The sequence below is a fragment of the Curtobacterium sp. ISL-83 genome (genome assembly GCF_018613895.1).
Taxonomy (GTDB): domain Bacteria; phylum Actinomycetota; class Actinomycetes; order Actinomycetales; family Microbacteriaceae; genus Curtobacterium.
In genome coordinates, this window is the sequence record NZ_JAGGPH010000003.1 from 57,463 (window position 1) to 171,132 (window position 113,670).

A 113,670-nucleotide genomic window follows, 5' to 3' on the forward strand; every position below is an offset into this window, starting at 1 on the left:
TGGCTGGAGGAACTGGAACGACACCCGCGTTCCGGTCGAGCGCAGCGTGAGGACGTACGGCCCGTGACACAGACAGCACCATCCGGATACATCGCGACCCGACCGGCGGCACCCGGCACAGGCAGCGGGACGTCGACCTACTCGGGACTGTTGCGACAGGTCAAGGACCAGGGGCTGCTGGAACGGCGCACCGGGTTCTACTGGGCCGTGTTCGTGGTGCTGATCGTGGCGCTCGCGGGGAGCTGGGTGGCCTTCGCCGCACTCGGACACTCGTGGTTCCAGCTCATCGTCGCGGCCGTGCTCGGCGTGCTGTTCACCCAGTTCGCGTTCCTCTCGCACGAGGCCGCGCACCGCCAGGTGTTCGCGTCGAACACCTGGAACGACCGCACCGCCCAGTGGGCGGGCACCTTCCTCGCCGGGGTCAGCTACTCGTGGTGGATGAACAAGCACTCGCGGCACCACGTCAACCCGAACACCGTCGGCAAGGACCCCGACATCTCGTTCGAGGCGCTGTCGTTCCGCGAGGAGGACGCGGCCGCCAAGCGCGGTTTCCTCCGCTGGCTCGTCCAGCGTCAGGGGTACGCGTTCTTCCCGATGCTGCTCCTCGAAGGTGCCAACCTGCACTGGCAGTCGGCGCGGGTGCTGGCGGACGTCAAGGAGCTGAAGGGCCGTCGCATCGAGGCCGCCCTCTTCCTGCTCCGGTTCTGCATCTACCTCGGGGTGCTCTTCTGGTTCCTGCCCGTCGGCATGGCGTTCGCGTTCCTCGGGGTCCAGCTCGCGGTGTTCGGCCTGTACATGGGGGCCTCGTTCGCGCCGAACCACAAGGGCATGCCGGTCATCCCGCACGACCAGAAGGTCGACTTCTTCAGCCGCCAGGTCCTCACGTCGCGGAACATCCGCGGCGGTTGGTTCATGCTGCACTTCATGGGTGGGCTGAACTACCAGATCGAGCACCACCTCTTCCCGAACATGCCCCGCCCGCAGCTCCGTGCCGCACGGACGCTCGTGCGCGAGTACTGCGCGGACCTGGACGTCCCGTACGTCGAGACGACGCTCGTCGACTCGTACCGGATCGTCGTCCAGTACTTGAACCGCGTCGGCCTCGCCGCCCGGGACCCGTTCGACTGCCCGATGGTCGCCGAGCGTCGCATCCGCTGACCTGACGACTCCGCGCCCGGACCCGCACGAACCGCACGAGCCTGGAGACGACGTGTTCGAACGCACCGTCCTCGACGGCGTCACCCTCCGGCCCCTGGAGACGTGGCACGCCGAGGATTTCGCAGCGCACCTCGACCGAGCGAGGGAGCACATCCGCCCCTGGGTCGGCCCCGCGTTCGTCACCGACACCGTCGCCGGTGCACGCGCGACCCTGCAACGGTACGCAGACGCGACCGCTCACGACGGTGCCCGCATCTACGGCCTCTGGGAGGACGGAACGCTGCTCGGTGGCGTGATGTTCACGACCTTCGACGCTGCCTGGGGCACGTGCGAGATCGGCTGCTGGTTGGAACCCGCAGCCGAAGGACGAGGCCTGGTCAGCGCAGCGGTGCGCGTGCTCGTGGACTGGGCGTTCACCGCCCGCAGCATGGAACGGGTCGAGTGGCGGTGCCGAACCGACAACACGCGCAGCATCGCCGTCGCCCGGCGGCTGGGGATGCAGTCCGACGGGGTGCTCCGGAGCAGTTGGGTCTTCGCCGGGCAGCGCTACGACAAGGAAGTGTTCTCCGTCCTCCGGCAGGAGTGGTCGCAGCGCCTCTGATCGAGACGGGGTGACGGCGGCAGGATCAGGTCCGCCGCGTCCACCGCACGGTGACGAACAGCGCGACGACGACCGCGACGGCGACGAAGGCCGGCGCGCCGCGTCCACCGAGCGGTGCGGCGGCGCCCGCGAGCAGCGCCAGGATCGGCGCGTCCAGGGCCCACAGCACCCGGATGAACGGCATCGGGTCACCGATCGCCGACGGCGCCGGCGTCATCAGGAACACCGGCGACGGACCGCGCAGGGCGTTGCTGACCTTCGTGCCCGCGACGACGAGCGGCAGCGCGATGCCGGCCCAGACCAGCACCGGCAGCGACGCGGGTGCGACGACCGCGCCCGTCACGATCGCGGTCCCACCCGCGACGACCAGCGCCGCGGCCGTCGGCAGCACCGTGTGCAGCGCGACCAGCTGGCCGTCCTCGATGCCGTAGAGCGCCAGGTCACGGGCCACCTGGGCTGCGTGCTGCAGCCCGCGGGTGAACGCACCGAGGCCGACGAACAAGAGGATCGCGGCGAGCATCCCGAGGAGCGCACCCCCGGTGGGCACCACCGTCGCGACGACCAGGGCCAGTCCGGACGCGGCGAGCGTCACGACGCCCGTCACCAGACGGGCGGGCATGCGCACCGCCCCGACGAGGTCGCGGACCACGAACACGACCCAGAGGCGCGCGCTGCCGACCACGGCGCGCAGTCGTCGGCCGGCGCTCGGTCGTGCCTGGTAGGTCTCGGCCACCGCGGTGAAGTCCATGCTGATCGCGTGGGCGACGGCCAGCTCCCACGCGGCGGCCTGGGCGGCGAGGGTCTCGGTGCTGATGCGGTCGAGCAGCCACGGGACCAGCACCAGACCGGCGATCGCGGCGACGGCGAGGAGCAGGTCGGCCGGACCGACCCCGGTCGACGTGGACACCCAGGCCCAGGGCCACGTCGACCGGCGGCCCGCTTCGACCGCCGCCGCGATGAGCGCCAGGATCGCGAGTGCTCCGGCGACGCGGGGTGCCGCCTGTCCCAGGAGCCAGCACGCGACGGTGACGACGCCGATCAGGGCACCGCGGATGCCGACGTCGAGCACGGCGCCCGGCGTCACCAGCCCGCGGGACCCGATCGCCGAGCCGAAGAACACGGCCACCCCGCCGCCGACCACGACGGCGATGACCACCGCGGCGATCATCCGCGACCGGAAGACCGTCCGACGTGGCAGGTCGCTGTCCGCGAGCGCGTGGGCGAGGAACGGCGGTGCCACCGCCGGCCCGCGTGTCGTCCCGGTGACGAGCGCTGCCGCCCAGAGTCCGAGGACGACCGTGCCGGCGGCCGTCGCCGCGACGGGCGACGACAGCGCCGTCGTCGACGCGGCCGTGGCCGCCGCGGTCCACGCCGCCCGGAGGACGGGCGTCACGACGATCAGCGACAGGAGGACGAGCGAGTACGCGATGTAGGCCCGGTCGCCGATGCTGCGGTGCTGGCGGGCCCGCCAGATGCCCGTGGCCGCGCGGAGTCTCGCGGTCACCGACGCGCGTCCAGGTCGAGGACGCGGTCCGCCAGTCCGTCCGCCAGGGCGGTGCTGTGCGTGGCGACGACGAGGGTCGCGCCGGCGTCGCGGCGGCGGCCGAGCACCCGACCGACGACGTCGAGCCGGTCGGCGTCGAGTCGTTGCTCCGGTTCGTCCAGGACGAGCACGTCGAAGGGCCGGGCGAGCACCAGCGCGAGCCCGACGAGCTGTTGCTGGCCGGTCGACAGCTCGTGTGGGAACCGCCGGACCAGACCCTCGAGACCGAGCGAGCCCAGCGCCTCCGTGGCGCTCGCCTCGGCGATCCGTCGCTCCTCGAACCAGGTCGCCGCGACCAGTCGCACGTGGTCCTCGACCGTCAGGTCCGTCGCCATCGGGGGCAGCCCGACGAGCGCGGCGACGCTGCGCCGGAAGGTGCGGTCCCGGCGGGCGACGGGACGACCCGCGATCGTGACCGTGCCCGACGTCGGCGTGCGCATCCCGGCGAGCACCCGCAGCAGGGTCGACTTCCCGGCGCCGTTGTGGCCCCGGACGATGAGCGCCTGACCGGGGTCGACCCGCACGCTCGTGCGGGGGAGCAGGGTGACGTCGTCGACCTTGACGACGAGATCGGTGACGCGGATCATCGGTGCTTCTTCCTGCGGGTGGACGGGGTCTGGGCGGGGCATCGGGTGGCCCTCACCGGAGCGCGGGGAGGACGACGTCGTCCACGACGGCGACGAAGAACGCTCGGTCGACACCGGTCGGGGACGTGCCCAGCCGGTGGGTGCTCATGGCGGGGATGACCTCGGCGAGCACCTCGACGCGCGCTCCGGCCTGCTCGGGCACCCGTCCGCGGTCGAGCGCACGGAGCAGGAGCCGCCGGTAGATCTCGACGTAGGGCTCCGCGATCTCGGAGCGGACCGCGTCGGCGAGCCGTGCCGAGCTCCGGGCGGCGGTCGCGAGGCCGGCCAGCACCGCGAGCCGGCGATCCGCGCCGCCCAACCACGGGGAGTCGATGACCGCGAGCAGGTCCGCGCGCAGGTCGCCCCGGTCGGGCAGGGCATCGACCTCGGGCGGGCGTCCAGCGGAGGTGACGGCGGCGAGCACGAGGTCCTCCTTCGTCGCCCACCGGCGGTACAGCGTCGTCTTCGCCTTCCCGGTGCGAGCGGCGACCTCGTCGAGGGTGACGCGGTCGTACGGGTGCTCCGCGAGGAGGTCGAGCGTCGCCGCCAGGATCACCGCGTCGCTCGATCGGTCCACGGGACGACCGCGGAGCGGCGTCGTCGGCGGGGCATCCGCGCGCGGGGGAGTGGTCGGCACGGTCCCAGCGTAGGCCAGGCGTGCAATTACGCTACGACCGAGTAGCGTAATGCGTGCCGAGTGTCGCTGAGCAGCGGCCGGGCAGAGGAGCAGGACATGCAGATCGACAACGCCGTGATCGTCATCACGGGCGCTTCATCCGGCATCGGGGCGGCCACCGCGCGGGCTGCCTGGGCCGCCGGGGCCCGGGTCGTCCTGGCCGCGCGACGGACCGACCGCCTCCAGGCACTTGTCGCGGAACTCCCGGGAGCCGTCGCGGTGCGGTGCGACGTCACGGACGCGGCCCAGGTCGCGGCACTCGCACAGGCGGCGGTCGAGGCGTTCGGGCGCATCGACGTCCTCGTCAACAACGCCGGACAGGGCCTGCAGGCCGAGATCGAGGAGATCGCGTTGGATGACCTCCGCGCGGTGCTCGAACTGAACCTGGTGGCACCGTTGGCGACCATGCAGGCCGTGCTGCCCGCGATGCGCCGACAGGGGGCCGGCAGCATCGTCAACATCAGTTCCGGGACGACGTTCGCCGACGTGCCGGGGACCGCGGGCTACGTCGCGTCGAAGATCGCCCTCGAGCGCCTCTCGGCGATCGCACGCAACGAGCTCGAGGGGACCGGCATCACGGTGTCGACGCTGATCCCGTTCGCGACCGACACCGAGTTCCTCTCGGCGATCCGGGCGGGCCGCGCCGACGCCGAGGCGATGACGGCCGGCGCCGTGTTCGACCCGCCGGAGCGCGTCGCCGAGGCGGTCCTCGAGCTGGTCGCGACCGGCGTGGCACGGATGGACCTGGTGCCCGCGGCCTACGGTGGCTCGCGCTGACCATCCCGGTCGGCGCGGGACGACCCCGGCAGCTGTGAGATCGCCCGGCTCGGGCCCCCGGGACAGCCAGAAGCCGCTTCCGTGTGCGTCGCCTGCGAGCGCGCCCCCTCGCACGGTGCGAGGATGAGCGACGGCCGCCGCCCGGGCGGCCGGAGACGGAAGTGACGAGCGTGACCGAGACCCGCTCTCAGGCATCGACCACCGACGCAACGGACGACGGCGGACACGGACCGACGCGGGGCGTCACCGTGCTGGCGCTCGCCGCGCTCGGCGTGGTGTTCGGCGACATCGGTACGAGCCCGCTGTACGCACTGCGCACGGTGTTCACGATCGACAACGGCCTCGTGAAGGCCAACCAGGAGGACGTCTACGGCGTCATCTCGATGATGTTCTGGAGCATCACCGTGATCGTGTCGATCAAGTACGTCCTGATCCTCATGCGCGCCGACAACGACGGCGAGGGCGGGGTGATGGCGCTCGCCGCGCTCGCCCGGCGGCTGTACGCCAAGCGCCGCGGGGGAGCGGTCATCTTCCTGGTCATCGGGATCGTGGGGGTCTCGCTGTTCTACGGCGACTCGGTCATCACGCCCGCCGTGTCCGTGCTCTCCGCGGTCGAGGGCCTCGGGACCGCCGCTCCGTCGATCGGGCACCTCGTCGTCCCGATCTCGGCCGTCATCCTGGTCATCCTGTTCGCCGCGCAGCGGTTCGGCACCGGCAAGGTCGGCAACCTGTTCGGGCCGGTGATGGTCCTCTGGTTCGTCGTCATCGCCGCCGCCGGTGTGCCGCACATCATCGCGCGTCCGGGTGTCCTCCAGGGGCTCTCGCCGACGTGGGCGATCGCCTTCCTGTTCGCGCACCCGTACATCACGTTCGTCGCGATGGGCGCGGTCGTGCTGGTCATCACCGGTGCCGAGGCCCTGTACGCGGACATGGGGCACTTCGGGCGCCCCGCGATCCTCCGCGCGTGGTTCTTCGTGGTGTTCCCGGCCCTGGTCCTGAACTACCTCGGGCAGGCGTCCCTCGTCCTGAGCGACCCGACCGCGGCGAAGGACCCGTTCTTCCTGCTGTTCCCGAACGCACTGCAGATCCCGGTCGTCGTCCTCGCGACCGCCGCGACCGTGATCGCCAGCCAGGCCGTCATCTCCGGTGCGTTCTCGCTCACCCGTCAGGCCGTCCAGCTCGGGCTGCTCCCGCCGCTGACGATCCGCCAGACGTCGCGTCGCGAGAGCGGCCAGATCTACCTGCCCGCGGTGAACCTGCTGCTGTTCATCGGCGTGCTCCTGATCATGTTGGCGTTCCGGTCGTCCGCGAACCTGGCCACGGCCTACGGCGTCTCGGTCACCGGCGCACTCGTCGTGGACAGCCTGCTCCTGCTCCTCGTGGTGAAGCCGCTCTGGCGGTGGAAGACCTGGAAGGTCGTCACGGCCGCGGTCGTGTTCGGCGGTCTCGAGCTCACCTTCCTCGCCGGCAACCTGTCCAAGATCCTGCACGGCGGGTGGGTGCCGCTCCTGATCGCCCTCGCCGTCATCACGGTGATGACGACGTGGCGCCGTGGTCGGCAGCTCGTGCAGGACGAACGGAAGGCCCGCGAGGGCTCGCTCGCCGACTTCATCGAGCGGGTGAACGGTGAACACATCCCGCGCGTGGCCGGGGTCGCGGTGTTCCCGCACCCGAACAAGGAGACCACCCCGCTCGCACTCCGTGCCAACGTCGAGTACAACCACGTCATGCACCGGACCGTGCTGATCGTGTCCGTCCTGACCGCGAACGTGCCGCACGTGCCGCACGCGAAGGCGTTCTTCCGCGACGACCTCGGCTACGAGGACGACGGCATCGACCACATCACGATCAAGTTCGGGTTCTCGGACGATCAGGACCTGCCGAAGGCACTGCACGCCGCCTGCCTGACCGAGGTGCTCGACATCGACCCGGAGGAGATGGAGCGCGCGTCGTTCTTCATCTCCCGCGGTGCCCTCCGACCGACCCCGGGGCACCACGGCATGGCCGGCTGGCGCAAGAAGCTCTTCGTCGGGCTCGCCCACAACGCCGCCGACCCGGCAGCGCGCTTCAACCTGCCCGCGCAGCGCACGGTGACGATGGGCAGCGACGTCGAGATCTGACGCCGTTCGCTCCCGGCCATACGACGCGGTGACTGGGAGCGCTGCTCGTCCGCGCCGCCTACCGTTCCGGCCATGACCGACGAACGACGCCCATGACCGACGAACGACGCCGCGAACTCGGCACGTCCGACGCCCCCGTCGAGGACGAGCTGATCGAGTCCTTCGACGCCACCGTCGAGGAGGGCGCCGAACGACTCCAGCGGACCCTCCGGGCCGTCGTCATCACCGGCTTCTTCGGCGGGCTCGAGGTCGGTCTCGGCGTGATGGCGTACCTCGCCGTGCTGACGGAGACCGGGAACCACCTGCTCGCCGGGTTCGCGTTCGGCATCGGGTTCATCGCCCTGCACCTGGCCCACAGCGAGCTCTTCACCGAGAACTTCCTGATGCCCGTCGCCGCGGTCGTCGCACGCGAGGGCACCGTGCTGCAGCTGGTCAAGCTCTGGGGCGGCACCCTCGTCGCGAACCTGGTGGGCGGCTGGTTCTTCATGTGGCTGGTCGTGCAGGCCTTCCCGCAGTGGCACCCCACGTTGTCCGAGGCGGCACACCACTACGTGGACGCGCCGTTCGGCCTGCAGAGCATCGTGCTCGCGGTGCTCGGCGGCAGCACCATCACCCTGATGACGCGGATGCAGCAGGGCACGGACTCCGACCCGGCGAAACTCGTCGCGGCCGTGGCGGGTGGGTTCCTGCTCGCGGGGCTGCAGTTGTTCCACTCGATCCTGGACTCGTTGCTGATCTTCGGCGCGATCCAGTCCGGCGCGAACCTGACCTACGGGCAGTGGCTCGGCTGGTTCGGGTACACCCTGCTGTTCAACCTGCTCGGCGGGCTCGTCCTCGTGACGGCGCTGCGCCTCCTCCGCACGAAGGAGCTCATGCAGAGTCGCCGCCGGGAGGCCCGTGACCGGCCCGAGCGCGCCGCGAACGAACAGACCGGGGCCGGCCCCGACACCGACGCCGGCCGCTGACGCACCCGACCGCGCGTCCGCCAGGTGTGACGGTCCCCGGGCAACCCCGCGCAACCCGGCGGAACCCGGCGGAACCCGGCGCGCGCCAGCGCCGTCAGCGCGCCAGGACCGTGAGACGTCCCGCCCCCACCGGCAGGACACCCGCCCGGTACTCGAGCACGACGCCGTCGTGGTCGCCCGGGGCCACCCGGACGCTCGCGGCACCGAAGCGCCACACCCGGTTGTACAGGTAGACCCCGATCTCGGTCCCGCCGTCCACGGGAACCGCCCACGTCCCGGTGCCCCACTGCGCCGGGTGTCCGACGCCGTCGATGGTGACGGTCGGCCGCGCGAACCAGGTCGCCCAGGGTCGTCGGAGGCGCAGCTCGACGCGGCGCTTGGTCGTCCCGGACGGCAGCGATGGATCCACGACTGACGAACCTAGCGCGCCCCGACGGCGGGGCCCCGCACAGCAGAACGCGTTTTCCGGACGGTTCCTCCTAACGGCACCCGACCCGCGTGCCGATACCCCCACGCACACGGCATCCCCGCCGCCACGCCCGCACGATCCGTGACCGGTCCGTCCGGCACGGGCTCGCACCCAGGAGGCTCACCGCAATGAGGACCCCGATCGTCGTCGCCGTCACCGCCGCCCTCGTCACCGCCGGCGCCGTCACCGCGGTGACACCCGCCCCGTCGTCCGCCGCCACCGTGCCACCGTCGTCCCGCGCGACCGCCACCGTCACGAACCCGACGACGCTGCCGGTCGGGAACACCACGACGAACGGCCGGGTGTGGAAGCAGTCGTACCGACAGGACTTCACCACCGCTGCTCCGCTCGGTTCCGTCGGCACGAAGTACCCCGGGATGGGCACCTACAGCGGGTTCGGCGACACCAGCGGCAAGGGGCGGTACGCGCCGGACAAGGTCCTCAGCGTGCGTGGTGGGGTCCTCGACTTCGCGGTGCACTCCGAGCACGGGCAGCCCCTGGTCGCCGCGGTGATGCCGGACGGGTACGCGCCGCACACGACGGGCCGGGTGACGATCCGCTACAAGACGACGAAGACGGACGGCTACAAGTTCGTGGGCATGCTCTGGCCGTCGAGCGACGACTGGAACGAGGGCGAGGTCGACTGGCCCGAGTCGGACCTCGGTGACCGTCCACGTCCCGCCTCGGCGGTCCCCGGCACGGAGACCCCGCTCGGGATGCGCTTCGAGCCCGGCACGCAGATGTTCGCCCCGACCGACACCACCGGCTGGCACGACGCGACGACCGAGTGGGACAAGGGCGTCGTCCGCTTCTACTGGGACGGCAAGCTGGTCGCGTCCACGACCAAGGCGGTGCCGAAGACCGCCTTCCGCGTCACCCTGCAGGCCGAGACGACGATCGGCAGCGAGCCGGTGCCGACGAACGCGGTCGGGCACGTCGACATCGACTGGATCTCGATCTGGAACTGACCGGTCGTCAGTCCAGGCAGAACTCGTTGCCCTCGACGTCCTGCATGACGATGCACGACTCGTTGATGCCGTCGGCGGTCATGCGACGGAACTGCGTGCCGCCGAGCGCGACGAGCCGGTCGCGCTCGGCGTCGAGTGCGGCGAGCCGCTCCGCCCCGGCGAGCCCGGTGCCCACCCGGACGTCCAGGTGCACGCGGTTCTTCACGACCTTGCCCTCGGGGACCCGCTGGAAGTAGAGCCGCGGGCCGACGCCGTTCGGGTCGACGCACGCGAACGCCGCCCCCTGCTGCTCGGGCGGGAGCGCCTGGTCGAACGCGTGCCACGAGTCGAACCCGGGCGGGGGCGGCGGGACCACGTAGCCGAGGACCTCGCACCAGAACCGCGCGACCCGTTCCGGGTCAGCGCAGTCGAACGTCACCTGCACCTGCCGCACCGTTGCCATGGACCTCACGATAGGCCGGTGGCCGGACGGGAGGCACGGATCACCGGACCCGCCCCGGTTCCGTGATCCGCGCCTCCCGTCTGAACGCCGCGACGGCGGCGCACGTAGGCTCGCCGCATGGCTGACTTCACCGATTCCCAGGCCGCCGTGATCCGCATCGAGCGGGCCGAGGAGGGGCGCTGGGACCTGACCCTCATCAGTGACGCCGGCGTGCGGATGGGGCACGGCGTGTACCTGTTCGACGCGTCGCAGGACGACGACGAGGACGAGCTCGAGGCGGCCGCCGAGTTCGTGCGTGACCAGGGCCTGTCGTTCGAGCGCGACGCCGTCGTCGCGGACGGCCCGGACGCGTTCTGGGCACCGCTCGTCCCGGTCGCCTGAGCGGTCGGTCCGCGCCGCCGGGTTCCCGGGTCAGGCGAGCGCCGACGCCTCGAACCCGATCAGCCACGTGACACCGACGGCGTCCTGGACGATGCCGTCCCAGTCGCCCCACGGCCGCTCCTGGAGCGGGTCGACGACCGTGCCGCCCTCGGCCAGTGCGTCGAACCACCCGCGGAGGACCTCGGGTTCCGCGGCGCCGAGCAGGGAGAACAGCAGGCCGGACGCTGCGAACGGTGCCTCACCGTCAGCGGCGTCGGCGGCGAAGAGCTGCAGGTCGCCCGCGAGCTGGCCGTGCGCGACGGCGTCGGCGGGGCCGTCCGTGCGGGAGAAGTCGGCGTAGGTGGCGATCCGGAGGTCGCCGCCGAACACCCGCTGCCAGTGCTCGAGTGCCTGCCGCGCAGTGCCGGCGAACTGGAAGTAGGGCGAGGGCCCGTGCACGTTCATGCCCGGACGATACCGCTGGCTGCGGCCCGGCGGGGCGGCCCCGGCGGCTCGTGCGGGTTTGCTCGGCCCGTGCGAGGTCGTTCCCGCGCACGGAGCCGTCACCCTCGCACCAGCCGGAGCACCTCACGGTGGGGCGCCGCGTTGCGCGCCGTTGCGCAACGCCGCACGCGCCGGAGGCCGGCTGCGTTCCCGGGGCGGGACGTGCCTCCCGGCCGGTGTCCGGACGCCGACGCGGCCGTCGTACGGCCCCGTCGACCCGTCGCGGGCGCCGTGCGCAGCACGTCGGGACACCCGCCGACACCGCGGGTTCCGCCGTCGGCGTCACAGGAGACGGCGTATTCGAGATACCGTTTGACCATGAGCACGGACACCGTTACCACCACCGAAGCAGCCGACGACGGGCCCGTGGTGACCTTCGCCGACCTCGGCCTGAGCGACGCTGTGCTCAAGGCCGTCAAGGACATCGGCTACGAGACCCCTTCGGCCATCCAGGAAGCCACCATCCCCACGCTGCTCGCCGGCCGCGACGTCGTCGGCCTGGCGCAGACCGGAACCGGCAAGACCGCGGCCTTCGCGCTGCCGATCCTGTCCCGCATGGAAGCCGGCAGCAAGGTGCCACAGGCCCTCGTGCTGTCCCCGACGCGCGAGCTCGCGCTGCAGGTCTGCGAGGCCTTCGAGCAGTTCGCCTCGCACATCCGTGGCGTGCACGTGCTGCCCGTCTACGGCGGTCAGGCGTACGGCGTGCAGCTGTCCGCCCTGCGCCGCGGCGTCGACGTCGTCGTCGGCACGCCCGGCCGCATCATGGACCACATCGCGAAGGGCACGCTCGACCTGTCCCAGCTGAAGTACCTCGTGCTCGACGAGGCCGACGAGATGCTCAAGATGGGCTTCGCCGAGGACGTCGAGACGATCCTCGCCGAGACGCCGAAGGAGAAGCAGGTCGCGCTGTTCTCGGCGACCATGCCGTCGCAGATCCGCCGCATCTCGCAGCAGTACCTGAACGACCCGGCCGAGATCACCGTCAAGACCAAGACGACCACGTCGGCCAACACCACGCAGCGCTACCTGATGGTGTCGTACCCGCAGAAGGTCGACGCACTCACCCGCATCCTCGAGGTCGAGGACTTCGAGGGCATGATCGTCTTCGTCCGCACGAAGAGCGAGACCGAGAACCTCGCCGAGAAGCTCCGCGCCCGCGGGTACGCCGCCGCCGCCATCAGCGGTGACGTCGCCCAGGTGCAGCGCGAGCGGACCGTCAACCAGCTCAAGTCCGGCAAGCTCGACATCCTGGTCGCCACGGACGTCGCCGCCCGCGGCCTGGACGTCGACCGCATCACGCACGTCGTGAACTTCGACATCCCCGTCGACATCGAGTCCTACGTGCACCGCATCGGCCGCACCGGGCGTGCCGGCCGCAAGGGCGACGCGATCAGCTTCGTCACCCCGCGCGAGCGCCGCCTGCTCGCCGCGATCGAGAAGACCACGCGCCAGCCGCTCACCCAGATGACGCTGCCGACGATCGACGACGTCAACGAGACGCGCCTGACCCGCTTCGACGACGCCATCACCGCGGCGCTCGAGCAGCAGGACCGCATCAGCGCGTTCCGCGACATCATCGCGCACTACGTCGAGCACCACGACGTCCCGGCCGACGACGTCGCCGCCGCGCTCGCCGTCGTGTCGCAGGGCGAGGACCCGCTGCTGCTCGACCCGAAGTCGGACGAGCTCCGGAACCAGGTCGACCGCGACAGCCGCCGCGCCGAGCGCCCGCAGCGCGACGACGACCGCGGCGCCCGGTCGGACCGCGGCCCGCGTCGTTCGGTGCCGATGACCGCCTACCGGATCGAGGTCGGCCGCCGTCACCGCGTCGAACCGCGTCAGATCGTCGGCGCGCTCGCGAACGAGGGCGGACTGCGCCGCGACGACTTCGGCTCGATCCAGATCCGCCCGGACTTCTCCGTGGTGGAACTGCCCGTCGACATGGACCCGGGCGTGCTCGACCGTCTGGCCCAGACCCGGATCAGCGGCAAGCTCATCGAGATCAAGGCCGACCGCCGCAGCGGAGGTGCGCGTCGTCCCGAGGGCGACCGAGACCGCGCTCCCCGGTACGACCGCGACGAGCGCTCCGAGCGCAAGCCGCGGTACTGAGGCGCTGATCCAGCCCGGACGGGCTGATCGCAGACGGGAGGGGCGGTGCCGGCTGGCACCGCCCCTCCCGTCTGCTGCGTGCGGGCCGGTGAGCCGCTCCGTTGCGGGGTCACGCACACCCGCCGCACGATCCCCGGTCCATGTTCCGACGGTCAGTCGCGCGGTGATTCGATGCTCAGAGCCGCGGTGCAACCCCCGCGGACGAGGACAGGGGATCGAACGTGTTCAGAGCAGTACTGACCGCCGCAGCCGCGGTGGCGCTCGTCATCGGGGGAGTCGCGCCCGCCTCGGCCGCCACAGCCGCCTCGGTGCCCGGAGCACCGACCGCGGTCGCCGTCGCCGCATCGGCCGACGGCGCGACCGTGACCTGGAACGCGCCCCGGACCGGCGCGAAGGTCACCGGCTGGCGCGTCGCCGTCACGCCCGCCGAGCGTCAGCCGGACCACGGCGTCGACCGGCTGCCGGCATCGGCCCGGTCGGACCGGTTCGGTGCCCTCGGCGCCACCACCACCTACCGCTTCACCGTCCGGGCCGTCGGTGCCCGTGGCACGGGCCCCGCCGTGACGGTGCAGTACCACGCGCCGGCCCCCGTGCAGACGGTGGAGTCCCTGTACGGCCTCGACGCGGCGGACAACGTCGTGCGGTTCCCGACCAGCGGCTCCGAGGCACCGACGACCGTCGCGCCGGACGGGCAGGGCTTCACGGCGGACGACGTCGGCGACGTGTTCGTGCCCTCGGCGGACGGGACGTCGATCCTGGAGTACCCGGCCGACGGCAGTGCCCCGAGGACGCTCGCGGCCGGCCTGCACCTCACGGCGGACCTCCGCTCGGACGTCGCCGGCAACCTGTACTGGGTCGACGCGGTGTCACACGCCATCACGAAGCTCCCGGTGACCGGAGCCGCGCCCGTGCGGGTGCTCCCCTCGGCCGGTGCACAGTGGGTCGTCGGGCGGGACGGCACCGTCTCGACGGCCAAGCAGGGCTCCACGTCGACCACGGTCGTGCAGGTCAGCCCGCTCGGGAAGACCACCACCCGTGCGATCCCGGAGACCGGGTACCGGTCGCTCGCAGCAGTCCTGCCGGACGGCGCCGGGAACCTGTACTTCGACTACTTCTCCACGGGTGCGTCCGGCTACAGCGGCTGGATGGCACTGCCGGCGGGCGCGACCGACGTCGTCTCCGCCGAACCGCGCACCGCGTTCGAGTACGGCGCCACGAACGGCGACGGACTGCTGATCGGGCAGTCCGCCGGCTGGTGTGCCGCCCCGGCCGACGCGCGTCCCGGCGGCTGCACGGCGGACAAGACCGTCACGCACCTGGTCTCGCGCCTGGCCGACGGCACGACCACGGAGCAGACCACCAGTGGTGTGACGTCCGAGGGACGCGGCGTGCACCTCGGTGCCGCGGACGAGGCAGGGGACCTGTTCTTCACCGTGGGCAGCGGGCCGACGCCCGGCCTCTGGCGCCTGTCGGCCACGGGGGGCGCCGCACGCCAGCTCGCGACGACGCAGTACCAGCGGTTGCTCGTCATCTGAGCTGACCACCCGACGGACGGGAGGCGCGGTGCCAGCTGGCACTTGGGCCCACGCCGGCCGGTTCCGGGCAGACGCGCCAGCGGCTGTCCGGCCGTGCCCGGTGGGGAGCCTCCCGTCCGTCCCGGCGCACGTGCGCAGGCCGGCCGGCCGATCCCTCAGGCCGCCAGGCCGGTCACCGTGCGCTCGCAGACCTCGTTCCAGAGGGTGGGCTCGAGCCCGAAGTGCGCCCGGGCGGCCGAGTCGTCGAGCACGTAGGGCGCGTTCCACTGGTACGAGAGCTCCGACAGTTCGCGCATGAACGGCACGACCAGGCCCATCGCCCGGATCATCCCCGCCGGCAGTCGTCGGATCGTCACCGGCGGCTTCCCGGCCACCCGCAGCATGTCCGTGAGCGCCTCGGCCTGCGACCGCGGGGCGTTGGACGGCACGTTCCACGTCCGACCGTGCGCGGTCTCGTCGAGCGCGGCCGCGACGAGGGTCCGGGCGACGTCGCCCACGTCGGTGAAGCTGTGGGGCTGGTCCGTGCGGCCGATCATGGTGACCGCTCCACCCCGCAGCGCCGTCGGGAGGACCCGGGTCACGTGGCCGTTCGCGCCGATGCCCGGTCCGACGTAGTCCGCCGGTCGGACCTCGACCGCACGGAGTCGTCCGGCGGTGTGGGCGGCCAGTGCGTCGGCCCACATCCGCGCGCGGAGGACGCCCTTGTGGTCGGTGGCGGCGTCCGGAAGGCCCTCGTGCATCGGGCCGTCGACGGGACCGTACGGGTACAGGTTCCCGGTGATCGCGTAGACGGCGCCGCTCCGTTCCGCGGCCGTGAGCAGCGCGGCGGCGAGCGGCGGCCAGACCCGGTCCCACTGCGTGTAGTCGCCCGGGTTGGCGCAGTTGTACAGCGCCGCGGCCCCGTCGGCGACCCGGGTGAGGGCCGTCGCGTCGGTCGCGTCGAGGGCCAGGTGCGTCACCCCGTCCAGCCCGGTGTGTCGGCCGGAGCGGGTGACGACGACGACCTCGGCACCGCGGTCGACGAGCCGGGTGGCGACGGCACGGCCCACCGGGCCAGCACCGACGACGACGTGACGATCGGACATGGTTCCTCCAGAGCTGTTTGCGAGAGCACCGCTCTCGCTCTCAGTGTGGACGCGATCGGAGCCAATTGCAAGAGCAGTGCTCTCGATTGTGTGCACTGCTCTCCCGTGCCACGCTGGTCTCATGGCGGAGAAGGCACCCACGGCGCGGGAACGCGCGCGCGCCAGCGTGCACGCGAGCATCCTGGCGGCGGCGCGTGAGCGACTGACCGTCGAGGGGCCGGCGCAGCTGAGCCTGCGCGCCGTCGCCCGTGACGTGGGGATGGTGTCGTCCGCCGTGTACCGGTACTTCCCCAGCCGAGACGACCTGTTGACGGCGCTCCTCGTGCTCGACTACGACGAGCTCGGGAGCGCCGTCGAGACGGCCGAGGCACGCCACGACCGCCGCGCGGTGGGAGCACGGTGGGTCGCCGCCTGCCGTGCGATCCGTGCGTGGGCGCTCGGGCACCCCGGTGACTTCGCGCTGCTCTACGGCTCCCCGGTCCCCGGGTACGTCGCGCCGCAGGAGACGATCGTGCCCGCGGTCCGGACGACGCGTGTGCTCGTCCGGGTGGTCGTGGACGCCTGGGCAGCCCGAGCGGATGGGCACGGGCACGGGCGCGGGCACGATCCCGACGGCGGGCGGGGCGCCCGGTCGGCACCCGCCACCGCCCCCGGAGCGGTCGCCACCGCCGTGGCCGACGCTGCACGCTGGGCGCGGAACGAGGGGTTCGGCGACGACCTGCCGGACGAAGTCGTGCTCCGGACGGTCATGGCGTGGACGACGGTGTTCGGGGTGCTGTCGTTCGAGCTCTTCGGGCACGCCGTGGGCTCGGTGTCCGACGGCGACGCCTACTTCGACGAGGTCGTGGCACGGCTCGCCGACGACCTCGGCTTCGCGGCGGACTTCGGAGCACCCGCGCTCCGCTCGGGGGCCGTCGGCTCCTGAGGTCGCCGAGCGCTGTCCTCCCCACGATGTCCGTACTCGGCGTTCGTCCCCAGATCGGGGCGCGGCGCTGACACGGAGGCCCCCGCTGCGGTAGACAATCCTGTACGTGCCCACCCACCAGGGCGCGACCATCAGGAAGGGTGTCGATGACCGCGCTCGACGTCACCCGACAGGACCGCCGTCGGCTCACCACCGGCACGTCCCGTCGGCGCCTCGTCACCGTGCGCGTCGCGGCACTCCTCGCGTCGCTCGCGGGCCTGGACTACATCGTCTGGCGCTGGACCGCCTCGGTGAACTGGCACTCGTGGTGGATCGCCGTCCCGCTCATCCTGGCCGAGACGTACAGCGTCATCGACTCGCTGCTCTTCGCGCTCGGGGCCTGGCGACTGCGGGAACGCGGCGAGCCCCCCACGAAGCCGGGTTCCGATGTCACGGTGGACGTCTTCATCACGACCTACAACGAGCCCGTCGAGATGGTCGAGCGGACCGCGCGTGCCGCCAAGGCGATCACGCACCCGCACACGACGTGGATCCTCGACGACGGGAACCGCCCCGAGATGCGCGCAGCGGCCGACGCGCTCGGGGTCGGCGTCATCACCCGGGGTGCGGACTGGGTGGACCGCCCGCGGCACGCGAAGGCGGGCAACCTCAACAACGCCCTGCTCGCGACCCAGGGCGAGTTCCTGCTCATCCTCGACGCCGACCAGGTCCCGGAACCGGAGATCCTCGACCGCACGCTCGGCTACTTCAAGGACCCGCGGATGGCCCTCGTGCAGACGCCGCAGTGGTTCGAGAACGTCTCCGCAGCGGACCTCCTCGGCAGCCAGGCGCCCCTGTTCTACGGGCCGATCCAGCAGTCGAAGGACGGCTGGAACGCCGCGTTCTTCTGCGGGTCGAACGCTATCCTCCGGCGGGAAGCCCTGATGCAGCTCGGTGTGACACGTTACGTACGCGAAGTCGAGGCGTCCGTGCAGCGCACGATCAAGACGTCCCGGACGCTGCTCGGCCGAGCGCGCGAGACCGAGACGGACCCGCGGGTGCTCGCCGCCCTCGACGAAGCAGCAGCGGTCGTCGACCACGCGCGCGACCAGGTCGCGGCCGGCGAACCGCTCGGTGACGTCACCTTCCACTTCCAGCGCGGCATCGATGCGATCTCCTACCGCTTCGCCGCGGACGACCTGGCGTCGGTGCGACAGGACCTGCAGGAGCTCGCCGCGATGTCCACCGAGCCCGACACGTTCGCCGGTCTCGACGACGCCGCGCTCGACGTCCTGGGGCGGCGCGACGCCTCGCCGGTGGCAGCGATCGAGGCCATCGCCGTGCTCGCCAGGGCCCTCGACGTCAACCGTGACGACGAAGCGCAGCCGATCATGCCGCTGGCGACCATCTCCGTGACCGAGGACATGGCCACCGCGATGCGCCTGCACGGCCTCGGGTGGAAGTCGGCGTACCACGACGAGATCCTGGCGGTCGGGCTCGCCCCGGAGGACCTGCCGACCATGCTCGTGCAACGGCTCCGGTGGGCACAGGGCACCATGCAGGTGTTCTTCCGCGAGAACCCGCTCCTGCAGAAGGGCCTGTCCTGGGGGCAGCGCCTGATGTACTTCTCGACCATGTGGAGCTACCTGTCCGGCTTCGCGGCGATCGTCTACATCGCGGCACCGGTCCTCTGCCTGTCGTTCGGGGTCATCCCGGTCCAGGCGTACAGCGTCGACTTCTTCGCCCGCCTCATCCCGTTCCTCATCCTCAACCAGCTGCTGTTCTGGGTGGTCGCGGCCGGCCGCCCCACCTGGCGGGGGCAGCAGTACTCGCTCGCGCTCTTCCCGGTCTGGATCGAAGCCGTCACCAGTGCGTTCGAGAACGTCTTCCGGGGCAAGCCCCTGGGGTTCCGGGTCACGCCCAAGGTGCGCGACAGGACCGAGCAGAAGCCCCGCTGGGACCTCGTGAAACCGCAGCTGTACGCGATGGGTGCGCTCGCCGCCGCCCTGGTCATGATCGGCATCCGGTACCTGTCCGGGCAGGCGTCGGGCATCGCGCCCCTCGTGAACACCGCCTGGGTCGTCTTCGACCTGTTCATCTTCAGCATCGTGATCCGGGCCGTCCGCTACCGGGGACCCGTGGACGTCCAGTCCGAGCACGTATCGAGCACCGCAGGAGGACCACTGTGACCGCCGCACGCACGTCGTTCGAGATCGCCGCGACCGTCGGGTCTCTGGACGAGGTCCAGGACCGCTTCGCCGCGTGGTGGGACGGACTCGGCATCGACGACGTGCGGCTCCGCTTCGGCCTCGAAACCGCGTTGGCCGAGGTCGCGGCGAACATCGTCGAGCACACCCTCCGGACCGACCGCGAAGCCGGACGGCGCTACACGGTCGAGCTCGACGCGACCGAACACGAACTCATCGCCGTGCTCAGCGACAACGGTCGGCCTGTCGACGTCGACCTCAGCGCGGTGACGATGGCGGACGTGCACGAAGAGAGCGGACGCGGTCTCGCGCTGGCGATCGCCGCGCTCGACCGGCTGGAGCACCGGCACGAGGGCGGACGGAACATCTGGACGCTTGCGTGCGCCCGTTGAGGCGCCGCACGGTCCGAGCGGTCGCACTCCTCGTCGCCATCGCGAGCCTGGTCCTGGGTGGCGTGCTGCCGGCTTCCGCTGCGGCCGCCGGGTCTCCTTCCGACCGGCCCAGCGCGGGGACGACGTGGTTCGGTCCGGACCTCGACTGGGGTGCGGACGCTCCCGACGGGTACGCCGGACGGCTGGGGGCGGTCCCGTCGATCTACGGCGTCGAGATCGGCTACCCGGTCGACCGCACTGCGGAGCGGCAGCTGCTCCGGTCCGCCCGTGCCGCTGCGACCCAGGGCGCGGTGCTCACGGTCAGCCTGGAGCCGAGCGTGTCCCTCGGCAGTCTCACCGCTGCCGACGCCCGTCGCGCGAACCACCTGTTCGAGCAGCTGCACGCGCAGTACGACACCACCGTCCTCGTCCGCTTCGCGCCGCAGATGAACGGCACGTGGGTGCGGTGGGGGCAGCAGCCGACGCAGTTCCTCCGGGCCTTCCGCGGGTTGGCGTCGACCGTGCACGCCGGCACCTCGAAGGCCGCCATGGTGTGGGCGCCCTCCTACGGCGCCGGGTACCCGTTCGGTGACTCGGCCGGGCGGCTGCGCGACCTGTCCGCCGCCGACGTGGCCAGGCTCGACACGAACGGTGACGGGCAGCTCACCGCGGCGGACGACCCGTACGCGCCGTACTGGCCAGGGGCGTCGAGCGTCGACTGGGTGGGTCTGTCGATGTTCTCGTTCGGCAAGGGCAAGGCCACGCAGGCAGCCGGCAGCGAGGTGTCCCTCTCCCGCAACGAGGTCCCGGCCGCCGGCGAGGTCCAATCGCGCTTCGACGAGACCTGGGGGTACCAGCGACGGCAGCCCGAGGGCACGTTCTACGACCGGTTCGCCGCCGGCGAGGACCTGCCGATGCTCCTGGACACCGGTGCGCTGTACGACCCCTCGTTGCGCGGTGCCGACCAGCTGCAGGTCGAGCAGGGCTGGTGGCGGCAGGTCATCGCGGCCGTGCGGGACAAGCCGCTCGTCCAGGGCATCACGATCATCGAGGCGCATCGGCGTGAACCCGAGGCCGGCAACCGCATCGTCGACTGGCGGCTCACCGGGGTGCCGGCGATCGCGCACGCCTTCCGCGCCGACCTGCGGCAGGCGGACCGGTTCGTGTTCGGTCCGGTGACCGAGCGGGTGACCGCGAAGGACGGCGCGGCGGCGACGAACCAGCAGTACGACACCGGCGGCGACCAGATGGCGTGGATCGTCTGGTGCGCGGCCGGCCTGGCCGCGGTGTTCCTGCTCAGCGGGCTGGTCGGCCGGCTCATCCCGAGCTGGCGCTACCCCGACGACGGGAAGCCGGGGCGCGACCTGCGTCTCGACCTGTTCCGCGGGTTCATCATCCTGGCCGTGGTGATCACGCACATCGAGATCGGTGGCCCGTACTCGTACCTCACGCTGCACGCCGTCGGTGCGATCACGGGCGCGGAGATGTTCGTGTTCCTGTCCGGGATGGTCCTCGGCATGACGTACCCGTTCGCGATCAAGAAGTTCGGCGAGTGGGCCGCTGCGGTCGGTGCGTGGAAGCGCGCCCGGAAGCAGTACCTCGTCACCCTCGGGGTGATCGCGGTGGTCTTCGCGATGAGCTTCATCCCGTTCCTGCACACCGACGCGATCACGACCTTCACCGACCGGGGGACGGGCACCGGCGGTGTCAGCGCCGAGGGTCGGGTCTACGACCTGTACCCGAACGCCGTTCAACTGCTCGCGTACCCGCCGCCCTGGTACGCGATCCGGCAGTTCCTGCTGCTCGAGATGGGCCCGTGGCCGTTCAACATCATGGGGTTGTTCGTGGTGCTGAGCCTGTTGATCCCCGCGTTCATGTGGGTGATCCGGCGGGGGTTCTGGTGGGCGCTGCTCATCGTGAGCTGGGCGCTGTACGTGTTCCAGGCGCTCAACCCGGCGTTCCGTCCGCTCAACTCGCAGTTCGAGGCCGTCTTCCCGCTCCTCACCTGGCAGGTGGTCTTCACGCACGGACTCGTCCTCGGGTACTACCGGCGGCAGATCGTGGGTGCGCTGACCGGACGGCTCGGCAAGGTGCTCATCGGGGTCGGGATCGGCGGGTACGCCCTGTTCCTGGTGTACGTGTGGGCCGGCCACCACTTCGGGTTCACCCCGGCGCCGTTCCCGTCCGGCCTGTACGAGACGCTCTACAACAACGCCTACCAGCGGGTCGACCTGCAGTGGGGGCGTCTGGTCGACATCGCGTTCTTCGCGATCGTGTCGTACGCGATCCTCACGGTGTTCTGGAAGCCGATCGCCGGGGTCATCGGCTGGCTGTGGATCCCGATCGGGCAGGCGAGTCTCTACGTCTTCGTCTGGCAGGTCTTCTTCGCGCTCGCGATCGCGTCGATCCCGGGGTTGGACTGGAACGACTTCTGGATCGGCTTCGCCACCCACTCGCTGCTGATCCTGCTCGCGTGGTACATGGTGCGGAAGCGCTTCCTGTTCTCGATCATCCCGCGCTGACGCTGACGCTGCTGGCGCAGACGGACTGGAGGCGCGGTGCCAGCTGGCACCGCGCCTCCAGTCCGTCGTCAGTCGGGTCGTCGGCCTGTTACCCGGAGACGGGCGCGGCGGCGGGCGCGAGCGCCGCGCGCACCGATGCCCACGCCGCGAGCCGTTCCCGGACCGCGTCGTGCCGCTCGGCGCGGAGCGCCTCGGCGTGAGCCGCTTCGAGGACCTCGTCGATGACGATCCGTCGACCGCTCCGGGCGGAGGCGATCGCCGCCTCCACCATCGTCAGGCTCATCACGTTGCCGTGCACCTCGCCGTCCGGGACCTCACCCGAGCGGACCGCGTGCACGAACGCGGCCAGTGAACCCGCGATCTCGTTGCCGACGCTCGTCGCGTCGGCCGGCGCCCCGGGCACGCCGTCGAGGTCGCTCGACGGGTCGTGGTCGCCGTCCCACAGTGCCGTGCCCGCCGCACCCGAGGCGCGCCAGTCGCCGTTCCACGAGGTCTCCGCACCCGGAGCGCACCACGAGCCGTCGTAGACGTACCGGACGTCGTCCTCGAACGTGAACACGGCGGCAGCGGCGGCGTCTCCGCGGTACCAGGACCACGACGGGTTCCAGGACTCGCAGTACACCGACACCGGATCGCGTTCCAGCACGTAGCGGGCGGAGTCGAACGCGTGGATCGCCATGTCGAGGAGCAGGACGTCGTCCATCGCCTCGCGGAAGCCGCCGAAGTGCGGGGCCTTCGCGAAGCGGGTGTTCAGCCCGCCCAGGGCGCCGAGCCCACGGACGTGCTGCCGGAACGCGACGAGCTGGTCGTTGTAGCGCCGTGACTGGGACACCATGAACAGCTGGCCGGTCGCCTCGGCCGCGGCGGCGAGGGACAGCGCCTCGGCGACGGTCTGCGCGGCGGGCTTCTCACCCAGGACCGGCAGCCCGGCGTGCAGGGCCTCGAGCGTCACCGGGTGGTGCGCGACCGGGACGGTGATGTCGAGCACCGCCTCGGCGCCGGTCTCGCGGGCGAGGGCGGTGAGGTCCCGACCGACCGGGATCGACGCGTCGCCGGCGAGTTCGGCTCCGGCGCGCGCGGCGTCGAGGTCGAGGTCGACGATGCCGACGAGCTCGACGTCCGGGTCGGCGGCGACGGTGCTGAGCCACGCGCGGCCCATCCCGCCCGCGCCGACCTGCACGACGCGCAGGGCGGTCACGCTTGCGCCCCGGCTGCTGCGGGCTCGTCCACGGGTGCGTCGTCGAACGGGCCGCGGTAGTGCTGCCCGTCGAAGTACTCACCCAGCTCGTAGCGGCGGAGCGTCGGGATCTCGCGCTCGCGTTCGGGCCGTGCCCACTCGGTGGCGTTCGCGATCACGCGGCGGACGTCGGGGTGGTGGTAGACGGGGAAGTCCTGGTCACCGGGGGAGAAGTAGAAGATCTTCCCGAAGCCGCGGCGGTACGTCATGCCGCTCCGGAACACCTCGCCGCCGGTGAAGCCCGAGATGAAGACGAGCTCGTCGGGGGTCGGGACGTCGAAGTACTCGCCGTACATCTCCTGTTCCGGGATGACGATGGGGTTCGGGACGCCGCGCGTGATCGGGTGCTGGGGGTTCACGGTCCAGACGAGTTCCTGGTCGTGCTCGCTCCGCCAGCGCAGCGTGCACGTCGTGCCCATGAGCTTGCCGAAGATCTTCGACCAGTGGCCGGAGTGCAGCACGATGAGGCCCATGCCGGAGAGCACGTGCTTGTGCACGCGGTCCACGACGGCGTCGTCGACGTCCTGGTGCGCCGCGTGGCCCCACCACGTCAGGACGTCCGTCTCGGCGAGGACCTCGTCGGTCAGCCCGTGCTCGGGGTCCTGCATCGTGACGGTGCGGACGACGGCGTCCGGCAGGTGTTCGCGGATGCCCGCGGCGATCGCGCCGTGCATGCCCTCGGGGTAGCGCTCGGCGACGTGCTGCTCGACCTGCTCGTGGACGTTCTCGCCCCAGACGGTGATGCGCAAGCGGGTGGTGGTGTCGCTCATGTCGTTGGTTCTTCTTCCCTGTTCGGGGTGGTTCCTGGTGTGATCGGTTCGTTCGGCGCCGTCCTGCGGCGGGTCCGGCGCGGCCTCCGGCGCGGTGGGTCCGGCGCGCTCTCGAGCGCGGTCACTTCACCGCTCCGCCGAGGGCGCCCGCCGAGATGTACCGCTGGGCGAAGATCAGGAGCACGGCCGCCGGGAGGGACGCCAGGACCGACGTCGCCATCACCGGACCCCAGTCGGTCACGTTCGACCCGATGTAGTTGTAGATGCCGAGGGTGATGGGCCGGACCGCGGTCGTCGACGTCAGGGTGAGCGCGATGAGGAAGTCGCCCCACGCCCCGAGGAACGTGAACAGCGCCGCCGTGACGATGGCGTTCCGGCTGATCGGGACGACGATCGACACGAACGCCCGGAAGTCGCTCGCCCCGTCGACCAGGGCGGCCTCGACCAGGCTCGGCGGGATCGACTCCATGAACGCCCGCATGAGCAGGATCGCGAAGGGGACCTGGACGGCGCTGTCCGCCAGGATCAGCCCGATGTAGCTGTTGAGCAGTCCGACGGAGTTGAACAACGTGTACAGGGCGTTCGCGATGACGATCGCCGGGATCATCTGCGTGATGAGCAGCACGAGCAGGAAGACCCGCGTGCCGCGCATCCGGAACCGGGCGAGTCCGTACGCGGCCGGTGTCGCGACGAGCAGGGTGAGCACGACGGTCCCCAGCCCGATGATCATGCTCGAGACGAAGTTCTGCCCCTGTTGCTCGAACGCCGCCTGGTACCCGGCGAAGGTCGGGCTGAACGGGAACCACGTCGCCGTGGCCGCGCCCGAGGTCGCCTGCAGGCTCGTGTTCACCATCCAGTAGACGGGGAACACCATGATCGCCAGGAACACGATGCCGAGGATCGTCAGCGGGATGCCCTTGACGCTGCCGCGCGGCCGGGGGGCCTTCGTGCTCCGCCGGGTCGTGATCGCGCGGGTGGCGGTGACGGTCTGGTTCGCGAGTCCGACGCTCATTCGTCGACCGCCTTCCTGGAGATCGCGATGTACACCATCGCGAAGACGAACGAGACGACGATGAGCACGTTGCTCACCGCGGCTCCGATGCCGAACTGGAAGTTGATGAAGGACTGGTGGTACGCGTTGGTCGCCAGGGTCTGCGTCGAGTTCGCCGGTCCTCCGCCGGTGAGCCCGAGGATGATGTCGACGACCTTCAGGGTGTAGACGACCCCGAGCACGATCACGACGCTGACCACCGACCGGATGCTCGGCCAGGTGATGTACCGGAAGGCCTTGAACCCGGTGGCGCCGTCGAGCGAGGCGGCCTCGTACAGCTCCGGCGGCACGGACTGCAGGCCGCTGTAGAGGATGGTCGTGTTGAACGGGATGCCGAGCCACACGTTGACGCCGATCACGGCGATCAGGGCCAGGCTCGGGCTGACCAGCCACGGCACCGGGGCGATGCCCACGACACCGAGCAGCTGGTTCAGCGCGCCGCTGTCCTGGTCGAGCAGCCACTTCCACACCGCGCTCGAGGCGATGAGCGGCAGGAGCCACGGCAGGAGCAGCAGCCCGCGCAGGAACCCCGAGAGCGGGAAGTGCCGCCGGAAGAACAGCGCGAGGGCGAGGCCGATGACGAACTGCAGGATGATCGACCCGGCGGTGAACAGCGCCGTGTTCACGACGCTCGTCGCGAAGACCGAGCTCTGGAACACCGAGATGTAGTTGCCGAGCCCGACCCAGGGGGCCTCACCCGTGAAGAACGTCTTGGTCGTGTAGTCCTGGAAGGACATCACGATGTTCTTCGCCACGGGGTAGCCGAAGAACAGGGCCACGAACACCGCGGCCGGGACGACGAACAACCACCTGGTGGCCGCGGCCCGTCGCCGGGCCCGGCGTTGGCCGGGTCGTGGTGGTGGGGTCACGGGCAGGGACGTCCGTGGCCGGGTCTGTGTTGAGGCGCTCACGCCGGTTCCTCTCCTTCACCGCCGGGGGGAGCCGGCCGGACGGCCGGCTCCCGGTGTTGCTACTGGCTCTGCGACTGCGCCTGCTTGAGCGCTGCCTCCGGGTCGGCCTTGCCGGTGAGGGCGAGCTGCACGGCGGTGTAGATCTTCGTGGCGGCCTTGGGCCAGTCGGGTCCGAGCTCCCCGGTCCGGGCACGGGCCGTCTGCACGGTCGTGACGAACGAGGCGACCTGCGGGTGGCTCTTCGCCCAGGTGGCGCCGGCGTCGATGTTCGTCGGCACGTTGCCCGTGACCCCGGCGATGACGTTCTGCATCTTCACGGTGTTGAGGCACCCGACGAACTTGCCGGCGAGCTGCATGGTGTCCTTGTTGCCCGTCTGCGGGACGGTGAACGCCTCGCCGCCGAGCGGTGCGACGGTCGCGCCGCCGGTCCGGGTCGGGATCGGGACGCTGTCGAACTCCAGGCCCTTGGCGGCGTTCAGCAGGGGGAGCTGCCACGGGCCGTTGATCATCATGGCTGCCTTGCCGGCGATGAACTGGCTGTTCACGTCCGCCTGCGCCCAGTTGATCGAGCTCTTCGACAACGAGCCGTCGCTCTGCAGCTTCTCGACGAACTGGAGTGCCTGCGCGGCCTCCGCCGTGGCGATGTTCTTCTCGTCGCCACCGTTCGACCAGAACATCGGCAGGAACTGCCACGTGCCCTCGTAGGTGTTGATGTTGCTCATCGCGAACCCGTAGGTCTTCCCGCTGGTGAGCTTCTTCGCGGCGGCCTGGAGTTCGTCCCACGTCTTCGGCGGCTGGACGCCGGCGGCCGCGAGCATCTTCTTGTTGTAGTAGAGCGCGATCGAGTTCGTGACCGGCTGCAGCCCGTAGAGCGCGCCCTTGTAGGTGTTGGCGGCCTTGACGCCGGGGACGTCACCGTTCGCGTTCAGCCCGTAGGTCGACAGGTCGGACAGTGCTCCGGACGAGGCGATCTGCTGGACGTCGGGGTTGTCGAGCATCAGCACGTCCGGCAGCGTCTTCGAGGAGGCCTGCTGCAGCACCTTGGCGATGAGTCCGGCGCCGGCGACGTGGTTGATGGTGACCTTCGCACCGACCGTCTTCGCGCACTGCTGGTACACGGGGTTGTAGCTGGCGGCGTAGTAGTCCTCGATCGTGAGGGTCTTCCCGCCGGAGGCCGCCGACCCGGAACCGGAGCACCCGGTCAGGACGAGCGGGATCGCGGCGACCATCGCGACGGCGCCGACGAGGGCGCGCAGCCTGCGCGCCGGGGAGGGGAATCTAGGCTTCATTGCGTAGCTCTTCTCTTGACGGGTGCATGGTCAGGCACGCATCGACGAAGCCGCGGACGTCATCGTCGCTGTGTTCCTTGGGGCGAGAAGCTAACAGAAAAGCGCTTCACCTGTAAAGCGCTTTTCTCCATATGGGTGGAAGCTATGGTGGAGAGAGCTCGGCGGACCCGACCGCGCGGCAGCACGCGTGCCGCCCGAGCGCGACCCACCACCACCCGAGCAAGGAACGACATGGCCACGATGCAGCAGGTCGCCGACCGGGCCGGCGTCTCGATCGCCACCGTGTCCTTCGTGGTGAACGGCACCAAGTACGTGACGCCGGCGACCACGGCCCGGGTCACCGCCGCGATGCGGGAGCTGAAGTTCCGCAACAACGTCGTCGCGCGGGCGCTCGCGAGCCGCCGCACCCGGATCATCGCCCTGCTCTTCCCGACGACCGGCAACCGCTTCAGCCCGACGACGTCGGACTTCTTCATGAGCGCGGCCGAACGCGCGTCGGAGCGCGGTTACCACCTGGTGCTCTGGCCGGTCGACCCGGCGGGGGACGACCTCGACGACCTCGTGTCCGGCGGCCTCGTCGACGGCGTGATCCTGATGGAGGTCCGGATGGACGACCCGCGGGTCGCCAAGCTCACCGACCTCGACGTCCCGTTCACCCTGATCGGCCGGACGCGGGACAGCAGCGGCCTGCCGTACGTCGACATCGACTTCGAGACGACGATCGAGGACAGCCTCGACCACCTGGAGGACCTCGGGCACCGTCGGTTCGGGTTCGTCCTCGAGAACCTCGACGACACCCCGATGGCGGGCTACGCGCCGCACCTCCGCGCGCAGAGCACCTTCGAGCGCGCGATGGTCGACCGCGGGCTCGAGGGCGCGGTCGTCTACGCCGGCCCGGGGAGCGAGGGAGGGCGGGAGGCCGCGCGCGAGCTGCTCGAGGTCGCGCCGGACGTCTCCGCGGTGCTCATCATGAAGGACGACTCGTCCGCGGGGCTGCTGGTGGGCCTGTACGCGGCCGGACGACGGATCCCGGAGGACGTCTCCGTGCTGAGCATCGCGTCATCCGGTGCGGCGGGGGACCAGCACTACCCACGGCTGTCCACCATGGTGGCCCCGGGTCGCGAACTCGGCACCCGCGCGGCCGACGCGCTCATCGACCAGCTCGACGGCACGAGCGTCGAACTCCCGCACTTCCTGCTGCCCTGCGTGCTGCGCTCCGCCGAGTCCACGGCCGAGGCTCCCACCGAACCGCACCGCGGCCCGTGACGGACGGGAGGCCCGCGGCGGGGTCGCCACGAGCCTCCAGTCCGTCATCCGGCCGCGTCGAGCGACCGCGGTCACGTGATCAGTGGCGCCGCGGGTCCCGCGCGGTGTCGGTGAAGAAGTCCTCGTAGAGTCCGGTGCCGTCCTGCAGCTCACCGAACTTCCACTGCTTGCGCATCCGACGGAACGTCTCGATGCGCACCGGGTCGATGCCCGGTTGCGATTCGTACTGGCCCATGGGTTCCTCCCCGTGCTCCGGCCCCCGATCGGGGGTGTTCGGGGTCGACGCTACGGACGGGACGGGTCGGCGTCCGGCAAGATAGGTAGGGAAGTTACCTAACTGCGCTTGTTGGACAAACCGCCGGAGGGTGCGCCCGCCCGCCCGTAGCCTGCCGTCAGGAGTTGGGGGCGCCGTAGTCGAGGGCCGCGATGACGCGGTCGATGACACGGACGTACTTCACTCGTTCGCGCTCGGAGAAGGAGGACAACAGCTCGTGCAGATGCTCGGTGGTGCTGTCCATCGCGGCGGCGTAGTCGCGGCGGGTGTCCTCGCTCAGCTCGATGAAGCGGCTGCGTCCGTCGTCGGGGTTCGGGACGCGACAGAGGTGTCCGGCTCGCTCCAGGCGGTCGACGGTCCCGGTCACGGCCGGTCCGCTCAGTCCGAGGTGCGTCGCGAGGTCCTTCACCCGGACCTGGCGTTCGGTGGCCTCGGCCCGCGCCACGAACTGCAGCACGGTGAGGTCCGCGCCCGTGACACCGAGGCGGTCGCGCAGACGGTGTCGGAGCGCGCTCATGGCCGTCTCCAGGCGGGTCAGCGCCGCGGTCAGGTCGATCTCGCTCATTCGGTCGCCCCCTCGGTGCGCCTCGACTCGGGCAAACCCTACGCTGCCGTCATCCCTCAACCGTATCCACATAACGAACGGGTGTTCGTCATCCGGACAACCGGGCGGAAGGCCGCGTCCCGTGGCTGAGACGATCCCGTTCCCCGCCCAAGCCGACGATGTCGAGCCGGTCCGCTTCGAGTACGCCGGCGCCGACCCGGACGGTGCGGTCCGTGACCTCGGCGGGGTGTACGACGGTCGCCACCTCCTGGCGCGTCGGACCGCTGCCGAGTTCGGGTACCGGTACACGGCCATCGGCGACACCGACCTGACGATCCGGCGCTCCCAGATGCACGGGTTGATGCGTGGGGTGGTGCCGCCGAGCGACGACCACGTCGTGACGTGGATGACCGACGGTTCGGGGGACTTCGACGTCGACGGGATCCGCGTCGACCTGCCGGTCGACGAGCCGATGCTCGTGCCGGCCGGCTGCGAGGTCGTCTTCGCCGTGACCGATTCCGACCAGCGCTTCGTCCACCTGGACCGGGACTTCGTGCAGCGCATCGCGGCCGTCCGGTTCGCGCTCGACGACCGACCCCTGCGCTTCGACCCGCGCCGCGCGCCCGTGCCCGAGGCGCTCCGGCCGTGGCAGGGAGCCCTGGCCGCCCTGACCCGCGCGCTGCGGTCGGCCGGCCCCGAGTCCGCCGAGTGGGACGCTGCCAAGACGGCTGCCGTGCAGGTGTTCCTCGACATGTTCCCGCCGCAGCTCGACCGGCTGCCGGCCGTGCTCGGGCTGGCGAAGAACGCTCGTCTCCGCGCGGCGGTCGAGCACGTGCACGCGCACGCTGCCGAGGACGTCACCGTCGCGGAGCTGTCCGCGGTCGCCGGGCTGAGCGTCCGGTCGGTGCAGGAGTCGTTCCGGCGGGTCTTCGACGTCTCGCCGCTGACCTACCTGCGACAGGTCCGGTTGGACCGGGTCCGCGACGAGCTCCTCATGCTCGACCCGTCCGCCGGGGCCGTCGGCGACGTCGCCCGACGGTGGGGCTTCGCGCACCTCGGTCGGTTCTCGGCGGCGTACCACGAGCGGTTCGGGGAGTACCCGAAGCAGACGCTGCGGCGCTGACGGGCTGGTCGGGCCGGCCACGAGTCGGACGGGAGGCTCGGAACGCCGCCGTCACGCGCCTCCCGGCGATCCATGGCCGAGCCGTGGCCGGGCCGGGGTCGGCCCGGTGGCGCCCTCAGCGCCGGGTGTCGGTGGGCACCACGGCCGTGCTCTGCCGCACGCGGAGCGTCGTGGCGAGCCGCACGTGGGCCGACGTCGGCTCCCCGCGCAGCATGGTCAGGAGCATCGCGACGGCCCGGCCGCCGAGCTCGGTGAGCGGCTGCGCCACCGTGGTGAGCGGCGGCGTGGTCATCGAGGCCTGCGGGACGTCGTCGAAGCCGACGACGGACAAGTCCTCCGGGACGCGGAGGCCGAGTTCGGCCGCGGCACGGAGCACACCGACCGCCGAGGAGTCGTTCGCCGCGAAGACCGCGGTGGGGCGGTCCGGTTCGGCGAGGAGTGTGCGGGCGACCTCGGCGGACTGGTCCTCCTGGTAGCCACCGGCACGGACCAGGCGCTCGTCGACCGTGATGCCGGCGTCACGCAGGGCCTGTCGGTACCCGGCCTCGCGGAGTTGGGCGGACGCCAGGTCGGCACGACCGTGCACGTGCGCGATCCGGGTGTGCCCGAGGGCCAACAGGTGCTCGACCGCGCTGCGGGCCCCGCCCTCGTTGTCGGCGTCGACGGTGGCGTGTCCCTCCGGACCGGTGTGCGGGTCGATGGCGACGACCGGGATCGACGAGCTCGAGAGCGCGGTGGTCGGGGTGACGACGATCGCGCCGTCGATGAGCGTGCCCGAGAGCCGGGAGAGCGACCGGCGTTCCCAGCCCGGTTGGTCCGCGCCGGTGACCAGGCCGGCGTAGGCGAGCAGCTCGTAGCCGGTGCCGGAGGCCGCGCGGGAGATGCCGCGGAGGAGCTCGGTCGAGAACGGCTCGAACTCCGGCACGAGGATGCCGACGACCCCCGTCCGTGAACTCCGCAGGCTCCTGGCGACCAGGGAGGTCTCGTAGCCGAGTTCGTCCACGACCTGCTGCACGCGGAGCATGGTGGCCGCCGCGACACCGTCACGGTTGTTGATCACCTTCGACACCGTCGGGATCGAGACACCGGCGGCGCGTGCGACATCGGCGATCGTCACCCGCCCCACGCTGGGCTGTGATCCGAAGGCCGTCTCCATGTGCACACCGTACCGCTGGCGCGCGCTCCATCACGAATAGAAAACGTTATCGATATCGATTGACAAGCCCCCGGTCCGCCTGGCACGCTCTCCGCAGCGGCAGTCGATGTCGCTGAGTCAACGACGACACCGAGGAGTTCCACGATGACGAGGAAGATCCGCGCCGCGACAGCCATCGCGCTGATCGGGGCAACCGCGCTGCTGGCCACCGGCTGTTCCGCCGGCGGCAACGGCGCATCAGGAGACGGCAACGGCAAGGTCTCGATGACCTTCTGGCACAACTCCACCACCGGTCCCGGCAAGGCGTTCTGGGAGACGACGGTCAAGGACTTCGAGAAGCAGCACCCGAACGTCACGATCAAGATCCAGGCGATCCAGAACGAGGACCTCGACGGCAAGCTGCAGACCGCCCTGAACTCCGGTTCGGCGCCCGACGTGTTCCTGCAGCGCGGCGGCGGCAAGATGAGCGCGATGGCGAAGGCCGGGCAGCTCATGGACATCAGCGGCTCGATCGGGAAGACCGCGAAGTCCGAGATCAGCGACGGCACCTTCAAGGGCTACCAGCTGGACGGCAAGACCTACGCGATGCCCGTCGACGTCAACCCCGAGGGCATCTGGTACAGCCAGGACCTCTTCAAGCAGGCCGGCATCCAGGGCACGCCCACCACCATGGACGAGCTCAACGCCGACATCGCCAAGCTGAAGGCCGCGAACATCCAGCCCGTCGCCGTCGGCGCGAAGGACGCCTGGCCCGCCGCGCACTGGTACTACAACTTCGCCCTGCGCGACTGCAGCGAGTCGACCCTGAACCAGGCCGCGAAGACGCTGAAGTTCACGAACAGCTGCTGGAAGCAGGCCGGGCAGGACACGAAGACGTTCTTCGACACGAAGCCCTTCAACGACGGCTACCTGACCACTGCCGCACAGCAGGGCGCAGGCAGCTCGGCCGGCCTCATCGCCAACCACAAGGCCGCCATGGAGCTCATGGGTGCGTGGGACCCGGGCGTGATCTCGTCCCTGACCCCGAACGCCAAGCAGCTGCCCGACCTCGGCTTCTTCCCGTTCCCGTCGGTCTCCGGCGGCAAGGGTGACAGCGCCTCCATGATGGGCGCCGTCGACGGCTACTCCTGCTCGGCCAAGGCCCCGCAGAAGGAGTGCACGGAGTTCCTGAACTACATGACCGAGCAGCCCGTGCAGGAGGCCTACTACAAGGCCTTCGACGCGATCCCGGCCAACAAGTCCGCGCAGACCGTCGTGACCGAGCCGTACCTGAAGACCGTCCTCGCGGCGTACAACAAGGCACCGTTCGTCTCGAACTACCTGGACACCGTGTACGGGCAGAACGTCGGCAACGCGCTCAACACCAGCGTCGTCAACCTGCTCGCCGGCAAGGGTTCGGTCTCGGACATCGTGAGCACCGTCAACCAGGCCGCGGCCAAGGGGTAGCGGAACCGATGGCCACCTCCCTCGCTCCCCGTCCGCCCCGCTCGGGCGCGCGGACCGAGTCGGGGACCAGCACGACCGGGGCCGGCGACACCACGTCGCCGGCCCCGGTCCGCCGGTCCCGGACCCGCCGCATCGACGCCCGCGGTCGCGTCGAGATCGCGCTGCTGGCCGGACCGGCGACGATCATGTTCGTCGCGTTCGTCATCCTGCCCGTGATCCTGGCCGCGTACTACGGCTTCTACAAGTGGCAGGGCTACGGTCCGCCGACCGACTTCGTCGGGCTGGGCAACTACAAGATCATCTTCACCGACCCCGACTTCCGCGGCGTGCTCTGGCACAACGGCATCATCGTCGTCGGGTCGCTCCTGGTGCAGGGCCCGATCGCGATCATCCTCGCCCTGCTCCTCAACCAGCGGATCCGCGGCCGTGGCCTGATCCGCGTGCTCATCTTCCTGCCGTACGTCATCTCCGAGGTGATCGTCGGCACCGGGTGGAGCCTGATGCTGCAGGGCAACGGTGCGGTCAACGACCTGCTCCGCACCGTCGGTCTCGGTGGCCTCCGCACCGACTGGCTGTCGAACCCCGACATCGCGATCTGGACCCTGCTCGGGATCATCTCGTGGAAGTACATCGGCTTCGCGGTCATCCTGTTCCTCGCCGGCCTGCAGAGCATCCCGGACGAGCTCTTCGAGGCGGCGCAGCTCGACGGTGCCAGCTACTGGCAGATCCAGCGACGGATCACCCTGCCGCTCCTCGGCCCGACCGTCCGCATCTGGGTGTTCCTGTCGATCATCGGCTCGCTGCAGCTGTTCGACCTCGTCTACATCATCTGGGGCCAGTACATCGCCTCGACCGCTGGCACCTCGACCATGGCGACGTACATGGTCGCCAACGGCCGGAACTCGGGCAACTACGGGTACGGCAACGCCGTCGCCGTCGTGATCTTCGTGCTCTCGCTCACGATCGCCCTGGTCTACCAACGCTTCGTCCTGCGCCGTGACACCGCCGGGGCCCTCACCGAGAAGAGCAGCCGATGACCGCCACCAGCGTCCGGGCCGCCGCACGCCAGCGTCCCCCGTCGCGCCGCCGCCCCGCCGACGACGCTCCCTCAACCCGGCCGCAGCGGAACCTCGGCACCTACTTCATCGCGCTCGTCTTCATCGCGGTGTGCGTGGCCCCGGTCGCCTACATCGTGATCGGCGGGTTCCGCACGAACTCGCAGATCACGTCGAGCCCGGCCGGGTTCCCGTCGCCGTGGGACTTCGGCAACTACGCCGCGGTGCTCAGCAGCGGCGTGTTCTGGCAGGAGCTCGGCAACTCCGCGATCGCCGCCGTCACCACCACGATCGGCGTCGTGGTCCTCGGCCTGATGGTGAGCTTCGTGCTCGCCCGGTACGAGTTCCGCGGCCGCGGTGCGCTCTACAGCCTGTTCGCCGCCGGTCTGATGTTCCCCATCACCGTCGCGATCACGCCGCTGTACCTCCTGGTGAAGGACCTCGGCCTGACGAACACCCTGGCCGGGGTGATCCTGCCGCAGATCGCCTTCGCGCTGCCGACGACCGTGATCATCCTGGTGCCGTTCCTCCGCGCGATCCCCGAGGAGCTCGAGGAGGCCGCGTCGATCGACGGCGCGAGCAAGCTCGGCTTCTTCTTCCGGATGGTCGTGCCGCTGTCGCTGCCGGGCGTGGTCACCACGGGCATCCTCGCCTTCATCGGCAGCTGGAACAGCTACATCCTGCCGCTGTTCATCCTGAACGACGCGGGGAGCTACACGCTGCCGCTCGGGGTGCAGGCGTTCTCGTCGCAGTACTCGGTGGACACCGCCCGGGTGCTGGCGTTCACGTCGCTGTCGATGATCCCGGCGCTGATCTTCTTCGCCGTCTTCCAGAAGCGCATCGTCGGAGGTCTCACCGGGGCGGTCAAGGGATGACCACCACGCACGCGACCACCGGCGCGACCGCCAGCACCACCACGAACACGACCGGTCCGGACGCGACCACCGGCACGACCGCCACCGGCCTGCCGGACGCGGCCACGGGCCTCCCGTCCGACCGCGTCACCGCCCTGCTGGCGGAGATGACCCTCGAGGAGAAGACCGCGCAACTGGTCGGCTACTGGCTCGACCAGAACGGCGTCGTCGCCCCGATGCAGGGCGAGATGGCCGCGGCCCAGGACGGCGCGAGCCTGACCGAGATCACCCGCGACGGCATCGGCCAGTTCACCCGCGTCTACGGCACCCGCCCCGTCGAACCCGACGAGCGCGCCGCCTGGCTCTGGGGGGAGCAGCGTCGCCTCAAACGGGAGACGCGGCTCGGGATCCCGGCGCTCGTGCACGAGGAGTGCCTGACCGGGCTCGCCGCGTGGAAGGCCGCGACGTTCCCGACCCCGCTCGCGTGGGGTGCGGCCTTCGACCCGGAACTCGTCGAACAGGTCGGAGCGGTCATCGGCCGCTCGATGCGGGAACTCGGCGTGCACCAGGGCCTCGCACCCGTGCTCGACGTCATCCGCGACCCCCGCTGGGGTCGGGTCGACGAGTGCATCGGCGAGGACCCGTACCTCGTCGGCACGATCGGCACCGCGTACGTCCGCGGCCTGCAGAGCGCGGGCGTCGACGCGACGCTCAAGCACTTCCTCGGCTACTCGGCATCGGCTGCCGGACGCAACCACGCGCCCGTGCACGCCGGGTCCCGCGAACTGGCGGACGTCTTCCTGCCGCCGTTCGAGATGGCGCTGCTCGACGGCGGTGCCCGCTCGGTGATGAACTCGTACGCCGAGATCGACGGGGTGCCCGTCGCCGCGAACGCCGCGCTCCTGACCGACCTGCTGCGCGACCGACTCGGCTTCGACGGCACCGTCGTCGCCGACTACTTCTCGATCGCGTTCCTCGAGGTGATGCACGGCTCAGCCGCGGACCGGGGCGAGGCCGCCGCCATGGCGCTCGAGGCCGGGATCGACGTCGAACTGCCGACCGGGGACGCGTACCTGGCGCCCCTCGTCGAGCGCGTGCGCGACGGCTCCGTGCCCGAAGCGCTGGTCGACCGCGCCGTGCTCCGGGTGCTGCGGCAGAAGGAGCGGCTCGGGCTGCTCGACCCCGACGTGTTCGAGGACGAGCCGCCGACCGACGTCGACCTGGACTCCCCGGAGCACCAGGACCTGGCACGTCGGCTCGCGGCACGATCGCTCGTGCTGCTGGCGAACGACGGGGTGCTGCCGCTGGCGGGAGCACAGCAGGACGACGCAGCGCCTGCGTCGGCGTCCGTCGCCGCCCGCCCGCGCGTCGCCGTGATCGGCCCGAACGCCGACCGCGCCGAGGCCCTGCAGGGCTGCTACTCCTTCGCGAACCACGTGCTCGCCACGCACCCCGACCTCCCGCTCGGCTTCGCGATCCCCACGGTCCGCGAAGCGCTCGAGCCCCTGACCGACGTCCGCTACGCCCCCGGCTGCACGGTCACCGGTGACGACCGCTCGGGCTTCGACGCCGCCGTCCGTGCCGCCACCGCCTCCGACGTCGCCGTGGTCGTCGTCGGGGACCAGGCCGGGCTCTTCGGGCGCGGCACCGTCGGCGAGGGCAACGACTCGGAGTCCCTCGACCTGCCCGGCGTCCAGCGGGAGCTCGTCGAGGCGGTCGTCGCGACCGGCACCCCGACCGTGCTCGTGCTGCTGACCGGGCGCCCGTACGCGATCGGGTGGGCGCTCGACGGCGACCAGCCGCGGCCCGCAGCGGTCGTGCAGGCGTTCTTCCCGGGTGAGGGCGGCGGCCTCGCGATCGCCGACCTGCTCACCGGACGTGCCGACCCGTCGGGACGCCTGCCCGTCTCGATGCCGCGGTCGGCCGGTGCGCAGCCGTACTCGTACCTGCACCCGCGACTCGGCGGTCCGTCCGACGTCACCGCGACGGACTCCACGCCCGTCCGGCCGTTCGGCTTCGGGCTCACCTACACGACGTTCGAGCACGCCGACCTCGTCGTCGACGAGTCCGTGACGACCGACGGCACGTTCGAGGCGTCCGTGACGGTCCGCAACACCGGGACCCGCGCGGGCGAGGACGTCGTGCAGCTCTACGGACACGACGTCCACGCGTCCGTCACGCGGCCGGTCGTGCAGCTGCTCGGCTACGCGCGGGTGGCGCTCGCCGCGGGGGAGTCGGTCCGCGTGCGGTTCCGCGTCCCCGTCCAGCGCTTCGCCTTCACCGACCGCGCGATGCGCAAGGTCGTCGAACCGGGGGACGTGCAGGTGTGGGTCGCGTCCCACGCGGGGGCGTCACGGCCTGGAGGCGCGGTCGACTCCGGTGGGATCGTCGCGTCCGGCGACGGTCCGGCCCGGCACCCCGTTCCCGGGTCGGCGACGGAGCGGGCGACGCTCCGCGTCACCGGAGCCGTTCACGAGGTCGGGATCGCCGACCCGCGGCTCGTGACCTGGTCGGCGGAGTGACCCGAAGCCGGTGAGCTCGGCTCCGCCGCCGCGCCCGTTCGCGGACTACGCGCGGGGGCGGCGGCGGTAGCGGACGTGGGTGGCGAGCGGGGAGTGGAGCACCTCGACCGGCTCGAAGTCGAACGACTGCGAACCGTCGAAGATCCGCTCCCCGCTGCCGAGCAGGACCGGCACGATGTCGAGCGTGAGCTCGTCGATCACGTCCGCGGCCAACGCCTGCCGGACGGTGGAGGCGCCTCCAGCGATGTCCACACCGTTGCCGTCGGCGACCTCGAGCGCCTGCGCGTACGCGGCGTCGAAGCCGTCGGTGACGAAGTGGAACGTCGTCCCGCCCTCCATCACGATCGGGTCGCGCGCATGGTGCGTGAGGACGAAGACCGGTGCGTGGTACGGCGGCTCGGCGCCCCACCAGCCGTCCCAGGCGTCGTCCCACTCACCGCGGATGGGTCCGAACATGTTCCGGCCCATCACGTAGGCGCCGCGCGGGCGCATCAACCACGCGGCCGCGGCCTCGTCGTCGGCGGTGGCGCCGGGTGCGCCCATGTGCCAGCCGTGCAGCTCACCGCCGCGCTTGCCGAGCGGGTGCTCGCTGCTCTGGTCGGGCCCGGCGACGAATCCGTCGAGCGAGATCGACATGTGGCAGGTGGTGTCGGACATCGGCGTCTCCTCGGGGTGGACGGGTTCGGGGTACACGCGGTGGTGCGGCAGCCGCCAGCCTAGGCCCGACGCCTCGCGTAGCGTCGACGCCATGACCACCACCGTCCTCGTCGCCGGCGCCACCGGTGATCTCGGCGGGCGCATCGTCCGCTCGCTCCTCGAGCACGACGTCCGCGTCCGTGTCCTCACCCGACCCGAGAACACGTCGGCCGACGGGCTGTTCTCCGATGACCGGGTCGAGATCGTCCGCGCCGCGTACACCGACCCCGCTGGCCTCCGCACGGCGCTCGACGGCGTCGAGGTCGTCGTCTCAGCGGTCAGCGGCACGCGGTCCGTGATCGTCGACGCGCAGCGGGCCCTGTTGGCAGCTGCCGTCGCCGCGGGCGTCCCGCGGTTCGTCCCGTCGGACTACTCCGCTGACTACCGCTCGATCACCCCGGGCACGAACCGCAACTTCGAGCTGCGCCGCGAGTTCGCCGCGGACGTCGACGCGGCGCCGATCCGGGGGACCAGTGTCCTGAACGGCGCGTTCACCGACATGCTCACCGGGCAGGCGCCGCTCATCCTGTTCGACCGCCGGAGGGTCCTGTTCTGGTCCTCGGCGGACCAGGTGCTGGACTTCACGACGAAGGACGACGTCGCGAGGACGACCGCCCGGGTCGCCCTCGACTCGGGTGCACCCCGGGTCGTGGAGGTCGCTGGTGACCGGGTCACCGCGAGGAGCGTCGCCGCGACGATGTCCCGGCTGACGGGCACCCGGTTCGGGCTGCAGTGGGCGGGGACCGCCGGCACGCTCTCCGCCATGGCGAAGGTCGGGCGACGCCTGGGTCGGGACGACGACGAGCCGTTCCCGGCGTGGCAGGGGATGCAGTACTTCGTGAGCATGTTCAGCGGCGAGGCGGAACTCCGCCACGTCGACAACGACCGCTACGGGCAGGAGTCCTGGACGAGCGTGCGAGACGTGCTCGCTGCGCACCTGGGCGCGTGACGGTGCGAACGCGCTAGGCCCGCACCGTGCCGGGACCGGGCTCGTCCGCGTCAGCCTCGGCATCGTCCGGGTGGGCCAGGACGGTCACGGCCTCGTCGAGCAGGGCGTTCGCCAGGTCGTCCAGCACGGCCGCCAGGTCCTGTCCGTGTGCGTCGCTGACGGCCAGGAGGAGCGTGGAGAGTCGGCCGCGAGCGTCGTCCACCACGCGGGTGCCGGCCGGGGTGAGCCGGATCAGTGAACCGCGGCGGTCTGCCGGGTTCGGTCGGCGCTCGACGAGCCCGGAGGCCGTGAGCCGGTCGACCATGTTCGTGACGGCTCCGGAGGTCAGGCCGAGGAAGCCGGCGAGCTCGGTGGGGGTCGAGTACCCGGTGTCGCTGATGAGCATGAGCGCCCGGAAGCCGGTCTCGTGCACGCCCGCCCGCGCGCTGAGCTGTGCGACGAGGCTCGCGTGCGCCCGCGTGACGGCGTCGAACGACACGAGGAGTCCGTCGGCGGCAGCGTCGCCGAGGTGAGGATCGCGCTCTTCCGGCACCGTGCCTCCCGTCCGTCCTGCGGCAGCCCCTGCCGCTCGCTCGTGGTGAGTGGCATCGCCGCGTGCTCACGGTACCGGGCGTCCGGGCTCTGACGGGTGCCCCACGGCGGGGGTGCGGCCGTGTCCCCCTCTCTGGGGACCTCGGGGGACTGGCGAAGTGCGTGAAGGACTGGCTATCTTGATGATCAAGCAATTCGGTACTCGAAATTGCAGATCGTCTTCCTACGAACAACGAGGTATCCCGTGTCGAACCAGCACCGCATCTCCCCGCTGAAGCGTCTCCGCTTCGCCCCCGTGGCGCTCCTCGCGGGCATCTTCGCCGCCGTCCTGCTCTCCCTGTCGCTGACCGGCACCCTCTCCGGGTTCGCCGCGAGCATCACCAACAGCAGCAACTCCGCCGGCAGCGGCACCCTGATCATGCAGGAGCAGAACGCCGGCGCGACCGTCACCTGCAACAGCACGGACAACGGTTCGGTCTCCACGAACTCCGCCACCTGCGCGACCATCAACAAGTTCGGCGGCAGCACGACGATGACGCCGGGCAACACGGTGAACACCGCGATCTCGATCAAGAACACCGGCACCGCGACCGCCTCCACCTTCACGCTCGCTCCGGGCACGACCTGCACCCAGTCGGCCAACGGCACGGCGAACGGCACCGCGACCGACCTGTGCGCCAAGATGAACCTCGTGATCACCTCCGGTGCGACGACCGTCTTCTCCGGCACGCTCGCCAGCTTCGCCGCTGCACCGGCCTCGGCCTTCACGATGCCCACCGCCCCGGCCGCCGGCGCCTCCGTCCCCTTCAACTTCGCGGTGACGCTCAACTCCAGCGCCGGCAACACCTACCAGGGCCTCGCCGCTTCGGTGCCGATGACCTGGACCTTCACCGCCTGATCCACCCCGCTCGTCCCACCCCCGGGCGGCGCTTCGACCAGCACCACGTCGAAGCGTCGCCCACCCCCGTGACCGACCCGGACACCTCGGAAGCAGATCATGAGCCAGACCACCGCCGTCCCGCTGAGCGGGATCCTTCCCCGCCCGGTGCTGCGCGGCCGGTCCGTCACACGCTCCGAGACCGTCCTCGCCTGGTCCGTCGCCGCCGTCGCGGCCGTCCTGCTGGCCGCAGCAGTGTTGTTCCTCACCGCCGGCGGCAAGATGTTCGTCGTCGAGACCCCGTCGATGGGCGAAGCGGCCCCCGTCGGGACCCTGGTGCTCGACCTGCCGGTCGACGCGGCCTCGCTGCATGTCGGGGACATCGTCTCCTACCGGGTGCCGGCCAACCCCGACGTCACGTACACCCACCGCGTCATCGCCGTCGGACCCACCGGCATCCACACCCGCGGTGACGTCAACGGCGCGGTCGACCCGTGGACGCTGACCCAGGAGAACCTGGTGGGCAGCCCGGTCCTGATGGTCCCGCACATCGGGTGGCTGTTCCGCGCCGCACCGATCCTGCTCGTCGGCACGCTCCTGATCCTCGTGCTGACCAGCCCCTTCGCCGATCGCGTCACCCGCGGGTCACTCCGCATCGCCGGAGGCGCCCTCACCGCCGCGTACGCCGCCTTCGTGCTCAAGCCGTTCGTGGCCGTCACGACCATCACGAACACCGCCACCCCGCACCAGGTGCACGCGACCGTGATCTCCTCGGGCATGTTCCCCGTGCGCATCGACGCCCACGGCGGCAGCAGCGTGCACCTGGTCAGCGGCCAGGTGGGTCGGGTCACGATCGACCAGCTCTCGGCGAACGGGCACTACGACCTCACCTCCTCGATCGACCTCGACCCGGCCGGCTGGGCGCTCCTGATCGGCATCTGCCTGATCCCGCTCGTGCTGTGCCTGGCGATCGGTCGGGTGCACCCGGTTCGGGCATCATGAAGCCCGTGAGGTTCGAACGGCTCCGCGACGGCAAGGTCATCGCGCTGCTGCTCGTCGTCGCACTCGCCGTCGTCGTGCTCCTGGCCCAGTTCGCGCCGACCCGGTCCGCGTTCAACGCGAAGCTCACCGACAACGGCGACTCCGCCGGAACCGCCCAGTACTTCACCTGCTCCGCAGCCGTCGGGGCGGACATCGGCTCCGCAGTGTTCGCCTACCGCCTCGGGGAGGCCTCGAACGCGACGAACGCGACCGACCAGTCCGCCAACCGTGCGAACGGCACCTACCAGGGCACCATGACCGCGTCGACGCCGTCGCCGAACGCCTGCCCCCGCGACGCCGGGACCTCGTACCTGCTGAACGGTTCGACGAGCTTCGTGGCCACGCCGACCGCCGTCACGAACCCCACCACCTTCAGCGAGGAGGTCTGGTTCCGCACCACCGTCGCCGGCGGCATGCTCATCGGCTTCGGCAGCAACCAGACCGCCTCCTCCGGCCAGCACGACCGGCAGATCTACATCAACACGAGCGGCCAGCTCGTCTTCGGCGCCTACAGCGGCACCACCCAGGTCGTCACCTCACCCAAGGCCTACAACGACGGCGCATGGCACCACGTGGTGTCGACGATGTCCGCGAGCACCGGCATGCGGCTGTACGCCGACGGGGCGCTCGTGGCGTCGAACGCGACCTACACCGCGCCCGAGAACGCCACCGGGTACTGGCGCATCGGGTACGACACGATCAGCGGGTGGCCCGGGGCGCCGAGCAACTACTACTTCACGGGATCGATGCGGTACGCGGCGGTGTACAGCACGGTGCTGACGGCGGCGCAGGTCAGCGCGCACGCGACCGCGGGGCGGTGACCGTCCGGCAGTGACGGTGCGATCGCTGTCTGCCGCGGTGCTCGGTCAGCCTGGAGGCGCGGCTTCCGTCCGGCAGGCTGCTGACGTGATCCATCGGCGCGTGCCGCCTGCAGTCCTGCGGGTGCTCACGGCCGAGAAGAGGAGCCGCGACGCGCCTCCAGCGGGCGCGACCGACGGGCTCAGCTCGGGAGCGCGCTTCGTCGTCCGCCGTTCGCGGACACGACCGCGCCGTTGACGTAGCTGCTGCGCGACTGGACGAGGAACAGCACGACCTCGGCGATCTCGGCCGGGTCGCCGATGCGGCCTCGGGCGGTCGTCTTGTCCAACGCATCACCGGCGGCCGCGAGCATCGATTCCGTTCCGAGCGTGCGGACCGGGCCGGACGCGACGGCGTTCACACGGATGCCGTGAGCGCCGAACTCCGTGGCCCAGTAGTGCGTGAAGACGTCGAGGGCGGCCTTCGATGCCCCGTACACCGCCCCGACCGACGAGGAGGTCGTCGCCGCCCCCGAGCTGATGTTCACGATGGCGCCGTGGTCCTGCTCGATCATGTGCGGGACGAGGGCTGCGACCAGCTGGAAGGGTGCGCGAGCGTTGATGGCGAAGTGCCGGTCGACGCTGTCGACCGTGGTGCCGAGGGTGGAGGCGAGTTCGAAGATGCCAGCGTTGTTGACGAGGATGTCGACCGCGCCCGCCTCGCGCGCCAAGCGCTCGACGTCCCGAGCATCCGCGAGGTCCGCAGCCACGAAGCGCGCCGAGCCTCCGTTGCCGGTGATCGACGCGACCAGCTCCGCTCCCCGCTCGGGGTTGCGCCCGTGCACGATGACGGTGGCACCGTGCTGCGCGAGCAGCTCTGCCACCGCTCGGCCGATGCCTGATGTTGCTCCGGTGACGAGGGCTGTCTGCCCGGTGAGATCCGACACGGTTGCTCCTTCTGGGTTGATTGTCCCAATCGTTGCACAGTTTTTGGGACGCTCGACCCATTTTCGCGAGCGGATGGGATCCGGGGAGCGCAGTGAGCGATCGTGCTCCGGTTCTGGATGGATGGACGAGCCGCGAGCACGGGACCGGTTCGGCCGCCGGGCAGTCAGTGTTGCTGCTCGCCCGCGAACGACTCGAGGTAGGCGAGGGCGGCGTTCATCGACGCTCGCATGGGCGTCGCCGTCTGCATCGTCTGCCCGAGGAGGGTGCCCCCCTGGAGCGCGGTGAGCAGCACCAGGGACAGTTCCTCGACATCAGCATCCGGGCGGAGGGCGCCCCGGTCGCGCATGGCTCCGATGCCGTCGCGGAGCAGCGACTGCAGACGCACGAACGCAGCGCAGAGCTCCTCGCGCGTCTGCTCGTCTCCAGGGCTCGCAGATCCTGCCAGCATGGCCAGCGTGCAGGCGCCGTAACCGCTGCCGTGATCCAGGTTCTCGACCGCGGCATCAGCCCACGCTCGGAGCGCATCCATGCTGTCGAGCGCCCGCAGCATCGGGTGTCCAGCCGCCATCTCCGACTCGGACTGGTGGTTGATGACGGCCCGCACGAGCGCCTGCTTGCTGCCGAAGTAATGGGACAGCTGCGATCCGCTGACGCCCGCGGCCTTGCGGACGTCATCGGAGCTGGTACCAGCCACGCCGAACCGACCGATGAGTGTCGCGGCGGTCTCGATGATGTGTGCCTTGGTGGCCTGGCCCTTGCTGGTGATCACGCCTCGAGACTAAGCCAGTTGGGACGAGCCACCCACTTGTCGAACTGCTGGTGCACGTCGCCGAACGGCCCCTCGGGAGGTGCCGAGCGCGAACCGCCGCACGGTGCGTGGCGGTCGAGCCGTATCCTGACTCCCTGCTCGCCGACGCCGGGGAGGACACCGAGATCCCGGGCCAGCCGCCCACGGAAGGAACCGCAATGAGCATGGAAGGCGCGGCCTGGAGCTCGCTGTACAAGATCTCGACCGCCAGGGACGACAAGCACGGCTTCTCCCGTGCGTCCCTGCGACGGATCATGACGTTCGCCGTGCCGTACCGGTCCAAGCTGCTGGTCTTCATCGCCCTCTCGGTCGTGGGTGCGTTCCTGGCGGTCGCGACGCCGGTGCTCGCCGGCCAGGTGGTCGACGTCATCGCCGCCCGGGGTGCGGCCAGCACGATCGTCCGGCTCGCCATCGTCATCGCACTCGTGGCCGTGGGGGACGCCGCCGTGTCACTCGCGACGCGCTGGTACTCGGCGCGGATCGGCGAAGGTGTGATCCTCGACCTCCGCACCGCTGTCTTCAACCACGTGCAGAAGATGCCGATCGCGTTCTTCACCCGCACACGGACGGGCGCCCTGGTCAGCCGCCTCAACAACGACGTCATCGGTGCGCAGCAGGCGTTCAGCGGCACGCTGTCCGGCGTGGTCACGAACCTCGTGGCGCTGATCCTCACCCTTGCGGTCATGCTCAGCACGTCCTGGCTCGTGACGGTCCTCGCCGTGGTCATGCTCCCGATCTTCCTGGTGCCCGCCCGCCGCATGGGCAGCCGCCTCGCCGCGCTGCGCCGCGAGGCCGCGGACCACAACGCCGCGATGAGCACGCAGATGACCGAGCGGTTCTCGGCCCCCGGCGCCACCCTCGTCAAGCTGTTCGGCCGGCCCGACGAGGAAGCCGAGGAGTTCCGCGTCCGCGCCGCCCGGGTCCGCGACATCGGCGTCCGGAGCGCGCTGCTGCAGTTCGTCTTCGTCACCGCACTCACCCTGGTCTCCGCGCTCGCCCTCGCGCTCGTGTACGGGCTCGGCGGTTCCCTCGCGCTCGGCGGCGCGCTGAACACCGGTGACGTCGTCACCCTGGCGCTCCTCCTCACCCGCCTCTACGCGCCGCTCACGAGCCTCGCGAACGCGCGGGTGGAGATCATGAGCGCCGTGGTCAGCTTCGAGCGAGTCTTCGAGGTCCTGGACCTCGAACCGCTGATCCAGGAGAAGCCCGACGCCGTCACGGTGCCCGACGGCCCGGTCGCCGTGGAGTTCGACGACGTCCGCTTCGCCTACCCGTCGGCGGACAAGGTGTCCCTCGCCTCGCTGGAAGAAGTGTCCACGCTGGACACCCGTGGCGGCGAGGAGGTCCTGCACGGCATCTCCTTCCGGATCGAGCCGGGGCAGACCGTCGCCCTCGTCGGCACCTCCGGTGCCGGCAAGTCCACGATCGCGCAGCTCCTGTCGCGCCTCTACGACGTCGACAGCGGCGCCGTCCGCCTGGCTGGCGCCGACGTCCGTGACGTCACCTTCGCCTCCATGCGGCACAGCCTGGGCATGGTGACACAGGACGGTCACCTGTTCCACGAGACCATCGCCTCCAACCTGCGCCTCGCGCGGCCGGAGGCAACCGACGATGAGGTCTGGGACGCGGTCCGCCGCGCGCGGCTCGAGCCGCTCATCCGGTCCCTGCCGGACCAGCTCGACACCATGGTGGGGGAGCGTGGCTACCGGCTGTCCGGGGGTGAGCGCCAGCGGATGACCATCGCGAGGCTCCTGCTCGCGCAGCCACGCGTCGTCATCCTCGACGAGGCGACGGCGGCGCTGGACTCCACGTCCGAGGCCGCCGTGCAGGCGGCGCTCAGCGAGGCGCTCGCGGGACGGACGGCGATGGTGATCGCGCACCGCCTCTCCACCATCCGCAGCGCCGACATGATCCTGGTGGTCGAGGACGGGTCGATCGTCGAGCGCGGCACGCACGAGGAGCTGCTGGCCGTCGGTGGGCGGTACGAGGAGTTGCACCGGACGCAGTTCGCGGTGCAGCAGGACGTCGCGGCGGACGAGGAGACGCTGAGCGGCGCCGAGTCCTCCGCCGGTTTCCAGTAGCCGATCGCCAGGTCCTGTCGAAGTCATGGTCGAACGAGGTCGCCGGACACGTCCCAAAGCCGTTCTGCTGCGTCGGGGTCGAGCGCCCACGCCTTGACGCCGTGGGGGTGATCGGCGAGCGAAGCGTCGTCGGGGACCGTGTAGGCCTCTTGCGCGTCGTCCAGGTAGTGCCCGCCGGTATGGGCGAACTCCGGACGGACCGCCGCGACGACAGTGGTCGCGGCGCCCTGCCCGACGGTCTTGTAGGAGAAGAGTCCGGCGGCTTCGGCGGCGTCCAGCGAAGCCTTCTGCCTCGGCGTGAAGTCCCGTTGGAGTCCGGTCACCACGCCGCCGGGGTTGACCGCGTTCGCGACGATCCCGTCCGACTCCCACCGGCGGGTCGCTTCGACCGTGAAGAGCGAGTTCGCCGTCTTCGCCTGCGCGTACGCGAGTTGTGGATCGTAGGGGCGGTGGTCGAAGTGCAGGTCGTCGAAGTGAACTCCGTCGCGCATGTGTGCGGTGGAACTCAGCGACACGATGCGAGCGCCGCCGTGCTGTGCAGCGCCAGATGCGAGAGCACGATGCAGGCCCACGGAGAGCGCGAAGTGCCCGAGGTGGTTGGTCGCGAACTGCAGCTCCCACGCTTCGGTTGTCCGCTGGAGGCCTCCGGTGACGATTCCGGCGTTGTTGACGAGCAGATCGAGTGGTCCGTCCCATCGCTCCACGAACCGGGACACCGAGGCCTGGTCGGCGAGGTCGAGCGTCGCGACGTGGAGTTGTCCTCGCAACCCGGATGCCGCGAACTCGTTCGCTGCGCTGCGGCCAGCCGCTTCGTTCCGGACAGCCATCGTCACCTCAGCTCCGGCAGCGGCCAGCGCCCGTGCGGTCTCCCTGCCGAGCCCGGAGGACGCTCCGGTGACAATGACCCGGAGCCCGTCGAGGACGACATCGCGGAGCACGTCGTCAGCGGTGCTTGCGGGGGTGAAGGGCGTGACGATCAGGGAAGCAGACATGCGTCTGACTATACGCACTTGTCACAGTCTGTATAGTGCGTTTCCTCACTGGTAGAGTGTGGGCATGCCTGAACGCGTTTCGTCGGCCGAAACCGGGGTTGCCCGACGAGACGCCGTCCTCGACTCCGCCATTCAGGTGTTCGTCCGGTTCGGGTACCGCAAGACCTCCATGGACGACGTCGCACGGGCGGCGGGCCTGTCACGTCAGGGCTTGTACTTCCTGTTCGACTCGAAGCCCGTGCTGTTCCGCGAGGCCGTGGAGCGAGCACTCGAGCGCGACCTCGTCGTCATCGCCGAGGTGCTCGAGGACGGGCGTCCACTCCAGGTCCGGCTCCTCGCTGCGTTCGAGCGCTGGGCTGGCTCCTTCATCGGACCACTGACTGAGCAGACGATGGGCACGCGCGATTTCGATCCCGCGCTGCTGGGCCCCGTGCTCGACACCGCTCCGCGGCGGTTCCGGGACCTCATCACCAGGGCGATCACAGACGAGCACCCAACGGACGCCGCCGACCGCGCGAGCACACTGATCAGTGCTTCGATCGGTGTCAAGCACCAGACCTCATCGCGCGAGCTGTACGCCCAGTCGATCGAGATCGCGATCGACCTCATCGTCGGTCCGCGCCGAGCTCGAGGAGCCGCTCAGTGAGGGACGTACTCCGCGACGATCACCACGAGCTCGGCGCGTAGTCCTTCAGGAAGACCCCGAACACGTCCTCGCCCGCCTCCCCGCGAACGATCGGGTCGTAGACCCGGGCTGCCCCGTCCACGAGATCGAGCGGCGCGTGGAACCCCTCCTCCGCCAGCCGGACCTTCGTCGGGTGCGGTCGTTCGTCGGTGATCCACCCGGTGTCGACGCTGGTCATCAGGATGCGATCGGTCTCGAACATCTCCTGCGCGCTCGTGCGCGTGAGCATGTTCACCGCGGCCTTCGCCATGTTCGTGTGCGGATGGCCCGGCCCCTTGTAGGCACGGCCGAACACGCCCTCCATCGCGCTGACGTTGACGACGTAGGTGCGACGCGCCTCGCTCGCCGCCATGGCGGGGCGGAGCTTGGAGATCAGGATGAACGGCGCCGTCGTGTTCGCGAGCTGGACCTCGAGCATCTCGAGCGGGTCCACCTCGTTGACGTGCTGGGTCCACGAGTTCTCGTCGTGGAGGTCCGGGATGAGACCGCCGGCATCGATCGCGGTCCCCATCGCGTGCCGTTCGAGCGAGCTCGACCCCGGAGCCATCGCCTGCTCCGTGAGCTGGTCCGCACGGGCTGCGGCGGCTGCGAGGATCGGGTGGGCGGTCACCGAACGCGCGAGCGCCTGCGGGTGCTGGTCGTTGGTGTGCCCGAAGGTGACCAACTCGGGGAGCGGTCCGTCGGGGAGCGGCGCGAGCTCCGCGTCGACGAGGGGCTGGTACGCCCCGGGGGAGCGGCGCACGGTCTGCGTCGCGTTGTTGATCAGGATGTCGAGGGGCCCGGCCGCCGCCACGTCCTCGGCCAGCCCGATCACCTGTGCGGGGTCGCGCAGGTCGATGCCGACGACCTTCAGTCGCGACATCCAGTCGGCGGAATCCGGGAGGCTCGTGAAGCGTCGGACTGCATCTCGCGGGAAGCGTGTGGTGATGGTGGTGTGCGCACCGTCGCGCAGCAAGCGCAGTGCGATGTACATGCCGATCTTCGCTCGACCGCCGGTGAGCAGCGCCCGCTTGCCGGTCAGGTCGGTGCGGGCGTCACGCTTCGCGTGACTCATCGCAGCGCAGGAGGGGCAGAGCTGGTGGTAGAACGCGTCGACGACCGTGTACTGCTGCTTGCACATGTAGCAGGGGCGCGACTTCAGGAGGGTGCCCGCGGTGGACGCCGCCGTCGAGCTGGTGATCAGCACGCCGCGGGTCTCGTCGTCGATCCGGTCCGCGGCACCCGTGGCGGTCGCGGCGATCACACGGCGATCTGCGTCGGCGATGACCGCTCGCTTCTCGAGCCGGTGGGCGCGCTTCACTGCCTTGAACATCTTCGCCGTCGCCTGCCGCACGCGGATGAAGTCCGGATGCGTCTCGTCGATCGCGGTCAGCTGCTCGAGGACCCGGAGCGTCGTGTCCAGGTCCGCGGGGGCGATACCGGTGGGGTCGGGGAGCTCGGAGGTCACACGGGATTCTACGCCGGGCGTCCGATCCGCGAGTGCCCCTTGACCGGTCACTTGTGTTTTGCAAGTATCTGCCCATGAGCCTCTTCATCAGCTGTCCGGTCGAGAGCGTCGAGCGCACGACCGCCTTCTACACCGCCCTCGGGTGGGCGCTCAACGCCGAGATGTCCGACCACAACGTGTCGTGCTTCGCGATCGCCCCGGACCAGTACGTGATGCTCACCAGCCGTGAGGCGTACGCCGCCGTCGGGGGTGTCGAGGAACTCATCGGCGGACCCGACACCCCGTCGAAGGTGACGGTCTCGTTCGACCTCAGCAGCCGCGAAGCCGTCGACGAGCTCGTCGAGCGCGCCGGCGCCGCTGGCGGTCGGGTCGGCGACACCGACGACTACCCCTTCATGTACCAGCGGCAGTTCGACGACCCGGACGGCTACCACTACTCGCCGTTCTGGATGAAGCCGGACGTCGACGCGACCGCGTGAGCGACCTCGCTGCGGCACTCGGCGTCGTCGGGCCGCGGTGGGCGCTGCTCATCGTGGAGCGCCTGCTCGACGGTCCCCAGCGCTACGGCGACCTGCACCGCGACCTCGGCGTGCCGACGAACATCCTCGCGACCCGCCTCCGCGAGCTCGAGACGGCTGGCGTGCTGACCCGATTGCCCCTCCGGCACAACACCCGGGCCTACGCGTTGACCGAGCGCGGGCAGGCCCTGCGCGACGCGATCCTCGCGCTCGGACGGTGGGGTGCCGCTGCGGAGTAGCCCGCGGACGGCACAGATCAGTGAGAGTCGATCATGCCTCCTCCGACGAAGGTGGAGTGCACCGTGTCGTCGGTGAGGTTGCAGGTGTACATGGCCCACGGGTCGGTGTGACCGTCCGTGAACTGCTTGATGGGGTAGACGAGCATGTAGGTCCCGCGAACAGTCCTCCCGACCGGGTGCTCGGTGAACTGCAACACGACGTTCGCGTCATCAGCGCCGATGTTGCACTCGTCGTAGATGTGCTGGGCCAACGGTGAGACGGTCGGTGTGGCCGCTGCCGGCGCCGGCGGTGTTGCCCGCGTCGGCGTCGGTGCCTGTGCCGGTGCCGGTGCCGGTGGTGCTGTCGGTGTGGGGGAGGCCGTCGCGGGCGTCGAGCGCGGCGTGGCGCTCGCTGTCGGACGCGGTGCGGGCGGCGATGACTGAGCGGTGGGTGCTGCTGCAGCGCACCCGGCGAGGGCAGCCATGACGGCGCACGCTGCTGCCGTCGTGAGGGCGAAGCGGGGAAGGGTGTTCATGAGCGGCGACTCCTTGCGTCGGTTGCGGGGTGCTCCTGATGAGGAGTGTCGGGAGTTGCCGTGTCCTGACAGATCACCGCTGGCGGGTGCGCACGCCGTGATCGGTCACGGGTACTCCTGACCGGGCCTGCCGGCCTGCGTGCCGTGCCTCCAGATCTGATGCCGGCGTCGTCCGAGCCCCAGTAGCTTGGGAGGGTGTCCCTCACCGTTCGCGCCGCGCAGGTCGCTGATGCGGCCGGAATAGCTGCCGTCCACGTCCAGGCGTGGCGTGAGGCGTACGCGCACCTGATGCCTGCGGACTTCCTCGCGTCGCTCGACGAGCAACGGCGAGCGTCCGGATGGCGGCAGATCCTCGCTGATGGGATCACGGACGTGTTCGTCGCGATCGACGGGACGACGACCATCGGGTGGGCTTCAGCCGGACCGGGACGGGACCACGACGCCGCTCGTGCTCGCGAACTCGAAGGCATCTACGTCCTCGCTTCCGCGTACGGCACGGGAGCCGGGCAGCGGTTGCTCGACGCTGCGGTGGGAAACACGGGGGCGTACTTGTGGATGGCCGACGACAATCCCCGGGCGGAAGCCTTCTACCGTCGCAACGGGTTCGAACGTGACGGCGCCGTCAAACAGGAGTCCTTCGGGCCTGTCAGCCTTCCCGTCGTCCGCCTGAGCCGCTGACCCTGCGGGCAGGCGGCCCGCGCCGACTGTCGGGCGTCAGGTCCACTCGCCGGCCGGCACCTCCAGGGCTGCTCGCCCGTGCTCGGTGAGCGGGATGGCGGCCAACGCCGTCAGGCCCACCGTCGTCAGCTTCGTCCGAGCGACACCGGATCCGCCGAGGATCGCCATCCCCTCGATCAGGGCGACGAAGTAGGCACCGAGGGCTTCCGCGTCGGCGTCCGCCTGGATCTCGCCCGCCTCTTGCCCGTCGCGGATGCAGGCCTGGTAGTGCCCTTGCATGTCGTCGAAGGTCTTCAGGACCGATGCGGCGACGTCGGGGTCGCTGCTCGAGAGCTCCATCGCGGCCTTCGCGAAGAGCGATGGCTGCTCGCGAGCCGATCCGTAGGTGACCGCGACCTTCAGTAGCTGGGTGCGGATCCGGACGAGGGGGCTGTCCCCGTGGTGGAGCGCCTCGAGCGCAGCGACCGCGTCTGCCGTGTCGCTGAGCAGGACTCGCATGAACAGCTCCTTCTTGCCACCGAACGCGTTGTACAGGCTCTGTCGCCCGAGCCCCGTCGCTGCGACGAGATCGTCGATCGAGGTGCCGGCGTACCCGGTCCTCGAGAAGGCCTGGTTGGCCGACGCGATGACCTCGTCTTCGTTGAACGCGCGTGGCCTCGGCATGCGGACTCCTGTTCGCGGTGAGCGCACCGCATCGGTTGTTGACTGATTGGTCCAGAACGGCGTACAGTTCTTGACTGATCAATCATAAACCGTGTTCGGCTGCGGCGCAGTCCCCGTGCGATCGCGCACGGCGGACGCCGTCCGCAGGGACACCACTTCGAAGGAGCCGACGAACCATGACTGCACACCCTCGATCAGACGGCTGGCCGATCCCGCAACGGCGGGCGTGGACGGCCATCGCCGCGATCTCGTTCGGATCGCTGGCCCTCGTGATCTCGGAACTGCTCCCGGTGGGCATGCTCTCCGACATCGCTGGCGGACTGCGGGTCTCGGAGGGCACTGTGGGCCTGACCGTCTCGATGCCGGCGCTCGTCGCGGCGGTGTCCGCCCTCGTGCTGAACGCCACGACCGGGCGCCTCGACCGCCGACACCTGCTCCTCACGTTCGGCGTCCTGTTCCTCGCCGCCAACGCGCTGTCGGCGCTCGCTCCGAACTTCGCCGTGCTCTTGATCGCACGTGGCCTGCTCGGCGTGGCGATCGGCGGGTTCTGGTCACAAGCGGGAGGCCTCGCCACCCGGATCACACACCAGCGCGTCGTCGGGCGTGCGACCGCCTACATCTTCAGCGGGATCTCGGTCGGCAGTGTGATCGGTGTCCCGGCCACCCAGTTCCTCGCGACGGTCGTCGACTGGCGAGCGGTGTTCTGGTTCGCCACCGCGTTCGCTGCCATCGTCGTCGCCGCGCAGGTCGTCGCGTTGCCGGCGATCCCCGGGCCCGGGAAGGCCTCGCTCGCAGCGCTTCCCCGGCTCGTGTCCCGCGGACCGGTGATCATGCTCGTCCTCGGGACGGTGTTCGCCATGGTGGGGCAGTACGCGGCGTACACGTTCATCGAGCCGTACTACTCCGGGACGTTGCGCACGCCTCAGGCGCTGATGAGCACGATCCTCGTGCTCTACGGCCTCGGCGGCATCGTGGGCAACTTCGTCGGCGGCGCACTCGCGTCGCGGGCCACTCGCCTGGCGACCATCGTCGTCCCCGCCGCCCTGGCCGTGGTCCTCGCGGCGACGCAACTGCTCACGGCCGCGCCGGTCGGACCGGTCGTGGTCACCGTCCTGTGGGGCTTGGTGGCCGGCGCCGCTCCCGTGACCCTGCAGAACTGGGCGTTCCGAGCTGCACCGGACGCCCCGGACGGCGTCTCCGCGATCCTCGCGTCGTTCCTCCAGGCCGCCATCGCGGTCGGGGCGGCCGTCGGAGGCGCGATCGTGAACGCCGGTGGGGTGTCAGCGGCCATGTGGTCGGGTGCCGCCCTGGTGCTGGTCGCAGCCGTGATCGGGGCCTTCGCGCGGTTCGCGCCGACGCCTGCGACGGTCACGGCCGACGTGGCACCGAAGGTCGACGAGCTCGCTCGCTGACCCGTGGGCAGCGGCGCGGCGCCTCGACCCCGCCACGTCGTTGCCCTTCCGTCGCGGAGGGCAGCGGTCACGTCGCGCGGTTCGGGGATGGGCGACCACTCGGCGGGGCGCTCGGTCCGGTACGGAGGCGGGCGACGACCGCGGCATGGGGCCGGGGCTTCGGCTGGGACCCGGTCCGCGTGTGCGTCTCCACGGCATCGAAACCGGCCCTGTCCAGCTCGGCGTGCATCTCGTCGAGCGACCACCGGTAGGCGGTGGTCACGGCGTGGTCGAATGCCTCGGTGTCCGGACCGACGAAGAAGCCCACCAGCAGCTCGCCGCCCGGTCGGAGCACCCGGGCGAACTCGTGCAGCGGAACACGGAGGTCGCCAGGCTCGTGGTGGATGAGGGAGTACCACGCCAGGATTCCCCCGACGCTGCCGGGTGCGGCATCGATGTCCTCGAGGTTCCCCAACTCGAACCGTGCAGCGGGGTGGTGCCGGCGGGCGGAGTCGATGAACTCCGGCACACGGTCGATTCCTCGGACGTCCAGTCCGCTCGCCGTGAGGTGCGCGGTCCAGTGACCGGGTCCGCACCCCGCGTCGAGCAGAGTGCCCTCGACGCGCTCGGCCCAGCCCGTCACGAGGTGCACATCCGACGGGTGGACACTCGCCATGGAGCTGAGGCGTGCGATGTACTCACCAGCGCGCCGCGAGTACGCGTCCTGCACCTCGTTCGTCACGAGGAGCACCTTACGGCGGTCGCCGTCCTGTGAGCGCCGGGTCAGGGACGCGATCCGGGCCTTCCCGTACGCTCCGTCTCGTGCCCGCGATCCAGACCCTCGCTCCGGGGACGCCCCTCGCCGACCGGATCGTCCGCGAGTACTTGTCCGACGTTGCGTCGCGCTGGTACGGACGGTCAGCGAGCCCCGAGGAGGTCGACCAGGCGCTCCGTGACGAACCGTACGACGATCTGAAAGGCAGCACCGGGGTGTTCCTCGCCGCGATGGAAGACGGACTCCCGATCGGTTGCACCGGGATCCGCTTCCTCGACGGCGTGGCGGAACTCACGAAGGTCTTCACGGTCCCGAGCCATCGGGGTCGTGGCGTCGGTACACGCATGCTCCGTGCTGCCGAAGGGGTGTGCCGAGCACGGGCGATCCACACCGTCCGGCTCGACACGCGCGCCGAGCTCCCGGAAGCCTGCGCCCTCTACGAGCGGAACGGCTTCGAGCGGATCGACGCCTTCAACGACGACCCGTACTCGGACCGCTGGTACAGCAAGCGGCTCTTCGTTCGGTGACCGACTACTGGGTGACCCCGAGCTCGGCGTCGATCTCCGACGCGAGCGCCGCCACGAAGTCGTCGATGTCCTGCTCCGAGGTGTCGAACGAGCACATCCAGCGCACCTCGTTGCGGCTGGCGTCCCAGTCGTAGAAGCGGAAGTGCTTCCGGAGGCGGTCGGCGACACCGGCGGGCAGGGTCGCGAAGACGCCGTTCGCCTGGGTCTCCTGGCTGAACCCGACGCCACGGATCGTGCCGTCCGCGACGCCAGCCTCGAGCGCGCTCCGGAGGCGAGCTGCCATCGCGTTCGCGTGGCCGGCGGAGCGCAGGTACAGGTCGTCGGTGAGCAGCGCGATGAGCTGTGCCGAGACGAACCGCATCTTCGACGAGAGCTGCATGTTGAGCTTGCGGAGGTAGTGCAGACCCTCCGACGCGTCCGGGTTCAGGACCACGATCGCCTCGCCGTAGAGCATCCCGTTCTTGGTGCCGCCGAAGCTCAGCACGTCGACGCCGGCATCGGTGGTGAACTCGCGCAGCGGCACACCGAGCGACGCGGCGGCGTTCGAGATGCGCGCGCCGTCCATGTGCAGCTTCATGCCGAGCGGGTGGACGTGGTCCGCGATCGCCCGGATCTCGTCGACCGTGTACGCGGTCCCGAGCTCGGTGGTCTGCGTGATCGACACGGCCAGCGGCTGCGGACGGTGCTCGTCGCCCCAGCCCCAGGCTTCGCGGTCGATGAGCTCCGGCGTCAGCTTGCCGTCCGGCGTCTCGACCGTCAGCAGCTTGATGCCGGCGACGCGCTCCGGAGCGCCGGCCTCGTCGGTGTGGATGTGGGCGGTCGAGGTGCAGACTACGGCTCCCCAGCGCGGCAGCATCGACTGCAGCCCGACGACGTTCGCGCCGGTGCCGTTGAACACCGGGAACACCTGCGCCTGCTCGCCGAAGTGCTCGCGGAAGACCTCGTGGACGCGTGCCGTGTAGACGTCCTCGCCGTAGGCGATCTGGTGGCCGTTGTTCGCGGCCGCGATCGCGTCGAGGATCTCGGGGTGCACCCCGGCGTAGTTGTCGGAGGCGAAGCCCCGCAGGTCCAGGTCGTGGAGTTGGAGGGTCACTGCTTCATCCTAGGTTCGGAGGGTTCGAGCGGGATCCGGGCGCCGTTCACCGCGGCCGGCTCGGTGTCCCAGAGGCGGACGACCTCGTCACCGAGGCGCGCTTCGAGGCCCGCGAGCGTCTGCACGACGAAGATCGCGGCGGCCGCCTGCGGAGCGGACTTCCGGAACCCCTGGGCGATCGCCCGGACCCAGGCGTCGGCCGCGGCCTTCGCGGCTGCGTAGTTCGCACCTCCGGCCGGGGGGGAGGCGACGGCGGTGGACGACACGATCGCGAGTCGGCCGGCGGGGGAGGCGACGAGGTCGTCGAAGAACTCCCGCGTGGTGTTCCGTAGCGTGCGGAAGGCGCGGTCGAAGAAGTCCCAGTCCTCGTCCGACTGTCCCGCCAGGCCCCCGCCCCCGCGCCAGCCGCCCACCAGGTGCACCAGTCCGTCGACGCGGCCCGACTCCTGGCGGATCTGCGCTGCCAGGGCGGCGACCGCATCGCGGTCGGAGAGGTCGCACGTGCGTGTGGTGACGCCCGGGACCGACGCGCGGAGTGCCTCCAGTGCGTCTGCCCTGGTGCCCACTGCGATCACCGCCGCTCCGGCCGCCGTCAGGGCTCGCGCGACGGCCTCGCCGCTGGCGCTGGTCGCACCAGCGACCAGCACCAGTCGGCCCACGAGTGGTCCGTTCGCGGTCACGCGGCCACGCCGGCCGGTTCGGCCATGCCACTCAGGCCGGTGATGCCGGCCGTCGACTCGATGACCTTCGCCATCTTCTTGTTGAGCGCCTCGTAGAACATCGACAGCGGGAACTCGTCGTCCAGCACCGCATCGGTGTAGCCCTTCGGCGGCCCGGCGAGCGTCTCCCCAGGCAGACCACGCGCCCAACTGGAGGCTGGGTGCGGCGTGAGCGTCCGGCTCACCATCTCGTAGGCGGCCAGCCAGTGCGCGGCCTTCGGCCGGTCGATGGAGCGCCAGTAGAGGTCGTTGATCGCATCGCTCAGCGCGATGACGACGTCCGGCACCTCGTCCCAGTCGATCGTGAGCTGCGTGTCGGTCCAGTGCAGGACACCGTGCTGGTGCATCCACGCGAACAGCAGCTGGCCGCCGAGCCCGTCGTAGTTCCGAACGCGGCTGCCGGTGATCGCGAAGCGGAAGATGCGGTCGAAGATCACCGCGTACTGCACGAGTCGCGCGTGGTCGCGGATCGACCGCTGCGCCTCCGACAGCTCGGGATCGGGCATCGCCGACAGTGTGCGTTCCAGGCGCACCGACTCGCGGAACGCGGTGAGGTCGCACCGCAGCTCCTCGAGCGAGTACAGGAAGTACGGCATCCGCTGCTTGATCATGAACGGGTCGAACGGCAGGTCACCGCGCATGTGCGAGCGGTCGTGGATGATGTCCCACATCACGAAGACCCGCTCGGTGAGCTGTTGGTCGTCGAGCATCGCGGCCGCGTCGTCCGGGAGCTCGAGCTTCGTGATCTCCGCGGCTGCGCGGACGACCCGGCGGTACCTGGCTGCTTCGCGGTCCTGGAAGATCGCGCCCCACGTGAACGACGGGATCTCGCGCATCGCCACCGTCTCGGGGAACAGCACCGCCGAGTTCGTGTCGTAGCCGGGCGTGAAGTCGACGAACCGCAGCGCGACGAACAGCTTGTTGCCGTAGTCGCCAGCCTCGAGCGCAGCGATGAACTCCGGCCAGATGACCTCGACGAGGACGGCCTCGACCAGGCGGTCGGAGCTGCCGTTCTGCGTGTACATCGGGAAGACGACCAGGTGCCCGAGCCCGTCGACGCGGTGCTGCTGCGGCTGGAACTCGTTCAGCGAGTCGAGGAAGTCCGGCACCCCGAACCCCTCCGCTGCCCATCGCTCGAAGTCGCGCTGCACGGCGTCGAGGAACGCCGCATCGTGCGGGAAGAACGGCGCGAGTTCGGCGATCGCGGGGACGATCGTGGCGACGTGTTCCCCCGCGGCCGGGTGGTCGGACGCATCCGGGACGGAGCCGTCCTGTGTCTGCAGCGGCCGCAGCGCGACGACGGCCTGCTTCAGGCGGAGCCATGCGGGGTGCTGGGCGACCTCGCGCACCGAGCGGACGTCCTCGACGACCTCGGGTTCTCCGACGATGGCGTCCTGCGTGAACTTCTGGACGAACTGAGACATGTCGAACCTCCCGTCATTGGGCCGGCGGCGGAAGCCGCGGAAGGGATCGGGCGTGGAAGCCAGATCCTTCTAGGAGCCTAATGAAATGCCGCAGACGCATTCTTGCCCGTCACGGCGTATTCCTGCGTCGTGGTTCGGAGCGCGCAATGAACCGTGGGGTTCGCGCAATGGTTCCACCGTGGCCGTCGATCCGCCTCCGCGGGTGGTCGAGATCACTGCTGCTCGCGCGCGCGGTACGCCGCGGCGTCCTCCCGCCAGCGCTGTGCTTCCACATCGAAGTCCGGGATCGCGTCGATGTCCGGGCCGCCGACAGCGTAGTGCTCGACGATCGCGGCATTGGCGGCTTGTCCGATCCGGGCGCCCCGGGACACCATCCGCGCCTCGTACTCGTGCACCGCATCTCCGAGGGGTGTTCCTTCGTCGACTGCGGAGAGAACGGCCCGGGCGAGCTCCGCACCGTCGAGGAGTGCGAGGTTGACGCCGTTGCCTCCGAAGGGTGACATCACGTGTGCGGCGTCGCCGAGGAGTGTGATGCCGTCTCGGTGTTGCCATTCGGTCGGTGTCGGGAGGGCGAAGATCGGCCGGTTCGGCAGCGTGCCCTCGCTCTCGTCGATGATGCGGAGGAGGGTGGGGGAGAAGTCTGCGAAGCGTTCGCGGAGCGCCTGACGGACGCGATCCGTGTCGGTCGTCTGCGTTCCGTTCGCGTCCACCACCCCGCCGCGGCCGTCGGCGATCCCGAGGCCGGCGGATGCGAGCCAGTCGAGCTCGGCGCGCATCGAGATGTACCCGCGGACGACGTCGCCGCTGTTGCGCTGAAGCACGAGCGTTCGGCCGTCACCGTTCGCCCACATGTGTCCGTCGCCGACGAGCGCCGCGATCTCGGGGTGCTGTTCGGACACGCGTGTGAACAGCGCGTCGACGAACGTGACGCCGGTGTACGCCGGGACGGCATCCGTGAGTGCGGCCCGGACGCGGGACCATGCTCCGTCCGCGCCGATGACGAGGTCGGCCGAGTCGGTCGCGCCGTCCTCGAAGGTGATGACGCCGGCTTCGACCGCGGCGACCCGGGCGCCCCAGCGGATCGTGCCCGGGAGGAGGGACTCGGCCAGCATCCGTCGCAGCTGGGCGCGGTCGATCTCCGGCGCCGCCGTCTCCCCGGCGTCGGGGGCCTGCTCGGCCAGGACGGTGCCCGCAGGGTCGAGCAGGCGATGCGCCTGTCCCTCGGGTCGAGCCAGTGCCGCGAACTCCCGCGTCAACCGCGCGTCCTCGATCGCGATCTGTCCGCTGTCCGCGTGCAGGTCGAGCGTCCCGCCCTGGTCGCGGGCGTCGAGTGAGGCATCGGCGTCGTACACCGTCACGGACAGGCCGCCGAGTTGGAGGACGCGGGCGGCGAGCAGGCCGCCGGGGCCTGCTCCGACGACGGCGATCGTTGGGTTGGTTCTGAAGTGGGTCATGAGTGGCTCCGATCTGTACTTACCGAACGATCGTTCGGTAAACGAGACTCTACTTACCGAACGATCGTTCGGCAAGTAGAGTCGTCGCATGGCCGACACGACCTCGCGGAGGAGCGGAAACGAGACGAGGGCGGAGATCCTCCGCACAGCCCTCGAGCAGTTCACGGAGCGCGGGTACGAGGGCACCTCGATCCGGGACCTCGCCGAGGCCCTCGGCATCACGAAATCGTCGTTGTACTACCACTTCGCCAACAAGGAAGCGATCGTCCGGGCTCTCCTCGACGGTCGACGGAACGAGATCGACGAGCTGATCGCGTGGGTCGACGAGCAGGAACCCGGCTCGGATCTCCTGCGACGGGCCGCGCTGCGGTGGGTCGAGTCCACTGGCCGCGAACGCGTGCAGGGCATGCGGTTCGCCCACGCCAACCGGCCGATCATGCAGAAACTGGCCGCCGAAGGGGACGACCGTCGGTCGTGGTTCGATGCCGTCGTCGACCGAGTGCTGCCACACGGGACATCGCGAGCTGAGCGGCTCCGCGCGCAGATGGCCTTCGACACCGTGAGCGCTGCCCTCTTCGCTGCCCAGGGAACTGCCGCATCGGACGACGACGTGCTCGAAGCTGCTCGGGAAGCCACCATCAGGTTGACAGCGCAGTAGAGGTCCCTGCTCGGACCGGTGTTCCGGACGTCACAGGGGTGGACCGCTGACACGGGGTGTCGTAGACATGCCCCATGGGGAATCCGAACGGGCTCGGCGAGTACCTCCGCATCCGCCGCGGCCTGGTCCGTCCCGGGGACGTCGGCATCCCCGTCGGGCAGGAAGTCCGGCGCGTCCAGGGGCTGCGTCGAGAGGAGGTCGCGATCCTCGCGGGCATCAGCACCGAGTACTACCTCCGGCTCGAGCAGGGGCGTGAGACGCATCCGTCCGACCAGGTACTCCGCGCGCTCGCCCGGGCGCTGCAGCTCGACGGGCCGTCGACCGCGTACCTGTGGGACCTCGTCCACGCCGCCGAGCTGGTCCCGGTGCGAGCCGGGGGTGCGGCCGACGGCGACGTGCAGACGCTCATCGACTCGTGGACGGGCACCGCGGCGGTGGTGCACAACCGGTACCTGGACGTCCTCGCGACCAACGCCCTGGCCCGGGAGCTCAGCCCCAACTACCGGGTCGGTGTGAACAACCTCGTCTCGCTCCTCACCGACCCCGCCGACCGGGCCTTCCACGAGGACTGGGAGGGGCTGAGCGCTCGGTCCACCGCACTACTGCGCTCGATGATCGGTCACCGGGCGGGCGACGCGCGCCTCGCCGCACTGGTGGCCGAGCTCTCCGCCGCGAGCACGTCCTTCCGCGAAGCGTGGGAGCGGAACGACGTCACCTCCTCGACGGCGGGGGTGCACGTGCTCCGCCATCCGAGGGCAGGGCGACTCGTGCTCCGCTTCGTCCGGTTGCCCGTCCCCGACACGGACGGGCACACGATCTGGACCTACCATGCCGAGCCGGGCACCCCGAGTGCCGCGGCGCTGTCGAGCCTCCTCCCGGCGAGCTGACCCGGCCGACGCCCCTCGGTGGTAGTGGCGGGGCCAGGCTGCGGTCTCCACCACAGCGCTACGTTCGCGCCATGGAACTCAACCTGAGCGGCAAGGTCGCCGTCGTCACCGGCGCGAGCAAGGGGATCGGACTCGCTGTCACGAGAGCGCTCGTGGACGAAGGCGTCCGCGTCGTCGCGGGGGCACGCACCATCACGGACGAACTCGTCGCGCTCGCCGACTCCGGCCAGGTGCTGGCCGTCTCCGTCGACCTCTCGGAGGCAAGAGGACCTGCTGCACTCGTCGGTCACTGTGAGCGGTTCGGCGGACTCGACATCCTCGTCAACAACGTGGGCGCGGTCACTCCGCGCACCGCCGGCTTCCTCGCCGTCACCGACGAGGACTGGTCCCGGACGCTCGGGCTCACGCTCATGGCGATGGTGCGGACCACCCGCGCTGCGGTGCCGTTCCTGCTCGAGCGCGGTGCGGGGAACGTCGTGACGATCGCCTCCGTCAACGCCTACCTGCCGGACCCCGGGGTCGTGGACTACGCCGCCACGAAGGCGGCCGTGTGGAACCTGTCCAAGTCGTTGTCCAAGGAGTACGGACCGCAGGGACTCCGGTTCAACACGATCAGCCCAGGGCCGGTGTCGACGCCGCTGTGGCTCGGCAAGGGCGGTGTCGCCGAGACCATCGCTGCTGCGACCGGGGTGTCGCCCGAGGAGGTGCGCGAGCAGGCCGTCGCGGGAGGTCCCTCCACCGGCCGGTTCACCGAACCGGAGGAGGTCGCCGACCTCGTCCTCCTCCTCGCCAGCGCGCGGGCGGGCAACGTCACCGGCGCGGACTTCCTCATCGACGGCGGACTCACCAAGGAACTCTGACCGTTCGGACCCGGACGGAACTCGAACCCACCAGCAGGAGCACTCATGCCCAAGACACCCGTCGTCTTCATCCACGGCCTCTGGATCCACGCCACAGCGTGGCAACCGTGGATCGACCTGTTCGCCGAACACGGGTACGAAGCGAGCGCGCCGGGGTGGCCAGGCGACTCCGACACGGTCGAGGCCACCCGAGCGGATGCCGATCGGCTCAACGACGTCGGCATCGAAGCGATCTGTCGCCACTACGCGGACCACATCGAGACGCTCACCGCCAAGCCGATCGTCGTCGGACACTCCTTCGGCGGCCTCATCGCCCAAGAGCTCCTCGCGAACGGGTTCGCAACCGCTGCGGTCGCGATCGACCCAGCCCCGATCAAGGGAGTCAAGAGCCTGCCGTTCTCGCAGCTCCGCTCTGGCCTGCCGGTGCTCGGGAACCCGGCGAACAAGCACCGGACGGTGTCCTTGACGGCGAGTCAGTTCCGGTACGGATTCGGGAACGCCATCAGCGAGGCTGAGTCTGACGCCCTCCACGCGGCGTGGACGATCCCCGGCCCGGGACGCCCCTTGTTCGAGGACGCGACCGCGAACTTCGTCCGGAACTCGCCGGCGACGGTCGACACCCACTCCGCCGTGCGCGGGCCGCTCCTCCTCATGTCCGGCACCGAGGACCACACCGTCCCGAAGTCCGTGACCCAGGCTGTCCACCGTCTGTACGCCGACAACCAGGAGTCCGTGACCGAGTACCGGGAGTTCGAGGGACGCGGGCACTCCCTCACGATCGACTCCGGCTGGCGCGAGGTCGCGGACGCGACCCTCGAGTGGTTGGCATCGAAGGACCTCCACAGCGCGCCGACAGCCGTCGACGCGAGCTGACCCCTGGGAGGAGCGCGTCAATGCCCAGCCGACGGACGGCGCTCGCCGTGGCCATCCTCGCGTCGTTCATCGCCTTCCTGGACGGCTCGATCGTCAACGTCGCACTGCCGGCCATCGCCGCCGAACTGGGCGGCGAGGTCGGGACCCAGCAGTGGGTGCTCGACGGGTACCTCCTCACGCTCGGTTCCCTCATCCTGCTGACCGGCTCCCTGGCCGACTCCCTGGGCCGGGTCGCCGTCCTCCGTATCGGGTTGTGCGTGTTCGGCCTGGCATCCGTGGCGTGCGCGCTCGCGCCCAGCGCCGGACTGCTCATCGGTGCCCGCGCGGTCCAGGGCGTCGGAGCGGCGTTGCTCGTCCCGACGTCGCTGGCGCTGATCACAGCGGCGTTCCCCGGCGACGAGCGGGGAAAGGCGATCGGTGCGTGGACCGCGTGGACGAGCACCGCGTTCGTCGTCGGGCCGCTCCTGGGCGGAGGCCTCGTCGACACCGTCGGATGGCGTGCGGTGTTCGCGATCAACGTGGTGCCGATCGTCGTGGCCCTCGTCCTCCTCCGTGGTGCCCGCGACGCGACCGGCGGACGAACGCGGAGGATCGACGTGCCGGGGGCTGCGCTTGTCGCCGTCGGACTCTCCGGCTCGGTCTTCGCTCTCATCGAGCAGGGCGGGTCGGGGTGGCTGCAGCCACTCGTGATCGTGCCGCTCTGCGTGGGCATCGTCAGTCTCGGAGCGTTCCTGTGGTGGGAGCGCCGTGCGCCGGCGCCCTTGTTGCCGCTCGGGCTCTTCCGGGACCGGGACTTCCGGTACGGGAACCTGGTGACCGCGGTGATCTACGCCGGGATCTCGCTCGGGCTGCTCGTGCTGGTGTTGTACCTGCAGGAAACTGCGCACTACCCGGCGACCCTCGCGGGCCTCGCAACGCTGCCGGTCGCGGTCGTCTCGCTGTTCCTCTCGCGCCGGATCGGTGCCGCCGCCGGCCGTCACGGCTCTCGCTGGTTCGTCGCAGCGGGCTGCACCATCGCCGCCGGCGGCTTCCTCCTCATGCTCGGTGCGCGGCCTCCCGTGCAGTTCTGGTGGCAGCTGCTGCCGGGGCTGCTCGTGTACGGCATCGGATTGGCCACCACCGTCTCACCGCTGACGACTGCGGTGCTCTCCGCGGTGCCCGTGGAGCGAGCGGGTGTCGCGTCTGCCGTCAACAACGCGGTCGCTCGGATCGCAGGGCTCCTCGCGATCGCGTTCCTCAGCACCGTCACCGGTCCTGTCGTGGACACGGCCGGCCTCCACCGGGCCCTCGTGGTGACCGCCGGGCTGTTCCTCGTCGGCGCCGTCATCGCCGCCGTCGGGTTCAGTCACCGAGTCCCGCGTGCCGACATCCCGGCGGCTGCCGTCGCGAACTGCAACGACCGCGGTGTCGTCGGCAGCATCCGCTCCTGAACAGCGCACACGACGTGCCCGATCAGCCGACCATCGTGTGCGTCGGGTTGAGACCGGCGCACACCGCGATGCAGATGTACGCCGCCACCACCGCGTCGACGACGCGCAACGCCCGCTCCCTCCAGCGAACCCCGAAGGCACCGGTGATCGCCTACTGGACGCTGATGCGTGGCGTCCGGGTTTCTCCGCTCCGGGCCAGGAGGTCGAGCGCGCTGGCCGCAGCTGTTCCCGGACGCGCGGTGTACATCAGCATCCGGTGCCCGGAGTCGTCCGGCGGCGTCAGCACTTCGAAGTCCAGGTCGAATCCACCGACTTCCGGGTGCTGGAACGACTTCGACCCGGACACGCAGTTCTTCACCGGGTGCTTCGCCCACAGGTTCCCGAACTCCGGGCTCTTGACCGTCAGCTCGCCGACGAGCGCAGTCAGCTCGGCGTCCTCCGGACTCTTCCCGCCGAGGACCCGGAGTGATGACACCGCACGGACTGCTTCCTCCTGCCACCGCGTGTAGAGCTCGCGGGTGTGCGCGTCGAGGAACAGCAGGCGGGTCATGTTCGGCCGGTCAGCGATGCGCTCCGGGCTGTCGAAGTCGAGGTGACCGGCGACGAGACGATGTCCGAGAGCATTCCATCCGAGGACTTCGCTGCGCTTGCCGATGATCACCGCAGGTGTCCCCGCGAGCGATGTGATGAGCCGGATCGTCCCTGCGCGTGCGTGGTCGGGCTTCGACGCCGTCTTCCGCTTCGGTGTCGAATGCTCGGGGCGCGCGAGGTTGAAGAGGTGCGCGCGTTCGTCTGCATTCAAGTTCAGTGCGCGGGCGATTGAGGCGATCACCGCCTCGGAAGCGTTCGTGCTCAGCCCCTGTTCGAGCCGTGAGTAGTAGGTCGGGCTGACGCCGGCGAGCATCGCCAACTCCTCGCGTCGAAGCCCCGGTACCCGACGCACACCGTAACCCTGCAGCCCGACGTCTTCGGGCTGCAGGGCGGCGCGACGGACGCGAAGGAAGTTCCCCAGTTCGCTCGGACCGTTCATCCACTCATTGTGGGGCGCCTAGACCGTCCTGTCCTGTCACTGGCAGTGACAGGCGCGGCGGGGTGTGGCTGTTCCTTCGTCGCGTCGCAACAGTTGCTGCAGGCGATCACCGCCGCGAATCCGATCCGCCCGCGAACGAAGGAAGGGTCACCGTGACCACGGAACAAGCAGCACAGCAGACGACGCCCGCACCGCCGACCGAACCGGTCATGACCGCGAAGCAGCGCGTCGCACTGGTCGTCCTCCTCACCGCGAGCTTCACCCTCGCCGTCGACTTCTCGATCCTGAACGTCGCTCTGCCGACCATCGGGGCCGATGTCGGGTTCGCGCTCGAGAACCTGCAGTGGATCGCAACCGCATTCGCGCTCTGCGCTGCAGGGTTCACGCTCCTGATGGGACGGGTCGCAGACATCGTCGGCCGGCGCCGCATGTTCCTGATCGGCATGGTGCTGCTCGGAGCCGGGTCCCTCGCTGGTGGTCTCGCCACCACCCCGACGCTCCTGCTCGTCGCCCGTGTCGCACAGGGGTTCGCGACAGCCATCGTCGTCCCCGCGGCGCTCGCCCTCCTGCTGAGCGCCTTCCCGGAAGGCAAAGCGCGCGACAAAGCGCTCGGGCTCAACGGCTCGCTGATGGCTGCCGGGTTCACCACCGGTGCGATCCTCGGTGGACTACTCACTGACCTGCTGTCATGGCGGTGGGCGTTCCTGATCAACGTCCCCGTCGCCATCGGTGTGCTCGTTGTGGCACCGATGGTCCTCAAGCACAGTCGCGCCGCCCAGCGGACGCGCCTCGACGTTCCGGGAGCCATCACGGTGACGCTTGGCCTCCTCGCGTTGGTCTTCGGTCTCACGACCGCCGCTGAAACCTCGTGGACCGATGCCGTCGTCCTGAGCTCCTTCGCGGTCGCCGTCGCGCTCTTCGTGGCATTCGCATTCATCGAACGACGTGCCGCGTTCCCACTCGTCCCACTGAGCATCCTCCGACGCTCAAGCGTCTCCTGGGGCAACCTCGCCGGAATGCTCGCGTTCGTGACAGAGACGTCCCTGGTGTTCCTGCTCACGCTCTACCTGCAGAAGGTCCTCGTTTACACCCCGCTCCAAGCAGGGCTCTCGTTCGCGGTGCTCGGCATCGGCACTGTCATCGGCGGTCTCGTCGGCCCCCGCGTGATCGGACGCTTCGGGAACAAGGCCGCCATCGTCGGCGGGTTCCTCGTGCAGGGAGCGGCGACGCTTCCGCTGGTCCTCATCGGCGCTGCCGCGTCGTCCATCTGGTTGGTCCTCGTTGCGACGTTCATCGGGGGAGTGGCGAACCTGGTCGTCATCGTCGGCTTCATGGTCACCGCGACGTCAGGACTCCCCGACGATGAGCAGGGTCTCGCGACCGGGCTCACGACCATGAGTCAGCAAATCGGCATCACGATGGGCACACCGATCATGAGCGCGGTCTTCACCGCGGTCACGTTGGCGAGCACCGCTCCGAAAGGCGAAGCGGTCCTCGCCGGTGTCACGACTGCCATCTGGGTCAACGGTGGGATCTGCATCGCCGCCGCTGTCACCGTGGTGTTCCTCCTGCAACGCCGGGAAACGGATCGAGGAAAAGGCCGGGCACGCCCGGCATGCTGACCTGCTCTGTGTGGATCAATCGATGGTCGAACTGGACAGGTGGCCGTCTCGGACCGCGTCAGGAAACGGCCGAGCCCTCCCACACGTCCGTCATCGGCGACCGTGAGTGAGCACGATCGCTGCCTGCACAGCCCAGGTCAGGAGTCCGGCGAACCCGAGCAGGACGCCCGACAGGAAGACGACACCCGCGCCGATGTTCGGATCGCCCGCGGCCGTGTTCGCGTTCGACGACCCTCCGAGCGCGGTGAGGACGAACCCGCAGGCAAGCAGGATGGTGCTGGTCAGCGATGTGCTGGAGCGAGGGCGCATTCTGCAAAATTAGCCGAGGAGAAGCGGTACATCGCTTTCGCAGCAGCAATCTCGTCTCGATGCACGAAGGGCCACCCCGCCGGGGTGGCCCTTCGTCACTCGACAGTTCAATCCCAGATGGAGATCCAGTCGATGTCCACGTGGCCGCTGCTCGACGCGGGGACGGTGCCCTCGCCGATGGCCGTCTCAGCCTGCAGAGTGACCCGGAACGGCGTGGTCGGCACGGCCTTCGTCGTGGATGCGACGAGCTTCCCGTCCCAGTAGAACCGGACGATGCCCTTGTCCCACTCGGTGGTCGCGACGTGGTAGCTGGTCGTGTCGGAGTCGGCGAACATCTGCGTGGAAGGTTGGAACGACATGCCGCCGTTCGAGAAGGTCCCGGGGACGGCGGAGGCGGGGCGGGGGGTTCCACCGAGGTCCGCTTCGGGCCAGTCGATCTCACCCTCGTTCCAGTTGTCGCTCGAGGGCCACATCATGCCGACGAACTTGTACCCGTCGGTGTTCGTGGTCTTGTACCGGATGGAGACCCGGCCGGTGGTGTGCGGGGCGTAGTCGTCGGGCAGGACCGCGGCGACGAGCGGCTGCCCGTTCTCGGAGTGCAGCCAGAAGTCCAGGTTGCCGTTCGCGACGCTCAGGACCTTGCTCGGGCTGTACTTGCCCTGCCCGGACGTGTCGGAGTACCCGTCGTAGGCGCCCATCGACGGGTACTTCGCGGCGACCTGTCCGAGTGCGGCGGGGGTGGTGAAGTCCTGTGCGTAGGTCTGCTTCCAGACGCGGCCGTTGGACGCGACCGAACCCGTCGGGAGCGCCGTCGACGTGTCGCCAGCGGGGGCGCTGCTGACCGGCGGGAGCGCCGGGGCGCCGCCGGGAGCGGTGACGCTCACCGTCTTGCAGCCGCCGACGCCGGTGTTCCCGCCCCGGCCGACGTTCACGCCGACGACGCACACGCTGTGGTTCCCGCCTGATGCCGGCACCGTGGCACTGAAGCCGTGGTTCGGTCCCGCCGACGGGTACGCGCGGCCGACGTCGGGTCGCGCGGCGGAGGCGGTGACGGTCTGCACGGTGACGCCGTCAACGCGGACCTGCACCGCGATGGGGGAGGCGGTGTCGGGATCGATCGCCCACCCGCTGAGGGCGATGCTCGACGCCGAGGTCGTGGCAGTGTCGAGCGCACCGATCGGGGATGCGTTCGGGACGGTGACGGTCGAGCAGCCCAGCGAGGCGCTCTTGGTCCCCGCCTTGGTGAACGCCGTGACGCACACCTGGTCCCGCCCGGCGGGGGCGTTGATGGTCGTGGCGAACCCGTGCGCGGCTCCGAGCGAGGGGTACGCCGCCGCGACGTCCCGACGCGCGGCGGAGGCGACGATGCTCGTCGCGGCACCGTTGACGGTGATGGTGACCTTGGTCGATGCGGTGGTGCTGCTGTCCGCTGCCCACCCGCTGACCGTGACGCCGCCCCGGACCGGCGTGACGGCGTCGAGGTGCCCGCGAACGGCTGCGGTGGACGCGGTCGCCGCGTTGGCCGGGAGGGCGAACGCGGTACCGGTGAGGATGACGATGGACACGGATGCGGCAACGAACCCTGAACGACGATGACGCATGGTGGTAGACGTTCCCCTGCTCGTACGGTGCCACTCAGCCCTGAAGAGTGGGGGCCGGTGAGGCCCTGCAGGGGACGCTATGCGACGGCCGTCGCCCGGTCAGCCCCCCGGTTGTGGGGCTACTTCGGCCCGCTGGTCCGTGCTGCCCCGCCGTGACCGGCCGCACGCGGGACGCCGTGATCACCCCGGCGTCGCCTGCTGCGGAGGTGACGACGCCGACCGGTCGAGCGTCGCCAGGTACTCGGCGTTGCCACGGAGCGCCGGTTTGTACCGGTTGACGTCCTCCGAGTCGACGTGGTCCGCGATCAGCGACAGCAGGCTCGCGACGGCCGCCGTCGCACGCCCGTCGGCCTGCAGGCTCAGGGCCTCGAAGGCGCCGAGGGCGACGGAGTCGGGGAACGCTGCACGCCCCTCCGCGAAGACCGCGAGCGAGTCCGCGATGCGCCCGGTGTTCCGGAGCGTGCTGCCGTACTGCAGGAAGCAGCGCCGCCGCAGGTCGCCGTGCAGGCCCTCGCGCATGGCACGTTCGTAGAACTCGAGCGCCGTGGGCTCACGACCGGCGGTGTCGTACGCGCCGGCCAACTCGTAGAGCACCCGGGCATCGCGCGGGTGTTCCTCGTACAGCGCCTGCAGTGCAGCGATCGTCGGCGCCATGTCGTCACGGTCACGAGCGGCGAAGAGCCGATCGAGTTCCTCGTCGAGTTCGCCGCGCACGTTCCCGCCACCGTCCATGTCGACACGGTAGCGCCCGGCGTCGGGCCGGGGAGCGACGAGCCCGGCGGACACGACGTGGTGCTACCGTCCAACCATGACGGACGACCGATCGGCTGCGCAGGGCCGAGCGCGCCGCGACCTCGTCGCGTCGCTCGTGGGGGTCGTCGGCTTCGTCGTCCTCGGGACGATCGCTGCGGTGCTCGGTGCCCACAGCCTCCTGACCGTCGGCATGTTCGTCCTGGCCGCGGTCGCCGCGGGGCGAGCGCTGGTGGTCTGGCGAGCGCGGCCAGCGCGCCGCTGACGGACCCGCCCCCGACCCCAGCACCCGCCGCGCCCCTCAGACCCGCCCCGCGCCCCCGGACCCGCCGCGCCCCTCAGGCCCGCGACGCCAGGAACGCCGCCTGCCGCTCCCAGTGCCGGAAGCCGCCTCCCTCGTGCCCGTTGTACGGGTACACCTCGATCGCCTTGTCCTCGGAGCCGATCGCGTTGTAGGCCGCGAACGTCGTCCGCGGCGGCACGACCTCGTCCATGAGCGCGACGGAGAACAGCGCCGGAGCGGAGATCCCAGCAGCGTGGTTGACGCCGTCGAAGTAGGCGGCGGTCTCCCACACGGTGTCGGCCAGGTCCCGGTGCACGGACAGGTACTGCGCGATCTCCAGGTACGGGCCGCCGACGGCCACGTCGGTGCCGTGCTCCCAGTCGCACAGGAACGCGACCTCGGGCAGCACCGCCACGATCGGTCCGGTGTACGCCTCGACGAGTGCGGCCGCGGCGATCGCGATGCCGCCGCCCTGGCTGCCGCCGGTCAGTGCGATGCGGGACGCGTCGACCCCGGGGAGGGTCCGGACTGCGTCGACGAGCCGGACGGCGTCGGTGAACACGCGCCGGTAGTAGTGGTCGGCGGGCGACGTGATGCCGTTCGTCATCCAGCCGCTCTGGTGCGGCACGGAGCCGTGCGGGTCCGGGGTGTCGCCACCGGAGCCCCAGCCGCTGCCCTGTCCGCGGGTGTCCATCACGACGTGGACGTAGCCGGCCAGCGCCCACGAGACGCGTTCGCCCGGCAGCCCCCGGCCGCCGCCGTACCCGAGGTACTCGACGACCACGGGCAGGTCCGCGTCCGCCGAGCCTGCCGGTCGCGAGACCCATGCCCGCACGGGGTCGGCCGCGAAGCCGGGGAAGGTCAGGTCCTCGACGACGAGGGCGCTCACCGGGGTCGAGGCGGGCGCCAGCGTCGGCGTCGCACCGGCATCGGCAGCCGCCTGCCGGGACGCGGCGATCGTGTCGGCCCAGAAGGCGTCGAAGTCAGCGGGGCGACGGACCTCCGGCGTGTACGCGCGGAGCTGGTCGAGGGGCAGGTCGGTCATCGGCATGGGGTCCTCCGGGGACGATGATGCCCCCGGCGCCGTCTGCACGGACGCCGGGGGCGGGGTGTGTCGGGTGCGCGGTGGTTCAGCGAGCCACGGCGCGGTACTGCTCGAGCACCGCGGGATGCGGGTCGGCGGGGATGACGGTCGTCGCGATGCTCCACGCCGGCAGGGAGCCGTTCAGCGCCCACGCCGCCTGACGCGCGGCACCGGCGGCCACGTACTCGCCGGGTTCGGGCAGCTCGACGTCGCGACCGAACACCTGTGCGGCGACGACACGGACGGCCTCGTTGCGTGCCGCCCCACCGATCAGGAGCAACCGGGACACGACGGTCCCGGTGTCCTCGACCGCGGCGAGCCCGTCGGCCAGGGCGCACAGCATGCCCTCCACCGCCGCGCGCGCCAGGTGCTCGCGGTTGGTCGTCCCCGGCGTCATCCCGACCAGCGACGCGGTCGCGTCGGGGCGGTTCGGCGTGCGCTCGCCGACGAAGTACGGCACCAGGACGAGTCCGTCCGCGCCGGCCGGGGCGGCCAGCGCCAACGCGCCGAGCGCGTCGTGGTCGACGCCGAGCAGGCCGCCGATCACCTCGAGCACGCGGGCCGCGTTGAGCGTCGTGACGATCGGGAGGCGCGACCCGGTCCCGTCGGCGAAGCCCGCCACGGTCCCGCTCGGGTCGTGCACCTCGGCGTCGGTGACCCCGAAGACGGTGCCGCTCGTGCCGAGGGACACCGCGACGTCACCCGGGCCGAGTCCGAGGCCGAGCGCTGCCCCGGCGTTGTCGCCGAGTCCGGCGCCGACGATGAGGCCCGCGGGCGCGACGACGTCACCGGGCAGCAGGACGTCGACGTCGAGCGTGCCCATCGCCTCGTCCGGCTCGACGACACGCGGCACCACGACCGCGTCCTCGTCCCCGGTCTCGGCCGTGCGCATCGGACGCCCGAGCGCGAGCTCGAACAGCTCCGGGTCGTACTCCCGGCGCACCGGGTCCCAGTAGCCGGTGCCGCTGGCGTCCGAGCCGTCGGTCGCCAGGGCGTCGAGGTCCGGACCGAGCCGGCTCTCGTCCGCGGGACCGTACCCGCGCAGCCGCCACGACAACCAGTCGTGGGGGAGCGCGACGGCCGCGACGCGGGCCGCGTTCTCGGGTTCCGCATCGCGGAGCCACCGCAGCTTCGTGCCGGTGAACGAGGCCACCGGGACCAGACCCGTCCGGGCGACCCATGCCTCCCGGCCGAGCTCGTCGACCATCTGCGCGGCCGCGTCGGCACTGCGGACGTCGTTCCAGAGCAGCGCGTCGCGGACGACGTGTCCGTCGGCGTCGAGCGCGACCATCCCGTGCTGCTGCCCGGCGATCGCGATCGCACCGACCCCGTCGAGTCCGCCGGCGTCCGCGATCGCGGCGCCGAGGGCGTCCCACCAGTGGCGGGGGTCGACGGACGTGCCGTCCGGGTGAGCCGCGCGGCCCTCCCGGACGACGGCGCCCGTCGACGCGTCACGGACGGTGACCTTGCAGGACTGGGTCGAGGAGTCGACCCCGGCCACCAGTGCGCCAGCCGCGACCTCAGCCACGAGCGCCCATGAGGTGCTCCATCGCGAGCTGCTGCAGCTTCACGAAGCCGAAGCCCTTGCCGCCGAAGTACGCGTCGGCGTCGAAGTCCTCGTACGCCGAGCGGTCGGCCAGGAAGTCGTCGTACGACTCGCCCGGGTTCAGCGTCGGGGTGCTGAGCTCGGAGACCTTCGAGGCCTCGAGCGCGGCCTGCACCTCGGGGTCGGCGCGGAACGCCTGCGCACGCTCCTTGAGGAGCAGGTACATGCGCATGTTGGCCGACGCGGAGTCCCAGACGCCGGTGATGTCCTCGGTGCGGCTCGGCTTGTAGTCGAAGTGGCGCGGGCCGTCGTACGCGGGGCCGCCCTGCGGTGCACCGTGCTCGAGCAGGTCGACGAGCGAGAACGCGTTCTGCAGGTCGCCGTGACCGAAGACGAGGTCCTGGTCGTACTTGATGCCGCGCTGGCCGTTCAGGTCGATGTGGAAGAGCTTGCCCTGGTAGAGCGCCTGGGCGATGCCGGCGGTGAAGTTCAGGCCCGCCATCTGCTCGTGGCCGACCTCGGGGTTGATGCCGAACATCTCCGGACGCGCGAGCGTCTCGGTGAAGGCGATCGCGTGGCCGAGGGTCGGCAGGAGGATGTCGCCGCGGGGCTCGTTCGGCTTCGGCTCGATGGCGAAGCGGATGCCGTAGCCCTTGTCGGTGACGTACTGGGCGAGCAAGTTCACGGCCTCGCGGTAGCGCTCGAGGGCGGCCTGCACGTCCTTCGCGGCGTCGTACTCGGCGCCCTCGCGGCCACCCCACATCACGAACGTCGACGCGCCGAGCTCGGCGGCGAGGTCGATGTTGCGCAGGACCTTGCGGAGCGCGAAGCGGCGGACGTCGCGGTCGTTCGAGGTGAAGCCGCCGTCCTTGAAGACGGGGGCGGAGAACAGGTTCGTCGTCACCATCGGCACGACGATGCCGGTCGCCTCGAGCGCGCCCTTGAGGCGGTCGATCTGCGTCTGCCGCTCGGCGTCGGTCGAGCCGAACGCGAAGAGGTCGTCGTCGTGGAAGGTCAGGCCGTAGGCGCCGAGCTCGTCGAGCTTCTCGACTGCCTCGACCACGTCGAGGGCCGGGCGGGTGGGGCCACCGAACGGGTCGGACCCGTTGTAGCCGATGGTCCAGAGACCGAAGGAGAACTTGTCGTCGCGGGTGGGCGTCGTTGCCATGATGGTCACCGTTCGTCGTCGAAACAAAATGTTGCCGCGCCCAACATAAGCGGTAGTGTTGGCCAAGGCAAGGACGTGATCGCAAAGGAGCGAGCGGATGGCACAGGGACCACTTCGAGTGGCGATGGTGGGACACGGCTTCATGGGAGCCGCCCACTCGCAGGCCTGGCGGACGGCACCCCGGTTCTTCGACCTGGCGGTCGAACCCGAGATGAGCGTCATCGTCGGACGGGATCCCGGGCGGACCGAAGCCGCGCGGCAGCAGTACGGCTGGCGCGCCGCCTCCACCGACTGGCGCGCGGTCGTCGCCGATCCGGACATCGACGTCGTGGACGTCGTCTCGCCCGGGTCGTCCCACGTCGAGATCGCGATCGCCGCCCTCGAGGCCGGCAAGCACGTCCTGTGCGAGAAGCCCCTCGCCAACACCGTCGCCGAGGCCGAGGCGATGACCGCGGCCGCGACGGCCGCCGCCGAGCGCGGCGTCCGCGCGATGGTCGGGTTCAGCTACCGCCGGGTGCCGGCCATCGGTCTGGCCCGCCAGCTGGTGCAGGCCGGGAGGCTCGGGACCGTCCGCCAGGTCCGCGCGCTCTACCTGCAGGACTGGTTGGCCGACGCCGAGGGCCCGATGACGTGGCGGCTCGACAAGGCGCTCGCCGGGTCCGGCTCGCTCGGCGACATCGGCGCGCACGCGATCGACCTGGTTGAACACGTGACCGGCGCGGCGCTCGGGTCGGTGTCGGGCACGCTCGAGACCTTCGTGACCGAGCGGCCGCTGCTGGCCGACGGCGTCGGACTCTCCGGCACGGCGTCGACCGAACGCGGGCAGGTCACCGTCGACGACGCGGCGTTCTTCCTCGGGCGGCTCCGCGGCGGCGCTGCCGACGGCGCGATCGGCACGTTCGAGGCCACGCGCTACGCGACCGGCCGGAAGAACGGCCTGACACTCGAGATCAGCGGCTCGGACGGCGCGATCCAGTTCGACCTCGAGTCGATGAACGAGCTGCGGTTCTACGACGCCACCGCGCCCGCGGGGGAGCAGGGCTTCCGGCGGATCCTCGTCACCGAGCCCGAGCACCCGTACATGGCCGCGTGGTGGCCGACGGGGCACCTCATCGGGTACGAGCACACCTTCAGCCACCAGGTGAAGGACTTCGTGGACGCGATCACGAACGGCACCGACCCGTCGCCCTCGTTCGCCGAGGGGCTCCACGTGCAGCGGGTGCTCGATGCTGTCGAACGCAGCGCTGCCGACGGCAGCAGCTGGACGGCCATCCCGTGAGCGACGCCGACCACGAACCCGTGACGGACACCGCGTCCGACCCCACGTCCGCCCAGGAGGGCACCATGCAACGCCAGGCACTCGTCGTCCGCGGCGGCTGGGACGGGCACCAGCCCGTCGAGACGACCGACCTGTTCATCCCGTTCCTGCGCGACCACGGCTTCGACGTCCGGGTCGAGGGGGCCCCGGCGGTCTACACCGAGCAGGACTACATGGACACCGTCGACCTGGTCGTCCAGAACAACACCATGACGACCATCACGGCCGACGAGTTCGCCGGCCTGCAGCGCGCCGTGCTGCAGGGCACCGGCATGGCGGGGTGGCACGGCGGCATCGCGGACTCGTACCGCGACACCGCCGACTACCTGCACATGATCGGCGGGCAGTTCGCCCACCACGCCGGCAAGCACCCGTCCGAGCGCATCGGCGAGCAGTCGGACAACTACATCCCGTACACCGTGCACATGACCGACCTCGGGCACGAGCACCCGATCACGCAGGGCATCGAGGACTTCGACCTCGTCACCGAGCAGTACTGGGTGCTGAGCGATGAGTACAACGACGTCCTGGCGACCACCACGCAGGGGGCCCGCTCGTGGGACGCCTGGAACCGTCCGGTGACGTCACCGGCGATCTGGACCCGGCAGTGGGGCGCGGGGCGGATCTTCGTCTCGGCGCCCGGCCACCGCGTCGAGGTCGTCGAGTCGCAGCCGCTCCGGACCGTCATCGAGAGGGGACTCCTGTGGGCAGCCCGCTGAACGACCAGCCGCTGAGGGTCGGCGTCGTCGGCGTCGGGAACATCAGCCAGCAGTACTTCGAGCACTTCCCGGTGCTGCCGAACCTGGAGCTCGTCGCCGTCGCGGACCTCGACGTCGACCGTGCCGCGACGGTGGGGGCGACCCAGGGGGTGCGCGGCACGAGTGTCGATGACCTGCTCGCCGCCGACGACGTCGACGTGGTCCTCAACCTGACGATCCCGGCTGCGCACGCCGACGTCGCGACCCGCGCGCTCGCGGCCGGCAAGCACGTCTACGGCGAGAAGCCGCTCGCGATGTCCACCGCCGAGGCTGCGCCCGTGCTGGCGCTCGCCGCCGAGCGGGCGCTGCGGGTCGGCAGCGCGCCCGACACCGTCCTCGGCACCGGGATCCAGACCGCCCGGGCCGCACTCGACGACGGGCTCATCGGCGATCCCGTCGGCGCCGCGGTGTCGTGGAGCGCCCCGGGGCACGAGCTCTGGCACCCGGCCCCCGCGTTCTACTACCAGCCCGGCGGCGGCCCGCTGTTCGACATGGGGCCGTACTACCTGACGAGCCTGGTGCAGTTCTTCGGTCCCGTCGCGCGGGTGAGCGGCAGCGCGCGGCAGTCCAGCCGTGAGCGGACGATCGCAACCGGGCCCTTCGCCGGCGCGCCGATCCCGGTCGACGTCGACACCCACGTCGTCGCCGTCCTGGAGCACGAGAACGGCGTGGTCTCCACCCTCACCGTCTCGTTCGAGGTCTGGGCCACCCGGGCACCGCTGTTCGAGGTGCACGGCACCGCCGGCAGCCTGGCGGTCCCGGACCCGAACCGGTTCTCCGACCCGGTGTCCGTCGCCACGGCGGACGACCGCACCTGGCGCGAGCTGCCCACGACCGCCGGGTACGCCGACGCCGGGCGCGGGTACGGCCTCGCCGACATGGCGCGCGCGATCGCGACCGACCGCCCGCACCGTGCGTCCGGCGACCTGGCGTTCCACGTGCTCGAGGTGATGGAGGCCATCGCGACCGCCGGCCGCCAGCACACCGTCGTGGACGTGCAGTCGCGCGTCGACCGCCCCGCGACCGTCCCGGCGGGCGCGCGCCCCGAAGACTGGTGAGCCGCACCGTGCACCCGACCGACGCCGTGCAGCGCGACCACCGCAGGAAGGAAGCATCATGACGGACTCGACCCGTGCCTCCCGGCCGGTCACGCTGTTCACCGGCCAGTGGGCCGACCTGCCCTTCGAGGAGGTCGCACGGCTCGCCGGCGAGTGGGGCTACGACGGACTGGAGATCGCCTGCTGGGGCGACCACCTCGACGTCCGGCGCGCCGCGACCGACCCGGAGTACGTCGCCGACCGCAAGGCGATCCTCGAGCGCAACGGCCTGCAGGTCTGGACGATCGCGAACCACCTGACCGGACAAGCCGTCTGCGACGACCCGATCGACCAGCGACACGAGGACATCCTCGCGCCGCACGTGTGGGGCGACGGCGACCCGGAGGGCGTGCGCCAGCGTGCGGCCGAGGAGCTCCAGTGGACCGCTCGGGCCGCAGCGGCGCTCGGCGTCTCCACCGTCACCGGGTTCTCCGGCTCGTCGATCTGGAAGACCGTGGCCGGGTTCCCGCCGGTGCCCGCGTCGATGATCGACGCCGGCTACCAGGACTTCCACGACCGGTGGTCGCCGATCCTCGATGTGTTCGAGGAGGTCGGCGTGCGGTTCGCGCTCGAGGTGCACCCGTCCGAGATCGCCTACGACTACTGGACGGCAAAGCGAACGCTCTCGGTCTTCGCCGACCGGCCGGCGTTCGGGTTCAACTTCGACCCGTCGCACTTCGTGTGGCAGGACCTCGACCCCGCGGCGTTCCTGCTCGACTTCGCCGACCGGGTGTACCACGTGCATTGCAAGGAGTCGGTGAAGCAGCTCGACGGCCGGAACGGACGGCTCTCGTCGCACCTGCCGTGGGGCGACCCCCGGCGCGGGTGGGACTTCGTCACCGCCGGGCACGGCGACGTGCCGTGGGAGCGGGTGTTCCGGGTGCTCAACCACATCGGGTACGAGGGGCCGACGAGCGTCGAGTGGGAGGACGCCGGCATGGACCGACTCGTCGGGGGGCCGGAGGCGCTGGCCTTCGTCCGTCGGCTCGGTACCATCGCCCCGCCGGACGCCGCGTTCGACGCCGCGTTCTCGCGCTCGCGCTGACCGGCGCGCCGCGGGGCCCGAGCGCCGCCGCCCGCCACCGCGGCCCGTCGCCCACACCAGGAGGAACCCATGGCACGACCGGCCACCACGACGCCCGGCAACGCGGCGCGGCTGCTCCGCATCGTGCACGAGGACGGGCCGACCACCCGTGCCGAACTCACCCGGCGCACCGGGTTGAACCGGTCGACCACCCTGGCACTCGTCGGGGACCTGGTGGAGCGGGGCCTCGTGCACGAGGGCGCGGGCGCGGCGGCTGGTGGCACCCCGGCCGGCCCGGTCGGCGGGTCCGGCCCGGCGACCGGCACCGGCGTCGGTCGCCCGAGTGCGGTCGTCCGGGCGTCGCCCGACGTCCTGGCCGCCGCCGTCACGGTCGAGGTCGACGCGGTGACGGTGGCCCTCGTCGGACTCGACGGCAGCATCCGGGACCGTGCCGTCGCCCCGTCCGACACCGCCCCCACCGCCGCGGAGGCCGTGGACACGATCGCCGCGCTCCTCGCCGACCTCACGGCACGGCACGGCGCCCGCCCGGTCGGGATCGGCGTCGCCGTGCCGGGCACGGTCCGCGTCGAGGACGGCACCGTCCGGTACGCCCCGCACCTCGGCTGGCACGACGAACCGCTCGCCGAGCCCCTCGCAGCACGGACCGGCTTGACCGTCCGCGCGGCGAACGACGCGAACAGCGGCGCCTGGGCCGAGCGACTGCACGGCAGCGGACGCGGTGTCGACGACCTCGTCTACCTCAACGGCGGCGCGAGCGGCATCGGCGGCGGCGTCATCAGCGGCGCCCGTCCCCTGAGCGGTGCGGCCGGGTACGCCGGCGAACTCGGACACACCTTCGTCGCGGCGAACGGCGTCCGTTGCCACTGCGGTGCCGTCGGGTGCCTCGAGACCGAGGCCTCCCGCGACGCACTCGTGGCGGTCGCCGGTGTCGCGGCGGACGATCCCGCCGCGCTCGCCGCGGTGCTGGCCGAGGACCGGCCCGAGGTCGAGCGGGTCGTGGACCGTCAGGTCACCGCGCTGGCCACGGCCCTGCGCAACGCGATCCACACCGTCAACCCCGAGGTGGTCGTGCTCGGCGGGTTCCTCGCGGTGCTGTTGGAGCACGTCGGGGACCGGATCGAGACGGCCGTCCGGGCGCAGTCCATGGCCGCGATGACCGAGCGGCTCCGGATCGTGCCGGCCGCACTCGGCAACGACGTCCTGCTGCGGGGGGCGGCCGAGATCGGGTTCCGTGACCTGCTGCGCGACCCCGCCGGGTTCGAGCAGAGCCCGAGCCCGAGCCCGACCCCCGCCCCGAGCCCGCTCGCGACCGACCAGCACACGACCGACGAGCCCGCGACCGACGCACCCCCCATCGACCCGTTGCGCGACCCCGTCGGGGCCGCCGCGCCACACACCCCCGAGGGCCGCGCCGACGCGGCCGAGGAAGCGAGCACCGCATGACCACCGCACCCACCGACCAGGCCCAGGACCAGCACGAGCACGAGCACCAGCGCGTGAGCGTGCTCCTCGGCACCGAGGACCTCACCATCGAGGAACGCCCCGTCCCCACAGCCGACCCCGGTGACGTCCTCGTGCAGGTCGCCGCCGTCGGCGTGTGCGGGTCCGACGTGCACTACTACCGGCACGGGCGCATCGGGGACTTCGTCGTCGACCAGCCGCTCGTCCTCGGGCACGAACTCTCCGGCACGATCGTGGCCGTCGGCGACGGTGTCGACCCCGCACGCGTGGGGGAGCGGGTCGCGGTCGAACCCCAGCGTCCGTGCCACCGCTGCGCCCAGTGCCTGGCCGGCCGCTACAACCTCTGCCCGAACATGCGCTTCTACGCGACGCCCCCGGTGGACGGCGCCTTCGCCGGGTTCGTGACGATCGAGTCCGAGTTCGCGCACACCCTGCCGGACTCGGTCTCCTTCGAGGCGGGTGCGCTCCTGGAGCCGCTCTCCGTCGGGATCGCCGCCGTGCGCAAGGCCGGCATCGTTCCCGGCTCGTCGGTCCTCATCGCCGGCGCGGGCCCGATCGGGGTCATCTGCGCGCAGGCGGCACGGGCCTTCGGAGCGTCCCGCATCGTCGTGAGCGACCTCGTGCCCGAGCGGCGTGAGCGTGCGCTGACGTTCGGCGCGACCGAGGTCGTCGACCCCGTCGCCGTCGACATCGCCCGTGAGCTGCCGCCGTTCGACGCGTTCATCGACGCGAGCGGCGCTCCTCGTGCGGTCGCCGACGGCATCCGCGCGGTGGGGCCGGCGGGCGCGGCCGTGCTCGTCGGGCTCGGCAACTCCGAGATGGTCCTGCCCGTGGAGCACATCCAGAACCTCGAGGTCACCGTCACCGGCATCTTCCGCTACACCGGCACGTGGCCGGTCGCGATCGGGCTGGTCGCGTCCGGGCAGGTCGACCTCGACTCGCTCGTCACCGGACGTTTCGGCCTGGACGACGTCCGCGAGGCGCTCGAGAGCGACACCGACCCCGCGTCGCTCAAGTCCGTCGTCTACCCGAACGGCGTCCCCGCGGTCTGACGCGCCGCCTCGGCCCGGTGCGAGGTTGATCGCTCGGTGCGCGGAACCAACCTCGCACCAGGCGGCCAACCTCGCACCGGCACACGCGGTGCGCGGTGCGCGGTGCGCGGCGGCCGACGGGAGGGGCGTGGCGGGGCCGCCCCGTGCCTCCCGTCCGCCGCGCGGCGACGCGGGACACCGCTCCGCCACCAGGACGCGCTACGGTTCGCGCATGACGGCTTCACCGACGGCGGCCGCGGCTGCGCCCCAGCGCACCGACCGCCGTGCCCTCGTGTCCTGGGCGCTCTGGGACTGGGGGTCGGCGGCGTTCAACGCCGTCGTCACGACGTTCGTCTTCAGCACCTACCTGGCGAGCCGAGCGTTCGTCGACCCGACGCTCGTCGCCGACACCTCGGCCGCAGGCCGGGCCGCGGTCGACCGGGAGCTCGCGCACAACGCCGCCGTCGTGTCGACGACCCTGGCCATCGCGGGCATCGTGGTCGCCCTGATCGCGCCGGCGATCGGCCGACTGGCCGACTCGACCGGCCACCGGAAGCGTTCCGTGCTGATCGCGACCATCGGCGTGACGCTCTCGATCGCGGGCATGGTCTTCGTCGCACCGAGCCAGCCGTTCCTGCTGCTCGGGGCCGCGCTCCTCGGCATCGGCACGATCGCGTACGAGATCGCCTGCGTCGGGTACAACGCGATGCTCGGACAGGTCGCGCCCGGCGAGCGGACCGGCCGGGTCTCGGCGATCGGCTGGGCAGCCGGCTACTTCGGCGGCATCGTCCTGCTCGTGGTGCTGCTCGTGCTCTGCATCCAGGACTTCGGCGGCGACGGCGTCGCTGGCCTGCTCCGGTTGCCGGCGACGGTCGCCACGGGGCAGTGGGACGTCCGGGTCGCGATCGGCATAGCCGCCGTGTGGCTCGCCGTCAGCTCCGTCCCGCTGTTCCTGACCGTCCCGGAGGCCGCGCCGATCCGCACCGGCCGCGGTACCGTCCTGTCGGCGTACGCGGACCTCGGTCGGGACATCGCGCGGCTGTGGCGGGAGCGGCGGAACGTCCTGGCGTTCCTGCTCGCCAGCGCGGTGTTCCGGGACGGCGTGGGGGCGGTCTTCACGTTCGGCGGGATCATCGCGGCACAGGTGTTCGGGTTCAGTGCCTCGCAGGTGATCCTCTTCGCGATCGCGGCGAACGTCGTGGCCGGTGTCGCCACCTTCGCCTCGGGCCGACTCGACGACCGGTTCGGGTCGCGGGCGCTCATCCTGGTGTCGCTCGTCGGGTTGTCGGTCTGCGGGATCGGCGTGTTCCTCGCCGGGACCGCGACGGAGTGGTTCTGGGTCCTCGGGCTCACGCTCGCGATCTTCGTCGGACCGGTGCAGGCGTCCTCGCGGGCGTACCTGGCACGGCTCGCCACACCCGGGCGCGAGGGTGAGCTCTTCGGCCTGTACGCCACCACCGGGCGGGCGGCGACGTTCCTCGCCCCGGCGTTGTTCGGGCTCGCCGTGACGATCGGCGGGTCGACGCGGTACGGCATCATCGGCGTGGTCGTCGTGCTGGTCGCCGGGCTCGTGCTGATGGCGTTCGTCAAGCCGGAGGGGCGCGCGCTGCGCTGACGGGCGCGCTGCGCTGACGTGCGCGCGCTGCGCTGACCGGTCCGAGTCGGCGGATGGCCGAGTCGGACGGCCTGGAGGCACGGGGACCGTTCCTCCACAGGCCGCGGTTCTGCCCGTGGTTGCCTACAGGGCCGTGTTCGCGCGGCCGCCCGGAGCGCCGGTGCGCCAGGATGGACCCATGACCGACCAGCGGATCGCCGTCGTCGTCCTCGCCGCCGGGCAGGGCACGCGCATGAAGTCCTCCACCCCGAAGGTGCTGCACCGGCTCGCGGGCCTGCCGCTCATCGCACACGTGCTGCGGACCGCGTCCTCGCTCGAGCCCGCACACGTCGCCGTGGTGGTGCGGCACGAGCGCGATCGGGTGGCAGCCGAGGTCACCGAGCGAGCGCCGGACGCGATCATCGTCGACCAGGACGACGTCCCCGGCACGGGGCGTGCGGTGCAGGTCGCCGTGGACGCGCTCCCGGCCGACTTCGACGGCGCCGTGGTGGTGCTCTCGGGCGATGTGCCGCTCCTCGACGCCGCTTCGCTCCGTGCCCTGGTCGACGCGCACGTGTCCGGGCGGAACGGGGCCACCTTCGTGAGCGCCATCGCCCCGGACCCCACCGGCCTCGGCCGGATCATCCGCGACGCGGCGGGTGGCTTCGCGGCAGTCGTCGAGCACAAGGACGCGACCCCCGAGCAGCTCGCGATCACCGAGGCGAACGCCGGCATCTACGCGTTCGACGCGGCGGCCCTCCGTGCGGTCCTGCCCTCGCTGACGACCGCGAACGCCCAGGGCGAGAAGTACATCACCGACGCGCCGACGCTGATCGCCGGGCGTGGTGCCCGGATCGACGTCGTCACGCTGACCGACCCGTGGCTGGTCGCGGGGATCAACGACCGCGCACAGCTGTCCGATGCCGCCCGTGAACTCAACGCCCGCATCGTCCGCCGACACCAGCTCGCCGGCGTCACCGTGCAGGACCCGGCGACGACGTGGATCGACCTCGACGTCACGATCGAACCCGACGCCGAGATCCTGCCCGGCACCCAGCTCATCGGCGCGACCGCGATCGCGTCGGGTGCCGTCGTCGGTCCGGACACCACGCTCCGTGACACCGAAGTGGGCACCGGGGCGATCGTGAACCGGGTGGACGCCACGCTCGCGGTGATCGGTGACGGCGCCTCGGTCGGACCGTTCGCCTACCTGCGACCGGGCACGATCCTCGGGGACGACGGCAAGATCGGCACCTTCGTCGAGACCAAGAACGCCGTGATCGGCCGGGGCAGCAAGGTGCCGCACCTGTCGTACATCGGCGATGCCGAGGTGGGCGAGGACTCGAACATCGGGGCGAACACCATCACCGCCAACTACGACGGTGTGCACAAGCACCGGACCGAGGTCGGGTCCCACGTCCGCACCGGCTCGCACAACGTGTTCGTCGCCCCGGTTAGGATTGGGGACGGGGCGTACACCGGCGCCGGAACGACCGTCCGCAAGGACGTTCCGGCCGGGTCGCTCGCGATCAGCTACGCCCCGCAGCGCAACACCGACGGATGGGTCGAAGAACACCGACCCGGTTCGCCGGCGGCCGAGGCTGCTCGGCGTGCGCACAGCGAATAGATCCTGGCGACCTTCGGGTCGTCGAACCGACCCCTCGCGGGTCAGGGAGTGAGTACGGCACGTGTCCGGAATCAAGACAACCGGCCAGAAGCGACTCGTCCTCGTCGCTGGGCGAGCACACCCGTCACTCTCGGCTGAGATCGCGGAGGAGCTCGGCGTCGATCTCGTCCCGACCGACGCCCGGACGTTCGCGAACGGTGAGCTCTACACCCGCTTCGACGAGTCGGTCCGCGGGTGTGACGCCTTCGTCATCCAGTCGCACACGGCGCCGATCAACGAGTGGATCATGGAGCAGCTCATCATCGTCGATGCGCTCAAGCGTGCCTCGGCGAAGCGCATCACCGTCGTCGCGCCGTTCTACCCGTACGCCCGTCAGGACAAGAAGGGCCGCGGCCGCGAGCCGATCTCGGCCCGCCTGGTCGCGGACCTGTTCAAGGCCGCCGGCGCGCACCGCATCATGAGCGTCGACCTGCACGCCGCGCAGATCCAGGGGTTCTTCGACGGCCCCGTGGACCACCTGTTCGCCATGCCGGTGTTGCTCGAGCGGTTCCAGGAGATCCTCGACCCGACCACGCTGACCGTGGTCTCGCCCGACATGGGGCGCGTCCGGGTCGCCGACATCTGGTCCGAGAAGCTCGGCGCGCCGCTCGCCATCATCCACAAGCGTCGTGACCCCCTCGTCCCGAACCAGGTCACCGTGCACGAGATCGTCGGCGACGTCCGGGGCCGCGTGTGCCTGCTCGTCGATGACCTGATCGACACCGGTCGCACGATCGCGAAGGCGGCGGAGGCCCTCAAGGAAGCCGGCGCGACCGGCGTCGTGGTCGCCGCGACGCACGCCGTGTTCTCGGACCCGGCCACGGAGCTCCTGCAGAGCGAGTTCATCGACCGGGTCGTCGTCACCGACACGTTGCCCGTGCCGATGGAGAAGCGGTGGCCCCGGCTCGAGGTCCTGCCGATCGCCCCGCTCATCGCCCGCGCCATCCACGAGGTCTTCGACGACGGGTCCGTCACGTCGATGTTCGACGGCGCCGCGTAGCGCAGGCATCGACCACATGGGCCGAGCCGTGGAACGCAGGGGCACAGCCGACGGCGCACACCATCCCGTGTCCGTGTCCGTCGCCGTGACGTGTTCGTCGGAAGTGACCCGTGGTGACCCCGTCGCCCCGTGACGCGCTGGCCGCTCGACTCCGGGCGGCCGGCAGCGTCTTCGCCGAGGACGAAGCCGACCTGTTGCTCGAGGCCGGCGACGGTGATGCGGTGCGGCTCCGATCGCTGCTGCAGCGGCGCCTCGGTGGGGAACCGCTGGAGTACGTCCTGGGCTGGGCGGCGTTCGACGGGCACCGCATCCGGGTCACGCCGGGGGTCTTCGTGCCGAGGGCGCGGACGACCGTCGTGGTGAAGCAGGCTGCCCGACGGCTGTCGCGCTACGACCGGGTCGTCGACCTCTGCTGCGGCGCGGGGGCGATCAGCGTGGCCCTGCTCGGACGGGTCGGCGCGTTGGACCTGGTCGCGGTGGACGTCGACCCGGACGCGGTCGAGGTCGCGGCGGAGAACGTCGGGGATCGTGGCATCGTCGTCGCGGGGGACCTGTTCGCGCCGTTGCCCGATCGGTTCCGCGGGGTCGTGGACGTCATCGCGGTCAACGCGCCGTACGTGCCGACGTCGGCGATCGCGATGATGCCGACCGAGGCACGCGACCACGAGCACCGGGTGGCGCTCGACGGGGGGACCGACGGCCTCGACCTGCACCGACGGATCGCGGCGGAGTCCGGTGTGTGGGTGCGTCCGGGCGGGGCGGTGGTCATCGAGGTGTCCGTGGCGCAGGCTCCGGCATCGGCCGAACTGTTCCGCGCTGCGGGCTTCGTCGTGTCAGTCGAGTCGGACGTCGACGTCGACGGGACCTGCGTCGTGGCGACCCGACCGTCCTGACCGCGCGGCGCCAGCCGAGCACCGTCTCGTCGGCGTGGACCGACCCACCCGCCCGCACCGTGCCTCCCGACCGCACCGCGGAGCGAACCAGCCAGCGCGCGAAGGGACCAGCGAGCAGACCTGACTGCGCGCGAACCTGCCAGCGCGCGGACGGTCAGCTCGCGCGGACCGTCACCGTGTGCCAACCCGAGGCGCCGTTCGGCGCCGGCGGCCGCTCGACACTCGTCTGGACCTCGCCGTCCGCGCTGATCGCCCGGACCTGGATGCGGTGCGAGCCGGCGTCCGGCGTCCACCGGAACACCCACTGCCGCCACGTGTCCGCCGACACCGAGTCGGCGAGGGTCGCGTCCTGCCAGGACCCGTTGCCGATCCGCACCTGGACGCCCCGCACACCCACGTGCGGCTGCCAGGCGACACCGGCGATCGCCACCTGCTTGCCGGCCTCCACCGTCGAGCCATCGCGGGGCGTGTCGACCCGCGACTCGAGCTTGACCGGGCCGCGCTCCGACCAGCCACGCGGCGTCCAGTACCCCTGGGCGTCGGCGAAGCGGGTGACCTCGAGCTCGGTGACCCACTTCGTCGCCGAGACGTACCCGTACAGGCCCGGCACCACCATGCGGACCGGGAACCCGTGCTGGGCCGGCAGCGGCTCACCGTTCATGCCCACCGCGAGGATCGCCGCGGTCCCCTTGTCCTGCAGGACGTCCAGGGGCGTCCCGGCGGTGAAGCCGTCGATGCTCCGCGAGAGGACCATGTCGGCGCCCGCGTGTGGTCCGGCGCGTTCCAGGAGTGCGCGGATCGGGTAGCCCAACCACCTGGCGGTGCCGATCAGGTCGCCGCCGACCTCGTTCGAGACGCAGCTCAGGGTCGCGTAGTGCTCCTCGAGCGGCAGCGCGAGGAGCTGGTCCCACGTCAGCACGACCTCGTGGTCCACCGCGCCGTGGATGCGGAGTTGCCACGTTGCCGGGTCGACGGACGGCACGCTCAACGCGGTGTCGATCCGGTAGAAGTCGGCGTTCGGGGTCACGTACGGGGTGATCCCCGCGACGCCGAGTGACGCACCCGCCGGGACGGACGCAGCGGGCGCCGCGGCGCGCGGCAGCCGGATGGCACGGCGGGCGGCAGCGGCCGCCTGCATGGCGGACGATCCGAGCCGGGAGGCGGTGCCCACCACGACCGCGAGCCCCGCCGCGGTGACGCCCCAGACCAGGAACGCACGGCGCTCGGTCGAGGCTGGTCGGGGTGCGGCCGAGGGGACGGCGGCTGCGGCCTCCCACCGTCGGAGTCGTCCGGTCAGGACCCGGAGGACGATGACCGCCGCCGCCACACCGAGCACGGTGGGTGCGCCGTCCAGGGAGCCGCTGCCGGACCGCGTCGTCACGGCGAACAGCGCGAGGACACCGCCGATCGCGAAGACCAGTGCGCCGAAGGGGGGACGGGCGCGCTCCAGGATGCCGGCGCCCGCGCTGACCACGGCGACGATGGCTGTCATCAGCACGAACAGGGCGACCTTGTCCCCGGTCCCGAACAGCGCGACCATGAGGTCCTTCGCAGGCGGCGGGGCGAGGTCGATGACCGCGGACCCCACGGCGACGAGCGGGCTGCCGGCACCACCGAGGAGCAGGGCGCCGAACTCGGCGAGACCGAGGAACGCGGCTGCGGCCACGAGGCCCGCGGCAGCCGCCCAGCGGCGGGGACGTGCCGGCACCACGACGTCCGGCGTCCGCACGGGTCCGCCCTGGCGACCAGTGCTGCTGCCCGAGGGGTCACCGACGCCTCGGTCGCTCACGGGTCCTCCGGTCACGGGTCCTTCGGTGGCGGCGCCCTCGGTCATGACCCGAGGCTAGAGCCGGACTGCCGCAGGACTGCTGACAGTCGTGCATGCACCGGGGCACGTGGTCGTGCCGGCGGTTCGGGCGTGCGTTCCCCGGCCCTCCAGAGACCGGCGGCCATCGGGCGTGCGAGGATCGGGGCATGGCGAGGCATCCGGACCGTGCTCCACGGCGGGACGGCGCGCGCGGTCGCGGGCCGGCCGATCCGGTGCGGCGACTCATGGTCGTCCGGTGGGTCATCGTCGCCGTCTGGCTCGCACTGCTGGTCAGCCGCGTCCTGGTCGTGGCGTTGGCGCCGCACACCGACCTCAGCTTCTTCGCCATCGCCGAGGCCGTGTCCATCGCGCTCGGGGTGGCGCTCATCGTCGTCGCGGTGGTGCGTGCGCAGACGATCCGACGGCGCCGACAGGACGAAGCCCTGGCGCTCGCGATCCGGCGCATCGACCCCACGGTGTGGCTGGTCCCGGCGGCGCCCACGGCCGAGCTCCGGGCGGCGATGGAGGAACTCCGGGCCGAGGTCAGCCTGGGGGAGCGGGTCACCTGGGCGTTCGGCGCGACCGAGGCCTCCCTGTGGGAACTCGACGAACGGCGTGCGACGCGGCTGCTCGTGATCCGGTGGAGCCGGATGGTGCACGTCGGGCTCGAGGACCGGACCCCGGGCGAGGGGCGACGGGCGTGCGCCGTGGCGTTGCACTACGTGCGGATGGACGACTCCCCGGCGGTCGCGACGTTCTTCGTGCGGGCGGCACCCGGGTCGAAGCGACTGCTCGGGCGGGGACCGAAGCTCGAGCGGCTCGTCGTGGACCTGGCGCGCGAGCGCATCGTCTCGTAGGACGGGGTCGGCTCGTGCGCAGGGCCGGAAGGCCCCGCCGATCGGCAGGGCCTTCCGGACGTGTCGTCCCCGCGGACTAGTGCGTCGACGGCTCCTGTTCGACCTCGCGGCGGTCCTCGTCGGACCAGAGCGTGTGGAACGTCCCCGGCTTGTCGATGCGCTGGTAGGTGTGCGCGCCGAAGAAGTCACGCTGACCCTGGATGAGCGCGGCGGGCAGCCGGTCGGACGCCAGCGCGTCGAAGTACGACAGCGCGGACGAGAACCCGGGCGCCGGGATCCCGGACGCGGCTGCGATGCCGACGATGCGACGCCAGGCGGCTTCACCCTCGGCGACGGCGTTCGCGAAGTACGGGTCGACCAGCAGGCTCTCGAGCTCGGGGTTCTCGTCGTAGGCCTCGACGATGCGGTTGAGGAACTGTGCGCGGATGATGCAGCCGCCGCGCCAGATCTTCGCGATGTTGCCGAGGTCGATGTCCCAGCCGTACTCCTTCGCCCCCGCGATGATGAGGTCGAAGCCCTGCGCGTACGCGACCACCTTCGAGGCGTACAGCGCGGCCCGGACGTCGTCGGCGAAGGTGTCCGGGACCTCGGCGATCGCGGGGCGCGACTGCACCGACTGCTGCACCGCGGCGCGCTGGGTCGGCTTCGACGACACGGCCCGGGCGAAGACCGCTTCGCCGATGCCGGACACCGGGATGCCGAGTCCCACCGCGTTCTGCACGGTCCACACGCCGGTGCCCTTGGAGCCGGCCTCGTCGCGGATCACGTCGACGAGCGGCTTGCCGGTCTCGGCGTCGCGCTGCTTGAGGATCTCGGCGGTGATCTCGATGAGGTAGGACTCGAGGTCGCCCTTGTTCCACTCGTCGAACACCTTCACCAGGTCCTCGACGTCGAGACCCCCGGCGCGGCGGAGCAGGTCGTAGGACTCCGCGATCAGCTGCATGTCGGCGTACTCGATGCCGTTGTGCACCATCTTCACGAAGTGTCCTGCGCCCCCGGTGCCGATGTGCGTGACGCAGGGCTCGCCCTCGGCGACGGCGGCGATGGACTTCAGGATCGGCCCGAGGGTCTCCCAGGCCTCCTTCGAGCCGCCGGGCATGATCGACGGCCCCTTGAGCGCGCCTTCTTCGCCACCGGAGATGCCGGTGCCGACGAAGTTCAGGCCGCGCTCGCTGAGGTCGTGCTCGCGGCGGATGGTGTCGTGGAAGTTCGCGTTGCCGCCGTCGACGATGATGTCGCCGGGCTCGAATCGGTCGGCGAGCTGGGAGATCACGGCGTCGGTGCCCTTGCCGGCCTGCACCATGATGATCGCCGTGCGGGGCTTCGAGAGCGACGCGACGAACTCGTCGATGTCCTTCGACGCGATGAACCCGACGTCGCCGTGCTCCTGCAGCAGCTCCTCGGTGCGGGCGTACGTGCGGTTGTAGACCGCGACGGTGTTGCCCTCCCGACTGGCGAGGTTCCGTGCGAGGTTCGAGCCCATGACGGCGAGGCCGACCACGCCGATGTTCGCCTGTCCGTTGTTGTCTGCCACGAAGGTCTCCTTTGTCCTGACGTCTTGCCGACCAACCTATGCACCGCGCCCTGGAACCGCACCGGTGTTACGGGATCGTGTGGAGAGCGTTCACCCGGACGCCTACGGTGGAGGGATGACCGATCGCGCCGTCCTCCCGCCCGTGCTCGTGATGGGTGTCTCCGGGTCGGGGAAGACCACGATCGGCGAGGCGGTGGCCGTCGCCCTCGCCGAGCGCGGCCAGCCGACCACCTTCGTCGACGCTGACGACCTGCACCCGGCCGCGAACAAGGAGAAGATGCGCCGCGGCATCCCGCTCACGGACGAGGACCGCTGGCCGTGGCTCGACGCCTGCGCCGCGCGGATCGTCGCGGTCGAGGCGACCGGTTCCCGGTGCGTGATGGCGAACTCGGCACTGCGACGTGTCTACCGGGACCGACTGCGCGCCTCCGTCCCGGACCTCGTCATCGCCTTCCTGGACGGGTCCCACGCCCTGATCGCCGAGCGGCAGGCACACCGGCACCACGAGTTCATGCCGCCGTCGCTGCTCGACTCCCAGTTCGCGACGCTGGAGCGTCCGCAGCCGGACGAGGCCGCCGTCGCCGTGTCGATCGCGGGACCGGTCGACGACACGGTGACGGCGATCCTCGCCGCGCTCGAGGTCACTTCCGGCTGAGCTCGGAGAGCCGCGCCCGGTACTCCTCGGCACCGATGTCGCCGCGGGCGAACCGGTCCGCCAGCACGGAACGGGCGTCGGCGAGTGCGCGCCAGCTGCCCCGTCGGAAGACCCCGAACACCAGGAAGACGACGAGGAACACGACGAAGAAGAACGCGGGGAAGACGAAGAACGGGAACCCGGCCCCGCCGTGCCAGTAGGGGCCGGCTGCGGTGGTGGCTGCTGTGGTGAGTGACGTGATCATGGTGACCTCCTGGTCGGTTGCTGGTCGCTCGGATGCGACCGCTGGTCGCTGTGCTGCGACCGTTCCAGCGTCGGTCCTGGAGGCCCGTCACGCGTCCGCCGCCGAGGCCCACTTCCGCCTGCTCCCGCCGTCGTACAGCGGCCCGTCCTCCACAGGCACCTGCGCCCGGGGGAGTAGTCCACAGGTCGTGCGCTCGCCCGATGTCGCCGGGACCACGCGACCCTAGGCTCGACCCATGCACAGCGGACCGAGCTCGACGACCCCGGACGAGGACACGCCTCGGCCGGACGGCCGTCGACGGTTCGGCAGGTTCGGCCGGGTCCTGCCCGTGGCGCTCGTCCAGGTCCTCGGGACGCTCGGGGCCTCCCGCTTCACGGGGTCGGCGGCCGGGGGTGGGCCGCCGTGGGCACGGCACGTCGTCCTCGGGCCGGTCGACGCGGTCGCGGTCGGTCCCGTCGCACTCGGCCTGCTGCTCGCCGGCATCGTGCTGCTCCCGTGGCGGTGGCGATGGCCGCGCGCGGTGCTGGTCGGCACGCTCGTCACGACCGTCGCCTACGCGGTCGTCGTGAGTCCGCGGGGGCCGTTCGTCGCGGCCCTGACAATGGCGATGGCGAACGCGTGGCTCCGCGGGCACCGGTGGGCGGTCGGCGTCGTCGCGGCGATCAGCGTCGTCACGCTGCCCGCCGCGGACCTCGTGCTCGGCCGGTCGCCGGCGCTCGACCCCAGTGCGGTGCTGCTCGCGCTCGCGTGGGCCACCGTGACCATCGCCGTGTCCGAGCTGGCTCGGGTCCGCATCGAGCGGGTGGCCGAGCGTCGGCGTCAGCGGGTCGAGGCCGAGCGTCGCCGAGCCGAAGCCGAACGGGTCCGGATCGCCCGTGAACTCCACGACTCGGTCGCGCACGCCATGTCGCTCATCAACCTGCAGGCGGGGGTCGCGCTCCACCTGGGCTCCGACCTGCCGGAGCAGACGCAACAGGCACTCGGGAACATCCGGGACGCCAGCCGGGACGCCCTCGTCGAGCTGCGGACGATCCTCGGCGTCCTCCGCGCCGTGGACGCCGACGCGTTCGGATCCGACCGCGACCCCACCCCGGGGATGGACCGGATCCCGGCGCTCGTCGAACGCGCCCGTGCCGCCGGCGTGGACATCGCCGCGACCGTCGCTGGCGATCCGGGTCGTCTCGACGCCATCACGGACCGGAACGGGTTCCGCATCGTGCAGGAATCGGTGACGAACGTCATGAAGCACGCTCCGGGCCACCGCGTGGTCATCACCGTCGACGTCGGGCCGGACGTCGTCGACCTGACCGTCAGGGACCACCCGGCGACGACCCGACCACCGCGCGCCGGGGTGTCGCAAGCGGGACCAGCACTCCCCGGGCCGACCGCCGGGCTCCCAGCCACCGGTCTCGGTCCGACCGGCAACGGGATCATCGGCATGCGCGAGCGCGCGGACGCCGTCGGTGGGACCCTCGCGGCGGCGCCCACGGCCGACGGCGGGTGGCAGGTGACCGCGCGCCTGCCCGTCCGCGGACCCGTGGCCGAGGCGACCGCCCGGGCCACCACCTTCCCCGACACCGGAGCCACACGATGACGCCACACCGCCCCGCGACACCCGAGGCGACCATCCGGGCCGTGCTGGCGGACGACCAGGTGCTCATCCGGGCCGGACTCCGTGCACTGGTCGAGGCAGAGCCCGACATGGTGGTCGTCGCCGAGGCGGGCGACGGGGACGCGGCAGTCGACGCAGCTCGCGCCACGCAGCCGGACGTCGTCCTCATGGACATCCGGATGCCGGGCACGGACGGCCTCGCTGCGACGCAGCGGATCTCCGCCGACCCGGACCTCGCGGCGGTGCACGTCGTCATCCTCACCACCTTCGAAGAGGACGACTACGTGTTCGAGGCGATCCGCGGCGGCGCTGCGGGCTTCCTCGTCAAGGACACCGAACCGGCCGAACTCCTCCGGGCGATCCGGACGGTCGTGGCCGGCGACTCCCTGCTGTCGCCCCGGGCCACGCGGTCCCTGGTGGAGGCGTACGCCACCCACGCGACGTCGACCTCGCTCGCGCCGGAGCTCGACGTCCTGACCGACCGCGAGCGTCAGGTCATGCAGCTCGTCGCCGCGGGCCTCACGAACACCGAGATCGCGGCCCACCTGTTCGTCAGCCCGATGACCGCGAAGACCCACGTCTCCCGGGCGATGATCAAGCTCGGCGCCCGCGACCGCGCCCAGCTGGTCGTCTTCGCCTACGAGACCGGCCTGGTCACGCCGGGGTGGCGCCCGTGACCCGCCTCCTGATCCGCCGTGGTATCGCAGTTGATACCATGCCGCCCATGGCCATGACACTGCGGTTGGACGACGCGGAAGCTGCGGCGCTGCGGAAGCGGGCAGACCTCGAAGAACGGTCGATGCAGGACATCGCCCGCGCGGCCATCCGCGAGTACATCGAGCACCACAGCCGCAGCGATCTGATCGATTCGGTGCTGGACACGCAACTGCCGCGATTCGCGGAGGCCCTCGACCGACTCGGACGATGATCCACCTGACCGTCGATGACGCGCTCCACATCGCGCGTCGCACGCTCGGGCCGGACGTCGCTGTCCGCGATGTCGGCCTGATCGAGGCGGCGATGGTCCGGCCCGCCGCGTCGATCGGCGGTCGTGACGCGTATCCGACGCTGCTCGAGAAGGCCGCCGCGGTCGTGCACTCCACGGTGCGGAACCACGCGCTCGTCGACGGGAACAAGCGTCTCGGACTCATGGTGCTCGTGGTCTTCCTCGAGGTGAACGGCAGGGGCTTCCTCGCCTCGAACGATGCCGCGTACGAGTTCATCGTCGCGATCGCCGACGGGCGACTCGACTCGGTCCCCGAGATCGCCGCGGTGCTCGAGGACCTGGTGTCGTCCAGCTGATCCCGCACGGCGAGGAACGGCAACTGACGCCACCCGCGCCCGCGGCTGACCCGGCTGCCGCAGCGGGTCTGATCCACCTACAGCTTGAACGTCGCCTTCGGGATGTCCGACACGATCCGCCGTGCGGTGCGCACCGCGTCCTCCTCGGAGATCTGGTGCGTCACCACGAGCGACGCCAGGTACGCCGCATCCGCCCGCCGCGCCATGTCGTGCCGCGCCGGGATGGAGCAGTACGCGCGGGTGTCGTCGATGAAGCCCGACGTCTTGGTGAACGACGCCGAGTCGGTGATCGCCGCCCGGTAACGCCCGATCGCCGCCGGGGTGTCGATGAACCACCACGGGGCTCCGGCGTACACGGCGGGGTAGAAGCCGGCGAGCGGCCCGATCTCCCGCGAGAACACGGTCTCGTCGACGGTGAACAGCACGAGGTGGAACCCGGGTGCGGTGCCGAACGCGTTGAGCAGCGGCCGGAGCGGCTCGGTGAAGGACCCGACGGCGGGCAGGTCGTGCCCGGTGTCACCCCCGAAGCGCGCGAGCGTCGGCTCGTGGTGGTTCCGGATGACGCCGGGGTGCAGTTGCATCACCAGGCCGTCCTCGACGCTCATCTCGGCCCAGCGGTAGAGCATGTCGTGCCGGTAGGCGACGGCCTCCGCCGCAGTCACCGTACCGTGCAGGGCGGCCGTGTGGATGCGCGAGCGCTCGGCGTGCGACAGCGGGTGCGACCCGGCGTCCAGCACACCGGTGTCCGTCGCCGTCGCGCCGTGCTCGATGAAGTACCGCCGCCGCGCGCGGAGCGCCGCGAGCAGCCCGTCGTGGGTTCCCGTGTCGATGCCGGCGGCCTCGCCGATCGACGCGACCACGTGCCTCCAGTCCGAGCGGGACGGGTCGAACACGGCGTCCGCGCGGAAGGTGGGGACCACCCGCCCGGTGAACGAGGGGTCGGCAGCGAGCCGCGCGTGCGCGGCGAGGTCAGCCGTCGGGTCGTCGGTGGTCGCCAGGACCTCGATGCCGAAGGCGTCGAACAGGGCACGCGGCCGCATCCGCGGCTCCTGGAGCAGCGCCGCGATGTGGTCGTACTGCTCGTCGGCGTTCGCCGCATCGGGTGCGGTGTCGAGCCCGAAGACGTCGTGGAGCTCGCTCTCGAACCAGAACCGGACCGGGGTGCCGAGGAAGTCGTCCCAGTGCTCCGCCAGCTGCCGCCAGGCGTCGCGGCCGGGAGGCACGGGTCGCCCTGACGACGCATCCGCGCGTCCCAGCGCCTCCAGCGGGACGCCGTTGGCGTGCAGGAGCCGCAGGACGTAGTGGTCGGGTGTGATGAGGAGCGATGCCGGGTCCTGGAACGGCTGGTCGTCCGCGAGCAGGGCCGCGTCGACGTGGCCGTGCGGCGAGATGATCGGGGCGTCGCGCACGGCCTCGTAGACGGTGCGGGCGACGGCTCGGGCGCCGGATTCCGCGGCGAACAAGCGGTCCGGGTGTGGCGCCAGGGGCGTGCCGGTGCGGGCGTGGGTCATCATCGACTCCTTCTGGGGTCCGCCCTCAGGCGGAGCGGGGTGCGGGGGTGGGGGCGGAGGCGGGAGCGGTTCCGGGCTCGGGGGCCGGCCCGGTGGACTCGCGGACGGTGAGGTGCGTGGGCAGGGCGACGGCCCCGTTCGGCTGCTCGGTCGGGACGTCGTCGGCGGGGATGGCATCGAGCCGACCGAGCAGCATGCGGACCGCGACCCGCCCCGCCCGCTCGATGGGCGACGTCATCGTCGTGAGCGGCGGGTTGCAGAAGTCGGCACCGAAGATGTCGTCGCACCCGACGATGCTCATGTCCTGCGGTACCCGCACCCCGCGTTCGCGCAGGCGGGTGAGCATGCCGATCGCGATGAGGTCGTTGAAGGCGATGCAGGCGGTCGCTCCGGCGTGCACCGCGGCGTCGGCGGCGGCGGCACCGGAGTCGACGAAGGGGGCGTGCGGCCCGATCCGGGCGACGCGGAGGCCCAGACGCCTGCCGGACCGGACGAGCGCCTTCCACCGGCGCTCGTTCGACCACGAGCTGTCCGGGCCGGCGACGTACAGGATCTCCCGGTGCCCGAGCGAGGCGAGGTGCTGGACTGCTTGTTCGACCCCGCCGGGGGTGTCGATGAGCACGGACGGGACCCCCGCGGGTCGACGGTTCAGGACCACGAGCGGCGTGCGCTCGGCGAAGCGGGCGATCTGGGCGTCGGACAGGCGCGAGGCGGTGAGCACGACGCCGTCCGCCTTGCCCGCGATGGCGGTGAGCGCGGCGGTCTCGGCCTCGGCGGACTCCTCCGTGTCGACGAGCAACTGGGTCCACCCGGCTGCGGCGAGCTGGTGCTGCGTGCCGCGGATCACGTCGAAGTAGAAGGGGTTGGTGATGTCCGACACCAGGACCGCGACGGCCCGGGTCCGTCCGGACGTCAGCGCGCGCGCCTGCGAGTTCGGCACGTAGCCGAGCTCTCGCGCCGCCTGCTGGATCCGTTGCTGGGTCGCCTGGTTCACCCGGTCGGGCAGCGACAGCGCGCGGGACACCGTCGAGACGGCCACGCCGGTCGCGTCGGCGATGTCCCGGATGGTCACCCGCCTGGTGCGCTCGAGCTCGTTCACAGCGCCGACCGTATTCCGCGTGGCAACAAGTGGCAACCGGTTGCCGGACGTTTGCCACCCGCGGAACAGTGGTGCCCACGCCGGGGGCACCGCCACCGGGACCCGGGATCGCAGCGTCGCACCCGGGTGGAGGTCTCGAGGAGGAAACCCCCGCATGAGCACACGAGGACTGAGGGCACGCACCCTCGCCGGTGCCGTGGTCGTCGTCGCCCTCGCCGCGCTGTCCCTGCAGGGGTGCGCCGTGGTGAACGGCAGCGGTGACGACCCGAACACCCTCCGCGTCATGATGGCCGCGGACACCACCTACCCCAAGCAGCGCAAGCAGTGGCAGCAGGACACCGCCGCGGCGTTCAAGCGCACCACCGGAGCGGACATCCAGTGGGAGACGTACTCCTCCGCGCAGGAGGAACTGACCGCGATCCAGACGAGCGTGATCTCCGGCCAGGGCCCCGACGTCTACGCCATCGGGACGACGTTCACCCCGACGGCGTACGCGACCGGGGCGTTCGTCGAGATGGGTCCGGAGCAGTGGAAGGCCGTCGGCGGCAAGGACCAGTTCGACCCCGCGTCCTTCGGGATCTCGGGCCCGAGCCCCTCGAAGCAGATCGGCATCCCGTTCGCCAGCCGTCCGTTCGTGATGGCGGTGAACAAGGAGCTGCTCGCGAAGGCCGGCATCACCGAGATGCCCACGACGTGGGACGAGCTGACCGCCGACGCGAAGGCGACCACGAGCGGTGACGTCCACGGTCTGGCGGTCGCCTACGCCGACGGGTTCGACCCGTGGAAGTTCATCTGGGGGATGGCCCAGAACGCCGGGAACACGATCGTGGACGGTTCGACGGCCGAGATCGACAGCACGGCGGTGGAGAACGCCTACCGCACCTACTTCGACTGGGTCACGAAGGACGGCGTCGTCGACCCCGCGGCGATCGGCTGGAACAACCCGCAGGCCCTCGCCCAGTTCACCGAGGGGAAGGCCGCGTTCTTCCCGATGACGACCACCACCGCGATCAACTCGTTCCGTGGCACGCCGGTGGACGGCAAGTACGCGTTCGCCCTGCTCCCGACCGTGCCACCCGGCGCGACCGAACGGCCGGCCGACGGCATCGACGCCGCGAGCATCCTGTCCGGCGACAACTTCGTCGTCGCGGACTACGGCACGAAGCAACGCCTGTCGTTCGACTTCGTCAAGCAGGTCAGCACGCCGGCAGCGCAGCTCGAGTACTACCGCCTGTTCGGCAACCTGCCCACGAACGCCGCCGCCGCCGCGCAGCTCGCGGGGGAGAACCCCCAGCTGGCCCCGATCATCCAGGCCGGCAAGCGCTCGAAGCCCACGGCCTTCACGGGCGCGTGGTCCGACATCCAGCTCTCGCTCGTCGACGTCGTCGTGCAGTCGATCCCGTCGCTCAAGGGTGGCGGCGTCAGCGACGACCAGCTCCGGAAGCGCCTGCGGCAGGCGCAGAAGGACGCCCAGTCCACGCTCGACCGGCAGAAGAACGGAGGTCTGTGATGACCGCCACCGAGACCAGGCGCGCGACCGCGCAGGCGCCACGGCCCGTCCGACCGCACGGCACCACGCCGTTGTCCCGGCGGGAACGCCCGCTGTGGATGCTCCTGCCCGGCGGGATCCTGATGGTCGCCGTCATCGTGGTGCCGCTGCTCGTGGGCGTGTACATCGCGATGCTCGACCTCGACCAGTACACGCTCCGCCAGTGGTTCAGCGCGCCGTTCGTCGGGCTCGGGAACTTCGTCGAGGCGATCACGGACTCCCCGCTCCTGCACTCGGTGTGGATCTCGGCCTCGCTGGCGGTCCTCGTCACCGCGGTCACGGTCCCGATCGGGGTGGCCGCCGCGATCTCCACCCAGAACCGGTTCCCCGGGCGCGGACTCGTCCGGTCGATCTACCTCATCCCGTACGTGCTGCCCGCGTTCGTCGTCGGCACGTTCTTCCGCACGATGCTCCAGCCGCAGGGCGTGGTGAACGCGGTGCTCGGCACCGACGTCCTCTGGTTGAACGGTCCCGCGTCCTACTGGGCCCTCGCCAGCGTGATGGTGTGGACCAGCTGGCCGTTCGTCTACCTGCTCTCCCTGGCCGGACTGCAGGCCGTCGAGACCGAGGTGCACGAGGCGGCAGCGCTCGACGGGGTCACGTGGTGGGCGAAACTCCGGTACATCGTCTTCCCGTACCTCCGCGGCCCGCTGTCCCTCGCGGTGATCATCTCGGTCCTGCACAACATCAACAACTTCACGCTGCCGTTCGTCCTGTTCGGGATCCCGCTGCCGTCCAGCGTCGAGGTGATGCCGGTCCTGACGTACATCGCCAGCTTCCAGTCGTTCCGCTTCGGCTTGTCCGCCGCGATGGCGATCTGCTCGCTCGTGATCGTCGCGATCCCGCTGTTCGTCTACCTGCGTGCCGTGCAGCTCGACACCGGTGACGACGCCGGGCCGAACCGGAAGCAGCGTCGGGCCGACCGCGCGACGCTCGCCGGCCCGACCCTGCCCGGCCCGACCCTGCCCGGCCCGACCCTGCCCGGCGAGGCCCTCGCCAGCCCCACCGCCGCTGACCTGGACGGAGCCCGCGCATGACCGCCTACGACACCACCCGGACCCGAGCCACCGCGACGCTGACCGAGAGCATCACCGCGCCGCACGGCCGCGGCCGGAAGCGACCGTACGACACTGACGTCACCCGACTCCTGCCGCGTTGGCTCCTGATCGTGGTGATCGCCGTCATCGTCGCCTTCATCGCGGTGCCGGTGCTCTACGTCGTCTTCGGCTCGGTGAACTCCGACGTCGCCGTCGCCCGCGGCGAGTACTTCCCGTCCGAGTTCACGCTCGCGAACTACGTCGACATCTGGTCGACGGTCGGTCTCGGGCAGGGACTCGTGAACTCGATCCTCACTGCGGGGGCGGTGGCCGTCGCCAGTGCCGCGCTCGCGGTGTCCACGGCGTACGTGCTCGTCCGGTTCCGGTTCCTCGGTCGCCTGACGATCCTCCGCGGGCTGCTCGCCCTGCAGTCGATCCCGGGCACGCTCCTGCTGCTGCCGGTGTTCGTGGTGTTCTCGAACATCGCGAGCGCGACCGGCGTGCAGATCATCGGGACCCGCTGGGGGTTGTTCGTCACGTACCTGACGTTCGCGCTGCCGTTCTCAACCTGGGTGATGGTCACGTACCTCCGGGGACTGCCGAAGGAGCTCGAGGAGGCCGCCCGCATCGACGGCGCCTCGTCGACCACGATCCTCACGAAGATCCTCCTGCCACTGTCGTGGCCGGGGATCGTCGTGTCCGCGATCTTCGCGTTCCTGCTCGGGTGGAACGACGTGCTCTTCAGCACGATCATGACGACCCCGAACACCCGCACCGTCGCGGTGGTGCTGCAGGTGCTCGGTACCGCCCAGGAGGGCGGGGCCGTCCCCATCTACGGCCAGATGATGGCCGCCTCCATCGTGTGCGCAGTGCCCGTCGTCGCGCTCTACCTCGTCTTCCAGCGCTACCTGGTCGGCGGTCTCACCGCCGGTTCGGTCAAGTAGCGCGAGTTGTCCACAGACAGCCTGGAGGCGCGGCGCAGCACCGCCTCGCGCGCCAGGCTGGTCGCATGAAGGGAATGCAATGACCCAGCCCAGTTGGGAACTCTCCGGTTTCGGCGACGAGATCGACGCCGATCCGATCGTCCAGGTCGCGGTCCTCCAGGCGCTCGGCGCCAGCGCGATCGAGGTCCGGAGCGCCTGGGGGGTGAACGTCGTCGACCTCGACGAGGACCAGCTCGCCGGCCTCCACCGTCTGTTCGAGGAACGCGGGCAGACCGTGTCCGCCATCGCGTCACCGATCGGCAAGGTCTCCGTCGACGAACCCGTCGAACACGAGGTCACTCGGCTCGGTCGCGCGATCGCCGCAGCCCACGCGCTCGGCACGACGAACATCCGGATCTTCTCGTTCTACTTCCCGGGCCGCACGCCGGACGCCGCACGTGACGACGTCCTCGTGCGGATGCGGGCACTCGCCGACCTCGCCGAACGCGAGGGCGTGACCCTCCTCCACGAGAACGAGAAGGAGATCTACGGAGACGTCCCCGCCCGGGTGCTCGACGTGGTCGAGAGCGTCGGGTCGCCGGCCCTGCGACTCGCCTGGGACAACGCCAACTACGTGCAGTGCGGCGTCCGACCGTTCACCGACGGCTGGGCCCAGCTCGCGCCGTACGTCGACTACCTGCAGGTGAAGGACGCCCTCGCCGCCGACTCCTCGGTGGTCCCTGCGGGGCAGGGCGACGGCGAACTGCTGCGCACGCTCACGGCCCTCCGCGACGCCGGGTACACCGGGTACGCCTCCCTCGAACCGCACCTCAGTGACGTCACCTCCCTCGGCGGGTTCTCCGGCCCCGCGGCGTTCGGCCGTGCGGCCCGCGCCTTCCGCACCCTCACCGACCAGATCGGAGTCACCCTGCGATGACCGACACCACCACCACGACCCCGCTCAAGCTCGCCGTCGTCGGCGCGGGCGTCATCGGACGCCACCACGCCGCGGTCGCCGTGCACCACGACGGACTCCAGGTCGTCGCCCTCGTCGACGCGATCCCCGCCGCGGCCACGAGCGCCGCCGACGAGATCGCCGCGATGGGCGTGCCCCGCCCGATCACCACCGAGACGATCGAGCAGGCAATCGCCGCCACCGACATCGACGTCGTCGCGATCTGCTCGCCCTCGGGCATGCACGTCCAGCTGGCCGAGGCCGCACTGGCCGCGGGGAAGCACGTCGTCATCGAGAAGCCCCTCGACACCACGATGCCCCGCGCCCGGCAGATCGCGGCGCTCGCCGCAGCCGCACGGCAGCGCGGCCTCGTCACGAGCGTCATCAGCCAGCACCGGTTCGACCCCGCGTCGGTCGCCGTGGCCGGTGCCGCGCACGACGGGCGCTTCGGCACGGTGACCTCGGGGGTCGCGAGCGTCGCCTGGTACCGGTCGCAGGGCTACTACGACTCCGGCGACTGGCGGGGCACCTGGGCGCTCGACGGCGGTGGCGCGGTGATGAACCAGGGCGTGCACACCGTCGATCTGCTCGTCTGGGCACTCGGGCGTCCGGTCGAGATCTCGGCACAGACCGGGCTGCTCGCGCACGACCGGATCGAGGTCGAGGACACGGCGGTCGCCACCGTCCGGTTCGCCTCGGGTGCGCTCGCGGTCATCCACTGCACGACGGCCGCCTACCCGGGGCTGTCCGCGCGCTACGCGGTGTACGGCACGCACGGGTCCGCGATCGTGGACGACGACCGGCTCGCGTACTTCCACGTCGCTCCGGACGCCGCCACCCTGGAGTCCGCATCGACGACCGCGAACGCGACGGCGGTCGCCGGCGCGGTGGATCAGAAGGCCGACGTGGTCCCGCCGGAACACGTGGTCGGGGGCCCGGCCGAGCCGGACCACTTCGCCGCCGGGCACGCCCGGCAGTACACCGACATCGTCGCGGCGGTCCGAGAGGGCCGGGAGCCCGGCGTGACCGTCGACGCCGCACTCGTCTCGCTCGCCACCGTGCGCGGCCTGTACGTCAGCGCCACCCTGGGCCGACCGGTCCGGATCGACGACGTCATCGACGGGGCCCACGACGACGTCGTCCCGGTCGTCGGCGCCCACGACACGGCCGAGGGCACCGCCGCCGCCACCGCCACCACCGGCGCCACCGCCACGACCGCCACGACCGCCGCGACCGCCTCGACCGAAGGAGCCACCCGATGAAGTTCTCCGTGTTCACCGCGTCCACCCCCGACTGGACCCCGGAGCAGGCAGCGACGATCCTCGCCGAGCAGGGCTGGGACGGCATCGAGTGGCGCATCGTCGACGACCGTCCGGACGACGGGGCCGAGGTCCCGTCCGAGCCCGCGTTCTGGGTCGGCAACCGGTCGACCTGGCAGTTCACCGGCATCCAGGACCGCGTCGGCGAGATCGCGCGGATCACCGACGCCGCGGGGCTCGAGTACTCGGGCATCGGCGGCTACCGGCAGGCCTCGGACCACGACGGCGTCGAGACCATGCTCTGGGTGACGTCCGAGCTCGGTGCGCGGCAGGTCCGGATCACGATGCCGATGTACCGGCAGGAGCGGGAGCACACGGGGGAGACCTACCCGCAGGTCTTCGACCGGACCCGGGCGGACCTGGAGTGGGCGGTCGCCCGCGCGGCCGAACTCGGCGTCAAGGCGCTGGTCGAGCTCCACCACATGACCATCACCCCGTCGGCGTCGGCGGCGCTCCGGTTGCTCGACGGCCTCGACCCGGCGCACGTCGGTGTAATCCACGACCTCGGCAACCTCGTCATCGAAGGGCAGGAAGACCACCTGGCCGCGTTCGAGCTCCTCGGCCCGTACCTCGCGCACGCCCACGTCAAGAACGCACGGTGGGTCGACACCGGGGACACCCGTGCCGACGGCAGCAGCATCTGGCAGAACGAGTGGGCGCCGCTCCGTTCCGGGCAGGCGTCGGTATCCGACTACCTCGACGCTCTCCGGCAGGTCGGGTACGACGGGTGGGTCACGATCGAGGACTTCTCGACCGACCTCCCGCTCGAGGCGCGCACGGCCGACAACCTCGCCTACCTCCGCTCGCTCGTGCCGGTGCCCGCATGACCCGACGCCCCGGCATCGTGCACGTCGGCATCGGGGCCTTCGCCCGCGCGCACCTCGCCTGGTACACCGAGCACGCCACAGGCGAGCCCTGGGGCATCACGGCCTTCAGCGGTCGGTCCGCCGGCGCCGCTGACGCCCTCGCGGCGCAGGACGGGCGGTACACGCTCGTCACCCGCGGCCCGGACGGTGACACCGCGGAGGTGCTCGACGTCCTCGTCGCAGCACACCCGGCCGACGACGTCCGTGCGCTGCGGGACGCGGTCGCTTCACCCCGGACGACGATCGTCACCCTGACGGTCACGGAGAACGGGTACCGCGACGGCTCGTCCGTCCCGGAACGCCTGGTCGCCGCCTTGGCCGCTCGTCGGGACGCTGGCGGGGGGCGCATCGCCCTGATGAGCCTCGACAACCTCACCCACAACGGCGCCGTGCTCGGCGACGCCGTCCGCGCGGCGGCGGCCGACCCGGCGCTGCGGGACTGGATCGACGCGTCGGTGTCGTTCCCGTCGTCCATGGTCGACCGCATCACCCCGGCGACCACGGCGGACGACGTCGCGTCGATCGCGGCGCTGCCGGGTGCACTGCCGGACGACACCGTCCCGGTCGTCACTGAGCCGTTCGCCGAGTGGGTGGTCGAGGACGCGTTCGACGGGATCGAGCGACCCGCGTGGGAGACCGCCGGCGTCCGGGTCGTGGCCGACGTCACCCCGTACGAGCAGCGGAAGCTGTGGCTCCTCAACGGCTCGCACTCCCTGCTCGCGTACCTCGGCCTGCAGCTCGGGCACGAGACGGTCGAGCAGGCGATGGCCGACCCGTTCTGCCGCGCGGCGGTCGAGGACCTCTGGGACGAAGCCGCGCGGGAACTCCCACTGCCGGACGCCGAGGTCGTCGAGGCCCGGGCGGCGCTCGTCGCCCGGTTCGAGAACGCCCGCATCCGCCACACCCTGCGCCAGATCGCGGGCAGTGGCTCGCAGAAACTCCCCGTCCGCGTCGTCGACGTGGTGCGGCACCGGTTCGACCGCGATCCGTCCACCGGGATCGGCCCCGGCGCCGCCACCGCGATCGCCGCGTGGTGGCTGCACCTGACGACCCAACCCGAGCTGGCGGACGACCCCGGCGCGCCCGGGCCAGACTCGGACGTGCACGACGTCCTCGGCGTGATCGCGCCCGACCTCGACACCCCACCCGTGGTCGCCGCCGTCTCGGCAGCGGCGGACCGCATCCGCACCGCGGCGGAGACACGCGCCGCGTCCCCCGAAGGAGCCCGCGCATGACCGAGACCACCAACCCCGCCGCTCCCGTCCCCGGCGCCCTCGACGACCGCAGCACCGCGGACGCCACGGCCGGGCGTCCCGACACGTGGGCGTCCTCGGACCGCGGACAGCTCATCGACCGCGCCGAGGTGATCGTCACCAGCCCGAACCGGAACTTCGTCACGCTGAAGATCACCACGGCCGACGGCGTCACCGGACTCGGCGACGCGACCCTGAACGGCCGCGAGCTCGCGGCGGCGGCGTACCTGTCCGAGCACGTCGTCCCGCTCCTCCTCGGTCGGGACGCCAGCCGGATCGAGGACACCTGGCAGTTCCTGTACCGCTCGTCGTACTGGCGCCGTGGGCCGGTGACCATGGCGGCGATCGCGGCGGTCGACATGGCGCTCTGGGACATCAAGGGCAAGGTCGCGGGGATGCCCGTCTACCAGCTGCTCGGTGGCGCCTCGCGCACGGGGCTCATGGCGTACGGACACGCCTCGGGCAAGGAACTCCCCGAGCTCTTCGACTCCATCCGGGAGCACCAGTCCGAGGGCTACCGGTCCATCCGGGTGCAGACGGGTGTCCCGGGCCTGGAGTCCATCTACGGCATCGCGTCGAACAAGACGACCGAGGGCAACAGCGGCGTCCGGTACGACTTCGAGCCGGCGCAGCGCGGGGCCTACCCGGCGATGGAGGACTGGGACACCCGCGCCTACCTCCGGCACGTGCCGACGGTGTTCGAGGCCGTCCGCAACGAGTTCGGTCCCGAGCTGCCGCTCCTGCACGACGGGCACCACCGCATGACCCCACTGCAGGCCGCGAAGCTCGGCAAGTCGCTCGAGCCGTACGACCTGTTCTGGCTCGAGGACTGCACCCCGGCCGAGAACCAAGAGGCCCTGAAGCTCGTGCGGCAGCACACCACGACGCCGCTGGCGATCGGCGAGGTCTTCAACACGATCTGGGACTTCAAGGACATCATCCGCGACCAGCTCATCGACTACGTCCGCGGCGCGGTGACGCACATGGGTGGCATCTCGCCGCTGAAGAAGACGATGGACTACGCCGCGCTCTACCAGGTGAAGTCCGGGTTCCACGGGCCGACCGACATCTCGCCGGTCGGGCTGGCCGCCCAGATGCACCTCGGGCTCGCGATCCACAACTTCGGCATCCAGGAGTACATGCAGCACGGTCCCCAGACGAACCAGGTCTTCCGGCAGACCTTCACCTTCACAGACGGCTACCTCCACCCCGGCGACGAGCCGGGCCTCGGCGTCTCCCTCGACGTGGACGAGGCGGGGAAGTACCCGTACGAGCAGGCGTACCTGCCGTTCAACCGCCTGGCCGACGGCACCGTCCACGACTGGTGACGTGCCGAGGCCGCTCCGCTCGCGTCGTGCGGGCGGAGCGGCCTCGTGGTGACGGACGGTCAGTCCTGCGCCCGACGAGCGCGACGCCGTACGAGGACCATGCTCAGCCCACCGATCGTCAGCAGCACGAGCGCGGCGGAGGCGATGGGGACGACCTCGGCGCCGGTGAAGGCGAGCGCGCCCTGGTGCGCCGTGCCGGCAGCCTCGTCGTCCGCCGTTCCCTGATCCGTGATGCCTGCGTCGGCATCGCCGCCGACCCCAGGGGGCTCGGTGTCGTTGCCGGGGTCGGTTCCGTCATCGTTGCCGGGGTCGGTCCCGTCGCCGTCGCCGTTGCCGGGGTCGGTTCCGTCGCCGTCGCCCGGTCCCGAGCCGTCGCCAGGGTCGACCACCGGCGGCTCGGGGTCGTCGCCGACCGTGAAGCGGACGGGAGAGGCCGAGGCAGATGTCCCGTCGACATGACGAAGCTCCGTCTGCAGCTCGTAGGTCCCGTCGGGCACGCCGGAGACGTCGACGTGCCACGCACCGTCCTGCAGCAGCCAGCCCGAACCGAGCGCGTACCCGCCGAAACCGGTGTGCCATTCCGTCTCGAAGGCGTTCTCGTCGCCCGACCGTGCGACTGGTCCAGGGATGCGGTGCGTCCGGGCGCCGTCCCGCACCGGGGAGATCGTGAACGACAGCTCCCGTTCGGCGGTCCCGGTCCCGGTGATCCTGAGCACGCCGTCGTGTCGACCGAGGGTAGTGTCCGGCCGCGGACTCGTCACGGTCGGTGCGTCGATCGTCGCACCGACGACCTCGATCTCGACGTCCTGCTGCCCGCTCTGGGCGCCGTGGACCGTCAGGGTCCTCGTGCTCGCGGGGGTCGCGGCTGTGAAGCGCCCGTCGATCCGCACGCGCCCTCGCTCGTCTGCCGTCGTGCGCGGGGCGAGCAGCCCCTCACCCTCGAGTGTCACCGTCTCGCCCGGGCTGTAGTTGACGCCGAGGACCGTGAAGTCCTTCCCGGCGCGGACCAGCTCCGGTGCCCCAGCGACCGCGCCCCGCTCTCGGTCCTCGGCAACCGCGGCGAACGCGTTCACCAGTCCGGCCCCCGAGTCGGCCGGAGTGCCGAGGTCGATCGCTTGGTCGCGCAGCATCGCCCGGACCTCGGCGGCAGACGCTTCCGGGTGCACCGAGCGCAGCAGCGCGGCCACGCCTGAGACGTGCGGCGCCGCGAACGACGTCCCGTCGACCAGCGCCCATCCACCGATGACGTCGCTCGCGGTTTGCTGGCCTGGTCCGCCGATGTCGATCGACCCCTCGCCGTGGTTCGAGAAGATCGCGCGTGGGTAGCCTGCGGCGTTGCGGAGTGCGGACACCGTGACGACGGCGTCGTGCTCGACGGGGTAGGAGCGGCACCCCTCGGAGACGTCCCGGCGGAACTCCCTTGGGCCGTCGACAGGGCTGAGGTTGTCGACGGTCTTGTGCGCGAGGTCGTACGACTCGTTGCCGGCGGCTGCGACCATCACGACGTCTTCGCGGTCGGCGTGGTCCATCGCTCGACGCAACGCCTCAGCCACGGGGGCCTGGTCGGGATCGCCGTCACACCAGAAGTGCCAGGGGTACACCCAGTAGCTCGCCTGCGCGACCTCGAAGCCGTGGCGCGCTGCCCACATGTAGGCGCACAGCGACGACTCCGCGTACTGGTCGATGCGGACGGAGGCGAGCGTCACCCCCGGCGCGACGCCGACGATGCCGGTGCCGTTGTCGGCGGCGGCGACGACTCCCGCGACCGCGGTCCCGTGCCACGGGGTCCCGACCTCCTCAGGACCCCAGGCTGCGGGGGACTGGTCGGGGAGCCCGTCCGCGGAGCAACCCACCGACAGGGAGGGGTCGACCTGTCCCGCGAGGTCCCGATGCGTGACGTCGATGCCGCTGTCGATGATGCCGACGACGACGTCCTTGGACCCCCGCTCGATCGACCGGGCGGCCGAGGCGCCGATCGCGTCGTTCCCCCACGACCCTGTCTGGCCGGGGTCGGCGGGCAGCTCGGCCGCGGTCTCCGCCGACGATCGGGGCGCGTTCCGGCGCATCGCAAGGAGGGGGCTGGTCCGCGTCGGGCCAGCGGACTGCACCCCTATGGAGTCGCGGATGCGAGCGAGGAACGCAGCGCGATCAGACTGCGCGGTCACGACGCCGATCTCGGGGTACGTGCTGAGCACCGAACCCCCGGCGGCCTCGACGGCCCTGGTCGCCGTGTCCACAGCGCCGGCACCGGCGGCGGTGTTCACGACGTAGTTCATTCGGTCGCCGTCCTCGAGGTGCAGACCGGAGCGCCCCGTCGGGGTGGCCACCGCTGCTGAGGCGAAGAGGGGGGTCAGGCACAGGGCACCGACCGCTGCGGCGACGGCGGCGGCAAGTGGTCGGCGATGAGGGGGATGGCTGCGATGCTGCATGGAACTCCATTCTCTGAAATAGATATATGAGTGTAGGGTCTGATGACGCCGCGGGAGACGCCCGGGCATGCTGGCTCTGTGGAGTTCGCGGAGGTGGCGAGGGAATTGCTCCTCGTCGCGCCCGCGGACTTCGTGCGGGAACGCACCGCCCGGCAGCGGGCGACGCGCGGCGCCGACCGAGCCCTCGCGACCGCGATCGGGAAGCTCCGGAAGCCCGCACCCGCGGCGTGGGTCATCGACCTCCTGGCCCACGAGGGCGCCCTCGATGACGCCGTCGCCCTCGGACCCGCCCTGCGCGAGGCACAGGCCAGCGCCGACCCCGGGCAGATCGCGACCCTCCGGCGCCAGCGCTCGCAAGTGATCGACGCGCTCGCGCAGGCCGGGGCAGCGCTGGCCGAAGACGCCGGACACCCGCTCACCCCGGCGGTCCTCGACCAGGTCCGGGCGACGATCGAGTCGGGGATGGCGGACCCGCACGCCGGTGCCGCGATCCGATCGGGATTGCTCCTCCGGGCGCTGGAGAGCGTCGGCTTCGAGGACGTCGACCTCGACGATGCGCTCGCCGACCCGGACGCGGTGCCCGAGGCCTGGCGGGGGAGCGACGCGCCTCCGATCCCGATCACCGCGGCGAAGCGTGCACGACGCCGGTCCCGTGCCACCGGTCCGTCCAGAGGGACAGACGCAGCGACCACCGCGCCAGCAGACGAGCCGAGCGCGGACGCCGAGCCCGCACCGGACGCCGAGCCCCCGCGGGCCGACGACGCACAGCCAGATGACGAACCGCCCCTCGACCGCGGCGCAGCCCGCGCCGCCGAGACCGCCGCACGCCGTGCCTCCCGCGAGGCCGACACCGCGCTCGACGACGCGGAGTACGCCCTCGAAGCCGCCGAGGAGCGCCGCGCCGACCTCGAGCACCGCCACGACGACCTCGCCCGTCGTCACGACGACCTCGAACGCGAGCTGCGTGCCCTCGAGCGCCAGCAGCAGGACCTCGAGGACGAGCAGGCCGCCCTCACTACCGAGACCGAACGGCTGGAGCGCGCCCGCGACGACGCCGAAGCCGTGAGCGACCGCGCGCGGGACGACCTCGACGCAGCACGACGCGCCCGCCGCCCCAGCGACTAGAACGCATCACAGGCACGCACACCCCACCGCGACGACGTACGACGCGCCCAACGCGGCCTGGTAGTGTTGCTGACTGACTTCGGCGAGGGCTGCGTACGCGCAGCCGTGATCGACGCAGTGGGAGACCCGGCCCGTCCTGGGAACGCCTCACGCGTGCACGCGTTCGAGTTGCAACACCACAGACCCCATGACGCCGGACCGACGGCGTCGACCCCGAGACCAGGAGACACCATGGCCGAGAACACGAAGCTCCAGGCGGAAGTCCGCACCAAGTTCGGCAAGGGTGCTGCCCGCAAGATCCGCGCGGCGAGCAAGATCCCCGCCGTCATCTACGGGCACGGCACCGACCCGCTGCACGTCTCCCTCCCGGGCCACGAGACGATGCTCCTCGTGCGTCAGGCGAACGCCATCGTCGAGCTCGACATCGACGGCACCGAGCAGCTCGTCCTCGTGAAGGACGTCCAGCGTGACCCGGTGCGCCAGATCATCGAGCACATCGACCTCGTGGTCCTCCGCCGCGGCGAGAAGGTCACCGTCTCCGTGCCCGTCGTCGTGCAGGGCGAGTCCTTCTCCGGGACCATCCACGTGCAGGAAGAGTCCTCCCTGTCGCTGCTCGTCCTCGCGACGGCCATCCCGGAGCACATCGTCGTCGACGTCGAGGGCCTCGAGGACGGCACGCAGATCCGTGCCTCCGAGATCACCCTGCCGGAGGGCGCCGAGCTCGAGACCGACGGTGACGCGATCGTCGTCTCGATCGTCACCCCGCGCGGCACCGCCGACGACGACGCCGCTGACGCAGCCTCCGCCGAGGCGGGCGCCGAGTCCGGCGCGTCGAGCGACTCCGAGTAAGACACCTCCCAGGACATCTGGCCGGCGGTGATGGTGCAGTGCGCATGAGCAGCACGCTGATCGTGGTCGGGCTCGGGAACCCCGGGCCCGACTACGCCGGCAACCGCCACAACGTCGGCCAGATGGTCCTCGACGAACTCGCGGCCCGCATGGGCGCGACGTTCAAGAAGCACAAGACCCCGAACCAGGTCGCCGAGGGGCGCCTGGTGCCCGGCGGCCCGAAGCTGGTGCTGGCCAAGCCCGGCTCCTTCATGAACACCTCGGGCGGCCCGGTCTCGGCCGTCCTCGGGTTCTACAGCGCGTCGCCGGACGACCTCGTCGTGGTGCACGACGAGCTCGACCTCCCGTTCGACACCGTGCGGCTCAAGGGCAGCGGTGGGCACGGCGGGCACAACGGCCTCCGCGACATCATCAAGGCGACCGGCACGAACGAGTTCGCCCGCGTGCGGATCGGCATCGGCCGACCCCCCGGGCGCCAGGACCCGGCCGACTTCGTGCTCCGGGACTTCTCGCCCACCGAGAAGAGGTCCCTGCCGAACCTGCTGGCCGACGGCGCCGACGCGGTCGAGGCCATCGCCGAACTCGGCCTGCTCGGGGCGCAGCAGCGCATCCACGCGCCGTCCTGACGCCGCCACCGACCACCGTTCGCTGACGCCCCTCCGCCCTGGCACGCGACGTCGGGGCCTGGTCCCGGCGACCGGCGTCCGCAGCAGCACACCTCGGCCTGGAGGCGCGCCCGGACCCCGCCCCGCACGTCCCGTTCGCGACGCGCGGACCGGGCAACGGCTGTCGGGGGCCGCCGGTACCATGGGCTGAGTGACGATCTCGGGCATCATCCCTGCGCTCACACGCGCCTCCGCGTTCGATCGCGCCCTCCGCGCCGCGCCTCGTGACGCCGACTTCTCGGTCGTCGACGGCATGCGCGTCCCCCTGCTCGCAGCCCTCGTGGCCGAGCGGCACGGCCCGCAGTGCGTCTTCGTGATCACCGCGACCGGGCGTGAAGCCGAGGCGGTGCGTGACGCCGTCGGCAGCTACCTCCCCGACGCCGACGTCCTCGAGTTCCCCGCGTGGGAGACCCTGCCGCACGAGCGCCTCAGCCCGAGCCCGCAGACCGTCGGCACGCGGATCGCGACGCTCCGCACCATGGCCGCCTGGCAGGACGCCGCTCCCGCCGACCGCCGGACCACGATCGTGGTGGCCAGCGTCCGGGCAGCGCTCCAGCCGATCGCGGGCAACCTGACGTCCCTCGCGCCCGTCGTCCTCACCACTTCCTCCCGCGGCAACGACCTCGGCCAGATCGCCGGTCAGCTCGTCGACCTCGCGTACGCGCGGGTCGACCTGGTCACCCGGCGCGGCGAGTTCGCCGTCCGCGGCGGCATCCTCGACGTCTTCCCGCCGACGGCCGACCACCCCGCCCGTGTCGACTTCTTCGGCGACGAGATCGAGGCGATCAAGGCGTTCTCCGTGGCCGACCAGCGCACGACCGACACCGACCTCGGCTCCATCGAGCTGACGGCGTCCCGCGAACTCCTGCTCAGCGACGACGTCCGGCAGCGTGCCCGCGAGATGCTGCACGAGTTCCCGAACCTGTCCCAGATGCTCGCGAAGATCGCCGAGGGGATCCCGGTCGAGGGCATGGAGTCACTGGCCCCCGCCCTCGTGCAGGACCTCGTGCCGATCACCTCGTACCTGCCGCCGGACGCGACGATCGCGGTGTTCTCACCGGAGCGGGTGAGCGGCCGTGCGCACAGCCTGGCCGAGACCAACACCGAGTTCCTGCAGGCGGCGTGGAGCGCGGCGGTCGCCGGTGCCCAGGCACCCATCGACCTCGACGCCGGCAACTTCCTGACCGTCCAGCAGCTCAAGAACGCCCGCGGGCAGCGCACCTGGTGGACGGTGTCGCCGTTCGACTCCGGGCTCGACGAAGGCGACGAGCAGCGCGTCCTCACCGACGCCGAGGCCGCGGCCGAGGCGGGCGAGTACGTCCGCGTCCGCGCCGAGGCCATCCCGAGCTTCGCCGGCAGCGCCGACGGCGCCATCGCGCACGTCAAGCAGCTCACCGACGACGGGTGGGCCGTCGTGGTGACCGCCCAGGGCCAGGGACTGGTCGAACGGGCGGTGCAGGTGCTCGCCGACGCCGGGGTCGCAGCCCGTGCCGAAGCCGTCACCGGGCCTCCCGAACCGGGTGTCGCCATCGTGACCACCGCGACCGTCGAGCACGGCTTCGCCATCCCGGATCCGCGCATCGCGGTCCTGAGCGAAGCGGAGTTCTACGGTCGGACCGCCCAGCAGGGCGCCCGTACCGTGAAGAAGTTGGCGAGCCGGCGCAAGAACGTGGTCGACCCGCTGCAGCTCAAGCCGGGCGACGTCGTCGTGCACACCACGCACGGCATCGGCAAGTTCGTCGAGCTCGTCAGCCGGGAAGTCAGTTCCGGCGGACGGAACGCCGTGAAGACCCAGCGCGAGTACCTGGTGCTCGAGTACGCGCCGTCGAAGCGCGGTTTCCCGGGCGACAAGCTCTTCGTGCCCACCGACCAGCTCGACCAGCTCTCCCGGTACGTCGGTGGCGAGTCCCCGACCCTGTCGAAGATGGGCGGCTCGGACTGGTCCGCGGCGAAGTCGAAGGCGCGGAAGGCCGTCCGGGACATCGCGGTCGACCTCGTGAAGCTCTACTCCGCGCGGATGGCGTCCCGCGGCCACGCGTTCGGACCGGACACCCCGTGGCAGCGCGAGCTGGAAGAGGCGTTCCCGTTCGCTGAGACGCCCGACCAGCTCACCACGATCGACGAGATCAAGCGCGACATGGAGAGCCCGATCCCGATGGACCGGCTGCTCTCCGGGGACGTCGGCTACGGCAAGACCGAGGTCGCGATCCGTGCCGCGTTCAAGGCCGTGCAGGACGGCAAGCAGGTCGCGGTCCTCGTCCCGACCACGCTGCTCGTCCGGCAGCACATGGAGACGTTCCAGGAGCGCTTCGCGGGGTTCCCAGTGCACCTCCGCGCCCTCAGCCGGTTCCAGTCCGAGAAGGAGACGAAGGAGACCCTCGCGGGCCTCGCGGACGGCACGGTCGACATCGTCATCGGGACGCACCGGATCCTGTCGCAGAGCGTGGCCTTCAAGGACGTCGGACTCGTCATCATCGACGAGGAGCAGCGCTTCGGCGTCGAGCACAAGGACCAACTGAAGAAGCTCAAGACGAACGTCGACGTCCTGGCGATGTCCGCGACGCCGATCCCGCGCTCGCTCGAGATGGCCGTCACGGGGATCCGCGAGATGTCCACGCTCGCCACCCCTCCGGAGGACCGCCACCCGATCCTGACGTTCGTCGGCCCGCAGTCGGACCTGCAGGTCGCGGCCGCGATCCGTCGTGAGCTGCTCCGCGAGGGGCAGGTGTTCTACGTGCACAACCGCGTGAAGGACATCCAGGGCGTTGCGGCGCACCTCGCCGAGATCGTCCCGGATGCCCGCATCGCCGTCGCACACGGGCAGATGGCGGAGTCCACGCTCGAGCAGGTGATGGTCGACTTCTGGGAGCGCCGGTTCGACGTCCTGGTGTCGACGACGATCATCGAGACCGGGCTCGACATCGCCAACGCGAACACGCTCATCATCGACAAGGCGGACAAGTACGGGCTGTCGCAGCTCCACCAGCTGCGCGGACGTGTCGGGCGTGGACGGGAGCGTGGCTACGCGTACTTCCTCTACGACGCCGAGAAGCCCCTGTCCGAGACCGCGCAGGACCGCCTCGAGACGATCGCCGCGAACAACGAGCTCGGCGCGGGCATGCAGGTCGCGATGAAGGACCTCGAGATCCGCGGCGCGGGCAACCTGCTCGGCGGCGAGCAGTCCGGGCACATCGCGGGCGTCGGCTTCGACCTGTACCTCCGGATGATCGGCGAGGCCGTGTCGCAGTTCCGCGGTGACGTCGCCGAGGGGCAGACCGAGCTCCGGCTCGAGATCCCCGTCGACGCGCACATCCCCGAGGACTACGTCGAGTCCGAGCGGCTCCGGCTCGAGGCGTACCAGAAGCTCTCCGCGGCGTCGGCGCCCACGGCGCACCCGGACGCGATCGACATGGTGCTCGACGAGCTCACCGACCGCTACGGGCAGCCGCCGCAGGCCGTGCTCACCCTGGTCGAGGTCTCGCGCCTCCGCCGGATGGCG

106 protein-coding genes (1 of these 106 only partly in view) are annotated in these 113,670 nt (G+C 71.1%); 65 read left to right on the forward strand and 41 right to left on the reverse strand.

What is annotated here, in order from left to right; all coding sequences use genetic code 11:
* Window positions 1-150 precede the first annotated feature (150 nt).
* Both J7E22_RS01740 and J7E22_RS01745 read left to right on the forward strand, forming a co-directional pair.
* On the forward strand, window positions 151-1,158 hold the full coding sequence (locus tag J7E22_RS01740) for an acyl-CoA desaturase (RefSeq protein ID WP_308159104.1): 1,008 nt from the start codon (window positions 151-153) through the stop codon (window positions 1,156-1,158).
* A 52-nt stretch (window positions 1,159-1,210) separates the two neighbouring features.
* Window positions 1,211-1,759 carry a GNAT family protein gene (locus tag J7E22_RS01745; RefSeq protein WP_308159105.1) on the forward strand — a complete coding sequence of 183 codons (549 nt, stop codon included), beginning with the start codon at window positions 1,211-1,213 and terminating at the stop codon, window positions 1,757-1,759.
* A gap of 25 nt (window positions 1,760-1,784) precedes the next feature.
* Here J7E22_RS01745 and J7E22_RS01750 read toward each other — a convergent pair whose 3' ends face one another.
* Genes J7E22_RS01750 through J7E22_RS01760 form a run of 3 tightly spaced genes read right to left on the reverse strand, consistent with a single transcriptional unit; the run spans window position 1,785 to window position 4,565 of the window.
* Window positions 1,785-3,263: a DUF6297 family protein gene (locus tag J7E22_RS01750; RefSeq protein WP_214978294.1), complete on the reverse strand. Its 1,479-nt coding sequence runs from the start codon at window positions 3,261-3,263 to the stop codon at window positions 1,785-1,787.
* Complete coding sequence (locus J7E22_RS01755; protein WP_251008588.1) at window positions 3,260-3,931, reverse strand: ABC transporter ATP-binding protein; 672 nt, start codon at window positions 3,929-3,931, stop codon at window positions 3,260-3,262. Before J7E22_RS01755 ends, J7E22_RS01750 begins: the two co-directional genes overlap by 4 nt.
* Before the next feature lie 10 nt (window positions 3,932-3,941).
* Complete coding sequence (locus J7E22_RS01760; RefSeq protein WP_214978296.1) at window positions 3,942-4,565, reverse strand: TetR/AcrR family transcriptional regulator; 624 nt, start codon at window positions 4,563-4,565, stop codon at window positions 3,942-3,944.
* Window positions 4,566-4,661: 96 nt separating this feature from the next.
* Between J7E22_RS01760 and J7E22_RS01765 the strand changes: the two genes are divergently transcribed.
* From J7E22_RS01765 to J7E22_RS01775, 3 genes are all read left to right on the forward strand, one after another.
* The gene (locus J7E22_RS01765; protein ID WP_214978298.1) at window positions 4,662-5,381 is read left to right on the forward strand and encodes an SDR family oxidoreductase; all 720 of its coding nucleotides are present in this window, start codon (window positions 4,662-4,664) and stop codon (window positions 5,379-5,381) included.
* 170 nt (window positions 5,382-5,551) lie between these two features.
* Entirely contained in the window at window positions 5,552-7,501 is a 1,950-nt protein-coding gene (locus J7E22_RS01770; RefSeq protein WP_214978299.1) for a potassium transporter Kup, read from the forward strand.
* 92 nt (window positions 7,502-7,593) lie between these two features.
* Window positions 7,594-8,466, forward strand: a complete 873-nt coding sequence (locus J7E22_RS01775; protein WP_214978301.1) for a formate/nitrite transporter family protein — start codon at window positions 7,594-7,596, stop codon at window positions 8,464-8,466.
* A 94-nt stretch (window positions 8,467-8,560) separates the two neighbouring features.
* Here the strand turns inward: J7E22_RS01775 and J7E22_RS01780 are convergent, their stop codons facing one another.
* Window positions 8,561-8,875: a hypothetical protein gene (locus J7E22_RS01780; protein ID WP_308159106.1), complete on the reverse strand. Its 315-nt coding sequence runs from the start codon at window positions 8,873-8,875 to the stop codon at window positions 8,561-8,563.
* A 188-nt stretch (window positions 8,876-9,063) separates the two neighbouring features.
* On the opposite strand from J7E22_RS01780, the gene J7E22_RS01785 reads away from it, so the two are divergent.
* Entirely contained in the window at window positions 9,064-9,903 is an 840-nt protein-coding gene (locus J7E22_RS01785; RefSeq protein ID WP_214978302.1) for a glycoside hydrolase family 16 protein, read from the forward strand.
* Window positions 9,904-9,910: 7 nt separating this feature from the next.
* Here J7E22_RS01785 and J7E22_RS01790 read toward each other — a convergent pair whose 3' ends face one another.
* On the reverse strand, window positions 9,911-10,345 hold the full coding sequence (locus J7E22_RS01790) for a VOC family protein (RefSeq protein WP_214978303.1): 435 nt from the start codon (window positions 10,343-10,345) through the stop codon (window positions 9,911-9,913).
* Between the two features lie 117 nt (window positions 10,346-10,462).
* On the opposite strand from J7E22_RS01790, the gene J7E22_RS01795 reads away from it, so the two are divergent.
* Window positions 10,463-10,726, forward strand: coding sequence for a hypothetical protein (locus tag J7E22_RS01795; RefSeq protein WP_214978304.1), 264 nt, complete (start codon window positions 10,463-10,465; stop codon window positions 10,724-10,726).
* A gap of 30 nt (window positions 10,727-10,756) precedes the next feature.
* On the opposite strand, the gene J7E22_RS01800 is transcribed toward J7E22_RS01795, so the two are convergent.
* Window positions 10,757-11,170, reverse strand: coding sequence for a VOC family protein (locus tag J7E22_RS01800; protein ID WP_214978305.1), 414 nt, complete (start codon window positions 11,168-11,170; stop codon window positions 10,757-10,759).
* A 357-nt stretch (window positions 11,171-11,527) separates the two neighbouring features.
* Between J7E22_RS01800 and J7E22_RS01805 the strand changes: the two genes are divergently transcribed.
* A complete protein-coding gene (locus J7E22_RS01805) occupies window positions 11,528-13,318 on the forward strand; it encodes a DEAD/DEAH box helicase (RefSeq protein WP_214978306.1) in 1,791 nt (596 codons plus the stop codon).
* A gap of 221 nt (window positions 13,319-13,539) precedes the next feature.
* Window positions 13,540-14,853: a fibronectin type III domain-containing protein gene (locus J7E22_RS01810; protein ID WP_214978308.1), complete on the forward strand. Its 1,314-nt coding sequence runs from the start codon at window positions 13,540-13,542 to the stop codon at window positions 14,851-14,853.
* Between the two features lie 155 nt (window positions 14,854-15,008).
* On the opposite strand, the gene J7E22_RS01815 is transcribed toward J7E22_RS01810, so the two are convergent.
* Window positions 15,009-15,938, reverse strand: coding sequence for an NAD-dependent epimerase/dehydratase family protein (locus J7E22_RS01815; protein WP_214978310.1), 930 nt, complete (start codon window positions 15,936-15,938; stop codon window positions 15,009-15,011).
* A 121-nt stretch (window positions 15,939-16,059) separates the two neighbouring features.
* On the opposite strand from J7E22_RS01815, the gene J7E22_RS01820 reads away from it, so the two are divergent.
* From J7E22_RS01820 to opgC, 4 genes are all read left to right on the forward strand, one after another.
* Window positions 16,060-16,863: a TetR/AcrR family transcriptional regulator gene (locus J7E22_RS01820; protein WP_214978312.1), complete on the forward strand. Its 804-nt coding sequence runs from the start codon at window positions 16,060-16,062 to the stop codon at window positions 16,861-16,863.
* A gap of 146 nt (window positions 16,864-17,009) precedes the next feature.
* Window positions 17,010-19,031, forward strand: a complete 2,022-nt coding sequence (locus tag J7E22_RS01825; RefSeq protein ID WP_251008589.1) for a glycosyltransferase — start codon at window positions 17,010-17,012, stop codon at window positions 19,029-19,031.
* Entirely contained in the window at window positions 19,028-19,441 is a 414-nt protein-coding gene (locus tag J7E22_RS01830) for an ATP-binding protein (RefSeq protein ID WP_214978314.1), read from the forward strand. The genes J7E22_RS01825 and J7E22_RS01830 overlap by 4 nt, the downstream gene beginning before the upstream one ends.
* On the forward strand, window positions 19,438-21,942 hold the full coding sequence (gene opgC, locus J7E22_RS01835) for an OpgC domain-containing protein (RefSeq protein WP_214978316.1): 2,505 nt from the start codon (window positions 19,438-19,440) through the stop codon (window positions 21,940-21,942). Before J7E22_RS01830 ends, opgC begins: the two co-directional genes overlap by 4 nt.
* An 88-nt stretch (window positions 21,943-22,030) precedes the next feature.
* Here the strand turns inward: opgC and J7E22_RS01840 are convergent, their stop codons facing one another.
* The 5 genes from J7E22_RS01840 to J7E22_RS01860 form a co-directional block, all read right to left on the reverse strand.
* The gene (locus tag J7E22_RS01840) at window positions 22,031-23,131 is read right to left on the reverse strand and encodes a Gfo/Idh/MocA family protein (RefSeq protein WP_214978741.1); all 1,101 of its coding nucleotides are present in this window, start codon (window positions 23,129-23,131) and stop codon (window positions 22,031-22,033) included.
* A gap of 5 nt (window positions 23,132-23,136) precedes the next feature.
* The gene (locus J7E22_RS01845) at window positions 23,137-23,949 is read right to left on the reverse strand and encodes a ThuA domain-containing protein (protein ID WP_214978318.1); all 813 of its coding nucleotides are present in this window, start codon (window positions 23,947-23,949) and stop codon (window positions 23,137-23,139) included.
* 121 nt (window positions 23,950-24,070) lie between these two features.
* The gene (locus tag J7E22_RS01850) at window positions 24,071-24,961 is read right to left on the reverse strand and encodes a carbohydrate ABC transporter permease (protein ID WP_214978321.1); all 891 of its coding nucleotides are present in this window, start codon (window positions 24,959-24,961) and stop codon (window positions 24,071-24,073) included.
* The gene (locus J7E22_RS01855) at window positions 24,958-25,869 is read right to left on the reverse strand and encodes a carbohydrate ABC transporter permease (protein ID WP_374193247.1); all 912 of its coding nucleotides are present in this window, start codon (window positions 25,867-25,869) and stop codon (window positions 24,958-24,960) included. Before J7E22_RS01855 ends, J7E22_RS01850 begins: the two co-directional genes overlap by 4 nt.
* 101 nt (window positions 25,870-25,970) lie before the next feature.
* Window positions 25,971-27,200 carry a sugar ABC transporter substrate-binding protein gene (locus tag J7E22_RS01860; protein ID WP_251008590.1) on the reverse strand — a complete coding sequence of 410 codons (1,230 nt, stop codon included), beginning with the start codon at window positions 27,198-27,200 and terminating at the stop codon, window positions 25,971-25,973.
* A gap of 231 nt (window positions 27,201-27,431) precedes the next feature.
* Between J7E22_RS01860 and J7E22_RS01865 the strand changes: the two genes are divergently transcribed.
* Window positions 27,432-28,466 carry a LacI family DNA-binding transcriptional regulator gene (locus J7E22_RS01865; protein WP_214978324.1) on the forward strand — a complete coding sequence of 345 codons (1,035 nt, stop codon included), beginning with the start codon at window positions 27,432-27,434 and terminating at the stop codon, window positions 28,464-28,466.
* Between the two features lie 79 nt (window positions 28,467-28,545).
* Here J7E22_RS01865 and J7E22_RS01870 read toward each other — a convergent pair whose 3' ends face one another.
* Together J7E22_RS01870 and J7E22_RS01875 are read right to left on the reverse strand one after the other, a co-directional pair.
* Window positions 28,546-28,701 (reverse strand): hypothetical protein, encoded by a 156-nt coding sequence (locus J7E22_RS01870; RefSeq protein ID WP_214978326.1) that lies wholly within the window; start codon window positions 28,699-28,701, stop codon window positions 28,546-28,548.
* Window positions 28,702-28,858: 157 nt separating this feature from the next.
* Window positions 28,859-29,305 (reverse strand): MarR family winged helix-turn-helix transcriptional regulator, encoded by a 447-nt coding sequence (locus tag J7E22_RS01875; protein ID WP_214978328.1) that lies wholly within the window; start codon window positions 29,303-29,305, stop codon window positions 28,859-28,861.
* Window positions 29,306-29,426: 121 nt separating this feature from the next.
* Between J7E22_RS01875 and J7E22_RS18075 the strand changes: the two genes are divergently transcribed.
* Window positions 29,427-30,407 (forward strand): helix-turn-helix domain-containing protein, encoded by a 981-nt coding sequence (locus J7E22_RS18075; RefSeq protein WP_214978330.1) that lies wholly within the window; start codon window positions 29,427-29,429, stop codon window positions 30,405-30,407.
* A gap of 115 nt (window positions 30,408-30,522) precedes the next feature.
* On the opposite strand, the gene J7E22_RS01885 is transcribed toward J7E22_RS18075, so the two are convergent.
* Complete coding sequence (locus tag J7E22_RS01885) at window positions 30,523-31,563, reverse strand: LacI family DNA-binding transcriptional regulator (RefSeq protein ID WP_214978332.1); 1,041 nt, start codon at window positions 31,561-31,563, stop codon at window positions 30,523-30,525.
* A gap of 144 nt (window positions 31,564-31,707) precedes the next feature.
* Between J7E22_RS01885 and J7E22_RS01890 the strand changes: the two genes are divergently transcribed.
* Genes J7E22_RS01890 through J7E22_RS01905 form a run of 4 tightly spaced genes read left to right on the forward strand, consistent with a single transcriptional unit; the run spans window position 31,708 to window position 37,440 of the window.
* Complete coding sequence (locus tag J7E22_RS01890) at window positions 31,708-33,009, forward strand: ABC transporter substrate-binding protein (RefSeq protein WP_214978334.1); 1,302 nt, start codon at window positions 31,708-31,710, stop codon at window positions 33,007-33,009.
* Between the two features lie 8 nt (window positions 33,010-33,017).
* Complete coding sequence (locus J7E22_RS01895) at window positions 33,018-34,046, forward strand: carbohydrate ABC transporter permease (RefSeq protein ID WP_214978336.1); 1,029 nt, start codon at window positions 33,018-33,020, stop codon at window positions 34,044-34,046.
* Window positions 34,043-34,939: a carbohydrate ABC transporter permease gene (locus J7E22_RS01900; RefSeq protein WP_214978338.1), complete on the forward strand. Its 897-nt coding sequence runs from the start codon at window positions 34,043-34,045 to the stop codon at window positions 34,937-34,939. The genes J7E22_RS01895 and J7E22_RS01900 overlap by 4 nt, the downstream gene beginning before the upstream one ends.
* Window positions 34,936-37,440, forward strand: a complete 2,505-nt coding sequence (locus tag J7E22_RS01905) for a glycoside hydrolase family 3 N-terminal domain-containing protein (RefSeq protein WP_214978340.1) — start codon at window positions 34,936-34,938, stop codon at window positions 37,438-37,440. The genes J7E22_RS01900 and J7E22_RS01905 overlap by 4 nt, the downstream gene beginning before the upstream one ends.
* 45 nt (window positions 37,441-37,485) lie before the next feature.
* On the opposite strand, the gene J7E22_RS01910 is transcribed toward J7E22_RS01905, so the two are convergent.
* The gene (locus tag J7E22_RS01910; RefSeq protein ID WP_214978342.1) at window positions 37,486-38,097 is read right to left on the reverse strand and encodes a dihydrofolate reductase family protein; all 612 of its coding nucleotides are present in this window, start codon (window positions 38,095-38,097) and stop codon (window positions 37,486-37,488) included.
* 91 nt (window positions 38,098-38,188) lie between these two features.
* Here J7E22_RS01910 and J7E22_RS01915 point away from each other — a divergent pair, with 91 nt between their 5' ends.
* Window positions 38,189-39,085: an NmrA family NAD(P)-binding protein gene (locus tag J7E22_RS01915; protein ID WP_214978344.1), complete on the forward strand. Its 897-nt coding sequence runs from the start codon at window positions 38,189-38,191 to the stop codon at window positions 39,083-39,085.
* Between the two features lie 13 nt (window positions 39,086-39,098).
* Here the strand turns inward: J7E22_RS01915 and J7E22_RS17825 are convergent, their stop codons facing one another.
* Entirely contained in the window at window positions 39,099-39,617 is a 519-nt protein-coding gene (locus J7E22_RS17825; protein ID WP_214978346.1) for a MarR family transcriptional regulator, read from the reverse strand.
* Between the two features lie 243 nt (window positions 39,618-39,860).
* Between J7E22_RS17825 and J7E22_RS01925 the strand changes: the two genes are divergently transcribed.
* The 3 genes from J7E22_RS01925 to J7E22_RS01935 all read left to right on the forward strand — a co-directional run bounded on the left by J7E22_RS01925 (window position 39,861) and on the right by J7E22_RS01935 (window position 42,355).
* Window positions 39,861-40,514, forward strand: coding sequence for a hypothetical protein (locus J7E22_RS01925; protein WP_214978357.1), 654 nt, complete (start codon window positions 39,861-39,863; stop codon window positions 40,512-40,514).
* A 99-nt stretch (window positions 40,515-40,613) separates the two neighbouring features.
* Complete coding sequence (locus J7E22_RS01930; RefSeq protein WP_214978359.1) at window positions 40,614-41,495, forward strand: S26 family signal peptidase; 882 nt, start codon at window positions 40,614-40,616, stop codon at window positions 41,493-41,495.
* Window positions 41,492-42,355, forward strand: a complete 864-nt coding sequence (locus J7E22_RS01935) for a LamG domain-containing protein (protein WP_374193245.1) — start codon at window positions 41,492-41,494, stop codon at window positions 42,353-42,355. Before J7E22_RS01930 ends, J7E22_RS01935 begins: the two co-directional genes overlap by 4 nt.
* A gap of 179 nt (window positions 42,356-42,534) precedes the next feature.
* Here J7E22_RS01935 and J7E22_RS01940 read toward each other — a convergent pair whose 3' ends face one another.
* Complete coding sequence (locus J7E22_RS01940; protein WP_214978362.1) at window positions 42,535-43,278, reverse strand: SDR family NAD(P)-dependent oxidoreductase; 744 nt, start codon at window positions 43,276-43,278, stop codon at window positions 42,535-42,537.
* Between the two features lie 164 nt (window positions 43,279-43,442).
* Window positions 43,443-44,048, reverse strand: coding sequence for a TetR/AcrR family transcriptional regulator (locus J7E22_RS01945; RefSeq protein WP_214978364.1), 606 nt, complete (start codon window positions 44,046-44,048; stop codon window positions 43,443-43,445).
* A 197-nt stretch (window positions 44,049-44,245) separates the two neighbouring features.
* Here J7E22_RS01945 and J7E22_RS01950 point away from each other — a divergent pair, with 197 nt between their 5' ends.
* Window positions 44,246-46,168, forward strand: a complete 1,923-nt coding sequence (locus tag J7E22_RS01950; RefSeq protein WP_214978366.1) for an ABC transporter ATP-binding protein — start codon at window positions 44,246-44,248, stop codon at window positions 46,166-46,168.
* Window positions 46,169-46,191: 23 nt separating this feature from the next.
* Here the strand turns inward: J7E22_RS01950 and J7E22_RS01955 are convergent, their stop codons facing one another.
* A complete protein-coding gene (locus tag J7E22_RS01955) occupies window positions 46,192-47,160 on the reverse strand; it encodes an SDR family NAD(P)-dependent oxidoreductase (protein WP_214978368.1) in 969 nt (322 codons plus the stop codon).
* 64 nt (window positions 47,161-47,224) lie between these two features.
* Between J7E22_RS01955 and J7E22_RS01960 the strand changes: the two genes are divergently transcribed.
* Window positions 47,225-47,806 (forward strand): TetR/AcrR family transcriptional regulator, encoded by a 582-nt coding sequence (locus J7E22_RS01960; protein WP_214978370.1) that lies wholly within the window; start codon window positions 47,225-47,227, stop codon window positions 47,804-47,806.
* 19 nt (window positions 47,807-47,825) lie between these two features.
* Here the strand turns inward: J7E22_RS01960 and J7E22_RS01965 are convergent, their stop codons facing one another.
* A complete protein-coding gene (locus J7E22_RS01965; RefSeq protein ID WP_214978372.1) occupies window positions 47,826-49,292 on the reverse strand; it encodes an SDR family NAD(P)-dependent oxidoreductase in 1,467 nt (488 codons plus the stop codon).
* Between the two features lie 74 nt (window positions 49,293-49,366).
* Here J7E22_RS01965 and J7E22_RS01970 point away from each other — a divergent pair, with 74 nt between their 5' ends.
* Together J7E22_RS01970 and J7E22_RS01975 are read left to right on the forward strand one after the other, a co-directional pair.
* Entirely contained in the window at window positions 49,367-49,771 is a 405-nt protein-coding gene (locus tag J7E22_RS01970; RefSeq protein ID WP_214978373.1) for a VOC family protein, read from the forward strand.
* The gene (locus J7E22_RS01975) at window positions 49,768-50,049 is read left to right on the forward strand and encodes a helix-turn-helix domain-containing protein (protein WP_214978375.1); all 282 of its coding nucleotides are present in this window, start codon (window positions 49,768-49,770) and stop codon (window positions 50,047-50,049) included. Before J7E22_RS01970 ends, J7E22_RS01975 begins: the two co-directional genes overlap by 4 nt.
* A gap of 17 nt (window positions 50,050-50,066) precedes the next feature.
* On the opposite strand, the gene J7E22_RS01980 is transcribed toward J7E22_RS01975, so the two are convergent.
* Window positions 50,067-50,300 carry a hypothetical protein gene (locus J7E22_RS01980; protein WP_214978377.1) on the reverse strand — a complete coding sequence of 78 codons (234 nt, stop codon included), beginning with the start codon at window positions 50,298-50,300 and terminating at the stop codon, window positions 50,067-50,069.
* Window positions 50,301-50,759: 459 nt separating this feature from the next.
* Between J7E22_RS01980 and J7E22_RS01985 the strand changes: the two genes are divergently transcribed.
* On the forward strand, window positions 50,760-51,242 hold the full coding sequence (locus J7E22_RS01985) for a GNAT family N-acetyltransferase (protein WP_308159107.1): 483 nt from the start codon (window positions 50,760-50,762) through the stop codon (window positions 51,240-51,242).
* Window positions 51,243-51,278: 36 nt separating this feature from the next.
* Here the strand turns inward: J7E22_RS01985 and J7E22_RS01990 are convergent, their stop codons facing one another.
* Entirely contained in the window at window positions 51,279-51,905 is a 627-nt protein-coding gene (locus tag J7E22_RS01990) for a TetR/AcrR family transcriptional regulator (protein ID WP_214978379.1), read from the reverse strand.
* A gap of 176 nt (window positions 51,906-52,081) precedes the next feature.
* On the opposite strand from J7E22_RS01990, the gene J7E22_RS01995 reads away from it, so the two are divergent.
* Window positions 52,082-53,317, forward strand: a complete 1,236-nt coding sequence (locus J7E22_RS01995; protein ID WP_214978381.1) for an MFS transporter — start codon at window positions 52,082-52,084, stop codon at window positions 53,315-53,317.
* 67 nt (window positions 53,318-53,384) lie between these two features.
* Here J7E22_RS01995 and J7E22_RS02000 read toward each other — a convergent pair whose 3' ends face one another.
* Entirely contained in the window at window positions 53,385-54,038 is a 654-nt protein-coding gene (locus J7E22_RS02000; RefSeq protein ID WP_308159108.1) for a class I SAM-dependent methyltransferase, read from the reverse strand.
* A gap of 80 nt (window positions 54,039-54,118) precedes the next feature.
* On the opposite strand from J7E22_RS02000, the gene J7E22_RS02005 reads away from it, so the two are divergent.
* Window positions 54,119-54,598 carry a GNAT family N-acetyltransferase gene (locus J7E22_RS02005; RefSeq protein ID WP_214978383.1) on the forward strand — a complete coding sequence of 160 codons (480 nt, stop codon included), beginning with the start codon at window positions 54,119-54,121 and terminating at the stop codon, window positions 54,596-54,598.
* 4 nt (window positions 54,599-54,602) lie between these two features.
* On the opposite strand, the gene J7E22_RS02010 is transcribed toward J7E22_RS02005, so the two are convergent.
* From J7E22_RS02010 to J7E22_RS02025, 4 genes are all read right to left on the reverse strand, one after another.
* A complete protein-coding gene (locus tag J7E22_RS02010; RefSeq protein ID WP_214978385.1) occupies window positions 54,603-55,691 on the reverse strand; it encodes a low specificity L-threonine aldolase in 1,089 nt (362 codons plus the stop codon).
* The gene (locus J7E22_RS02015; RefSeq protein WP_308159109.1) at window positions 55,688-56,371 is read right to left on the reverse strand and encodes an SDR family NAD(P)-dependent oxidoreductase; all 684 of its coding nucleotides are present in this window, start codon (window positions 56,369-56,371) and stop codon (window positions 55,688-55,690) included. The genes J7E22_RS02010 and J7E22_RS02015 overlap by 4 nt, the downstream gene beginning before the upstream one ends.
* Entirely contained in the window at window positions 56,368-57,834 is a 1,467-nt protein-coding gene (locus tag J7E22_RS02020) for a DUF6421 family protein (protein ID WP_214978387.1), read from the reverse strand. Before J7E22_RS02020 ends, J7E22_RS02015 begins: the two co-directional genes overlap by 4 nt.
* 212 nt (window positions 57,835-58,046) lie before the next feature.
* Window positions 58,047-59,288 carry an NAD(P)/FAD-dependent oxidoreductase gene (locus J7E22_RS02025; RefSeq protein WP_214978388.1) on the reverse strand — a complete coding sequence of 414 codons (1,242 nt, stop codon included), beginning with the start codon at window positions 59,286-59,288 and terminating at the stop codon, window positions 58,047-58,049.
* Between the two features lie 88 nt (window positions 59,289-59,376).
* On the opposite strand from J7E22_RS02025, the gene J7E22_RS02030 reads away from it, so the two are divergent.
* The 5 genes from J7E22_RS02030 (at window position 59,377) to J7E22_RS02050 (ending at window position 63,996) form a co-directional block, all read left to right on the forward strand.
* Entirely contained in the window at window positions 59,377-59,946 is a 570-nt protein-coding gene (locus J7E22_RS02030; protein ID WP_214978390.1) for a TetR/AcrR family transcriptional regulator, read from the forward strand.
* 74 nt (window positions 59,947-60,020) lie between these two features.
* Complete coding sequence (locus tag J7E22_RS02035; RefSeq protein WP_214978392.1) at window positions 60,021-60,833, forward strand: helix-turn-helix domain-containing protein; 813 nt, start codon at window positions 60,021-60,023, stop codon at window positions 60,831-60,833.
* 71 nt (window positions 60,834-60,904) lie between these two features.
* Window positions 60,905-61,693: an SDR family NAD(P)-dependent oxidoreductase gene (locus J7E22_RS02040; RefSeq protein ID WP_214978394.1), complete on the forward strand. Its 789-nt coding sequence runs from the start codon at window positions 60,905-60,907 to the stop codon at window positions 61,691-61,693.
* 45 nt (window positions 61,694-61,738) lie between these two features.
* Window positions 61,739-62,566: an alpha/beta hydrolase gene (locus J7E22_RS02045; protein ID WP_214978396.1), complete on the forward strand. Its 828-nt coding sequence runs from the start codon at window positions 61,739-61,741 to the stop codon at window positions 62,564-62,566.
* 20 nt (window positions 62,567-62,586) lie between these two features.
* Complete coding sequence (locus J7E22_RS02050; protein WP_214978398.1) at window positions 62,587-63,996, forward strand: MFS transporter; 1,410 nt, start codon at window positions 62,587-62,589, stop codon at window positions 63,994-63,996.
* Window positions 63,997-64,147: 151 nt separating this feature from the next.
* Here J7E22_RS02050 and J7E22_RS02055 read toward each other — a convergent pair whose 3' ends face one another.
* A complete protein-coding gene (locus tag J7E22_RS02055) occupies window positions 64,148-65,026 on the reverse strand; it encodes a helix-turn-helix transcriptional regulator (RefSeq protein ID WP_214978400.1) in 879 nt (292 codons plus the stop codon).
* Between the two features lie 209 nt (window positions 65,027-65,235).
* Here J7E22_RS02055 and J7E22_RS02060 point away from each other — a divergent pair, with 209 nt between their 5' ends.
* Window positions 65,236-66,648 carry an MFS transporter gene (locus J7E22_RS02060; RefSeq protein ID WP_214978753.1) on the forward strand — a complete coding sequence of 471 codons (1,413 nt, stop codon included), beginning with the start codon at window positions 65,236-65,238 and terminating at the stop codon, window positions 66,646-66,648.
* Between the two features lie 90 nt (window positions 66,649-66,738).
* Here J7E22_RS02060 and J7E22_RS02065 read toward each other — a convergent pair whose 3' ends face one another.
* The 3 genes from J7E22_RS02065 to J7E22_RS02075 form a co-directional block, all read right to left on the reverse strand.
* A complete protein-coding gene (locus J7E22_RS02065) occupies window positions 66,739-66,957 on the reverse strand; it encodes a hypothetical protein (RefSeq protein ID WP_214978403.1) in 219 nt (72 codons plus the stop codon).
* A gap of 107 nt (window positions 66,958-67,064) precedes the next feature.
* Window positions 67,065-68,522, reverse strand: coding sequence for a glycoside hydrolase family 16 protein (locus tag J7E22_RS18080; RefSeq protein WP_214978405.1), 1,458 nt, complete (start codon window positions 68,520-68,522; stop codon window positions 67,065-67,067).
* 216 nt (window positions 68,523-68,738) lie between these two features.
* The gene (locus J7E22_RS02075) at window positions 68,739-69,344 is read right to left on the reverse strand and encodes a tetratricopeptide repeat protein (RefSeq protein ID WP_308159110.1); all 606 of its coding nucleotides are present in this window, start codon (window positions 69,342-69,344) and stop codon (window positions 68,739-68,741) included.
* Between the two features lie 22 nt (window positions 69,345-69,366).
* Between J7E22_RS02075 and J7E22_RS02080 the strand changes: the two genes are divergently transcribed.
* Entirely contained in the window at window positions 69,367-69,573 is a 207-nt protein-coding gene (locus J7E22_RS02080; RefSeq protein ID WP_214978407.1) for a hypothetical protein, read from the forward strand.
* Window positions 69,574-69,646: 73 nt separating this feature from the next.
* On the opposite strand, the gene J7E22_RS02085 is transcribed toward J7E22_RS02080, so the two are convergent.
* The 3 genes from J7E22_RS02085 to xylA form a co-directional block, all read right to left on the reverse strand.
* On the reverse strand, window positions 69,647-70,642 hold the full coding sequence (locus J7E22_RS02085) for an acetylxylan esterase (RefSeq protein ID WP_214978409.1): 996 nt from the start codon (window positions 70,640-70,642) through the stop codon (window positions 69,647-69,649).
* A gap of 79 nt (window positions 70,643-70,721) precedes the next feature.
* Complete coding sequence (locus J7E22_RS02090; protein ID WP_308159111.1) at window positions 70,722-72,203, reverse strand: FGGY family carbohydrate kinase; 1,482 nt, start codon at window positions 72,201-72,203, stop codon at window positions 70,722-70,724.
* Window positions 72,196-73,389, reverse strand: a complete 1,194-nt coding sequence (gene xylA / locus J7E22_RS02095) for a xylose isomerase (protein ID WP_214978410.1) — start codon at window positions 73,387-73,389, stop codon at window positions 72,196-72,198. Before xylA ends, J7E22_RS02090 begins: the two co-directional genes overlap by 8 nt.
* Window positions 73,390-73,486: 97 nt before the next feature.
* Here xylA and J7E22_RS02100 point away from each other — a divergent pair, with 97 nt between their 5' ends.
* The 10 genes from J7E22_RS02100 to J7E22_RS02145 all read left to right on the forward strand — a co-directional run bounded on the left by J7E22_RS02100 (window position 73,487) and on the right by J7E22_RS02145 (window position 85,252).
* Window positions 73,487-74,668 (forward strand): Gfo/Idh/MocA family protein, encoded by a 1,182-nt coding sequence (locus tag J7E22_RS02100; protein ID WP_251008592.1) that lies wholly within the window; start codon window positions 73,487-73,489, stop codon window positions 74,666-74,668.
* A gap of 65 nt (window positions 74,669-74,733) precedes the next feature.
* A complete protein-coding gene (locus J7E22_RS02105; protein ID WP_214978762.1) occupies window positions 74,734-75,426 on the forward strand; it encodes a ThuA domain-containing protein in 693 nt (230 codons plus the stop codon).
* Window positions 75,411-76,523: a Gfo/Idh/MocA family oxidoreductase gene (locus tag J7E22_RS02110; RefSeq protein ID WP_308159112.1), complete on the forward strand. Its 1,113-nt coding sequence runs from the start codon at window positions 75,411-75,413 to the stop codon at window positions 76,521-76,523. Before J7E22_RS02105 ends, J7E22_RS02110 begins: the two co-directional genes overlap by 16 nt.
* A 58-nt stretch (window positions 76,524-76,581) precedes the next feature.
* Window positions 76,582-77,607, forward strand: coding sequence for a sugar phosphate isomerase/epimerase (locus tag J7E22_RS02115; protein WP_214978411.1), 1,026 nt, complete (start codon window positions 76,582-76,584; stop codon window positions 77,605-77,607).
* A gap of 69 nt (window positions 77,608-77,676) precedes the next feature.
* Window positions 77,677-79,050 (forward strand): ROK family transcriptional regulator, encoded by a 1,374-nt coding sequence (locus J7E22_RS02120; protein ID WP_214978412.1) that lies wholly within the window; start codon window positions 77,677-77,679, stop codon window positions 79,048-79,050.
* Entirely contained in the window at window positions 79,047-80,120 is a 1,074-nt protein-coding gene (locus J7E22_RS02125; protein WP_214978413.1) for an NAD(P)-dependent alcohol dehydrogenase, read from the forward strand. The genes J7E22_RS02120 and J7E22_RS02125 overlap by 4 nt, the downstream gene beginning before the upstream one ends.
* A 211-nt stretch (window positions 80,121-80,331) precedes the next feature.
* Window positions 80,332-81,714, forward strand: coding sequence for an MFS transporter (locus J7E22_RS02130; RefSeq protein ID WP_214978414.1), 1,383 nt, complete (start codon window positions 80,332-80,334; stop codon window positions 81,712-81,714).
* A gap of 178 nt (window positions 81,715-81,892) precedes the next feature.
* On the forward strand, window positions 81,893-83,320 hold the full coding sequence (gene glmU, locus J7E22_RS02135) for a bifunctional UDP-N-acetylglucosamine diphosphorylase/glucosamine-1-phosphate N-acetyltransferase GlmU (protein WP_214978415.1): 1,428 nt from the start codon (window positions 81,893-81,895) through the stop codon (window positions 83,318-83,320).
* A gap of 61 nt (window positions 83,321-83,381) precedes the next feature.
* Complete coding sequence (locus tag J7E22_RS02140; protein WP_214978417.1) at window positions 83,382-84,359, forward strand: ribose-phosphate diphosphokinase; 978 nt, start codon at window positions 83,382-83,384, stop codon at window positions 84,357-84,359.
* Window positions 84,360-84,472: 113 nt separating this feature from the next.
* Window positions 84,473-85,252 carry a putative protein N(5)-glutamine methyltransferase gene (locus J7E22_RS02145; RefSeq protein ID WP_308159113.1) on the forward strand — a complete coding sequence of 260 codons (780 nt, stop codon included), beginning with the start codon at window positions 84,473-84,475 and terminating at the stop codon, window positions 85,250-85,252.
* Window positions 85,253-85,406: 154 nt separating this feature from the next.
* Here the strand turns inward: J7E22_RS02145 and J7E22_RS02150 are convergent, their stop codons facing one another.
* Window positions 85,407-87,086 (reverse strand): molybdopterin-dependent oxidoreductase, encoded by a 1,680-nt coding sequence (locus J7E22_RS02150; RefSeq protein ID WP_214978421.1) that lies wholly within the window; start codon window positions 87,084-87,086, stop codon window positions 85,407-85,409.
* Window positions 87,087-87,226: 140 nt separating this feature from the next.
* Here J7E22_RS02150 and J7E22_RS02155 point away from each other — a divergent pair, with 140 nt between their 5' ends.
* A complete protein-coding gene (locus J7E22_RS02155; protein ID WP_214978423.1) occupies window positions 87,227-87,916 on the forward strand; it encodes a hypothetical protein in 690 nt (229 codons plus the stop codon).
* 76 nt (window positions 87,917-87,992) lie between these two features.
* Here the strand turns inward: J7E22_RS02155 and gndA are convergent, their stop codons facing one another.
* Window positions 87,993-89,450, reverse strand: coding sequence for an NADP-dependent phosphogluconate dehydrogenase (gene gndA, locus J7E22_RS02160; protein ID WP_214978425.1), 1,458 nt, complete (start codon window positions 89,448-89,450; stop codon window positions 87,993-87,995).
* A gap of 115 nt (window positions 89,451-89,565) precedes the next feature.
* Here gndA and J7E22_RS02165 point away from each other — a divergent pair, with 115 nt between their 5' ends.
* Complete coding sequence (locus J7E22_RS02165; RefSeq protein ID WP_214978426.1) at window positions 89,566-90,105, forward strand: gluconokinase; 540 nt, start codon at window positions 89,566-89,568, stop codon at window positions 90,103-90,105.
* On the opposite strand, the gene J7E22_RS02170 is transcribed toward J7E22_RS02165, so the two are convergent.
* A complete protein-coding gene (locus tag J7E22_RS02170) occupies window positions 90,092-90,349 on the reverse strand; it encodes a hypothetical protein (RefSeq protein ID WP_214978428.1) in 258 nt (85 codons plus the stop codon). The two genes, J7E22_RS02165 and J7E22_RS02170, sit on opposite strands and share 14 nt — an antisense overlap.
* 235 nt (window positions 90,350-90,584) lie before the next feature.
* Here J7E22_RS02170 and J7E22_RS02175 point away from each other — a divergent pair, with 235 nt between their 5' ends.
* The 4 genes from J7E22_RS02175 to J7E22_RS02190 are packed head-to-tail and all read left to right on the forward strand — an operon-like array spanning window position 90,585 to window position 93,263.
* Complete coding sequence (locus J7E22_RS02175) at window positions 90,585-91,943, forward strand: sensor histidine kinase (RefSeq protein ID WP_214978429.1); 1,359 nt, start codon at window positions 90,585-90,587, stop codon at window positions 91,941-91,943.
* A complete protein-coding gene (locus tag J7E22_RS02180; RefSeq protein ID WP_214978430.1) occupies window positions 91,940-92,638 on the forward strand; it encodes a response regulator transcription factor in 699 nt (232 codons plus the stop codon). Before J7E22_RS02175 ends, J7E22_RS02180 begins: the two co-directional genes overlap by 4 nt.
* Window positions 92,635-92,889, forward strand: a complete 255-nt coding sequence (locus J7E22_RS02185) for a ribbon-helix-helix protein, CopG family (protein ID WP_308159114.1) — start codon at window positions 92,635-92,637, stop codon at window positions 92,887-92,889. Before J7E22_RS02180 ends, J7E22_RS02185 begins: the two co-directional genes overlap by 4 nt.
* Entirely contained in the window at window positions 92,886-93,263 is a 378-nt protein-coding gene (locus J7E22_RS02190; protein ID WP_214978431.1) for a type II toxin-antitoxin system death-on-curing family toxin, read from the forward strand. The genes J7E22_RS02185 and J7E22_RS02190 overlap by 4 nt, the downstream gene beginning before the upstream one ends.
* 77 nt (window positions 93,264-93,340) lie before the next feature.
* On the opposite strand, the gene uxaC is transcribed toward J7E22_RS02190, so the two are convergent.
* Both uxaC and J7E22_RS02200 read right to left on the reverse strand, forming a co-directional pair.
* Window positions 93,341-94,774, reverse strand: coding sequence for a glucuronate isomerase (gene uxaC / locus J7E22_RS02195; RefSeq protein ID WP_214978432.1), 1,434 nt, complete (start codon window positions 94,772-94,774; stop codon window positions 93,341-93,343).
* A 25-nt stretch (window positions 94,775-94,799) separates the two neighbouring features.
* Entirely contained in the window at window positions 94,800-95,873 is a 1,074-nt protein-coding gene (locus J7E22_RS02200; protein WP_214978433.1) for a LacI family DNA-binding transcriptional regulator, read from the reverse strand.
* A gap of 154 nt (window positions 95,874-96,027) precedes the next feature.
* On the opposite strand from J7E22_RS02200, the gene J7E22_RS02205 reads away from it, so the two are divergent.
* The 8 genes from J7E22_RS02205 to manD all read left to right on the forward strand — a co-directional run bounded on the left by J7E22_RS02205 (window position 96,028) and on the right by manD (window position 105,103).
* Window positions 96,028-97,383 (forward strand): ABC transporter substrate-binding protein, encoded by a 1,356-nt coding sequence (locus J7E22_RS02205; protein WP_214978434.1) that lies wholly within the window; start codon window positions 96,028-96,030, stop codon window positions 97,381-97,383.
* Window positions 97,383-98,459 carry a carbohydrate ABC transporter permease gene (locus J7E22_RS02210; RefSeq protein ID WP_214978435.1) on the forward strand — a complete coding sequence of 359 codons (1,077 nt, stop codon included), beginning with the start codon at window positions 97,383-97,385 and terminating at the stop codon, window positions 98,457-98,459. The genes J7E22_RS02205 and J7E22_RS02210 overlap by 1 nt, the downstream gene beginning before the upstream one ends.
* Complete coding sequence (locus J7E22_RS02215) at window positions 98,456-99,403, forward strand: carbohydrate ABC transporter permease (RefSeq protein WP_251008593.1); 948 nt, start codon at window positions 98,456-98,458, stop codon at window positions 99,401-99,403. The genes J7E22_RS02210 and J7E22_RS02215 overlap by 4 nt, the downstream gene beginning before the upstream one ends.
* Window positions 99,404-99,482: 79 nt before the next feature.
* Window positions 99,483-100,319 carry a sugar phosphate isomerase/epimerase gene (locus J7E22_RS02220; protein ID WP_214978437.1) on the forward strand — a complete coding sequence of 279 codons (837 nt, stop codon included), beginning with the start codon at window positions 99,483-99,485 and terminating at the stop codon, window positions 100,317-100,319.
* Window positions 100,316-101,599 (forward strand): Gfo/Idh/MocA family protein, encoded by a 1,284-nt coding sequence (locus tag J7E22_RS02225; protein WP_214978439.1) that lies wholly within the window; start codon window positions 100,316-100,318, stop codon window positions 101,597-101,599. The genes J7E22_RS02220 and J7E22_RS02225 overlap by 4 nt, the downstream gene beginning before the upstream one ends.
* Complete coding sequence (locus J7E22_RS02230; RefSeq protein ID WP_214978441.1) at window positions 101,596-102,483, forward strand: sugar phosphate isomerase/epimerase; 888 nt, start codon at window positions 101,596-101,598, stop codon at window positions 102,481-102,483. Before J7E22_RS02225 ends, J7E22_RS02230 begins: the two co-directional genes overlap by 4 nt.
* Window positions 102,480-103,757 carry a mannitol dehydrogenase family protein gene (locus tag J7E22_RS02235; protein WP_214978443.1) on the forward strand — a complete coding sequence of 426 codons (1,278 nt, stop codon included), beginning with the start codon at window positions 102,480-102,482 and terminating at the stop codon, window positions 103,755-103,757. The genes J7E22_RS02230 and J7E22_RS02235 overlap by 4 nt, the downstream gene beginning before the upstream one ends.
* A complete protein-coding gene (gene manD, locus J7E22_RS02240) occupies window positions 103,754-105,103 on the forward strand; it encodes a D-mannonate dehydratase ManD (RefSeq protein ID WP_251008594.1) in 1,350 nt (449 codons plus the stop codon). The genes J7E22_RS02235 and manD overlap by 4 nt, the downstream gene beginning before the upstream one ends.
* A gap of 59 nt (window positions 105,104-105,162) precedes the next feature.
* Here manD and J7E22_RS02245 read toward each other — a convergent pair whose 3' ends face one another.
* On the reverse strand, window positions 105,163-107,532 hold the full coding sequence (locus J7E22_RS02245) for a S8 family serine peptidase (RefSeq protein ID WP_214978445.1): 2,370 nt from the start codon (window positions 107,530-107,532) through the stop codon (window positions 105,163-105,165).
* 78 nt (window positions 107,533-107,610) lie between these two features.
* On the opposite strand from J7E22_RS02245, the gene J7E22_RS02250 reads away from it, so the two are divergent.
* The 4 genes from J7E22_RS02250 to mfd all read left to right on the forward strand — a co-directional run.
* A complete protein-coding gene (locus J7E22_RS02250) occupies window positions 107,611-108,657 on the forward strand; it encodes a hypothetical protein (RefSeq protein WP_214978447.1) in 1,047 nt (348 codons plus the stop codon).
* Between the two features lie 231 nt (window positions 108,658-108,888).
* On the forward strand, window positions 108,889-109,506 hold the full coding sequence (locus tag J7E22_RS02255; RefSeq protein WP_214978449.1) for a 50S ribosomal protein L25/general stress protein Ctc: 618 nt from the start codon (window positions 108,889-108,891) through the stop codon (window positions 109,504-109,506).
* Between the two features lie 44 nt (window positions 109,507-109,550).
* Window positions 109,551-110,132: an aminoacyl-tRNA hydrolase gene (pth, locus tag J7E22_RS02260; protein WP_214978452.1), complete on the forward strand. Its 582-nt coding sequence runs from the start codon at window positions 109,551-109,553 to the stop codon at window positions 110,130-110,132.
* Between the two features lie 190 nt (window positions 110,133-110,322).
* On the forward strand, window positions 110,323-113,670 hold the 5' portion of the coding sequence (mfd, locus tag J7E22_RS02265) for a transcription-repair coupling factor (protein ID WP_214978454.1). Its footprint extends 264 nt past the window's final position; only the first 3,348 of its 3,612 coding nucleotides appear in the window; it begins with the start codon at window positions 110,323-110,325; its stop codon lies off the right edge, out of view.

Coding starts and splice junctions, on each gene's coding strand:
- J7E22_RS01755 (WP_251008588.1), bottom strand. CDS start 3,931: ATGCCCCGCCCAGACCCCGTCCACCCGCAGGAAGAAGCACCGATGATC.
- J7E22_RS01765 (WP_214978298.1), top strand. CDS start 4,662: ATGCAGATCGACAACGCCGTGATCGTCATCACGGGCGCTTCATCCGGC.
- J7E22_RS01775 (WP_214978301.1), top strand. CDS start 7,594: ATGACCGACGAACGACGCCGCGAACTCGGCACGTCCGACGCCCCCGTC.
- J7E22_RS01785 (WP_214978302.1), top strand. CDS start 9,064: ATGAGGACCCCGATCGTCGTCGCCGTCACCGCCGCCCTCGTCACCGCC.
- J7E22_RS01790 (WP_214978303.1), bottom strand. CDS start 10,345: ATGGCAACGGTGCGGCAGGTGCAGGTGACGTTCGACTGCGCTGACCCG.
- J7E22_RS01795 (WP_214978304.1), top strand. CDS start 10,463: ATGGCTGACTTCACCGATTCCCAGGCCGCCGTGATCCGCATCGAGCGG.
- J7E22_RS01800 (WP_214978305.1), bottom strand. CDS start 11,170: ATGAACGTGCACGGGCCCTCGCCCTACTTCCAGTTCGCCGGCACTGCG.
- J7E22_RS01805 (WP_214978306.1), top strand. CDS start 11,528: ATGAGCACGGACACCGTTACCACCACCGAAGCAGCCGACGACGGGCCC.
- J7E22_RS01815 (WP_214978310.1), bottom strand. CDS start 15,938: ATGTCCGATCGTCACGTCGTCGTCGGTGCTGGCCCGGTGGGCCGTGCC.
- J7E22_RS01820 (WP_214978312.1), top strand. CDS start 16,060: ATGGCGGAGAAGGCACCCACGGCGCGGGAACGCGCGCGCGCCAGCGTG.
- J7E22_RS01825 (WP_251008589.1), top strand. CDS start 17,010: ATGACCGCGCTCGACGTCACCCGACAGGACCGCCGTCGGCTCACCACC.
- J7E22_RS01845 (WP_214978318.1), bottom strand. CDS start 23,949: ATGAGCGACACCACCACCCGCTTGCGCATCACCGTCTGGGGCGAGAAC.
- J7E22_RS01850 (WP_214978321.1), bottom strand. CDS start 24,961: ATGAGCGTCGGACTCGCGAACCAGACCGTCACCGCCACCCGCGCGATC.
- J7E22_RS01860 (WP_251008590.1), bottom strand. CDS start 27,200: ATGAAGCCTAGATTCCCCTCCCCGGCGCGCAGGCTGCGCGCCCTCGTC.
- J7E22_RS01865 (WP_214978324.1), top strand. CDS start 27,432: ATGGCCACGATGCAGCAGGTCGCCGACCGGGCCGGCGTCTCGATCGCC.
- J7E22_RS01870 (WP_214978326.1), bottom strand. CDS start 28,701: ATGGGCCAGTACGAATCGCAACCGGGCATCGACCCGGTGCGCATCGAG.
- J7E22_RS01875 (WP_214978328.1), bottom strand. CDS start 29,305: ATGAGCGAGATCGACCTGACCGCGGCGCTGACCCGCCTGGAGACGGCC.
- J7E22_RS01885 (WP_214978332.1), bottom strand. CDS start 31,563: ATGGAGACGGCCTTCGGATCACAGCCCAGCGTGGGGCGGGTGACGATC.
- J7E22_RS01890 (WP_214978334.1), top strand. CDS start 31,708: ATGACGAGGAAGATCCGCGCCGCGACAGCCATCGCGCTGATCGGGGCA.
- J7E22_RS01895 (WP_214978336.1), top strand. CDS start 33,018: ATGGCCACCTCCCTCGCTCCCCGTCCGCCCCGCTCGGGCGCGCGGACC.
- J7E22_RS01900 (WP_214978338.1), top strand. CDS start 34,043: ATGACCGCCACCAGCGTCCGGGCCGCCGCACGCCAGCGTCCCCCGTCG.
- J7E22_RS01905 (WP_214978340.1), top strand. CDS start 34,936: ATGACCACCACGCACGCGACCACCGGCGCGACCGCCAGCACCACCACG.
- J7E22_RS01910 (WP_214978342.1), bottom strand. CDS start 38,097: ATGTCCGACACCACCTGCCACATGTCGATCTCGCTCGACGGATTCGTC.
- J7E22_RS01915 (WP_214978344.1), top strand. CDS start 38,189: ATGACCACCACCGTCCTCGTCGCCGGCGCCACCGGTGATCTCGGCGGG.
- J7E22_RS01930 (WP_214978359.1), top strand. CDS start 40,614: ATGAGCCAGACCACCGCCGTCCCGCTGAGCGGGATCCTTCCCCGCCCG.
- J7E22_RS01935 (WP_374193245.1), top strand. CDS start 41,492: ATGAAGCCCGTGAGGTTCGAACGGCTCCGCGACGGCAAGGTCATCGCG.
- J7E22_RS01950 (WP_214978366.1), top strand. CDS start 44,246: ATGAGCATGGAAGGCGCGGCCTGGAGCTCGCTGTACAAGATCTCGACC.
- J7E22_RS01955 (WP_214978368.1), bottom strand. CDS start 47,160: ATGTCTGCTTCCCTGATCGTCACGCCCTTCACCCCCGCAAGCACCGCT.
- J7E22_RS01960 (WP_214978370.1), top strand. CDS start 47,225: ATGCCTGAACGCGTTTCGTCGGCCGAAACCGGGGTTGCCCGACGAGAC.
- J7E22_RS01970 (WP_214978373.1), top strand. CDS start 49,367: ATGAGCCTCTTCATCAGCTGTCCGGTCGAGAGCGTCGAGCGCACGACC.
- J7E22_RS01990 (WP_214978379.1), bottom strand. CDS start 51,905: ATGCCGAGGCCACGCGCGTTCAACGAAGACGAGGTCATCGCGTCGGCC.
- J7E22_RS01995 (WP_214978381.1), top strand. CDS start 52,082: ATGACTGCACACCCTCGATCAGACGGCTGGCCGATCCCGCAACGGCGG.
- J7E22_RS02020 (WP_214978387.1), bottom strand. CDS start 57,834: ATGTCTCAGTTCGTCCAGAAGTTCACGCAGGACGCCATCGTCGGAGAA.
- J7E22_RS02025 (WP_214978388.1), bottom strand. CDS start 59,288: ATGACCCACTTCAGAACCAACCCAACGATCGCCGTCGTCGGAGCAGGC.
- J7E22_RS02030 (WP_214978390.1), top strand. CDS start 59,377: ATGGCCGACACGACCTCGCGGAGGAGCGGAAACGAGACGAGGGCGGAG.
- J7E22_RS02035 (WP_214978392.1), top strand. CDS start 60,021: ATGGGGAATCCGAACGGGCTCGGCGAGTACCTCCGCATCCGCCGCGGC.
- J7E22_RS02040 (WP_214978394.1), top strand. CDS start 60,905: ATGGAACTCAACCTGAGCGGCAAGGTCGCCGTCGTCACCGGCGCGAGC.
- J7E22_RS02045 (WP_214978396.1), top strand. CDS start 61,739: ATGCCCAAGACACCCGTCGTCTTCATCCACGGCCTCTGGATCCACGCC.
- J7E22_RS02050 (WP_214978398.1), top strand. CDS start 62,587: ATGCCCAGCCGACGGACGGCGCTCGCCGTGGCCATCCTCGCGTCGTTC.
- J7E22_RS02055 (WP_214978400.1), bottom strand. CDS start 65,026: ATGAACGGTCCGAGCGAACTGGGGAACTTCCTTCGCGTCCGTCGCGCC.
- J7E22_RS02060 (WP_214978753.1), top strand. CDS start 65,236: ATGACCGCGAAGCAGCGCGTCGCACTGGTCGTCCTCCTCACCGCGAGC.
- J7E22_RS02065 (WP_214978403.1), bottom strand. CDS start 66,957: ATGCGCCCTCGCTCCAGCACATCGCTGACCAGCACCATCCTGCTTGCC.
- J7E22_RS02080 (WP_214978407.1), top strand. CDS start 69,367: ATGACGGACGACCGATCGGCTGCGCAGGGCCGAGCGCGCCGCGACCTC.
- J7E22_RS02085 (WP_214978409.1), bottom strand. CDS start 70,642: ATGCCGATGACCGACCTGCCCCTCGACCAGCTCCGCGCGTACACGCCG.
- xylA (WP_214978410.1), bottom strand. CDS start 73,389: ATGGCAACGACGCCCACCCGCGACGACAAGTTCTCCTTCGGTCTCTGG.
- J7E22_RS02100 (WP_251008592.1), top strand. CDS start 73,487: ATGGCACAGGGACCACTTCGAGTGGCGATGGTGGGACACGGCTTCATG.
- J7E22_RS02105 (WP_214978762.1), top strand. CDS start 74,734: ATGCAACGCCAGGCACTCGTCGTCCGCGGCGGCTGGGACGGGCACCAG.
- J7E22_RS02115 (WP_214978411.1), top strand. CDS start 76,582: ATGACGGACTCGACCCGTGCCTCCCGGCCGGTCACGCTGTTCACCGGC.
- J7E22_RS02120 (WP_214978412.1), top strand. CDS start 77,677: ATGGCACGACCGGCCACCACGACGCCCGGCAACGCGGCGCGGCTGCTC.
- J7E22_RS02125 (WP_214978413.1), top strand. CDS start 79,047: ATGACCACCGCACCCACCGACCAGGCCCAGGACCAGCACGAGCACGAG.
- J7E22_RS02130 (WP_214978414.1), top strand. CDS start 80,332: ATGACGGCTTCACCGACGGCGGCCGCGGCTGCGCCCCAGCGCACCGAC.
- glmU (WP_214978415.1), top strand. CDS start 81,893: ATGACCGACCAGCGGATCGCCGTCGTCGTCCTCGCCGCCGGGCAGGGC.
- J7E22_RS02150 (WP_214978421.1), bottom strand. CDS start 87,086: ATGACCGAGGGCGCCGCCACCGAAGGACCCGTGACCGGAGGACCCGTG.
- J7E22_RS02155 (WP_214978423.1), top strand. CDS start 87,227: ATGGCGAGGCATCCGGACCGTGCTCCACGGCGGGACGGCGCGCGCGGT.
- J7E22_RS02165 (WP_214978426.1), top strand. CDS start 89,566: ATGACCGATCGCGCCGTCCTCCCGCCCGTGCTCGTGATGGGTGTCTCC.
- J7E22_RS02170 (WP_214978428.1), bottom strand. CDS start 90,349: ATGATCACGTCACTCACCACAGCAGCCACCACCGCAGCCGGCCCCTAC.
- J7E22_RS02175 (WP_214978429.1), top strand. CDS start 90,585: ATGCACAGCGGACCGAGCTCGACGACCCCGGACGAGGACACGCCTCGG.
- J7E22_RS02180 (WP_214978430.1), top strand. CDS start 91,940: ATGACGCCACACCGCCCCGCGACACCCGAGGCGACCATCCGGGCCGTG.
- J7E22_RS02190 (WP_214978431.1), top strand. CDS start 92,886: ATGATCCACCTGACCGTCGATGACGCGCTCCACATCGCGCGTCGCACG.
- uxaC (WP_214978432.1), bottom strand. CDS start 94,774: ATGACCCACGCCCGCACCGGCACGCCCCTGGCGCCACACCCGGACCGC.
- J7E22_RS02205 (WP_214978434.1), top strand. CDS start 96,028: ATGAGCACACGAGGACTGAGGGCACGCACCCTCGCCGGTGCCGTGGTC.
- J7E22_RS02210 (WP_214978435.1), top strand. CDS start 97,383: ATGACCGCCACCGAGACCAGGCGCGCGACCGCGCAGGCGCCACGGCCC.
- J7E22_RS02215 (WP_251008593.1), top strand. CDS start 98,456: ATGACCGCCTACGACACCACCCGGACCCGAGCCACCGCGACGCTGACC.
- J7E22_RS02220 (WP_214978437.1), top strand. CDS start 99,483: ATGACCCAGCCCAGTTGGGAACTCTCCGGTTTCGGCGACGAGATCGAC.
- J7E22_RS02225 (WP_214978439.1), top strand. CDS start 100,316: ATGACCGACACCACCACCACGACCCCGCTCAAGCTCGCCGTCGTCGGC.
- J7E22_RS02230 (WP_214978441.1), top strand. CDS start 101,596: ATGAAGTTCTCCGTGTTCACCGCGTCCACCCCCGACTGGACCCCGGAG.
- J7E22_RS02235 (WP_214978443.1), top strand. CDS start 102,480: ATGACCCGACGCCCCGGCATCGTGCACGTCGGCATCGGGGCCTTCGCC.
- manD (WP_251008594.1), top strand. CDS start 103,754: ATGACCGAGACCACCAACCCCGCCGCTCCCGTCCCCGGCGCCCTCGAC.
- J7E22_RS02245 (WP_214978445.1), bottom strand. CDS start 107,532: ATGCAGCATCGCAGCCATCCCCCTCATCGCCGACCACTTGCCGCCGCC.
- J7E22_RS02255 (WP_214978449.1), top strand. CDS start 108,889: ATGGCCGAGAACACGAAGCTCCAGGCGGAAGTCCGCACCAAGTTCGGC.
- pth (WP_214978452.1), top strand. CDS start 109,551: ATGAGCAGCACGCTGATCGTGGTCGGGCTCGGGAACCCCGGGCCCGAC.